This is a genomic window from Variovorax sp. PBL-E5 (assembly GCF_901827185.1).
In the GTDB taxonomy this organism is placed as follows: Bacteria; Pseudomonadota; Gammaproteobacteria; order Burkholderiales; family Burkholderiaceae_C; genus Variovorax.
This window is the reverse complement of record NZ_LR594671.1, coordinates 1,844,581-1,955,524: the sequence shown is the minus strand read 5'-3', so window position 1 is coordinate 1,955,524 and position 110,944 is coordinate 1,844,581. Positions and strand designations below refer to the sequence as shown.

The 110,944-nt window shown below is 66.9% G+C and carries 112 protein-coding genes, 1 tRNA gene and 1 riboswitch (2 of these 114 running past the window's edge); of the genes, 57 read left to right on the top strand and 56 right to left on the bottom strand.

Features of this window, described 5'->3' with window-relative positions:
* The 7 genes from WDLP6_RS09610 to xylB form a co-directional block, all read left to right on the top strand.
* A protein-coding gene (locus tag WDLP6_RS09610; RefSeq protein ID WP_162592140.1) for a carbohydrate ABC transporter permease crosses the window boundary here: on the top strand, positions 1-716 show its 3' portion. Its footprint begins 142 nt before the window's first position; only the last 716 of its 858 coding nucleotides appear in the window; its start codon lies off the left edge, out of view; the stop codon is at positions 714-716.
* A 9-nt stretch (positions 717-725) separates the two neighbouring features.
* Positions 726-1,547 (top strand): carbohydrate ABC transporter permease, encoded by an 822-nt coding sequence (locus tag WDLP6_RS09605; RefSeq protein ID WP_162592139.1) that lies wholly within the window; start codon positions 726-728, stop codon positions 1,545-1,547.
* Between the two features lie 154 nt (positions 1,548-1,701).
* Positions 1,702-2,733, top strand: coding sequence for an ABC transporter ATP-binding protein (locus WDLP6_RS09600; RefSeq protein WP_162592138.1), 1,032 nt, complete (start codon positions 1,702-1,704; stop codon positions 2,731-2,733).
* 160 nt (positions 2,734-2,893) lie between these two features.
* Positions 2,894-4,315, top strand: a complete 1,422-nt coding sequence (gene dalD / locus WDLP6_RS09595) for a D-arabinitol 4-dehydrogenase (protein ID WP_174259858.1) — start codon at positions 2,894-2,896, stop codon at positions 4,313-4,315.
* Positions 4,312-5,100: an L-iditol 2-dehydrogenase gene (locus WDLP6_RS09590; protein WP_162592137.1), complete on the top strand. Its 789-nt coding sequence runs from the start codon at positions 4,312-4,314 to the stop codon at positions 5,098-5,100. The genes dalD and WDLP6_RS09590 overlap by 4 nt, the downstream gene beginning before the upstream one ends.
* A gap of 20 nt (positions 5,101-5,120) precedes the next feature.
* Complete coding sequence (locus tag WDLP6_RS09585) at positions 5,121-6,059, top strand: AraC family transcriptional regulator (protein WP_162566800.1); 939 nt, start codon at positions 5,121-5,123, stop codon at positions 6,057-6,059.
* 141 nt (positions 6,060-6,200) lie between these two features.
* Positions 6,201-7,667: a xylulokinase gene (gene xylB / locus WDLP6_RS09580; RefSeq protein WP_162592136.1), complete on the top strand. Its 1,467-nt coding sequence runs from the start codon at positions 6,201-6,203 to the stop codon at positions 7,665-7,667.
* Between the two features lie 17 nt (positions 7,668-7,684).
* Here the strand turns inward: xylB and WDLP6_RS09575 are convergent, their stop codons facing one another.
* Entirely contained in the window at positions 7,685-7,903 is a 219-nt protein-coding gene (locus WDLP6_RS09575) for a hypothetical protein (protein ID WP_162592135.1), read from the bottom strand.
* Positions 7,904-8,142: 239 nt separating this feature from the next.
* On the opposite strand from WDLP6_RS09575, the gene WDLP6_RS09570 reads away from it, so the two are divergent.
* Positions 8,143-8,550: a hypothetical protein gene (locus WDLP6_RS09570; protein WP_162592134.1), complete on the top strand. Its 408-nt coding sequence runs from the start codon at positions 8,143-8,145 to the stop codon at positions 8,548-8,550.
* Between the two features lie 5 nt (positions 8,551-8,555).
* Here the strand turns inward: WDLP6_RS09570 and ybaL are convergent, their stop codons facing one another.
* The 7 genes from ybaL to phaC form a co-directional block, all read right to left on the bottom strand.
* Positions 8,556-10,250, bottom strand: coding sequence for a YbaL family putative K(+) efflux transporter (gene ybaL / locus WDLP6_RS09565; RefSeq protein WP_162592133.1), 1,695 nt, complete (start codon positions 10,248-10,250; stop codon positions 8,556-8,558).
* Positions 10,251-10,289: 39 nt separating this feature from the next.
* Positions 10,290-11,633, bottom strand: coding sequence for a dicarboxylate/amino acid:cation symporter (locus tag WDLP6_RS09560; RefSeq protein WP_162592132.1), 1,344 nt, complete (start codon positions 11,631-11,633; stop codon positions 10,290-10,292).
* A 119-nt stretch (positions 11,634-11,752) separates the two neighbouring features.
* Positions 11,753-12,490, bottom strand: a complete 738-nt coding sequence (phbB, locus tag WDLP6_RS09555; protein ID WP_162566795.1) for an acetoacetyl-CoA reductase — start codon at positions 12,488-12,490, stop codon at positions 11,753-11,755.
* A 177-nt stretch (positions 12,491-12,667) separates the two neighbouring features.
* A complete protein-coding gene (locus WDLP6_RS09550; protein ID WP_232077010.1) occupies positions 12,668-14,143 on the bottom strand; it encodes an MFS transporter in 1,476 nt (491 codons plus the stop codon).
* A 46-nt stretch (positions 14,144-14,189) separates the two neighbouring features.
* On the bottom strand, positions 14,190-14,873 hold the full coding sequence (locus WDLP6_RS09545; protein WP_162592131.1) for an RraA family protein: 684 nt from the start codon (positions 14,871-14,873) through the stop codon (positions 14,190-14,192).
* 6 nt (positions 14,874-14,879) lie between these two features.
* A complete protein-coding gene (locus WDLP6_RS09540; protein WP_162566793.1) occupies positions 14,880-16,058 on the bottom strand; it encodes an acetyl-CoA C-acetyltransferase in 1,179 nt (392 codons plus the stop codon).
* 37 nt (positions 16,059-16,095) lie between these two features.
* Positions 16,096-17,817 (bottom strand): class I poly(R)-hydroxyalkanoic acid synthase, encoded by a 1,722-nt coding sequence (gene phaC, locus WDLP6_RS09535; protein WP_162592130.1) that lies wholly within the window; start codon positions 17,815-17,817, stop codon positions 16,096-16,098.
* 103 nt (positions 17,818-17,920) lie between these two features.
* On the opposite strand from phaC, the gene WDLP6_RS09530 reads away from it, so the two are divergent.
* Positions 17,921-18,220: a hypothetical protein gene (locus WDLP6_RS09530; RefSeq protein ID WP_162592129.1), complete on the top strand. Its 300-nt coding sequence runs from the start codon at positions 17,921-17,923 to the stop codon at positions 18,218-18,220.
* On the opposite strand, the gene pgeF is transcribed toward WDLP6_RS09530, so the two are convergent.
* The gene (gene pgeF / locus WDLP6_RS09525; protein WP_162595033.1) at positions 18,152-18,907 is read right to left on the bottom strand and encodes a peptidoglycan editing factor PgeF; all 756 of its coding nucleotides are present in this window, start codon (positions 18,905-18,907) and stop codon (positions 18,152-18,154) included. The genes WDLP6_RS09530 and pgeF overlap by 69 nt on opposite strands.
* A 2-nt stretch (positions 18,908-18,909) precedes the next feature.
* Positions 18,910-19,548, bottom strand: coding sequence for a maleylacetoacetate isomerase (gene maiA / locus WDLP6_RS09520; protein WP_162570412.1), 639 nt, complete (start codon positions 19,546-19,548; stop codon positions 18,910-18,912).
* A 102-nt stretch (positions 19,549-19,650) separates the two neighbouring features.
* On the opposite strand from maiA, the gene WDLP6_RS09515 reads away from it, so the two are divergent.
* The 5 genes from WDLP6_RS09515 (at position 19,651) to WDLP6_RS09495 (ending at position 23,933) form a co-directional block, all read left to right on the top strand.
* Positions 19,651-20,352 carry a fumarylacetoacetate hydrolase family protein gene (locus WDLP6_RS09515; RefSeq protein ID WP_162592128.1) on the top strand — a complete coding sequence of 234 codons (702 nt, stop codon included), beginning with the start codon at positions 19,651-19,653 and terminating at the stop codon, positions 20,350-20,352.
* Between the two features lie 5 nt (positions 20,353-20,357).
* A complete protein-coding gene (locus WDLP6_RS09510; RefSeq protein WP_162592127.1) occupies positions 20,358-20,909 on the top strand; it encodes an NUDIX hydrolase in 552 nt (183 codons plus the stop codon).
* Positions 20,906-21,442, top strand: a complete 537-nt coding sequence (locus WDLP6_RS09505; protein ID WP_443083401.1) for a CreA family protein — start codon at positions 20,906-20,908, stop codon at positions 21,440-21,442. Before WDLP6_RS09510 ends, WDLP6_RS09505 begins: the two co-directional genes overlap by 4 nt.
* A gap of 101 nt (positions 21,443-21,543) precedes the next feature.
* A complete protein-coding gene (locus WDLP6_RS09500; protein WP_232077009.1) occupies positions 21,544-23,328 on the top strand; it encodes an ABC transporter ATP-binding protein in 1,785 nt (594 codons plus the stop codon).
* A gap of 62 nt (positions 23,329-23,390) precedes the next feature.
* The gene (locus tag WDLP6_RS09495) at positions 23,391-23,933 is read left to right on the top strand and encodes a murein hydrolase activator EnvC family protein (RefSeq protein WP_162592125.1); all 543 of its coding nucleotides are present in this window, start codon (positions 23,391-23,393) and stop codon (positions 23,931-23,933) included.
* Here the strand turns inward: WDLP6_RS09495 and WDLP6_RS09490 are convergent.
* The gene (locus tag WDLP6_RS09490) at positions 23,930-24,367 is read right to left on the bottom strand and encodes a DUF1810 domain-containing protein (RefSeq protein WP_162592124.1); all 438 of its coding nucleotides are present in this window, start codon (positions 24,365-24,367) and stop codon (positions 23,930-23,932) included. The two genes, WDLP6_RS09495 and WDLP6_RS09490, sit on opposite strands and share 4 nt — an antisense overlap.
* 109 nt (positions 24,368-24,476) lie before the next feature.
* Between WDLP6_RS09490 and WDLP6_RS09485 the strand changes: the two genes are divergently transcribed.
* Positions 24,477-24,770 (top strand): hypothetical protein, encoded by a 294-nt coding sequence (locus WDLP6_RS09485; RefSeq protein WP_162592123.1) that lies wholly within the window; start codon positions 24,477-24,479, stop codon positions 24,768-24,770.
* Between the two features lie 52 nt (positions 24,771-24,822).
* Here WDLP6_RS09485 and WDLP6_RS09480 read toward each other — a convergent pair whose 3' ends face one another.
* From WDLP6_RS09480 to WDLP6_RS09470, 3 genes are all read right to left on the bottom strand, one after another.
* On the bottom strand, positions 24,823-25,047 hold the full coding sequence (locus WDLP6_RS09480; RefSeq protein ID WP_162592122.1) for a hypothetical protein: 225 nt from the start codon (positions 25,045-25,047) through the stop codon (positions 24,823-24,825).
* Between the two features lie 69 nt (positions 25,048-25,116).
* Positions 25,117-25,971 (bottom strand): undecaprenyl-diphosphate phosphatase, encoded by an 855-nt coding sequence (locus WDLP6_RS09475; protein WP_162592121.1) that lies wholly within the window; start codon positions 25,969-25,971, stop codon positions 25,117-25,119.
* A 118-nt stretch (positions 25,972-26,089) separates the two neighbouring features.
* Positions 26,090-27,007 carry a LysR family transcriptional regulator gene (locus WDLP6_RS09470; protein ID WP_162592120.1) on the bottom strand — a complete coding sequence of 306 codons (918 nt, stop codon included), beginning with the start codon at positions 27,005-27,007 and terminating at the stop codon, positions 26,090-26,092.
* Positions 27,008-27,187: 180 nt separating this feature from the next.
* Here WDLP6_RS09470 and WDLP6_RS09465 point away from each other — a divergent pair, with 180 nt between their 5' ends.
* The 8 genes from WDLP6_RS09465 to WDLP6_RS09430 all read left to right on the top strand — a co-directional run bounded on the left by WDLP6_RS09465 (position 27,188) and on the right by WDLP6_RS09430 (position 35,768).
* Positions 27,188-28,666: an MmgE/PrpD family protein gene (locus tag WDLP6_RS09465; RefSeq protein ID WP_162592119.1), complete on the top strand. Its 1,479-nt coding sequence runs from the start codon at positions 27,188-27,190 to the stop codon at positions 28,664-28,666.
* Positions 28,667-28,683: 17 nt separating this feature from the next.
* Entirely contained in the window at positions 28,684-29,664 is a 981-nt protein-coding gene (locus tag WDLP6_RS09460) for a tripartite tricarboxylate transporter substrate binding protein (RefSeq protein ID WP_162592118.1), read from the top strand.
* An 8-nt stretch (positions 29,665-29,672) separates the two neighbouring features.
* Positions 29,673-30,932 (top strand): acetyl-CoA hydrolase/transferase family protein, encoded by a 1,260-nt coding sequence (locus tag WDLP6_RS09455; RefSeq protein WP_162592117.1) that lies wholly within the window; start codon positions 29,673-29,675, stop codon positions 30,930-30,932.
* Positions 30,929-31,711 carry an enoyl-CoA hydratase/isomerase family protein gene (locus tag WDLP6_RS09450; protein ID WP_162592116.1) on the top strand — a complete coding sequence of 261 codons (783 nt, stop codon included), beginning with the start codon at positions 30,929-30,931 and terminating at the stop codon, positions 31,709-31,711. Before WDLP6_RS09455 ends, WDLP6_RS09450 begins: the two co-directional genes overlap by 4 nt.
* Before the next feature lie 58 nt (positions 31,712-31,769).
* The gene (locus WDLP6_RS09445) at positions 31,770-32,948 is read left to right on the top strand and encodes an acyl-CoA dehydrogenase family protein (protein WP_162592115.1); all 1,179 of its coding nucleotides are present in this window, start codon (positions 31,770-31,772) and stop codon (positions 32,946-32,948) included.
* Between the two features lie 2 nt (positions 32,949-32,950).
* Complete coding sequence (locus tag WDLP6_RS09440; protein ID WP_162592114.1) at positions 32,951-33,826, top strand: HpcH/HpaI aldolase/citrate lyase family protein; 876 nt, start codon at positions 32,951-32,953, stop codon at positions 33,824-33,826.
* An 84-nt stretch (positions 33,827-33,910) separates the two neighbouring features.
* Complete coding sequence (locus WDLP6_RS09435; RefSeq protein WP_162592113.1) at positions 33,911-35,170, top strand: CaiB/BaiF CoA transferase family protein; 1,260 nt, start codon at positions 33,911-33,913, stop codon at positions 35,168-35,170.
* 13 nt (positions 35,171-35,183) lie between these two features.
* Complete coding sequence (locus tag WDLP6_RS09430) at positions 35,184-35,768, top strand: DUF2889 domain-containing protein (protein WP_162566773.1); 585 nt, start codon at positions 35,184-35,186, stop codon at positions 35,766-35,768.
* On the opposite strand, the gene WDLP6_RS09425 is transcribed toward WDLP6_RS09430, so the two are convergent.
* Complete coding sequence (locus WDLP6_RS09425; protein WP_162592112.1) at positions 35,717-36,724, bottom strand: LysR family transcriptional regulator; 1,008 nt, start codon at positions 36,722-36,724, stop codon at positions 35,717-35,719. The two genes, WDLP6_RS09430 and WDLP6_RS09425, sit on opposite strands and share 52 nt — an antisense overlap.
* Before the next feature lie 98 nt (positions 36,725-36,822).
* Between WDLP6_RS09425 and WDLP6_RS09420 the strand changes: the two genes are divergently transcribed.
* The 3 genes from WDLP6_RS09420 (at position 36,823) to WDLP6_RS09410 (ending at position 39,993) form a co-directional block, all read left to right on the top strand.
* Entirely contained in the window at positions 36,823-37,311 is a 489-nt protein-coding gene (locus tag WDLP6_RS09420) for a (R)-mandelonitrile lyase (RefSeq protein WP_162592111.1), read from the top strand.
* A 34-nt stretch (positions 37,312-37,345) separates the two neighbouring features.
* Positions 37,346-38,329 (top strand): aldo/keto reductase, encoded by a 984-nt coding sequence (locus WDLP6_RS09415; protein WP_162592110.1) that lies wholly within the window; start codon positions 37,346-37,348, stop codon positions 38,327-38,329.
* A 125-nt stretch (positions 38,330-38,454) separates the two neighbouring features.
* On the top strand, positions 38,455-39,993 hold the full coding sequence (locus tag WDLP6_RS09410) for a cation:proton antiporter (protein ID WP_162592109.1): 1,539 nt from the start codon (positions 38,455-38,457) through the stop codon (positions 39,991-39,993).
* 653 nt (positions 39,994-40,646) lie between these two features.
* Here WDLP6_RS09410 and WDLP6_RS09405 read toward each other — a convergent pair.
* From WDLP6_RS09405 to aceA, 24 genes are all read right to left on the bottom strand, one after another.
* Positions 40,647-44,021 carry an O-linked N-acetylglucosamine transferase family protein gene (locus WDLP6_RS09405; RefSeq protein ID WP_162592108.1) on the bottom strand — a complete coding sequence of 1,125 codons (3,375 nt, stop codon included), beginning with the start codon at positions 44,019-44,021 and terminating at the stop codon, positions 40,647-40,649.
* A gap of 274 nt (positions 44,022-44,295) precedes the next feature.
* Positions 44,296-44,478: a hypothetical protein gene (locus WDLP6_RS09400; protein WP_162592107.1), complete on the bottom strand. Its 183-nt coding sequence runs from the start codon at positions 44,476-44,478 to the stop codon at positions 44,296-44,298.
* A gap of 7 nt (positions 44,479-44,485) precedes the next feature.
* Positions 44,486-44,905: a DUF5681 domain-containing protein gene (locus WDLP6_RS09395; RefSeq protein WP_162592106.1), complete on the bottom strand. Its 420-nt coding sequence runs from the start codon at positions 44,903-44,905 to the stop codon at positions 44,486-44,488.
* Between the two features lie 17 nt (positions 44,906-44,922).
* Positions 44,923-45,393, bottom strand: coding sequence for a hypothetical protein (locus WDLP6_RS09390; protein WP_162592105.1), 471 nt, complete (start codon positions 45,391-45,393; stop codon positions 44,923-44,925).
* Entirely contained in the window at positions 45,390-46,925 is a 1,536-nt protein-coding gene (locus WDLP6_RS09385; RefSeq protein ID WP_162592104.1) for a YfjI family protein, read from the bottom strand. The genes WDLP6_RS09390 and WDLP6_RS09385 overlap by 4 nt, the downstream gene beginning before the upstream one ends.
* The gene (locus tag WDLP6_RS09380) at positions 46,922-47,809 is read right to left on the bottom strand and encodes a toprim domain-containing protein (RefSeq protein WP_162592103.1); all 888 of its coding nucleotides are present in this window, start codon (positions 47,807-47,809) and stop codon (positions 46,922-46,924) included. Before WDLP6_RS09380 ends, WDLP6_RS09385 begins: the two co-directional genes overlap by 4 nt.
* Positions 47,806-47,997: a hypothetical protein gene (locus WDLP6_RS09375; RefSeq protein ID WP_162592102.1), complete on the bottom strand. Its 192-nt coding sequence runs from the start codon at positions 47,995-47,997 to the stop codon at positions 47,806-47,808. Before WDLP6_RS09375 ends, WDLP6_RS09380 begins: the two co-directional genes overlap by 4 nt.
* Positions 47,998-48,011: 14 nt before the next feature.
* Positions 48,012-48,257 (bottom strand): helix-turn-helix transcriptional regulator, encoded by a 246-nt coding sequence (locus WDLP6_RS09370; RefSeq protein ID WP_162592101.1) that lies wholly within the window; start codon positions 48,255-48,257, stop codon positions 48,012-48,014.
* 60 nt (positions 48,258-48,317) lie between these two features.
* The gene (locus WDLP6_RS09365; protein WP_162592100.1) at positions 48,318-48,827 is read right to left on the bottom strand and encodes a hypothetical protein; all 510 of its coding nucleotides are present in this window, start codon (positions 48,825-48,827) and stop codon (positions 48,318-48,320) included.
* A 57-nt stretch (positions 48,828-48,884) separates the two neighbouring features.
* Positions 48,885-49,223: a hypothetical protein gene (locus WDLP6_RS09360; RefSeq protein WP_162592099.1), complete on the bottom strand. Its 339-nt coding sequence runs from the start codon at positions 49,221-49,223 to the stop codon at positions 48,885-48,887.
* Between the two features lie 2 nt (positions 49,224-49,225).
* Positions 49,226-50,467, bottom strand: a complete 1,242-nt coding sequence (locus tag WDLP6_RS09355) for a tyrosine-type recombinase/integrase (RefSeq protein WP_162592098.1) — start codon at positions 50,465-50,467, stop codon at positions 49,226-49,228.
* 230 nt (positions 50,468-50,697) lie between these two features.
* Positions 50,698-50,774 (bottom strand) — tRNA-Pro (locus tag WDLP6_RS09350).
* A gap of 26 nt (positions 50,775-50,800) precedes the next feature.
* The gene (locus tag WDLP6_RS09345) at positions 50,801-51,253 is read right to left on the bottom strand and encodes a MerR family transcriptional regulator (RefSeq protein ID WP_162592097.1); all 453 of its coding nucleotides are present in this window, start codon (positions 51,251-51,253) and stop codon (positions 50,801-50,803) included.
* Between the two features lie 64 nt (positions 51,254-51,317).
* Entirely contained in the window at positions 51,318-51,689 is a 372-nt protein-coding gene (locus WDLP6_RS09340) for an integration host factor subunit alpha (protein ID WP_162592096.1), read from the bottom strand.
* Complete coding sequence (gene pheT / locus WDLP6_RS09335) at positions 51,686-54,124, bottom strand: phenylalanine--tRNA ligase subunit beta (RefSeq protein ID WP_162592095.1); 2,439 nt, start codon at positions 54,122-54,124, stop codon at positions 51,686-51,688. Before pheT ends, WDLP6_RS09340 begins: the two co-directional genes overlap by 4 nt.
* Before the next feature lie 21 nt (positions 54,125-54,145).
* Positions 54,146-55,222 (bottom strand): phenylalanine--tRNA ligase subunit alpha, encoded by a 1,077-nt coding sequence (gene pheS / locus WDLP6_RS09330; RefSeq protein WP_162592094.1) that lies wholly within the window; start codon positions 55,220-55,222, stop codon positions 54,146-54,148.
* Between the two features lie 132 nt (positions 55,223-55,354).
* Entirely contained in the window at positions 55,355-55,714 is a 360-nt protein-coding gene (gene rplT / locus WDLP6_RS09325; protein WP_028253492.1) for a 50S ribosomal protein L20, read from the bottom strand.
* Positions 55,715-55,737: 23 nt separating this feature from the next.
* Positions 55,738-55,941, bottom strand: coding sequence for a 50S ribosomal protein L35 (gene rpmI, locus WDLP6_RS09320; protein WP_028253491.1), 204 nt, complete (start codon positions 55,939-55,941; stop codon positions 55,738-55,740).
* Positions 55,942-56,090: 149 nt separating this feature from the next.
* Positions 56,091-56,699: a translation initiation factor IF-3 gene (gene infC, locus WDLP6_RS09315; protein WP_162570410.1), complete on the bottom strand. Its 609-nt coding sequence runs from the start codon at positions 56,697-56,699 to the stop codon at positions 56,091-56,093.
* Positions 56,700-56,804: 105 nt separating this feature from the next.
* Positions 56,805-58,712: a threonine--tRNA ligase gene (gene thrS / locus WDLP6_RS09310; protein ID WP_162592093.1), complete on the bottom strand. Its 1,908-nt coding sequence runs from the start codon at positions 58,710-58,712 to the stop codon at positions 56,805-56,807.
* 237 nt (positions 58,713-58,949) lie between these two features.
* Positions 58,950-60,767, bottom strand: a complete 1,818-nt coding sequence (locus WDLP6_RS09305; protein WP_162592092.1) for a hypothetical protein — start codon at positions 60,765-60,767, stop codon at positions 58,950-58,952.
* 50 nt (positions 60,768-60,817) lie between these two features.
* Positions 60,818-62,263 carry a UbiA family prenyltransferase gene (locus WDLP6_RS09300; RefSeq protein ID WP_232077007.1) on the bottom strand — a complete coding sequence of 482 codons (1,446 nt, stop codon included), beginning with the start codon at positions 62,261-62,263 and terminating at the stop codon, positions 60,818-60,820.
* A gap of 85 nt (positions 62,264-62,348) precedes the next feature.
* Complete coding sequence (locus WDLP6_RS09295) at positions 62,349-62,741, bottom strand: GtrA family protein (RefSeq protein WP_162592091.1); 393 nt, start codon at positions 62,739-62,741, stop codon at positions 62,349-62,351.
* Between the two features lie 130 nt (positions 62,742-62,871).
* Positions 62,872-64,191, bottom strand: a complete 1,320-nt coding sequence (aceA, locus tag WDLP6_RS09290; protein WP_162566744.1) for an isocitrate lyase — start codon at positions 64,189-64,191, stop codon at positions 62,872-62,874.
* Between the two features lie 446 nt (positions 64,192-64,637).
* Here aceA and WDLP6_RS09285 point away from each other — a divergent pair, with 446 nt between their 5' ends.
* Complete coding sequence (locus WDLP6_RS09285) at positions 64,638-65,504, top strand: DMT family transporter (protein ID WP_162595030.1); 867 nt, start codon at positions 64,638-64,640, stop codon at positions 65,502-65,504.
* A gap of 182 nt (positions 65,505-65,686) precedes the next feature.
* Entirely contained in the window at positions 65,687-66,106 is a 420-nt protein-coding gene (locus tag WDLP6_RS09280; protein ID WP_088957604.1) for an SWIB/MDM2 domain-containing protein, read from the top strand.
* 64 nt (positions 66,107-66,170) lie between these two features.
* Here WDLP6_RS09280 and WDLP6_RS09275 read toward each other — a convergent pair whose 3' ends face one another.
* Positions 66,171-67,892 carry a thiamine pyrophosphate-binding protein gene (locus tag WDLP6_RS09275; RefSeq protein ID WP_162592090.1) on the bottom strand — a complete coding sequence of 574 codons (1,722 nt, stop codon included), beginning with the start codon at positions 67,890-67,892 and terminating at the stop codon, positions 66,171-66,173.
* Positions 67,893-67,982: 90 nt separating this feature from the next.
* Between WDLP6_RS09275 and WDLP6_RS09270 the strand changes: the two genes are divergently transcribed.
* The 18 genes from WDLP6_RS09270 to arsH all read left to right on the top strand — a co-directional run bounded on the left by WDLP6_RS09270 (position 67,983) and on the right by arsH (position 84,342).
* A complete protein-coding gene (locus tag WDLP6_RS09270; protein ID WP_162592089.1) occupies positions 67,983-68,624 on the top strand; it encodes a TetR/AcrR family transcriptional regulator in 642 nt (213 codons plus the stop codon).
* A gap of 78 nt (positions 68,625-68,702) precedes the next feature.
* Entirely contained in the window at positions 68,703-69,722 is a 1,020-nt protein-coding gene (locus tag WDLP6_RS09265) for a Bug family tripartite tricarboxylate transporter substrate binding protein (protein WP_232077006.1), read from the top strand.
* Between the two features lie 102 nt (positions 69,723-69,824).
* Positions 69,825-70,382, top strand: coding sequence for a tripartite tricarboxylate transporter TctB family protein (locus WDLP6_RS09260; RefSeq protein ID WP_162592088.1), 558 nt, complete (start codon positions 69,825-69,827; stop codon positions 70,380-70,382).
* A gap of 16 nt (positions 70,383-70,398) precedes the next feature.
* On the top strand, positions 70,399-71,949 hold the full coding sequence (locus tag WDLP6_RS09255; protein ID WP_162592087.1) for a tripartite tricarboxylate transporter permease: 1,551 nt from the start codon (positions 70,399-70,401) through the stop codon (positions 71,947-71,949).
* Positions 71,946-72,776 (top strand): sugar phosphate isomerase/epimerase family protein, encoded by an 831-nt coding sequence (locus WDLP6_RS09250; protein ID WP_162592086.1) that lies wholly within the window; start codon positions 71,946-71,948, stop codon positions 72,774-72,776. Before WDLP6_RS09255 ends, WDLP6_RS09250 begins: the two co-directional genes overlap by 4 nt.
* Before the next feature lie 29 nt (positions 72,777-72,805).
* The gene (locus WDLP6_RS09245) at positions 72,806-74,236 is read left to right on the top strand and encodes an enolase C-terminal domain-like protein (protein ID WP_162592085.1); all 1,431 of its coding nucleotides are present in this window, start codon (positions 72,806-72,808) and stop codon (positions 74,234-74,236) included.
* 35 nt (positions 74,237-74,271) lie between these two features.
* Positions 74,272-75,435, top strand: coding sequence for a Gfo/Idh/MocA family protein (locus WDLP6_RS09240; RefSeq protein ID WP_162592084.1), 1,164 nt, complete (start codon positions 74,272-74,274; stop codon positions 75,433-75,435).
* 10 nt (positions 75,436-75,445) lie between these two features.
* Positions 75,446-76,630, top strand: a complete 1,185-nt coding sequence (locus WDLP6_RS09235) for a dihydrodipicolinate synthase family protein (protein WP_162592083.1) — start codon at positions 75,446-75,448, stop codon at positions 76,628-76,630.
* A 73-nt stretch (positions 76,631-76,703) separates the two neighbouring features.
* A complete protein-coding gene (locus WDLP6_RS09230; protein WP_232077426.1) occupies positions 76,704-77,636 on the top strand; it encodes a Bug family tripartite tricarboxylate transporter substrate binding protein in 933 nt (310 codons plus the stop codon).
* Positions 77,614-78,321: an SDR family NAD(P)-dependent oxidoreductase gene (locus WDLP6_RS09225; protein ID WP_162592081.1), complete on the top strand. Its 708-nt coding sequence runs from the start codon at positions 77,614-77,616 to the stop codon at positions 78,319-78,321. Before WDLP6_RS09230 ends, WDLP6_RS09225 begins: the two co-directional genes overlap by 23 nt.
* Before the next feature lie 5 nt (positions 78,322-78,326).
* A complete protein-coding gene (locus WDLP6_RS09220; protein WP_162592080.1) occupies positions 78,327-79,247 on the top strand; it encodes an NAD(P)-dependent oxidoreductase in 921 nt (306 codons plus the stop codon).
* A 4-nt stretch (positions 79,248-79,251) separates the two neighbouring features.
* Entirely contained in the window at positions 79,252-80,130 is an 879-nt protein-coding gene (locus WDLP6_RS09215) for a sugar phosphate isomerase/epimerase family protein (protein WP_162592079.1), read from the top strand.
* Between the two features lie 46 nt (positions 80,131-80,176).
* Positions 80,177-81,268, top strand: a complete 1,092-nt coding sequence (locus WDLP6_RS09210; RefSeq protein ID WP_162592078.1) for a DNA glycosylase AlkZ-like family protein — start codon at positions 80,177-80,179, stop codon at positions 81,266-81,268.
* A 98-nt stretch (positions 81,269-81,366) separates the two neighbouring features.
* Positions 81,367-81,523, top strand: a riboswitch (FMN riboswitch).
* An 85-nt stretch (positions 81,524-81,608) separates the two neighbouring features.
* A complete protein-coding gene (locus WDLP6_RS09205; RefSeq protein ID WP_162592077.1) occupies positions 81,609-82,124 on the top strand; it encodes a 6,7-dimethyl-8-ribityllumazine synthase in 516 nt (171 codons plus the stop codon).
* A gap of 75 nt (positions 82,125-82,199) precedes the next feature.
* Complete coding sequence (locus tag WDLP6_RS09200; protein WP_162592076.1) at positions 82,200-82,529, top strand: ArsR/SmtB family transcription factor; 330 nt, start codon at positions 82,200-82,202, stop codon at positions 82,527-82,529.
* Entirely contained in the window at positions 82,511-83,212 is a 702-nt protein-coding gene (locus WDLP6_RS09195; RefSeq protein WP_269475564.1) for an aquaporin, read from the top strand. Before WDLP6_RS09200 ends, WDLP6_RS09195 begins: the two co-directional genes overlap by 19 nt.
* Complete coding sequence (arsC, locus tag WDLP6_RS09190) at positions 83,205-83,630, top strand: arsenate reductase (glutaredoxin) (protein ID WP_162592075.1); 426 nt, start codon at positions 83,205-83,207, stop codon at positions 83,628-83,630. The genes WDLP6_RS09195 and arsC overlap by 8 nt, the downstream gene beginning before the upstream one ends.
* Positions 83,620-84,342, top strand: coding sequence for an arsenical resistance protein ArsH (gene arsH / locus WDLP6_RS09185; protein WP_162592074.1), 723 nt, complete (start codon positions 83,620-83,622; stop codon positions 84,340-84,342). The genes arsC and arsH overlap by 11 nt, the downstream gene beginning before the upstream one ends.
* A gap of 20 nt (positions 84,343-84,362) precedes the next feature.
* Here the strand turns inward: arsH and WDLP6_RS09180 are convergent, their stop codons facing one another.
* Positions 84,363-85,604: an MFS transporter gene (locus WDLP6_RS09180; protein ID WP_162592073.1), complete on the bottom strand. Its 1,242-nt coding sequence runs from the start codon at positions 85,602-85,604 to the stop codon at positions 84,363-84,365.
* 89 nt (positions 85,605-85,693) lie between these two features.
* On the opposite strand from WDLP6_RS09180, the gene WDLP6_RS09175 reads away from it, so the two are divergent.
* On the top strand, positions 85,694-86,572 hold the full coding sequence (locus tag WDLP6_RS09175; protein ID WP_232077005.1) for an AraC family transcriptional regulator: 879 nt from the start codon (positions 85,694-85,696) through the stop codon (positions 86,570-86,572).
* 13 nt (positions 86,573-86,585) lie between these two features.
* Here the strand turns inward: WDLP6_RS09175 and WDLP6_RS09170 are convergent, their stop codons facing one another.
* Entirely contained in the window at positions 86,586-87,980 is a 1,395-nt protein-coding gene (locus WDLP6_RS09170) for a coniferyl aldehyde dehydrogenase (RefSeq protein WP_162592072.1), read from the bottom strand.
* Between the two features lie 90 nt (positions 87,981-88,070).
* Between WDLP6_RS09170 and WDLP6_RS09165 the strand changes: the two genes are divergently transcribed.
* A complete protein-coding gene (locus WDLP6_RS09165; protein WP_162592071.1) occupies positions 88,071-89,747 on the top strand; it encodes a SulP family inorganic anion transporter in 1,677 nt (558 codons plus the stop codon).
* Positions 89,744-90,529: a metallophosphoesterase gene (locus WDLP6_RS09160; RefSeq protein WP_162592070.1), complete on the top strand. Its 786-nt coding sequence runs from the start codon at positions 89,744-89,746 to the stop codon at positions 90,527-90,529. The genes WDLP6_RS09165 and WDLP6_RS09160 overlap by 4 nt, the downstream gene beginning before the upstream one ends.
* On the opposite strand, the gene arfB is transcribed toward WDLP6_RS09160, so the two are convergent.
* From arfB to WDLP6_RS09130, 6 genes are all read right to left on the bottom strand, one after another.
* Entirely contained in the window at positions 90,519-90,926 is a 408-nt protein-coding gene (gene arfB / locus WDLP6_RS09155; protein WP_162592069.1) for an alternative ribosome rescue aminoacyl-tRNA hydrolase ArfB, read from the bottom strand. The two genes, WDLP6_RS09160 and arfB, sit on opposite strands and share 11 nt — an antisense overlap.
* 12 nt (positions 90,927-90,938) lie before the next feature.
* Positions 90,939-91,265, bottom strand: a complete 327-nt coding sequence (locus WDLP6_RS09150) for a hypothetical protein (protein WP_232077004.1) — start codon at positions 91,263-91,265, stop codon at positions 90,939-90,941.
* A gap of 12 nt (positions 91,266-91,277) precedes the next feature.
* Positions 91,278-93,899, bottom strand: coding sequence for an ATP-dependent chaperone ClpB (gene clpB, locus WDLP6_RS09145; protein ID WP_162592067.1), 2,622 nt, complete (start codon positions 93,897-93,899; stop codon positions 91,278-91,280).
* Between the two features lie 71 nt (positions 93,900-93,970).
* The gene (locus tag WDLP6_RS09140) at positions 93,971-94,885 is read right to left on the bottom strand and encodes an alpha/beta hydrolase (RefSeq protein ID WP_232077003.1); all 915 of its coding nucleotides are present in this window, start codon (positions 94,883-94,885) and stop codon (positions 93,971-93,973) included.
* A 4-nt stretch (positions 94,886-94,889) separates the two neighbouring features.
* Positions 94,890-95,873: a tripartite tricarboxylate transporter substrate binding protein gene (locus WDLP6_RS09135; protein ID WP_162592066.1), complete on the bottom strand. Its 984-nt coding sequence runs from the start codon at positions 95,871-95,873 to the stop codon at positions 94,890-94,892.
* A gap of 11 nt (positions 95,874-95,884) precedes the next feature.
* A complete protein-coding gene (locus tag WDLP6_RS09130; RefSeq protein WP_162592065.1) occupies positions 95,885-96,799 on the bottom strand; it encodes a diiron oxygenase in 915 nt (304 codons plus the stop codon).
* Between the two features lie 129 nt (positions 96,800-96,928).
* Here WDLP6_RS09130 and WDLP6_RS09125 point away from each other — a divergent pair, with 129 nt between their 5' ends.
* On the top strand, positions 96,929-97,822 hold the full coding sequence (locus WDLP6_RS09125) for a LysR family transcriptional regulator (RefSeq protein ID WP_162566717.1): 894 nt from the start codon (positions 96,929-96,931) through the stop codon (positions 97,820-97,822).
* Positions 97,823-97,844: 22 nt separating this feature from the next.
* Here the strand turns inward: WDLP6_RS09125 and WDLP6_RS09120 are convergent, their stop codons facing one another.
* Positions 97,845-98,321 carry a molybdenum cofactor biosynthesis protein MoaE gene (locus WDLP6_RS09120; RefSeq protein ID WP_162566716.1) on the bottom strand — a complete coding sequence of 159 codons (477 nt, stop codon included), beginning with the start codon at positions 98,319-98,321 and terminating at the stop codon, positions 97,845-97,847.
* A gap of 244 nt (positions 98,322-98,565) precedes the next feature.
* On the opposite strand from WDLP6_RS09120, the gene dapA reads away from it, so the two are divergent.
* Positions 98,566-99,456 carry a 4-hydroxy-tetrahydrodipicolinate synthase gene (gene dapA, locus WDLP6_RS09115; RefSeq protein ID WP_174259857.1) on the top strand — a complete coding sequence of 297 codons (891 nt, stop codon included), beginning with the start codon at positions 98,566-98,568 and terminating at the stop codon, positions 99,454-99,456.
* Here the strand turns inward: dapA and WDLP6_RS09110 are convergent.
* The 6 genes from WDLP6_RS09110 to WDLP6_RS09085 are packed head-to-tail and all read right to left on the bottom strand — an operon-like array spanning position 99,443 to position 105,518.
* Entirely contained in the window at positions 99,443-99,694 is a 252-nt protein-coding gene (locus tag WDLP6_RS09110) for a MoaD/ThiS family protein (protein ID WP_162592064.1), read from the bottom strand. The genes dapA and WDLP6_RS09110 overlap by 14 nt on opposite strands.
* Before the next feature lie 2 nt (positions 99,695-99,696).
* A complete protein-coding gene (locus WDLP6_RS09105) occupies positions 99,697-100,950 on the bottom strand; it encodes a molybdopterin molybdotransferase MoeA (protein WP_162592063.1) in 1,254 nt (417 codons plus the stop codon).
* Positions 100,943-101,488 (bottom strand): molybdopterin-guanine dinucleotide biosynthesis protein B, encoded by a 546-nt coding sequence (gene mobB / locus WDLP6_RS09100; RefSeq protein ID WP_162566712.1) that lies wholly within the window; start codon positions 101,486-101,488, stop codon positions 100,943-100,945. The genes WDLP6_RS09105 and mobB overlap by 8 nt, the downstream gene beginning before the upstream one ends.
* A gap of 15 nt (positions 101,489-101,503) precedes the next feature.
* Entirely contained in the window at positions 101,504-102,922 is a 1,419-nt protein-coding gene (thrC, locus tag WDLP6_RS09095; RefSeq protein ID WP_162592062.1) for a threonine synthase, read from the bottom strand.
* Positions 102,922-104,244: a homoserine dehydrogenase gene (locus WDLP6_RS09090; RefSeq protein WP_162592061.1), complete on the bottom strand. Its 1,323-nt coding sequence runs from the start codon at positions 104,242-104,244 to the stop codon at positions 102,922-102,924. The genes thrC and WDLP6_RS09090 overlap by 1 nt, the downstream gene beginning before the upstream one ends.
* Before the next feature lie 50 nt (positions 104,245-104,294).
* Entirely contained in the window at positions 104,295-105,518 is a 1,224-nt protein-coding gene (locus WDLP6_RS09085; protein WP_162592060.1) for a pyridoxal phosphate-dependent aminotransferase, read from the bottom strand.
* 66 nt (positions 105,519-105,584) lie between these two features.
* On the opposite strand from WDLP6_RS09085, the gene WDLP6_RS09080 reads away from it, so the two are divergent.
* From WDLP6_RS09080 to WDLP6_RS09055, 6 genes are all read left to right on the top strand, one after another.
* A complete protein-coding gene (locus tag WDLP6_RS09080) occupies positions 105,585-105,980 on the top strand; it encodes an Mth938-like domain-containing protein (protein WP_162566708.1) in 396 nt (131 codons plus the stop codon).
* Positions 105,981-106,102: 122 nt separating this feature from the next.
* Positions 106,103-106,579: a peroxiredoxin gene (locus tag WDLP6_RS09075; RefSeq protein ID WP_028253457.1), complete on the top strand. Its 477-nt coding sequence runs from the start codon at positions 106,103-106,105 to the stop codon at positions 106,577-106,579.
* Between the two features lie 190 nt (positions 106,580-106,769).
* The gene (locus WDLP6_RS09070) at positions 106,770-108,518 is read left to right on the top strand and encodes a PhoH family protein (RefSeq protein ID WP_162592059.1); all 1,749 of its coding nucleotides are present in this window, start codon (positions 106,770-106,772) and stop codon (positions 108,516-108,518) included.
* A 209-nt stretch (positions 108,519-108,727) separates the two neighbouring features.
* Positions 108,728-109,099 (top strand): VOC family protein, encoded by a 372-nt coding sequence (locus WDLP6_RS09065; protein WP_162595026.1) that lies wholly within the window; start codon positions 108,728-108,730, stop codon positions 109,097-109,099.
* 36 nt (positions 109,100-109,135) lie between these two features.
* On the top strand, positions 109,136-109,591 hold the full coding sequence (locus tag WDLP6_RS09060; protein ID WP_162592058.1) for a GyrI-like domain-containing protein: 456 nt from the start codon (positions 109,136-109,138) through the stop codon (positions 109,589-109,591).
* A 55-nt stretch (positions 109,592-109,646) separates the two neighbouring features.
* Positions 109,647-110,357: a helix-turn-helix transcriptional regulator gene (locus WDLP6_RS09055; protein WP_162592057.1), complete on the top strand. Its 711-nt coding sequence runs from the start codon at positions 109,647-109,649 to the stop codon at positions 110,355-110,357.
* Between the two features lie 25 nt (positions 110,358-110,382).
* On the opposite strand, the gene dnaB is transcribed toward WDLP6_RS09055, so the two are convergent.
* On the bottom strand, positions 110,383-110,944 hold the end of the coding sequence (gene dnaB / locus WDLP6_RS09050; RefSeq protein ID WP_162566703.1) for a replicative DNA helicase. The gene runs 842 nt beyond the window's last position; 562 of the gene's 1,404 nt are visible here — the last part of the coding sequence; the start codon falls outside the window, past its right edge — the gene reads right to left on this strand; it ends in the stop codon at positions 110,383-110,385.

Below are 110,944 nucleotides of genomic sequence, written 5' to 3'. Positions count from 1 at the left end.
GGCTGGAGAATTTCAGCTACTTCATCACCGATCCGGATTTCTGGCCGGCGGTGTGGAACACGCTGCTCTTGATCGGCAGCGTGATCGTCATCACCGTGGTGCTCGGCGTGCTGCTGGCGCTCTTGGTGAACGAACCCTTCCCGGGCCGCGGCATCGTGCGGGTGCTGCTGATCTCGCCCTTCTTCGTCATGCCCACGGTGAATGCGCTGCTGTGGAAGCACATGATGATGAACCCGATCTACGGCGTGCTGGCGGATCTCTGGCGCACCTTCGGCGCACAGCCGGTCGACTGGCTGACCGAGTTCCCGCTGCTCTCGGTGATCATCATGGTGGCGTGGCAATGGCTGCCCTTCGCCTGCCTGATCTTCATCACTTCGCTGCAGTCGCTGGACCGCGAGCAGATGGAGGCCGCGCGCATGGACGGCGCCACGGCGCCGCAGCGCTTCGTCTACCTCACGCTGCCGCACCTGGGCCGGCCGATGGCGGTGGTGATCATGATCGAGATGATCTTCCTGCTCTCGGTGTTCGCCGAGATCGCCGTCTCCACCAACGGCGGTCCGGGCAACGAGAGCACCAACCTCACCTACATGATCTTCAAGCAGTCGCTGATGAATTTCGATGTGGGCGTGGCTTCGGCGGGCGCGCTGTTCGCGGTGATCCTGGCCAACATCGTGGCCGCATTTCTCATCCGAATCATCGGCAAGAACCTGGACTGAGGAAGCGCCATGCAACCCAATATGTTCCTCACCACGCTGCGCGCCGTCGGCGCCTGGGCCGTCACGCTGCTGCTGTTCTTTCCGCTCGGCTGGCTGGTGCTGACCTCGTTCAAGACCGAGCTGCAGGCGATCCACGTGCCGCCGCTGTTCTTCTTCGAGCTGACGCTGGAGAACTTCACCGAAGTGCAGCGGCGCAGCGACTACCTGCTCTATGCGAAGAACTCGCTGATCACCAGCGTGGGCTCGACCATCCTCGGCCTGCTCATCGCGGCGCCGGCCGCGTACTCGATGGCCTTCTTCCGCACCCGGCGCACGCGCGACATCCTGATGTGGATGCTGTCGACCAAGATGATGCCGGCCGTCGGCGCGCTGGTGCCGATCTACGTGCTCGCGCAGACCGCCGGCCTGCTCGACACGCGCACTGCGCTGGTGGTGGTCTTCACGCTGTCCAACCTGCCGATCATGGTGTGGATGCTCTACACGAGCTACAAGGACATACCGCCCGAGATCCTCGAGGCCGCGCGCATGGACGGTGCCAACCTGTGGACCGAGTTCAAGAACGTGGTGCTGCCGCTGTCGATCGGCGGCCTCGCATCGACGGGTCTGCTGTGCCTGGTGCTGAGCTGGAACGAAGCCTTCTGGGCGCTCAACCTCACTTCCGCCAAGGCCGGCACGCTGGCCGCGCTGATCGCCTCGTACTCGAGCCCCGAAGGCCTGTTCTGGGCCAAGCTCTCGGCCGCATCGCTGATGGCCATCGCGCCGATCGTGGTGTTCGGCTGGTTCAGCCAGAAGCAATTGGTCCAAGGCCTCACCTTCGGCGCCGTGAAATGAGATCGCCCCCAGTCTTCGCGCACTTCGTGTCGCTACGCCAACCCCCTGCCGGGGGCGCGGCCTGCGGCCCGGCAAAGCCGGCTCCGCGGCCGCTCCCGACTGAATTCAATTGCAACGCTCTCGTGCGCAGCACGGGATCACCCAGGAGATCGTGATGGCCTACCTCCAGCTCGACAACATCAAGAAAAGCTTCGGCGACACGCACGTCATCAAGGGCGTGGATCTCCAGATCGACAAGGGCGAGTTCATCGTCTTCGTCGGTCCTTCCGGCTGCGGCAAGTCGACCCTGCTGCGGCTGATCGCCGGGCTCGAGCCGATCACCAGCGGCAAGCTCTCGCTCGACGGCAAGGACATCACGAACATGCCGTCGGGCAAGCGCGGCCTGGCGATGGTGTTCCAGAGCTACGCGCTCTATCCGCACATGAGCGTGTACGACAACATGTCCTTCGCGCTCAAGCTGGCGAAAGTGTCGAAGGACGAGATCAAGACCAAGGTCGACCATGCCGCCAGGACGCTCAACCTGACGCAGTACCTGGACCGCACGCCCAAGGAGCTGTCGGGCGGCCAGCGGCAGCGCGTCGCGATCGGCCGCGCCATCGTGCGCGCGCCCAAGGTGTTCCTGTTCGACGAGCCGCTGTCCAACCTCGATGCGGCGCTGCGCGGCAACACGCGCGTCGAGATCCACAAGCTGCACCGCGCGCTCGGCGCGACCAGCATCTACGTGACGCACGACCAGGTCGAGGCCATGACGCTGGCCGACCGCGTGGTGGTGCTGCGCGACGGCCTGATCGAGCAGGTCGGCACGCCGATGGACCTCTACGACCGGCCGGCCAACCAGTTCGTCGCCCAGTTCATCGGCATGCCGTCGATGAACATGGTGGACGCGCGCGCGATCCCCAGCTTCTCGGCGCAGACCGGCGGCCGGCTGCCGGGCGACGGCTTTCTCGGCGTGCGGCCCGAAGGCCTGCGCGTGAACCCGGGCACGGGCGGCGGCGCGCCGGCACGCGTGGAGCTGATCGAGGCGCTGGGCGCCGACACGCTGATCCACGTCGATGTCGGCGGCGTGCCGCTGATCGCGCGCCAGAACGACCGCACCGCGCTGCAGGCCGGCGACGCGGTCAACGTGGTGCTGGATCCTTCTGTCCTTCATTTCTTCAATCGCGAGGGCCGCGCAGTCGCTGTATGAAGCTCGCCCCCAGTCTGCGCGCACTTCGTGTCGCTACGCCAACCCCCTGCCGGGGGCAATACCAGCGATCCGGCCGAGCCGGTTCCGCGGTATTTCTGGCATGCGGCCATTGCTGTGTCGGACGTTGCGGGCGAAGCCATGAGACGGTGGAGCAATTGCCATGACCCAGCCTGTTTCTTCCGAGTTCGTGGTGCTGCACCTCGGCCTCGGCTCCTTCCATCGCGCGCACCAGGCGGTGTACCTGCAGCAGCTGATCGACGCCGGCGACACGCGCTGGTCGCTGGTGGGCGCCAACCTGCGGCCCGACATGTCCGAGGTCGAGTCCGCGCTGCGCGCGCAGGGCGGACGCTACACGCTGGAGACCGTCTCGCCCGCCGGCGAATACCGCTACCAGCGCATCGATGCGATCCGCGAGGTGCTGCCCTTCGATCCGGCACTGGCCGCGGTGATCGCGCACGGGGCCGATCCGCGCACGCGCGTGATCTCGTTCACCGCGACCGAGGCCGGCTACTACCTCGATCCGAAGGATGACCTCGACCTGTCGTCCGCCGAACTGGCCGCCGACATCGCGCGCGCGCGCCGCGGCGAGGCGGGCAGCACGATCTACGGCGCGGTCTGCGCGATCCTGCGCGCGCGGCGCGCGGCCCATGCGCAGCCGGTGACGCTGCTCAACTGCGACAACCTGCGCCACAACGGCGATCGCTTCCGCAAAGGCCTGCTCGAATTCATCGGCCATGCCGGCGAGACCGCGCTGGCCGACTGGGTGCGCGCGCAGACCACCAGCCCGAACGCGATGGTCGACCGCATCACGCCGCGGCCGCCGCCCGAACTGCTCCAGCGCGTGCGCGATGCCACCGGCTGGGACGATGCCGTGCCGGTCACCAGCGAGAGCTTCATCCAGTGGGTGATCGAGGACGACTTCGCCAATGGCCGGCCCGACTGGGGACGCGTCGGCGTGCAGCTGGTCGAGTCGGTCTCGCCCTACGAGGAAGCCAAGATCCGCATCCTCAATGCCAGCCACAGCTGCATCGCCTGGGCCGGCACGCTGATCGGGCTGGCGTACATCCACGAAGGCACGCAGCGCGCGCCGATCCGGCGCATGGCCTACGACTACGTGACCGACGATGTCATCCCCTGCCTGAACACGCCCGGCGACCCGAGCCCGGTCGACCTGCCCTCGTACCGCGACGTCGTGCTCGAACGCTTCGGCAATCCCGCCATCCGCGACACCAACCAGCGCGTGGCGATGGATGGCTTCTCCAAGATCCCCGGCTTCATCGCGCCGACGGTGCGCGAGCGCCTCGCGCGCGGCGAAGGCATCGACAGCGTGGCGCTGCTGCCGGCGCTGTTCCTCGCCTTCCTGCAGCGCTGGCATCACGGCACCCTGCCCTACGTCTACCAGGACCAGGGCATGGACGAGAACGTGGCGCACGCGATCTGCGGCGCCGCCGATCCGGTCGCGGCGCTGTGCGCGGACGCTGGGCTGTGGGGCGAGGTGGCCGGCGATGCGCGGCTGGTCGATGCCGTGCGCCGCGCCGGCATGCGTGTGCAGCAATTCATCGACGAAGGAGCACGGACATGACGAACCGCTTGCCGCAACGCCACGTGCTGGTGACGGGCGCGGGCGGCGGCATCGGCCTGGCGATCGCCGAGGCCTGCGTCGCCGAGGGTGCGCGCTGCACGCTGGTCGACCGTGCGGCGACGCCTTCCGACGGCGTGGCCCTGCTTCAGCAAATGCATCCGAACCGGCTGGCGTACCTGCCCGTCGATGTCACCGACACGCCCTCGGTCGCGCGCATGCTCGATGCCGCGCAGGCGGTGCACGGGCCGATCCACACGCTGGTCAACAACGCCGCCGTGTTCGACATGGCGCCGCTTCTGGAAAGCGACGAGGCCTCCTTCGACCGGCTGTTCGCGGTCAACGTGAAGGGCCTGTTCTTCGTCATGCAGCGCGTGCTGCAGCACATGGTCGATGCCGGCACCGCCGGCGCCTCGGTGATCAACATGGCCTCGCAGGCAGGCCGGCGCGGCGAGGCGCTGGTGTCGCACTATTGCGCCACCAAGGCGGCCGTGATCAGCTACACGCAGAGTGCGGCGCTCGCCATGGCGCCGCATGGCATCCGCGTCAACGCCATCTCGCCCGGCGTGGTCGACACGCCGATGTGGGGCCACGTCGATGCGCTGTTCGCGAAGTACGAAGGGCTGCAGGCCGGCGAGAAGAAGCGCCAGGTCGGGCTCGCGGTGCCGCTGGGCCGCATGGGCGCGCCGGCCGACATCGCCGGCGCCGCCGTTTTCCTGGCCAGCGACGAGGCCTGCTACATCACCGCGCAAACGCTGAATGTCGACGGTGGTAACGTCATGAGCTGAAGCTTGCGAGAGATCGTTCCATGACATCGGCGCGTCAACGACACCTGCCCCGCCACCGGGAGCCCGAGCTCGAGCGCGACATCACGCGCTCGCCCTCGCTCGGCTACGAGGCGCCCGAGGAAACCGGGCTGGTGCGCTGCCTGGCGCACGGCTTCCCGAGTCCCCTGGTGCGCTGGCACTTCCACGAGGAGTACGAGCTGCACCTGATCACCGAGACCTCCGGCAAGGCCTTCGTCGGCGACTGGATCGGGCCCTTCCAGCCCGGCCATCTGGTGCTGTGCGGGCCGCGCCTGCCGCACAACTGGATCTCGCTCGACGCGCCCGCCAGCGGCGTGGCCGGCCGCGACCGGGTGATCCAGTTCCGGCACGAGCCGATCGAGCGCGCCGCCGCCGAGATCCCCGAGCTGCGCGAGGCGCTGCAGCTGCTCGAACGCGCGCGCCACGGCATCGAGTTCTTCGGCCTCGCCGAGCGCGCGCTGGCGCACTGGCATGCGGTGAAGGCCGCGCGCGGGCTGCGCCGTCTCGCGCTGTTCTGCGAGTACCTGGCCGACCTCGCGCAATGCACCGACTACCGGCTGCTGTCCAATGTGCAGATGCAGGGCGTCGAAGGCGACGTCGAGGTCGAGCAGATCAACGCCATCGTCAACCGCATCACCGCCAACCTGGCCGAGCCCATCGCCATGGCCGACATCGCGCTCGAACTCGGCATGAGCGAAAGCCGCTTCAGCCGTTTCTTCAAGCGCTCCACCGGCAACAGCTTCACCGACTTCGTGAACCGCGTGCGCATCAACAGCGCTTGCCATCTGCTGATGCAGACCGACCACTACGTGACCGACATCTGCTATCAGGTCGGCTTCAACAATGTCGCCAATTTCAATCGCCGCTTCCTCGAGATCAAGGGCATGACGCCGACGGAATTCCGCAGGCAAAGCGACAGCCGCTTTGGCGGCGGAGTATGAGCACACCCCCAGGCTGCGCGCACTTCGTGTCGCTTCGCCACCCCCCTCGCCGGGGGCAACACCAGCGGCCCGGCAAAGCCGGTTCCGCGGTGTTCCTGGCGAATGCGACAGGGAACCACGTCACGTGAAAGGAAGTGCCCCTTGTACCTCGGACTCGATCTCGGCACCTCGGAGCTGAAGGCGCTGCTGCTGGGCGATGACCATCGCATCGTCGCGCTGGCGCGGGCGGCGCTGACGGTCGATCGGCCGGCGCCGCTGTGGTCCGAGCAGGCGCCCTCGCAGTGGTGGGACGCGCTCGAGACGGTGATGGCGGCGCTGCGCAGCACGCATGCCGCCGAGCTCGCGCAGGTGCGCGCGATCGGCCTCTCCGGGCAGATGCATGGCGCCGTCGCACTCGACGCGGCGGGCCAGGTGCTGCGCCCCGCCATCCTCTGGAACGATGGCCGCAGCGCCGCGCAGTGCGCAGCGCTGACGGCGCGCGTACCGGCGCTCACCGCCATCGCCGGCAATCTCGCAATGCCCGGCTTCACCGCGCCCAAGCTGCTCTGGATGCGCGAGCACGAGCCCGCCCTGTTCGCGCGCACAGCCTGCGTGTTGCTGCCCAAGGACTGGCTGCGCTTCATGCTGAGCGGCGAGCGCGCCAGCGACATGTCGGACGCCTCGGGCACGCTGTGGCTGGATGTCGCGGCGCGCGACTGGTCCGACGAGCTGCTCGCGGCCTGCGGGCTCGATCGCAGCCACATGCCGCGCCTGGTCGAGGGCAGCGCGGTCGCCGGCCGGCTGAAGCCCGATCTGGCGCAGCGCTGGGGCCTCGCGGCCGGGATCCCGATCGCGGGCGGCGGCGGCGACAACGCTGCGAGCGCGGTCGGCATGGGGCTCGTGGCTGCGGGCGAAGGCTTCGTGTCGCTCGGCACCTCGGGCGTGATCTTCGTTTGTGGCGAACACTTCGCGCCCGACCCGGCGCGCGCGGTGCATGCCTTCTGCCATGCGCTGCCCGGGCGCTGGCATCAGATGTCCGTGATGCTGTCGGCCTCGAGCGCCGTGAGCTGGGCGGCGCGCAGCTTCGGCCTCGGCAACGAGCCCGCGCTGCTCGCAGCGGCCGCCACGCTCGACGCCGGGGCGCGCCGCCGCGCGCCGCTGTTCCTGCCCTATCTGTCCGGCGAACGGTCGCCGCACAACGATGCGGATGCCGAGGGCGTGCTGTTCGGTCTCACGCATGCGCACGGTCCGGCCGAGATCGCCTACGCGGTGGCCGAGGGCGTGAGCTTCGGCCTGCGCGACGGGCTCGACACGCTGGCGCGGCCAACGGGCGATCTGATCCTCGTCGGCGGCGGCGCGCGCAGCGCATGGTGGTCACAGCTTCTTGCCGACATCCTCGACGTGCCGTTGACCCGCTGCGAAGGCGCGGAGGCCGGTGGCGCGTTGGGTGCCGCACGTCTCGCATGGCTGGCGGACGGCGGCATCGAAGCCGAGGTCTGCCGGCGGCCGGCGGTTCGCCAGCGCTTCGCGCCGGAGCGCACGCAGGCGGCCATCCATGCGGCGCGGCATGCGCGCTTCAAGGCCTTGTACGGCACCCTGCGCGGCGCTTTCGCGGCCGACGGATCCTGAGCGAGGGCCGCGGCGCGTCAGTCGCGCGGCCCGTCCTTGCCGTACATCCTTCGAATCGCGGCCAGGCCCGCCACCAAGGCATTGGCATAGGTCGCCTGCGGATCGCTCGCGGAGTCCAGCGGCAAATAGGGAAGCGCTTCCTCCATGACGTAGTCGGTCGCTTCCAGCAATACCCAATAGAACTCGCCTTCTTCGAGTTCGTGGACAGTGAGCGCGATATTTCGCAATTGCGACATGAGTTTAGGAGGGCTTCATCGATTGGGTAATACGATCCTATTCAACCCCATCGACAACGCCTACGCACAATTTCACAGTTCGCTCGAATGCGGCCGGGGAATTCGAGCAGGCGGCGCTTGTATGTGATCAATTGTCGAATTCTGCGCAATTCGCAGCTTCCAAGCTTTTCCTACATGAAGTCAAAGAAGCAGCGCCTAAGCTGAAGTCATCCTTCCAACTCACCCACCCAGGAGGAGCCATGAAGCACTTCACGCTCGATGCCCATATGACGGCCGCCATCGGTGGCGCCTTCTATCCCACCGGCCATTCGCTGGTCATGTTTCCGAATGCGGAGGATGCGAATCGCGTGGGCCATGCACTGATCGACAGCTGCGGCTTCGCCGGCGATGAGGTCTACCTGATTCCGCCCGCGACCGTGCTCGCGGAGATCGCACCGACGGTCAAGGATGCGGATGCGCTCCTGCCCTCGGCCGGCACCGATGGCGCCACGGTCCGTGCCTACACCAAGCTCGCGCGGGAAGGCCATACGGCCCTGCTCGTCAAGACCAAGGACGCGGCCGCGGCCGTTCGGCTGATGGAGGCGGTGCGCAAGGCGCCCTACTCGATCGCGCAGCGCTATCGGACCCTGGTGATCGAAGACCTCTGAGCCGCTCAGGCAGCCGGCGCGGCGCGATGCACCACGGCCTGCGCCATCGCCTGCGCGAGTTCCTGCTCGCCGAGGAAGACCGTGGCCGACGTCTCCTGCGTGAGCAGGCGCGCCTCGTCCTCGTTGTGACTCCGGATCACGGTCTCGATCGACGGATTGAGCGTGTGCGCGGTGCGGATCATCTGCCGCACGTTGATCGCATCGGCCGTGGCGACCACCAGCACGCGGGCGCGCGCGATGTGCGCCTGGATCAGCACGGCGGCCTCGGCCGCATCGCCCCATACGGCCGCCATGCCCTCGGCGCGCAGCTTCTCCACCAGCTCCCGGTTCTGCTCGGCCACGACGAAGGGAATGTCGTGCGCCGCCAGGGCCGCGGCAATGCGCCGCCCGACACGGCCATAGCCGACCAGCACGACCTGCCGCGACAGATAGCGGGCCTCGGTGCTCACCGGCAATTCGGCCAGCGGGTCGTCGCGCGAGGCCAGGCCGCGCGCAAACGACGAGCGGACGGACAGCCACTTCTGCAGCGGTCCGATCAGGGTGAACAACAGCGGATTGATCGCGATGGAAATCAACGCGCCGGCCAGCAGCAGGCTCTGGCCTTCGGCGGGCAACAAGCCCAGCGCCGCGCCCAGGCCGGCCAGGATGAACGAGAACTCGCCGATCTGCGCCAGGCTCGCGCTCACCGTCAGTGCCGTTCCGAGCGGATAGCGAAACAGCAGCACCAGCGCACAGGCCGCGACCGACTTGCCCGCCACGATCACCCCCACGACCGCCAGCACCTGCAGCGGGCGCTCGATCAGCACCCAGGGATCGAACAGCATGCCGACGGAAACGAAGAACAGCACGGCGAAGGCATCGCGCAGCGGCAGCGATTCCTGCGCGGCCCGATGGCTGAACTCCGACTCGCGCATCACCATGCCGGCGAAGAAGGCGCCGAGCGCGAAGGACACGCCGAACAGCGCGGCCGACGCGAACGCGATGCTCACCGCCGCCGCCACCACGCACAGCGTGAACAGCTCGCGCGAACCGGTGCGCGTGACCTGCCACAGGATCCATGGGAACACGCGCCGGCCGACCACCAGCATCAGCGTCACGAAGCCACCGACCTGCAGCAGCGTGAGGCCGAGCGTCTGCCAGACGGGCGCCGCGCCGGCTGCTGCGCCCTGCCCGCCGAGCACGCCCGCCAGCGGCGGCAGCAACACCAGGACCAGCACCATCGCGAGGTCTTCCACCACCAGCCAGCCGACGGCGATGCGGCCAGTGAACGAATCCAGGAGGCCCAGGCTTTCGAGCGCCCTCAACAGCACCACCGTGCTGGCCACCGACAGGGCCAGCCCGAACACCAGTGCGCCGCCGAGACTCCAGCCCCACCACGCGGCCAGCCCGCCGCCGAGCAGTGTGGCCACGGCCATCTGCACGATCGCGCCCGGCAATGCGATCTTGCGCACCGCCAGCAGATCGTCGAGGGAAAAGTGCAGGCCGACGCCGAACATCAGCAGCATCACGCCGATCTCGGCCAGCTGGGCGGCGATGCTCGCGTCCGCCACGAAGCCCGGCGTGAACGGACCGATGATCACGCCCGCGAGCAGGTAGCCCACCAGCGCCGGCAGCCGAAGCCGCGCAGCCAGGAAACCGAGCACCAGCGCCAAGCCGAGACCGGCCGCGACGGTGTTGATGAGTGAAACGCTGTGCGGCATCGTCCATGCATTCTGCAAGAACGAGGCCGCGGGCCCGCCTCAGGTGGCCATCTTCTCCTCGCGGGCGTTGACGAGTTCCTCAGGCTCCTGGGCCTCGATCCAGCTCTCGTTGTTGAGCCCCGCCTGCAGCCGCGCCTCGTCCAGTTCGTTGGTCCACTTGGCCACCACGATCGTGGCCACCCCGTTGCCGATCAGGTTCGTCAGCGCGCGCGCCTCCGACATGAACCGGTCGATCCCCAGGATCAGCGCCAGCCCCGCCACCGGCACGTGCCCCACCGCCGACAGCGTCGCCGCCAGCACGATGAAGCCGCTGCCCGTCACACCCGCCGCTCCCTTGGACGTCAGCACCAGCACCGCCAGCAGCGTGATCTCCTGCACCAGCGTCATCGGCGTGTTGGTCGCCTGCGCGATGAACACCGCCGCCATCGTCAGGTAGATCGACGTGCCGTCCAGGTTGAACGAATAGCCCGTCGGGATCACCAGCCCCACGCAGGTCTTCCTCGCCCCCAGGTTCTCCATCTTCTCCATCATGCGCGGCAGCACGGATTCGGAGGACGAGGTGCCCAGCACGATCAGCAACTCCTCCTTGATGTACTTGATGAACTTCCAGATGCTGAATCCGTGCAAGCGCGCCACCAGCCCGAGGATCACGAAGATGAACAACAGGCACGTCAGGTAGAAGGTGCCCATCAGCTTGCCCAGCGAGAACAGCGAGCCGATGCCGTACTTGCCGATGGTGAAGGCCATGGCGCCGAAGGCACCGAAGGGGGCCAGCTTCATGATGTAGTTGACGATGGTGAAGAGCACGTGCGAGCCCTTCTCGATGACGTCGAAGACCAGCGTGCCGCGCCCGCCGAAGCGGTGCAGCGCGAAGCCGAACAGGATGGCGATCAGGAGCACCTGCAGGATCTCGCCCTTGGCGAAGGCGTCCACCAGGGTGTTGGGGATGATGTTGATGAGGAAGTCGACGGTGCCCTGCATCTTGCCGGGGCCGGTGTAGGCGGCGATGGACTTGGTGTCGATGCTGGCGGGGTCGACGTTCATGCCGGCGCCGGGCTTCAGAAGGTTGACCAGCAGCAGGCCCACGATCAGGGCGATGGTGCTCATGACCTCGAAGTACAGCAGGGCCAGGCCGCCGGTCTTGCCGACTTTCTTCATGTCCTCCATGCCGGCGATGCCGACCACGACGGTGCAGAAGATGATGGGGGCGATCATCATCTTGATGAGCTTGATGAAGGCATCGCCCAGGGGCTTCATGGATTCGCCCACCGAGGGGTAGAAGTGGCCCAGCAGCACCCCGATGATCACCGCGGCGATCACCTGGGCGTAGAGGGAGCGGTAGAGGGGCGGCTTCTTCGCCGCCAGGATCGGGCTCGGGGTCATGAAAGTCTCCTGGATGTTGTAGAGGAATCAGGGACGCGGATCGAAACGCCTATGCAACGTCGAAATACGAAAAAACCCGCCGAGGCGGGTTTTCGTGGAAGGGGCTGTGCGTGCGCACCTCAATGCATGTGCAGGCCGCCATTGACCGAGAAGTCGGCCCCGGTGGAATAGCCGCCTTCGTCGGTCGCCAGCCAGGCGATGATCGAGGCGATCTCGCTCGGCTCGCCCAGGCGCTTGACGGGGATGGTGCCGACGATCTTGTCGAGCACTTCCTGGCGGATCGCCTTCACCATGTCGGTGCCGATGTAGCCCGGGCTCACGGTGTTGACCGTCACGCCCTTGGCGGCCAGTTCCTGCGCCAGCGCCATCGTGAAGCCATGCATGCCGGCCTTGGCGGCCGAGTAGTTGGTCTGGCCCGCCTGGCCCTTGGCACCGTTGACCGAGCTGATGTTGATGATCCGGCCCCAGCCCTTCTCGACCATGTCGCCCACCACCTGCTTGGTGACGTTGAACATGCTGTTGAGGTTGGTCTCGATCACCGCGCTCCAGTCCTCGGGCGTCATCTTGAGGAACATGCGGTCGCGCGTGATGCCCGCGTTGTTGACCAGCACGTCGATGCTGCCGTGCTCCGCCTTGGCCTTGCTGAAGGCATCGACGGTCGATTGCCAGTCGCCGACATTGCCGACCGACGCGTGGAACTCATAGCCCTCGGCCTTCTGCTCGCCGAGCCATTTGGCATGGTCGCGCGTGGGGCCGCAGCCGGCGATGACGGTGAAACCGTCCTTGTGAAGGCGCTGGCAGATGGCCGTTCCGATGCCCCCCATGCCCCCGGTGACGTATGCAACTTTCTTGCTCATGAGTGTTCCTTGTATGTGCGCCTGGACAGGCAGTTTCACTGTAGCGAAGTTTCTCACCAACCCCGGCTGAGGAAAACACTGAGCCGGGGTTGCAACGGTGTGTCACAAGCTGTCCACACATCGACACGGTACTGCATCGATGTGTCATTTCGCACCGTCGGCCGCGGCGGTCGCTATCTACCTTGGCGCAGCTGCTGCGCGTGGCCGTCGCCGCGCGAACAGCATGGCGACGCCGAGCGCCGACAGCAGCAGATAGCCGATCGCGGCGACGAACGCCGCCTGCGGCCGCTGCCAGTCGGCATAGAAGACGATGCCGATCAACGCGACGCCGAGCGAGTTGCCGACCTGCTGCACGGTCGCGAGCATGCCGGCGGCCACGCCCGCATGCGCCGCCGGCACGGCCGCCAACACGGCCGACACCAGCGGTGCCATGATCATCCCGATGCCCGCGCCCTCGACCCAGAGGATGGGCAGCATCCAGGGTACGATGCCCTCGCCCCCGTGCCGCAGGACCAGCCCGACCAGTGCCGCATGGCCGGCTGCCAGCACCACCGCGCCGCAGGTGATCGCACGCCGGCCGAGCCAGCGATCCAGTCGCGCGCTGGCCATCGAGGTCGCGAAGAAACCGAGCGCCAGCGCCGTGAACACCGCACCCGAGGCCAGCGCCGACAGGCCCATCACTTGCTGCAGATAGATCGCGAGCACGAAGTAGAACGAGGCATTGCCCGCATAGAACACCAGCGTCACGAGCAGGCCCTGCGCATAGCCCGGCAGCCGCAGCAGGCCGGGCGCGATCAGCGGCTGCGCACCATGCGCCTCGCGCCGCCGCTGATGCAGGGCCAGCCCGACAGCCAGCGCAACGGCGGCCAGCAGGCTCGCCACGCTCCACAGCGGCCATCCTTCCTGCCGCCCCTCGACCAGCGGCCACAGCACCGCCGACAGCAGCACGGCCACGATCACCGCGCCAGGCATGTCGAGACGGCTGTGCCCCTCGCTCTTCAGTGCCGGAATCCAGCGCATGCCGAGCGCGAGCCCCGCCAGCCCGATCGGCACATTGATGAGGAAGCAGCTGCGCCAGCCCATCTGCGCCAGATCGGCATGGATCAGCACGCCGCCGATCAGCTGCCCCAGCACCGCGCCGAGCCCGAGCGTGAGGCCGTAGGCGCCGAAGGCGCGCGCACGCGCCGGGCCGGTGAACACCAGGCCGAGCATCGCCAGCACCTGCGGCTGCAGCAGCGCACCGGCCAGGCCCTGCGCCACGCGCCCGGCCACCAGCACCCCCGCACCCGGTGCCAGCCCACAGGCCGCCGACGCCAGCGTGAACAGCAGCAGCCCGGTCATGAACATGCGCCGGCGTCCGAACAGATCGCCGAGGCGCCCGCCGGTGATCAGGCCGGCCGCGTTGGCAAGACCATAGCCCGCGATGACCAGCTGCAGCGCGCTGTCACTGGCATGCAGCTCGCGCTGGATCGAGGGCAGCGCGACGTTCACGATGAAGAAGTCCAGCACCACCATGAAGGTGCCGCTGAGCACGAGGATCAGCGTCGGCCAGCCGGCATCGTGGGCATCGACAGGATGGGCAAGCGCGGCGTCGGACGTCATGCCGCCAATGTCGGCGCGCGAGTGGACACCGGCAATGACCTGCGAGGTCATGGGCAGGCGCGGAACGCACCGCCGGCCCGGTCGGCGGCACGGCGTGCTACATCACGCCGAAGGTCGCCAGCGCCTCGCAGGCGCTCATGCCGCCGCGGATCGCATCGGCCACCTTGTTCTCGGTGCGCACCTTGTCCAGCGCTTTGGCCACTGCTTCGGCTTCGGCCGCGCGCGGCACGACCAGCACGCCCTCGCGGTCGCCGATCAGCAGGTCGCCGGGCGCGATGCGCACGCCCTCGATCTCGATGGTGCAGCGGTAGTCGATCACCTGCCCGCGCACACCCTGGTCCTGCGCGTAGGTGCCGCGGCAGAACACGGTGAAGCCGAGCCGCTCGATCTCGTTCGCATCGCGCACATAGCCGTCGAGGATCGCGCCCGCCGCCTTCAGGTGTTGAGCGCGCGTCGACATCAGCCCACCCCACAGCGCATAGCGCAGCGAGGCGCCGGTGGCGATGTAGATCTCGCCCTCCTTCAGGTCGTCGAGCGCCTCCAGCATCAGCCCGAAGGGCTTGCCCGACAGCGGCCCGGCCGAGCGCGCGCCGTCGTTGACCACGTCGGCCTCCAGCACCGGCATTGCGCGGCCGACGATGCGCATCGATTTCTCGAGCGGCGCAATGCCCGCCGGCAGGAACTGATGCTGGTGGCCCATCGTGTCGAGCACGTCGCCCAACGCGGCGACGAACAGCTCGTCAGAGATCTGCCGGAAAAGCGCTGCGTCGTTGCCGCTCATGCGGACTTAGCGTTCGATGGTGAGGGCCACGCCCATGCCGCCACCGATGCACAAGGACGCAATGCCCTTCTTGGCATTCTGGCGCTGCATCTCGTGCAGCAGCGTCACCAGGATGCGGCAGCCGGACGCGCCGATCGGATGGCCGATGGCGATGGCGCCGCCGTTCACGTTGACCTTGTTCACGTCCCAGCCCATCTCCTTGTGCACGGCACAGGCCTGGGCCGCGAAGGCCTCGTTGATCTCGAGCACGTCCAGATCCTGCGGCTTCCAGCCGGCACGCTGCAGCGCCTTCTGCGAGGCCGGCACCGGCCCCATGCCCATGAAGGCCGGATCGAGCCCGGTGCTCGCATAGCTGGCGATGCGGCCGAGCGGCTTGAGGCCCAGCGCCGCGGCCTTCTTGGCCGTCATCACCATCACCGCCGCGGCGCCGTCGTTCAGGCCCGAGGCATTGCCCGCGGTCACGCCGCCGGCCTTGTCGAAAGCGGGGCGCAGGCCGGCCAGGCCTTCGGCGCTGGTCTTGCGGTTGATGAACTCGTCCTTGTCGAAGACGACCGGATCGCCCTTCTTCTGCGGGATGTGGACGGCGACGATCTCGTCCTTGAACTTGCCGGCGTCCTGCGCGGCCGCGGCCTTGGTCTGGCTGCCGAGCGCGAGTTCGTCCTGCGCGGCGCGGCTGATGTCGTACTTCTTGGCCACGTTCTCGGCCGTGATGCCCATGTGGTACTGGTTGTAGACGTCCCACAGGCCGTCGACGATCATGGTGTCGATCAGCTTCCAGTCGCCCATGCGCTGGCCGTTGCGCGAGTTGGGCAGCGCGTGCGGCGCCATGCTCATGCTTTCCTGTCCGCCGGCGATGACGATCTCGCTGTCGCCGGTGGCCACCGCCTGCGCGGCCAGCATGACCGCCTTCAGGCCGGAGCCGCAGACGGCGTTGATGGTGAGCGCCGGCGTTTCCTTGGCGATGCCGCTCTTGAGCAGCGCCTGGCGCGCCGGGTTCTGGCCGCTGCCCGCGGTCAGCACCTGGCCCATGATCACTTCGCCGATCTGGTCATTGCCGACCTTGGCGCGCGCCAGCACTTCCTTGATCACGATGGCGCCGAGTTCGGTGGCCGGGATGTTGGCCAGCGATCCGCCGAACTTGCCCACGCCGGTGCGTAGGGCCGAAACGATGACGATGTCTTCCATGGTGTGCTCCGATGCTTGCGTTGGGATGGGGTGAGGGTCAGGCTTTTGCCTTGACGTAGCGGCCTGGCGCGGGCTCGGTCGCCTTGTAGGCGCTGCCTTTGCCGTAGGCCTTCGGGGCAGGGATCTGCTTGCCCGCATGGGTCTTGAGCCAGTTCGACCAGTCGGTCCACCAGCTGCCGGGATGCTCGGTCGCGCCGGCCAGCCATTCGGCCTGCGTCTTCGGCAGCTTGCCGTCCTCGCGGATCCAGTGGCTGCGCTTTTTCTTGGCCGGCGGATTGATCACGCCGGCGATGTGGCCCGAGGCGCCCATCACGAAGCGCTTCTTGCCCGCGAGCAGTTGCGTCGAGGCGTAGGCGCCGCCGATGGGCACGATGTGGTCCTCGCGCGAACCGTAGATATAGACCGGCGCGTCGATGCTGCGCAGGTCGACCTTCTCGCCGGCCACGGTCAGCGCGCCGGGCTCGGCGAGCTTGTTCTCGTGGTAGGTGTTGCGCAGGTACCAGCAGTACATCGGGCCCGGCAGGTTGGTGGCGTCGCTGTTCCAGTAGAGCAGGTCGAAGGGTGGCGGCGACTCGCCCTTCAGGTAGTTGCCGACCACGTAGTTCCACACCAGGTCGTTGGGTCGCAGGAAGCTGAAGGTCGATGCGAGCTCGTTGCCCTGCAGCATCCCGCCCTTGGCCATCTGCATCTCGCGCAACTGCACGAAGCTCTCGTCGATGAAGATGTCCAGCACGCCGGTGTCGGTGAAATCGAGCAGGGTCGTCAGCAGCGTCACCGAAGCGGCCGGCTGCTCGCCGCGCGCCGCCAGCACGGCCAGCGCGGTGGAGAGGATGGTGCCGCCGACGCAGAAGCCGAGCGTGTCGATCTTGCCGCCCTTCTTGTCCTGGCCGCTGATCTCCTGCACGACGTGGATGGCCCGGATCGCGGCATCCTCGATGTATTGGTCCCAGGTGTACTGGGCCATCGACGCATCGGGGTTGCGCCAGCTCACGACGAAGGTGCGATGGCCTTGCTCCACCGCATAGCGGATCAGCGAGTTCTCGGGCTGCAGGTCGAGGATGTAGAACTTGTTGATGCAAGGCGGCACCAGCAGCAGCGGCCGCTCATGGACCTTGGCGGTGAGGGGCTTGTATTCGAGCAGCTGGAACAGATCGTTCTCGAACACCACCGCGCCTTCGGTGGTGCCGACGTTGCGGCCCACTTCGAAGGCACTCTCGTCGGTCATGCTCACGTGGCCCTGCTTCACGTCGTGCAGCAGATTCTGGATGCCGCGGGCGATGCTCTCGCCCTGCGTGTCGAGCGCCTTCTTCTGCGCCTCGGCGTTGAAGGCGAGGTAGTTGCTCGGCGCCGAGGCCGCCATCCATTGCTCGACCGCGAAGCGCAGGCGCGAGCGCGTCTTCTCGTCGGTCTCGACGGCATCGGCCATGCCCATCAGCGTGCGCGCGTTGAGCAGGTAGATGGCGGCCGAGAAGGCCGACACCGGATTGCTGCGCCAGGCCTCGCCCGCGAACCGCTTGTCGGCGCCGGCCTTGGCGGCGAAGCCCTGCTGCCAGAGCTGCGTGGCCTCGTCGACATACTGCTGCTGAAGCGCCTGCAGCTTCTCGCTGCCCATGGCGAAGCGCGGAACGTCCCATGCCGCGGCGCCCGCACCGGCGCCCGTGCCCAGCGACTGGAAGGACTCGAGCGCCTTGCCCCATCCCTGGGCCAGCGCCTGCTGGAAAGGCGCGAAGCTGTCTGCCGCCGTGGCTTGTTGTTTCATGGAGTCTCCTGCTTGCTCACCGGGTACGGACGGGATTTGAGTATGCTGCATTCACAAGGGCGAAACCAGCGCGGCGCCCCATACCTTCCTGAAATCATCATCCATGCACCTCGTCGTCATCGGTTGGCTTTATGTGGCGCTGATGATGGCCGTCGCGGAAGCCACCAACACCAACGGCACCGTGCTCGGAGCCATCTTCACCTTTCTACTTTACGGACTGGCGCCGGTGGCACTGGTGGTTTACCTGATGGCGACGCCGGCGCGCCGCAAGGCGCAAAGGGCACGCGAAGCGGCCGAGCGCGAGGCCGCGATCCGCGCCGCCGAGAACACCCCGTCAATCGCGCCAGATGCAGGCGGCGAGCCGGCCGCTGACGCGGTCGCGCCGGTGCGAGAAGAAAAGTAACGGATTGTGCGAAGTGCACCAGACCTCGCTGCTGTCGTTGCCGTGGATCTGCATGACGCCGGCATGGCGCAGGCGGCGGCGCGCGAGGCCGGCGAGGTCGGCCATCCATTTGCCGGTCGCGCCTGCGGGTGCGAAGCAAGGCGCCGCATCGGGCATGACGGCCTCGAATGCGGCCTTGACCTCGGCCCCGACCTCGAAGGCATCGGGGCCGATGCACGGGCCGAGCCACGCCATGAGGCCCTGTGCCTCGCCCGCCGATCGAAAGACATCGACGCTGCGCTCCAGCACGCCGGCCGCCAACCCGCGCCAGCCGGCATGCGCCGCCGCCACGCGCCGGCCCGACGCGTCGGTGAACAGCACCGGCAGGCAATCGGCCACCATGATGGTGCAGGCGACGCGGCCTTCGGTGGTGGTGCAGGCATCGGCGCGGCTGCCGCTGGAAGTGGCCGCATCGAGCGCCAGCACCTGCGTACCGTGCACCTGCTCGAGAAAGACCGGCTGCGCACCGATCGCCTCGCGCAGGCGGGCGCGATTGGCGGCCACATCGGCCGGCACGTCGCCGACGTGGTCGCCGAGGTTGAGGCTCTCATAGGGACCGCCCGACACGCCGCCTTGTCGCGTGGTGCACAGCGCATGCACGCCCGGTGGCGCCGGCCAGTCGGGCCGCAGCCAGCCTGCGGGCGTCATCGTCATGCTTCGGCGTCGGGACAGCGCGAGGGCTGCGCGCGCTGGAAGGCGTCGAGCTGCATGCAGGCATCGAACACGGCCATCGTGCGCGGCAGCCCGCTGAAGTCGCAATCGAAGCGCTGGCCGTTGAAGATCTGCGGCACCAGGCAGCAATCGGCCATGGTGGGCGTGTTGCCGTAGCAGTAGACGCCGTCCGGCAGGAGCGCCAGCTGGCGCTCGAAGGCCAGCATGCCCTCGCGCACCCAGTGGCGGTACCAGGCGTTCTTGGCCTCGTCGTCGAGCTTGAGCTCGCGCACCAGGTACTTGAGCACGCGCAGGTTGTTCAGCGGATGGATCTCGCAGGCAATCGACTCGGACAGGGCCCGCACGCGCGCCCGGCCCAGCGGGTCGCGCGGCATCAGCGCCGGCTCGGGGTGCGTTTCGTCGAGGTATTCGATGATCGCCATCGACTGCGTCAACCGCTCGCCGTCGTCTTCGAGCAGGGGCACCAGCCGGTCCGGCGAGACCGCGGAAAACGGACCCGTCTTGTGGTCGCCGCGCGCGATGTGGACCGGAATGTAGTCGTAGTCGAGGCCCTTCAGATTGAGCGCGATGCGCACGCGGAACGAGGCCGAGGACCGGAAGTAGTTGTGGAGCTTCATCATTCGCCAAGCATAGCCGCCGGGCCCGTGGGAAGCCAATCCCCGGGCAACGGTCCGGGCCCTCTGGCACACTGCCGTTTTCGCTGAAAAGGACGTTTCCCCATGGCTACCGAGCATGTCTTCACTGCGCCTCCCGTCGTCTCGATCCCCGTGGTCGGCCAGGCCGCCCGTTTTCCCGTGCACCGCATCTACTGCGTGGGCCGCAATTACGAGGAACACGCGAAGGAAATGGGCTTCACCGGCCGCGAACCGCCCTTCTTCTTCATGAAGCCGGCCGATGCGGTGGTGGTGGTCGATGCCGGCGCCACCGGCATCATGGCCTATCCGACGCTGACCAAGAACCTGCACCACGAAATCGAACTCGTGGCTGCGATCGGCACCGGCGGCAAGAACATCTTGGCGGCCGATGCGCACAAGCACATCTTCGGCTACGCGGTCGGGCTCGACATGACGCGCCGCGACCTGCAGAACGACATGAAGAAGCAGGGCCGCCCGTGGGACATCGGCAAGAGCTTCGAGCAGAGCGCACCCATCGGCCCGATCGTGCCGGCCGCGAAGGCGGGCGATATCGAGAAGGCGGAAATCTCGGTGCAGGTCGGCGGCGCCGACCGCCAGCGCAGCAACGTGAGCAAGCTGATCTGGAGCATCGGCGAAACCATCGAGCACCTGTCGGCCGCGTGGGAATTGCAGCCCGGCGACCTGATCTTCACCGGCACGCCCGAAGGCGTGGCGGCCGTGGTGTCGGGCGATACGATGGTGGGCGAAATCACCGGCCTGCCCACGCTGACCGTCAAGGTCGCCTGATCTACATGCTCCTGCGCGTCCCCATCAAACACTGCAAGAACTGCGGCACCGCGGTGGCCTACCGCGTCCCTGACGACGGCGACACCAAGGAACGTGCGGTCTGCCCGGCCTGCGGCACCATCCACTACGAGAACCCGCTGAACGTGGTGGGCACCATCCCCGTGCTGGGCGAGCGCGTGCTGCTGTGCAAGCGCAACATCGAGCCGCGCTGGGGCAAGTGGACGCTGCCGGCCGGCTTCATGGAGCTCAACGAGAGCACGGCCGAGGGCGCCGCGCGCGAGACCGACGAGGAGGCCGGCGCCGAGTACGAGATGGAAGGCCTGTTCGCCGTGATGAGCGTAGTGCGCGTGGGCCAGGTGCACCTGTTCTACCGCGCCAAGCTCTTGAGCGACAAGTTCGATCCGGGCCACGAGACGATCGAAGCCCGGCTCTTCACCGAGGAAGAAATCCCCTGGGAAGAGATCGCCTTTCGCACCGTGCGCACGGCGCTCGAGCGCTACTTCGAGGACCGCCGCCGCGGCAGCTTCGACCGCGTTCACACGGTGGACATCGCATGAGACGCCCGGCCGCTCCGAAGGCGAATACCGAAGCGCTGTTGCGCGAAGGTACTCCAGTGAGACGCCTGCACGCGGCGATCTGCGGCGCGGCGCTGGCCGGCTTGGCCGCATGCGCGCAGGCCGAGACCATCGGCGACGTCGACACCGCATTCAAGCTGATCGGCCCCGACCACAAGATCGTGGTCGAGGCCTACGACGATCCCAAGGTGCAGGGCGTGACCTGCTACGTCTCGCGCGCCAAGACCGGCGGCGTCTCCGGCGCGCTCGGTCTGGCCGAGGACAAGGCCGAGGCCTCCATCGCCTGCCGCCAGGTCGGCCCGGTCAGCGTGACACAGCCGCTGCCCCGGCGCGAAGAGGTCTACAGCGAGCGGCTGTCGGTGCTCTTCAAGCGGCTGCGCGTGGTGCGCATGGTCGATGCAAAGCGCAACACGCTGGTCTACCTCACCTATTCCGACCTGCTGATCGATGGCTCGCCGAAGAACAGCATCACCGCGGTGCCGATCGATCGCGCGACGCCGATCCCGCAGAAATAGCGGGGCCTCTGCACGATGAGCGCAGCGCCGGGCCGCCCCAAGCAAGCTCGCGCCCCCTCGGGGGGCAGCGAAGCACACGAAGTGGCGAGCGTGGGGGCCCTGTGAGCGCGGTCGCTCCCGGCAATGCGATGCGCGAGCTCTTTGCCGCGCTCTGGCATTACGCGCGCGGCGCGCGGCCGCAGCTGGTCGGCGCGACGGTCCTGCTCACGGCCTCGCAATTGCTGCGTCTCACGATGCCCTGGCTGGCAGCGCAGGCCATCAATGCGCTGCAGACCGGCGACATCGCGCGCTCGGGCCGGTGGATCGCGGCGCTGGCGGGCATCTACCTCGTCTCGTGGGTCATCCACGGGCCGGGGCGCATCCTCGAGCGCAATGTCGGACTGCGCGTGCGCGAGGCGCTGGCCGACACGCTGTACGCGCGCATCGCCGCGGCGCCGCTCGCGTGGCACGACGGCCACCACTCGGGCGAACTGCAGCACCGGGTGCACCAGGCGAGCCGCGCGCTGTCGGACTTCGCGCAGAACCAGTTCATCTACCTCACCAACATCGTCAACTTCATCGGGCCGCTGGTCGCGTTGACGCTGCTCTCGCACGCCAGCGGCGCGATGGCCATCGGCGGCTATGTGGTGATCGCGGTCATCATCGTGCGCTTCGACCGCGCGCTGATGCGCCTGGCACGCACCGAGAACGATGCCGACCGGCGCTACGTCGCGGCGCTGCTCGACTTTCTGGGCAACGCGTCGACGGTGATCGGCCTGCGGCTTTCGGCCGCGTCGCGCGGCCTGCTGCACCGTCGCATGCAGGCGATCTCGGCGCCGCTCAAGCGCACCGTGGTGCTGAACGAAGGCAAGTGGTTCGCGGTCGACCTGATGGGGCTGGCGCTGACCTGGGGGTTGGTCGTGGTCTACGTCTGGCAGGAGCGCACACCGGGCCAGGCGGTGATGCTGGGCGCGGTGTTCATGATCTACCAGTACGCGCAGCAGGCCGCGAGCGTGGTGACCTCGATGGCAGCCAACTTCCAGTTCTTCGCGCGGATGCATACCGACTACAGCAGCGCCGAGCCGATCTGGCAGGCGCCATCGCGCGCGGACGATCTGACGCAGGAGCGCATCGACCGCGATGCGCGCTGGCACACGATCGATGTGCACGGGCTGGTCTGGAACTACGCGCCGCGCGGCACGCCGGCTGCCGCCGAGACAACGCGCAGCGGCCTGCATGCGGTGTCGCTGGCGCTGCGGCGCGGCGACCGCATCGCGCTGGTCGGGCCGAGCGGCGGTGGCAAGAGCACGCTGCTGCGCGTGCTGGCCGGGCTCTACGCGCCGCAGGACGGATCGCTGTCGCTCGACGGACAAGCCGATGCGTGGCCGCGCCTGCGCACGATCGCGACGCTGATCCCGCAGGAGACCGAAGTGTTCGAAGCCAGCGTGCGCGAGAACCTGGGCTTCGGCCAGCCCTGCGACGACGATGCCCTGCGTGCGGCGCTGCACGTCAGCACCTTCGACGAGGTGCTGAAGGCGACGCACGGCGATCTCGACACGATGCTGTCCGAACGCGGCTTCAACCTGTCGGGCGGTCAGCGGCAGCGCCTGTGCCTGGCGCGCGGCGTGCTGGCCGCGCAAGGCAGTTCGCTGCTGCTGCTCGACGAGCCCACCAGCGCGCTCGATGCCGCCACCGAGGGGCGCGTGCTGGCGCGCATCGCGGCGGCCTTCCCCGAGGCCTGCGTGATCGCGTCGATCCACCGCCTGAGCCTGCTCGAACGTTTCGATACCGTGGTGCTGATGGAGGCGGGCAAGATCGTGGATGCCGGCCCACGCGATGAGGTGATGGCGCGCCAGCCGCTGCTGCAGAAGCTGGCGGCGACCGCCGTGGCGACCGCGCCATGTTAAAAAGCGCACCAAGGTCGCGATGGCGACGGAACCCTTTGCACCGATTCGGTTCAATCAATCCCATGCATGTTCAGACCCACCTCCTCCGCATCGGCGTCGCTGCCGTCGCCGCCGCTGCGTTGATGGCCTGCACGACGCCGCCATCGCGTCTGCCTCCGCCACCCGCCAACGGCGGCTTCGCGCCCCTGCCGCCGATCTCCCAGCCTGCACCCAGCGCGCCGGCGCCAAAGCCGCAGGCCATCTTCATCCGCCCGGCAAGCGGCCGCACGATCGCGGGTTTCGACGCCGAGCACAACAAGGGCATCGACATCGCCGGCAACATGGGCGACCCGGTGGTCGCGGCGGCCGACGGCCGCGTGGTCTATGTCGGCGGCGAGTTGCGCGGCTACGGCAACATGGTGATCGTCAAGCACAACGAGACCTTCCTCACCGCCTACGCGCATGCGCAGCGCATCCTGGTGAAGGAGAAGGACGTGGTGCGCCAGGGCCAGGTCATCGCCGAGATGGGCAACAGCGACGCCGACCGCGTGAAGCTGCATTTCGAGATCCGCAAGCAAGGCGTGGCGGTGGACCCGGAGCCCTACCTGACGGGGCAACTGCGCTAGCTGGCGGGGCCGCTCCCGAGCCGGGACAGGGTAGCGGCGTCGGGCTGGCCGCCGAAATATTTTTCGAGGCAGGCGCGAAAGACCTGCGCCGCGGGATCGGCCTCGGCGAACAGGGTCATCGACGAACGGAACTTCAGATCGTCGGGCGCGCCGAAGATCTCGCTGGCGCTGCGCCCCTGCACCGCCAGCACGCTTGCGCTGCACGCGTGCAGCCGCGGGCCGAGCAGCGGATGCGCCAGGTAGGCGCGCGCCTCGGCCAGCGACACGATGGCGTAGTGCTGCGCGGTCTCGCTTCGGCCCAGGCCCGCGATCTGCGGGAACACGAACCACATCCAGTGGCTGCGCTTGCGGCCGGCCCGCAATTCGTCGAGGGCGCGCTCGATCACGGCGTGCTGTGCGTCGACGAAGCGCTGCAGATCGAACGGACCGTCCATGCGCGAGTAACCCTCCTGTAGGCGATGTCTGTCATTGTCTTGCGCGCTGTGCTGCGCCGGGTAGGAGCAGCATGGGCGTGAAATTCTCGCGCACAAAAAGGAGACCTCCATGACATGCGAAGCGATTCACTGCTTCGACACCGCGACGGTCCGGTTCGCCATCTATCCGGATGGCTTCGACGGCCCGCGAATCATTGCCGAGATCAGCGAGGACGCGCTGCGCGACCTGTTCGGCGCGCGCGGCGGCGGCAACAGCCTGGTCGATGCCTGCAAGCTGCATTTCAGCCTGATCGAGGCGCGCGCGGTGGAACGCTACCGCACCGCCCCCTCGCGGCCCGTCGTGCTGGCCATCACGGACTTCGGCGTGCCGAGCGTGCAGGCGGTGGAAGCGCTCTGCGCATGACCACCGGATCAGGCTGATCGGCGGAGAACCTGGAAGACGCAGTGCCGGCCGCTCAGCGAGGCGTCGCTGGCTGGGCGCTTGCAGCGCTGACGCCCAAGGCCGGCGAGGCCGGGACGGCCGACTTGGCGACGCCTGGCGCTCGCGCATCCCCGCGCAGGGAGCGCTCGAACGCGACGTTCAATCCAATGGCGGCAGCGAAGATCGCCGCCACCATCACGGCGGCAAACAGCACCAAGCCCGGCACGGGCAGTTTCCAGCGCGCGTGTTGCATGTCCATCGAGTCCTTTGCCTCGGTGGGACTGGCAATCCGCCGGCGTGGTTCCCGACGCCTTTCGAGGCCTGCGTTCTAGAGCACACGCCCCTGCGCATAGAGCACCACGGCGGACATCGCCAGGCAGTAGATGCCGAAGTAGTGCCAGCGCCCGTTCTCCAGCCAGCGTGACAGCCAGCGCAGCGCGATCATGCCCGCGACGAAGCTGATCGCCATGCCCAGCAGGCTCGGCAGGGCCAGGTGAAGCCACTGACCGGCGCCCAGGCCGCCCGAGGACTTGAACAGGCGATAGGCCTCGCGCGCGATGACGGCGGGCGTGAGCACGACCGCCAGCGCGAAGCTGAACTCTTCCGCGCGCAGCCGGGACACGCCGGTCAGCAATCCGGTCGAGATGGTGGCGCCCGAGCGGGAGAAGCCGCGAAACGGCAGGCACAGTCCCTGCACCACGCCGATCGACAGCGCGGACGCAGGCTTGAGCTTCTCCGACGCCGAATGGGTGCGCATCCGCAGGCCGGAGACAAGAATCAGCACGCCCGCCGCCGCCAAGCCGCCGGCGATCACGTACACGTTGCCGAACAGGTGCTCGATCTCGAAGGTGTCGCGGTTGGCGCCCAGCGCGTACGGAATGAGCTTGAGCAGGGCGAGGCCGACCAGCCCGGTGGCCGCGGTCGCGATGACGATGAGCCCCGCATTGCGCCGGAACGCCTGGCCCGATGAGAAGTACGTCGCCTTCCATTCGGTCCAGAAGTAGGCGATGACCGCGAACATCGTTCCCGTGTGGAGCATCACCAGCAGCAAGGTCATGTCCGGCGCCGTCGGGTCCAGGTGCATCAGCTTCTCGGCCAGGATGACGTGGGCCGAGCTCGAGACCGGCAGCAGCTCGGCAATGCCCTGGACGAGGGCGAGAACGGTGATTTGAAGAAGGGTCATGGAATGCGGCCGGCCATTTCGCCGGCCGTGGGTTGGCATGAGGTCCGCAAGATCGGACCCGGGCTGCGCGTGTGATGGGAGCGGGGACGATAGCAGCGAAAGCCAGCAGAGCCTGACTTCAGGAGGACCCCTGCGAGGGCGTGAGCGCCATCCCGGGCCAGACCTGCATCACGGCCGCAAGAAAGGCGCGGACCAGCGGGTCATTGAGACGGCTGCTCACATGGGCGACGAACAGAGGAAATTCAGCGCGCGCAATGGGCGAGGTGGCAAGGACGCCCTGCGCCAGCCCGTGCTGGACATGCTCCTCGCGCATCAGCATCAGGCCCACGCCGGCCTCCAGCATGGCGCGGCCGAGCGCTGCGTTGTCGAAGCGCGCGACGGTGTTGAGTTCGAGGCCGCGCTCCTCGAAGAGCTGTTTCAGCATCGTCGAATAGGCCACGCTGCTGTCGGTGGGACAGATCCACGGAAGGGCTGCCAGCTCGGCCCAGCTCGCGCCTTCGATCTTCTCCTTCCACGCCGCAGGGCCGGCGACCCGGAAAGGGATGGTCGTGAGCCGGTAGTACGTGAACGCGGCGTTGGTGGCCCGGCCCAGCAACAGGATCATGTCGAGTTCGCCGGTCTTCAGCCCCTCCTGCGCGCCGGTCGACGGCCGCGCGCGCAGGTCGACGGTGATGAGCGGATGCGCGTGGCGCAACGCGGCGATCACGTCCCCGATCCGGCTCGAGGTCGGATCGCTGGTCGATCCGAGAACCAGATGGCCTTCGAGCTTGCCGTGGATCTCGCGTGCGAAGGACGTGAACAGCGTCGCCTCGTTGAGCAATGCCTTCGCCTTGATCAGCAGGAGTTGCCCGGCGCGCGTGAGTTCCAGGCTTCGATTGGTGCGGATGAACAGTTGCGTGTCCAGGCTTTCCTCGACCGCTCGCACGTGGGCACTGGCGGCCGACTGGCTGACGTGCAATCGCTCGGCCGCGCGCGTGAGGTGCTGCTCCTCGGCCACAGCAACGAAGGTGCGCAGCTGCACCAGATCAATCAGCATCTTGCCTCCAGTCGGGCCACGGTTGTCTCCGGGGCGCCAATGCTACCCCGCGACGAATCGTTCGCGAATCGAGCACGCGGAGTCCCGAAAAAAGCCATGGACCCGAGGGGGTGCCGCTTCCTAAACTGCCTGCGCACCCAGACATCCAGCGCTCGGCTGGTTCGAATACCGGAGACCCCCATGGCAGCTTTTCATGACCCGCTCGACGCGGGCATGCACCCCGCGCATTCCGCTGACGGCGGTCGAAGCGCGGCGACGGCGGGCGAAGACTTTGCGGTCGTCCTGGCCCGCTTCGCCTGCCATCTCTCGCTGGACAAGCTGCCCGCGCCGGCGATTGCCGCGGCCCGGATGAACGTGCTCGACACGCTGGCCTGCGCGGCCGCGGGCTCGAGCGCCGCGGCCGTGGCCGAGACGCGCGAACTCGCCGTCGAATGGGGCGGCGCGCCGCAAGCCTCCCTCCTGATCTTCGGCGACAAAGTGCCGGCGCACCATGCCGCCTGGGTCAACGGCACGATGGCGCATGCGCGCGACTATGACGACACGCACGATGCCGCGGTTCTTCATGCGGGCGTTTCGGTGGTGCCGGCCGCGCTGGCTGCGGCCGAGCTGCGCGGCGGCGTCGGCGGCGCGGACTTGCTCGCTGCCGTCGCCGCCGGCCTCGAGACGATCTGCCGCCTGGGCGTGGCGACCCGCATCGGCATCGTCGAGAGCGGGTACATGTACACCTCGCTGTTCGGCCATTTCGCGGCGACCGTGGCCGCCGGGCGCGTGCTCGGGCTCGATCAGGCGCAGATGGTGAACGCGATCGGCATCGCCTATTCGCAGGTCGCCGGCAATCACCAGGTCACGCGCGACGGCGCCCTCACCAAGCGCATGCAGCCGGGCTTCGCCGCGAAATCCGCGCTGATGTCTGTCCAGCTCGCGCAGCGCAAGGTGCGCGGTGCCCAGGCCACCTTCGAAGGCGAGGACGGATTTTTGCGCGTCTACCTGCATGACCGCTGCGATCGCGATGCCCTGCGCGAAGGGCTGGGCGAGCGCTATGAATTCACGCAGCTGAGCTACAAGCCCTATCCCTGCTGCCGCCTCAATCACAGCGCGATCGATGCCGCGCTCGCGCTGCGCGAGGCGCATGCGATTCGCGCCGGACAGGTGCGGCGCATTCGCGTCGGCATCAACCGCCAGGCGCACGAGGCCGTGTGCACGCCCATCGAGGTCCGCAAGACCCCGCGCTCCGTGGTCCATGCGCAGTTCAGCCTTCCGTACACGGTGGCCGCGGCGATCGTCGACGGCGGTGTGCGGCTGGGTCATTTCGAGCAGGCCTCGCTGGGCCGGGAAGACATCCTGGCCCTGGCGCAGCGGATCGATCCGTATGTCGACAAGGACATCGAGCGCGAATGGGGACGCAACGTGACCCCCGCACTGATGCACGTCGAGATGAACGACGGCACGACGCACAGCCTGCGCGTGGATCAACCGCTCGGTCATCCCGAGCGCCCCATGACGGCCGCAGCGATGGACGCGAAGGCCATCGACTGCTTCCGCGCTGCGGCGCGACCGCTGCATGCCGACGCCGCGGCACGCCTTCGCCGGCTCGTCGAAAGCATCGAGACCTGCGCGGACGTGAGCGCACTCGCCCGCGCACTTCAACCCGAATCGTGAACCCCGGAGACAACACCATGACCCTCAAGAACTCACTCACGCGGCGGACCTCGTTCGCCGCCTGCGCAGCCGCCTTGCTGCTCGCCTGCGCGACGGCGCAGGCCGCCTGGCCGGACCGGCCCATCAAGCTGATCGTGCCCTTTGCGCCGGGCGGCAGCAACGACAACATCGCGCGCGTGATCGCATCCAAGCTGGGCGCCCGGCTCGGCCAGAGCGTCATCGTCGACAACCGCGGCGGCGCGGGCGGAACCATCGGCACCGACTACGTCGTGAAGTCACCGGCCGACGGCAACACGCTGCTGTTCGTCTCGAGTTCCATCACGACCAACCCCGCCATCAAGAAACTGAGCTACGACCCGATCAAGGACCTGACACCGATCGGCGAGATCGGTGCGGGCGCCTTCGTGGTCGTGGTGGGAAACAAGGTCAAGGCGAGCACGCTGCAGGAATTCATCGACCTGGCGCACGCCAAGCCGAAGAGCATCAGCTACGGCTCGGCGGGCATCGGCGGCATCAACCACCTCGGGACCGAACTGTTGGCATCCGCGGCCAAGATCGAGCTCGTCCACGTCCCATACAAGGGCATCGGTCCGGCCTTCACCGACCTCATGGGCGGCACCCTCCAGATGCTCCTGCCGAGCCTCGCTTCGGCGGTGCCCTACATCAACGCGGGCCAGATGCGCGGCCTGGCGGTGACGAGCGCGCAGCGCTCGCCGCTGGCGCCGCAGCTGCCGACAGTGGCCGAGGCCGGCGTGCCGGGTTTCCAGCTCACGGTGTGGTGGGGGCTGACGGGTCCGGCGCACATGCCGGCGCCGGTCGTGAAGCGGCTCAACGATGAGCTCAACGCGGTGCTGGCCGCGCCCGATGTCGCCGAGTTGCTGGCGCGTGAAGCCGCCACGCCGCAGCCCGGATCGCCCGAGCAGTTCGGCAAGACGATCGCCGACGACTACGCGCGCTGGGGCCAGCTCATCAAGGATGCCCACATCCAGGCGGAGTGACGCGCGCCATGCCCCAGACTCTGCCCATCGATCAGCTCCGCTTCGCGGACTGCCTGCGCCCGCGCGATGTCATCGGCTGGCCGCAAGGCCCCGGCGAGCCGCTCGCATTGACCGAAGCGCTCGTCGCGCAGCGCGCCAGCCTGACATCGGCTGAATTGTTCTTCGGCCTGTCGGCGTCGGACACGCTGCGTCCCGAGCTGGCCGATCACTTCGCCTTCCGTGCCCTCAATGGTGCGGGCGGCAGCCGGCGCGTCACCGCGATGGCGGACATCTATCCGTGCCACGTCGGTTCGATTCCTTCCCTGCTGCGCAGCGGCATCCTGCGCGTGGACGTGGTGCTGATCCAGGTCCGCGCGCTGCCCGCCGGCGGCTTCACGCTCGGCGTCATTGCCGATTTCACGCAAGCCCTGATCCGGCAAGCGAGGCTGGTGGTGGCGCTGGTCAATCCCGCATTGCCGCTGCTGGCCGGCGACGCCGTGGTGGATGCAGCGGACATCGACCTGCTCGTCGAGAGCGATGAACGCCTCATCGACATGCCGGACCCCGCACCTTCTTCCGTCGAAGCCCTGGTGGCACAGCAGGTGGTGGCGCTGATCCCCGACCGCGCAACGATCCAGCTCGGCGTCGGCACGCTGCCGGCCGCGGTCGCGCACGCACTCGCCGGCCACCGCGAGCTTGGCGTGCACAGCGGCGTCGTCTCGGACGTGCTGGTGGACCTGATCGAGCAAGGCGTGGTCACCAACGCCCACAAGGGGCGCGATGCGGGCCGCACCGTCACCGGCGGACTCTTCGGCACGCAACGCCTGCGCGACTTCGCGGAGCGCTCGGGCAGCGTCGATCTGCGCAGCGTCGAGTACACGCACCACCTCGCGGTCACGTCCTCGCTGTCGTGCTTCCACACCATCAATTCGGTGATCGAGATCGACCTGTCGGGCCAAGCCAATGCCGAGATCGCGGGTGGCCGCTATCTCGGTGCGGTGGGTGGCCAGGTCGACTTCGTGCGCGCCGGCATCGCTTCGCCCGGCGGGCGATCGATCATCGCCTTTCCTTCGACCACGCCCGACGGCAAGCACTCGCGCATCGTCGCTTCGCTCGAAGGCCGTCCGGTCACCACCGCGCGCAGTGACGTCGATGTGATCGTGACCGAGCACGGCGCGGCGCATCTGCGTGGTTGTTCACTGCGCGAGCGCGCGCGGCGGCTTGCGGCCATTTCACATCCCGACCATCGCGACGCGCTGTTGCATGGACTGTGCAAGGAGCACGCATGAACCAGGACCTTTTTCTAGATGAACTGGGCCACGGTGTCTTCCAGATCCGGCTCGAGCGCCCGGAACGCATGAACGCACTCGGCGTGGCGACCGTGGCTGCGCTGTCGCAGGCGATATCGGATGCCGCCGCGAAGCAGGCCCGCGTGCTCCTGATCCGCGGCAGCGGCCGTGCGTTCTGCGCGGGTGCCGACCTCAAGGAACGCAAGAGCATGGACCTCGCGGCACGGATGGCGCACAACGCGGGCATCAACGCAGCCGTCCATGCGCTCGCCGCATCGCGCTGCGTGACCATCGCTGTCCTGAACGGCCTGGCGCTCGGCGGCGGACTCGAACTGGCGCTCGCCTGCGACCTGCGCATCGCCGCCGCCGGCATCACGCTGGGCCTGACCGAAAGCCGCGTCGGCGCCTTCCCCGGCGCAGGCGGTACGCAACGGCTGCCGCGCCTGATCGGCGTGAGCCGCGCGCTGCAGATGATGCTCAGCGGCGATCCGGTGACCAGTGAATACGCCCTGGGCATCGGCCTCGTCAACGAGCTCGCCGCGCCCGACGCCCTCGACGCGCGCGCGCTGGCCTTCGCGAATCTGCTGGCCGGCCGCTCGGCGCCCGCGCTCGCTGCGCTCAAGCAGCTCGTCTACCAGGGCATCGAGCTGCCGCTCGCCGACGGGCTGCGGCTCGAGCGCGCGGCGCTGCCGGACATCCTCGGGTCGGCCGACTACGCCGAAGGCCTTGCCGCCTTCGCCGAGCGCCGGCCTCCGCGCTTCACGGGCGTCGTGGCATGAGTCACAGCGCGCCTTTCACCGAACCCTGCAATCCACCGACCCGACAAGGAATCACATCATGAGCAACCAGAGACTTCTACTCACCGAAGAGCAACGTTCGTTGGTGGGCACCGTCCGCAGCCTCGCCAAGGACAAGGACTTCCGCGGCAACTCGATCAAATACCTGGACGGCACCTATCCCTGGGACAACCTGAACGCGCTGGCGAAGATCGGCGTGCTGGGCATGTCGATCCCCGAGGAGTACGGCGGCTCGAACCTGCCGGTGTTCGACACCGCGCTGATCATGGAGGAAGTCGCCAAGCACTGCTACTGCACGGCCATGGCACTCATGGGCATGGTCGGCGTGCAAGTCCGCGTCATCAGCACCTACGCGCCGGAGAGCATGAAGCGCGACATCCTGCCCAAGGTCGTTTCGGGCGAAGCGCATTTGGCCGTGTGCATGACGGAGCCGCATGCCGGCACCGACGTGCCCAACTACAAGACCAACACCGTGATCAAGGGCGACCGCGCCGTGGTCAACGGCGTCAAGACACTGATCAGCCGCGCCAACGAGGCGCAATGGTTCGTCGTCTTCACCCGCATCAACGGCACGCCCGGCCGCGAGGGCATCGGCTGCGTGCTCGTGAACCGCAACACGCCCGGCTTCGAGGTCACGGCGCGCTACCACACCATGGGCGGCGAGTACCTCGCGGAGATCCAGTTCAACAACTGCGAGGTGCCGGTCGAGAACGTGGTCCTGCGCGAAGGCGGATTCAAGAAGCTGCTGTCGGCCTTCAACACGCAGCGCTGCCTGAACCCGAGCGTTTCGCTGGGCCTGGCCGAGGCGGCCTTCGAGGAAGCCATCGGCTACGTGCGCGAACGCACGATCCGCGGTCACGCCGTCGCCGAGTTCCAGGGCATCCAGTGGAAGCTCGCCGAGATGTACCGCGACATCGAGGCCGGCCGCAGCCTGCTGTACCGCGCATGCCTCACGGCCAACCCCTTTCCCGATCCGCACGACGCCGCGATCGCGAAGATCTTCGTCAACGAGATGGCGATCCGGGTCGCGACCGAAGCGCTGCAGGTGCACGGCGGCTACGGCTTCTGCGACGACTATCCGATCTCGCGCATCTACCGCGGCGTGCGCTACGGCACGCTGGGCGGCGGCGCCACCGAAGCGCTCAAGGACCTGGTCGGCAAGAAGCTGGTGGCCGACTTCGATCCCGTGGACGGCTTCCTCTCGATGGGCACGTTCTGATCATGCGCTCGCTGCTCTTCGTGCCGGCGCATGACGCGCGCAAGCTGTCCAGGGGGCTCGAATCCGGCGCGGGTGCGCTGATCATCGACCTGGAGGATGCGGTGCCCGAGGCCGAGAAGCCGCGGGCGCGCGAGATGTGCGCCGAGTTCGTCAGCGCGCATCGCGAGCGCCTGCCTCTGTTCGTGCGCGTCAACGCGCTGACGACCGGCCTCACCGCGGACGATCTGGCGGCCGTGGTGCGTGCGCGTCCCTACGGGCTCATGCTGCCCAAATGCACGGGCGGCCGCGACGTCGCACTGCTCGACGCCCAGGTCTCGGCGCTCGAAGCCCGGTACGACGTGGCCGCGGGCTCGTTGCGCCTCCTGCCCATCGTCACCGAGACCGCTGCCAGCCTTTTCGGCATGGAGAGCTACGCACGCGAGGCCGGCGCCCGACTCAGCGGAATGTTCTGGGGCGGCGAAGATCTGGCGAGCGACATCGGCGCCCTGGCGAACCGCGGGCCCGATGGGCGCTACACCGCGCCCTATCAGCTCGCACGCGCGCTGACCTTGCTCGGCGCCACGGCCGCGCAGGTCCCGGCCATCGATGCCGTCTACACGAACTTCCGCGATCCCGAAGGCCTGAAGGCCGAAGCGGCCGAGGCGGCGCGCGATGGCTTCTCGGCCAAGGTGGCGATCCATCCGGACCAGATCGGCCCCATCCACGAAGCCTTCACGCCGTCGAGTGCCGATGTGCACTGGGCGCAGCGCGTGATCGCGGCATTCGACGCCTCGCCTGCGGCCGGCGCGATCGCGGTCGAGGGAAAGATGCTCGATCGCCCGCACCATCGCGCCGCGCAGCGGGTGCTGGCACGCGGGGCGCCGGTGCAGCGCGGATGACGTCGCGAGAAGCCATCCGTCCATCCTTCATTCGATCCATCCTTCCTTCATTCATTGCCAGCCCTGGCGAATCGCGGAGGCTCCATGCCCTCACCTGAATCCACGTCGAACGACGCCCGCACCGACTACCCGCTCGCCGGCCTCACCGTCATCGACCTCTCGCATGTCTACAACGGACCGTACGCCACCTTCCTGATGGCGATGGCGGGGGCCGAGGTCATCAAGGTCGAACCCTTCCAGGGCGAGCACCTGCGCAGCCGCGGCGACATGGGCGGCGCGGCCCTCCCCTTCGCGATGCTGAACTCGAACAAGCAGCCCGTCACGCTCAACCTGAAGACGGAACAGGGCCGCGCACTGCTGCGCGAGATGGTCGCCAAGGCCGACGTGCTGGTGGAGAACTTCGCGCCCGGCGTGATGGACCGCCTGGGCGTCGGTGCCGCGCAACTGCACGAGATCAACCCGCGGCTGGTCTACGGCTCGAGCTCGGGCTACGGCAAGTCCGGCCCTTACCGCGACTACCCGGCCATGGACCTCGTGATGCAGGCGATGTGCGGCGTCATCGATTCGACCGGCTTTGCGGACCAGCCGCCCGTCAAGTCCGGCGCGGCCATCTGCGACTTCATGGCCGGCATCCATCTGTACGGCGCGATCATGACGGCGCTCTACGAGCGCGAGCGCACGGGCCGAGGCCGCGTGGTCGAAGTGTCGATGCAGGACGCGACCTATGCATCCCTCGCGTCCAACCTGGGCATGCTGCACGCGCGCGGCGACGCGGCGCCGGCACGCACGGGCAACCGGCATGGCGGGCTCGGCATCTCGCCCTACAACGTCTACGAGACGACCGACGGCTATGTGGTGCTCAATGCGCCGGGCGACCATCACTTCCGCGCGATCCTCGAGGTCATGGGCCGGGGCGACCTCAAGGACGATCCGCGCTTCCTGACCCGCACCTCGCGCGTCGAGCACTTCGCCGAGGTCGATGCGCTGATCGAGGGCTGGACCCGCTCGCTGGCCAGGAACGAGGTCGCCCAGCGCATGCTGGCCGCGAAGGTCCCGTGCGCGCCGGTGCGGCAACTCGCCGAAGTGATGCACGACCCGAACATGCATGCGCGCGGCAGCCTGCAATGGATCGACCACCCCGAGCTCGGCAGCGTGGTGCTGCCGCACTCGCCCCTCGTCTTCGAAGGCACCGTGCGCCGCCCGATCGAGCCGAGCCTGCCGCTGGGCGCGCGCAACGGCGCAGTCTTCGGCACATGGCTCGGCCATTCGCAGGAGGAGCTGGCCGCGTACGAGGAAGCGGGCGCCATCGGCCCGGTCCGCCCAGAGACGACAAGCCGCGCTTGAGCGCGCATCCGCCATGCCCTTGCCAGCGGCCGAACCGCGCCACGCATTGCACCAGCGCCGCGTCGAATTGCAGGGCTACGCGCGGCTGGACGGGCTCTACGACATCGAAGCCCGCATGGTCGACACCAAGTCCTGCGCGATGACCCTCGGGGACTTGCGCCACGTGGCGCCGGGCGAGCCGATCCACGACATGTCGATCCGGCTGGTGGTCAACGACCGGCTCGATCTGATCGAGGTCGAGGCCTGCATCGATGCTTCGCCCTTCGCAATCTGCGGTGAAGCGACCCGCGTTCTGCAGTCCCTGAGAGGCTTGCGCATCGGTCCCGGCTGGTCGGGCGCGGTGCGCGAGCGGCTCGGCGGCCGCCAGGGATGCACGCATCTTGCGGAGTTGCTCGGCCCGCTCGCGACGGTCGCGTTCCAGACCTTGTGGCAGGTGCGGGAGTCCCTGCCGACACCCGTCGACGCGAGCGGGAAACCGCGCAAGATCGACAGCTGCCATGCCTATGCGAGTCACCGCGACGTGGTGCGCCGGCGATGGCCGCAGTACTACGACGGAGACGAGGCTGTCGATGCCGCGCGCGACGACTGGCGCGGGTAGGCCTTGCGCCCCTTCGCTTCGGCCGCCTGCAGCTCTTTCGCCGTCAACACGCAGGCCGGGTTGTCGACCAGGCGCTTGACCGCGAGGTCGATGAAGGCCCTGACGCGCCGGGGCTGGGCGGTGCGGCTTCCGTAATAGACGAAGGTGCTGGAGTGGTCGGCCACGTGCCGGGTCAGCAGCGGCACCAGGCGTTGCGCGCGAATGTGCGGCGCGGCGGTGACGCCGGTCAGGAGGCCGAGGACGTGCCCGGCCAGCACGGCTTCGGTCTCCAGCGCTTCATCGTTGACGCACAGCGCGGGAACCACGGGGTGCTCCACCATGCTGTCCTCGACCTTGACGTACCAGGGCAGAACCCGGCCGGTGCCCGGATGGCGAAAGGCGCTGCAGCGATGCGCGGCGAGTGCGCCGAGCTTGTCCGGCGCGCCATGGCGGATCAGGTACGCGGGCGCCGCGCAGATGATGAGTTGAAGCGGGAACAGCTTGCGTGCGATGACGCCTTCCGCCGGCGAAGGCCCGACGCGAAAGCCCACGTCGACGCGGTCTTCCACCCAGTTGCCGATGCGATCGTCCAGTTGCACGTCGGGTTGCACTTCCGGGTAGAGGCGGCAGAACTCGTCGAGCACGGGCCACAGCACGGGTGCGAAGGTCGAGCGCGGACCGACGATGCGCAGCGGCCCCGCGATCTTGTCCTTGGCCTGCCTTGCCATGTGCAGCGCGCGCTGCAATCCGAACAGCGCCGGCTGCGCGGCCTCGAGAAACTGCCGCCCCTCGTCGGTGAGCGACAGGCTGCGCGTCGTGCGGTGAAACAGGCGCACGCCCAGGTGCCGCTCCAGCTGCGCCAGGGCCTGGCTCGCGGCCTGCGGGGTCATGCCCTGGGCAGCAGCGGCCTGGCGCAGACTGCCGAGCTCGGCGGCCTTCGCGAAGGTCTCGATGGAGCGCAATTCGTTGATCGGCATGACGGACTCCTTGTCATTCGATTATCAACAGCAACTTGCCAGTCCTTCAAGGCTTTGCTCGCTATTCGAATGAGAGTCACAGGCCTACAGTTGCGGTCATGGACATCAACACCCGCGGCGAGGCCGCCCGCTCCGCGCCATCTCCCCTGCCCGCTTCGGCGCCCATGCAGGCGGACGCCGGCTTGCAGATCGCGCGCAACGGTTCCCAGCCGTCCGCCAGAGGGCCGGCCGACTGCTTCACCGGGACAGTGCGGGTCGACCCGCTGTTCCTCCAGCCGCAAGGTGCCGCACGCGCGACGGGCGCCTATGTGACCTTCGAGCCGGGCGCGCGCACGGCCTGGCACACGCACCCGATCGGGCAGACGCTGATCGTCACGGCAGGTGCTGGCCATGTGCAGCGCTGGGGTGATCCGATGCAGGAGATCCGGCCCGGCGATGTGGTCTGGATTCCGGCCGGCCAGAAGCACTGGCACGGCGCATCGCCGACCACCGCGATGACGCACATCGCCATCACCGAGCAGCCGGACGGCAAGGCGGTCGATTGGCTCGAGAAGGTCTCCGACACCCAATACATGGACCAGCCCTGAGCGGCGTCGCCCACTTCAAGAAAGAAAGCAAGACATGCAACATCGACAACTCGGTCAAAGTGGTTTGGAGGTCTCGGCCCTCGGGCTCGGCTGCATGGGCCTGAGCTACGGCTATGGACCTGCGACCGGCACCGCTGACGCCGTCGCGCTCATTCGCGCCGCCTACGAACGCGGCGTGACCTTCTTCGACACTGCGGAGGCCTACGGGCCCTTCATCAACGAACGCGTGGTCAGAGAAGCATTGCAGCCGATGCGCGACCACGTGGTGATCGCGACCAAGTTCGGCTTTCGCGATGGCGAGACCGGCAAGGGGCTCGACAGCAGACCGGAACGCATCCGGCAGGTGGCCGACGAGGCGCTCGAACGCCTGCGCACGGACCGCATCGACCTGTTCTATCAGCATCGCGTCGATCCGCAGGTGCCCATCGAGGAGGTCGCCGGCACGGTGAAGGACTTGATCCGTGAGGGCAAGGTGAAGCACTTCGGTCTCTCCGAGGCCGGCGTCGACAGCATCCGCCGCGCGCACGCCGTTCAGCCCGTGGCCGCCTTGCAAAGCGAGTATTCCTTGTGGTGGCGCGAACCGGAGAAAGAGATCCTTCCGCTGCTGGAAGAACTCGGCATCGGCTTCGTGCCATTCAGCCCGCTCGGCAAGGGCTTCCTGACAGGCGCGATCGACGCGCAGACCCCTTTCGGCGCCACGGACTTTCGCAACACGGTGCCGCGCTTCGCGCCGGAGGCGCGCCGCGCGAATCGTGCCCTGGTCGACGTGCTGGCCGGGATCGCTGCGCGCAAGCAAGTCACCCCGGCCCAGTTGGCGCTTGCGTGGTTGCTCGCCCGGAAGCCGTGGATCGTGCCGATTCCGGGCACGACCCGGCTGCACCGTCTCGAAGAGAACACCGGTGCTGCGTCCGTCGTGTTGTCTGCGGAAGATCTGGAGGAGATCGAGGCGGCCGTCTCGAGCGTCCCGGTCCAGGGTGCGCGCTACTCGGCGGATCGACAGAAGCTCGTCGGCCAATGAGCAGGCCGGCGCAGGAAGTCGGCCACGCTCGCTGATTGGCACGCCATCGCATCCACAAGCTGCGGTGGCGATGCAGTCGGAAAAGATGACTCGCGCCCGGGAGGCCCGAGAATGACAACCCGACCATGGCCACTTTCGAATGGATCATTGCGCTGTTGCTCGGCGCAGCGCTGCTTGCCGCGCTCGCGCGCAGGGTCGGCGCGCCCTACCCGACCTTCCTTGCGCTGGGCGGCATGCTGCTCGCGTTCGTGCCCGCAAGCCCCAACTGGACACTCGACCCGCAGCTCGCGCTGACGCTCTTCGTCGCGCCGGTGCTGCTCGATGCCGCCTACGACACCTCGCTGCGCGACCTGCGCGCGAACTGGCGGCCGGTGGCCGGGCTCGTCATTGCAGCGGTCGGCACGACGGTGCTGGCGGTCGCCTTCACGGCACGCTGGCTCGTGCCCGGGATGCCCTGGCCGGTCGCGATCGCGCTCGGCGCCATCGTCGCGCCGCCCGATGCGGCCGCCGCCACGGCGGTGATGCGCCAGGTGAAGCTGCCGCACAAGCTGCTGAAGATCCTCGAGGGCGAAAGCCTGTTGAACGACGCCAGCGCCTTGCTCGTCTATCGCCTCGCGATCATGGCGATGATGGGCGGGCATCTGGGCTTCGGCAGCTTCGCGCCGGTGTTCCTGCTGACCGTCTTCGGAAGCCTCGCGGCCGGTGTGGGCGGTGCCTACGTCCTGCGGCCGTTGACGGCCGGGCTGCGCGACGTGCCGATCGCGCTGATCGTGCAGTTCGCGCTGACCTTCGGCGTCTGGATCGCGGCGGAGGCCATCGGGCTGTCCGGCATCCTGACCCTGGTCGCGTACGCGATGACGGTGGCGCGCGGCATCGGACCGCAGATGCCCGCGCGCATGCGGGTGCCGGTCTTCGCGGTGTGGGAGGCGGTGGTCTTCGTGCTGAATGCGTTCGCCTTCGTGCTGATCGGCATGCAGCTGCGGCCGATCTGGACACGGCTCGCGGCCAGCGGCGCGCAGGCCGATGCGCTCGTCACGGCCACGGTGGTGCTGGGCGTGACGATCCTGGCCCGCTTCGCGTGGGTGATGACGTACCAGGCCATGAAGCGCCGGCGGACGCTCGCATCGGGCGATGCAGCGCGCCCGCGGCCGACGGTCGGCGGTGGCATCGTGCTCTCGTGGGCGGGCATGCGCGGCATCGTCACGCTGGCCGCGGCCTTTGCCATCCCCGAGACATTGCCCGGCGGCGCACCGTTTCCGTACCGCGACCTGATCCTGCTGTGCGCATTCGCGGTGGTGCTCGGCACGCTCGTGCTGCAGGGCCTCACGATGGCGCCGCTGATCAGGGCCATGGGGCTGACCGACGACGATCCGGTCGGCCGCGAGATCCGGCTCGGCCGCACGCACGCCTACAACGCGCTGCTGGAGGCGATCAAGGACGACGACACGCTGTCCGCGAAATTGCTGCGCAAGGAATACGGCGCGGTGGTCGAACTGAACACCAGCCAGACGCAGGACGCGCCGGTCGATGAAGTGCCGGGCGGACCGCTCAGGCGGCGCGCGATCGCGGTGGCGCGGCAGCGTGCGTTCGAGCTTCGGCGCGACGATGTGATCGGCGACGACGCCTACCGGGTGTTGGTGCAGGAACTCGATTGGGCGGTGTGAAACCGATCTAAAGTAGGTCCGTGATCCGCAACAGTATTGGCTTTCGGTCTTCCCAACGACGATTTGTACCCCCTTCTGTACCCCCGTCACAGCGCAGATACCCCCTAATGGCGGGCGCCGCAAAACGGGCCGGCTTTGCGGCTCGAACGGGGTCGAAAAAATTGGCCGCTGTTGCGCGCACAAATCCGATCGCCTCGCGCTAAACGTGTAGAAACAAGTGGCGTATACCCACCGCACGCGGCGCTCTGTCTTACGGCAGAGCTTGCTTGTTTTCTTCAAGCGCGTGGAAGCTTTCCGTTCGGAAAAACGCTGTGCCGTCATCACGCCGTAGGCCAGTTCGAGACGATCTAAAACTTGGCGCAGCATTTGGGCCGCCTTTCGAAACTTCCAGTCGTCGAGCACAGGATCACCGACTACTGGAATTTGGTCCAACAGGCTTTGATAAGCCTCAAGCAGTCGGAGTCGTGCAGAAATTCGTTCGGGCATACATCCCCGCTGCTCGGCTGCGTGGCGAATCTCAGGATAGCTCATCACGTAGGCCCCACGATGGGGGCTGCTGGCAAGGCAAACTCCCACCGATAGGCCCCCTCGAGCCAAGATGCCTACCATGCAACCGCTGGGTTTGCGGTTCCCGACGCACCGACCCGGAGCCCTCAGTGCCACTGGCCCTCGATCCAGTTTGTCGGGGGTAGCCCCTTAACCTTCCGGTCCCAGGCGGCGAGTAGAAAATTTTCAAACTCCTTGCTGCTGTCCAAGCTTTCCACGTAGCGAACAGATTTTTGCCGCAGCTCCGCCGCTTTTTCGCTTCGCCAAGCTGCGTCGCTCGCCAACCTCAGTGCCAATTCCACGTAGTCTTGCTTGTCCCTCGCCGTGAGGCCAGATACGCCGATGTATTCATAGATCGCCGCCGTCCAGCGGCTAAAGGGAATATCGGCTGGGAGCGTCACGAGCGGAACCCCGAGCATCGCACCATCAAAACTGGAGGACATGCCGCAGAGCGGATACGAATCAAGACAACAGTCCACGGATTGCAGGAGCAGATGGGCATCGTTCTTCGTCAGAGTCGGCATGAAGACAACCCTGTCATAGCAGACGCCGAGTCGTTCACGCAGGCGGCTTCTTAACGTCCTGGCGGGAGGAAAATCTCCGCGAAGAAGCACCAGGATAGCCTCCTTGTCACGCTGCAGTATTTTGAGAAATAGTTCGTCCATCTCCGGATGGATCTTAGGCGGCGTATTTGCGCACAGATAGACGCGAACCTCCGGGCTTGCGTCAAGCAAACGCTTTCTGACCTCCGCGCGCGCTTCCGGGCTGATGCCGCCCTTGTCGTCCATGTCCGGCCTTTCAATCCAATAGGGGGGATGCTCGAACAAGGAGACTGCGGTCTTGTAGTAAGCTGCGGGATCTTCGGGTTCCGCCCGTCGCCATGAGATGTAGTAGTCGGAATTTGTCAGGCCATCCGTCCAGTTCGGCTCCAGCAGGATCATGTGCAGCGGCGCCAGTTTCGCCATCATGGGGTAAAAGGACGCGCCCATGGAAGGCCCGGCGATGATGATGTCGAGTTCCTCGCCTTCAATCGTTTGGATCGCGGCGTAAGTGTCGAGATCGGAAAACTCAACCGTCTTCCCCGCCCGCTCAAGCCAATTCTTAGCTGCCAGCGTTTGGCCCTGTTTGCCGGGGCGCAGGAAGACTGTTTCGAAGAGATCCGCATTCAGGCGCGGAAGCAAACCCGAAATCATGGGCATGGAGTCATGCACATTGATACCGACTCGGATCTTCTTCAGGCCTTTTGCAGAAGGAAGCAAATTCCGGCCGACATGCTGCGCAACGTGGTTCAGCCTTGGCCAGGTCCTGAAGGCCAACGTTTCGAATGCAGCCATGGCCTCCCCATAAAACTTCGGCTCGGCTTGGCAGAAAATCAACTGCCACGGCGTCCAACCGCCGCTCATTTCCAGGAGTGGGTCAACCAGTTCGACCGGACTTCCCGCCAGGGCCCTACTTGCGGCAATGAATTGCCTCAACCGTTCCTCATGCCCGTGGGCCTGACGGGGCACCATGGCTGGAGAGAGGTCATACATGATTCTCAGCGAGCGCTCATCGGCCCTGAACGCATCGCCGTCGACCCTATGAGATTCGATGATCGCGTTCAATATCCCGGCGGTAAATTCCGGCCTCAGGTCAAGATATCTGGACAAGAACACGAGAGAACGCGCCATGACGGTTGATTGCGGATTCTCGTGAAGAAACGAGATGAAGCGCTTCTTCAGGGTGTCCACGACCGCCGCATCGAGTCGTGATTCGAGTTCGGTGCAGATGAGGACAAACTCGACGGGAGCGCGCCTGCTGAACTCCTCGTAGAAGTCGACGATCGAAAGCGTCGCCACAACTCCCGCCACTAAGTTCGAATTCACATAGCGGTCGTACTCCACGCGGCTCGCGCATACCTGCATGTAGAGGGCCGACAGATTGGTATCTGCCGCATACCTTTGCTGCCCCCGCTCGAGGAGGTCGGCGCACTCGGACGTTTTGTCGAGCCTCAGCAATGCCAAGGATGAATAATAATAATCCTCGGCGTTCTCCAAGCTGCGCGCCGAGAGCCGCTTGTAGATGTCGGCGGCCTCGTTCCGGCGACTCATTTTCGCGAGCAGGTCGGCGGCTGCCCAGAGCGCAGCTGGATCTGTCGAGGTTTGCTGAACTTGTGCGAGCTTTCTTTCTGCAAGCTCCGCAAGACCATGCTCGGCACAGTATTCGATGAGATTGATATAGGTCGGTGAGTCGATGAACTGCTCAAACAACAGCTCACAGACCTCCGACTTGCTCCGCGCCGCCGGTGCCACGAAACGACTGACGCGATCCACTGCATGGATCTCGACGCAGATGCGTGTGAAATGTTCGAGCAGTTGCTCGGAATCCGGAAATTTTCGAAGCCCCGCCTCCAGCAAGTCGGCGGCCTGCTTGGGTTGCTTGATCCTGTATGCGGCGAGGCCGGAATACAACGCACTCTGAGCACTGTCCGGGGCCCTGGCGATCAACTGCCTGTAGATCCCTTCTGTATCCTTGGTGCGCCCTTGGTTGAACAGCAGGTCGGAAAGGATCCAGAGCTGCTCGATGTTGTCCGTGTCTAGAAGCGCGGAACGGATTCCTCGTTCAGCCAGTTCCGGCAGCCCAGCACGCAGGCAGCAACCAATGAGGTTTACCTGGACCTGCGGAGCCTTATAAGTATCAAGCAGCAGTTCCAACGCTTGCGCCTCGCTGCCTTGGTCCGGCAGGAGCACGCGGATGATGCGGTCCACCTGCCTCAGTTCGGAGCAGATACTCACGAAGTGCTCACGAAGATCTGCGGCGTCTGGATAGTCAGCCAACCCGTGTTCCAGCACCTCAGCAGCCCGGACGGGATGCTGCAGCCTGTACTCTGCGAGCGCAGAATGAAGAAGGGCCCGTGCATTCTCGGGTGGCCGGGCGGTCAGCCGCTGATAGATGCTGTTGGCCCGGTCGCTGCGCTTATGCAGCAGCAGCAAGTCAGCCAGCCGCCACGCCGATGTCGTATCGTGGCAATGGTCTAGGACGGAATCAAGCCTCGCGTCAGCAGTTTCGGCCATTCCATGAGCGAAACAATACTCGACAAGGCTTATCTGGACATTCGGTTCGGGGAACTCGACGAAGAGTGATTCACATGCTGCCGTCCGGTTCGCCGCTTTCCTGGAAAACCACAGAACGGCGCGATCCATCTGCCGCATATCAGCACAGAGGCGCACATATGCCTCGAGCAGCAGCCGATCCTCTGGAAACTTTCCGAGGCCTTCCTCCAGGATCTCCATCCCCTGTTTCAGTTCATCCACCCGCACTTGGGATAGGGCCACATAGAGGTGGTCGGAGGCACTGCGCGGCGTCACGCTAGCCAAGCGGCGATAGATGGCGACGGCTTCCGATGCGTTGCCTTCTGCGAGGGCCAAGTCGGCCTGCACCCATTGTTCCTGCATGCCCCGGGGTTCAGGACGCAACCGACCGATAAATTTTTTAATAAACATCGAAAGCCTTCAGAATCGCATCGCGCTGTCACCTTATATTTTTGCATGCGACAGGATTCACAAATTCTACATGGCTGTGGATCACCTGCAGTTCAGTCCCGAACTGATACGAACTCAACAAAAATCACCGGATGGCATCGTGAGACATTGCCCTCCCGGGCCAGCGCCTGTTCTTGATCTTCTCCGCTTCGCAAGAACACGACCCGCAACGATCCACTGCCTTCGGCAGCTGTCTTGGTCTCTAGGGCCGCGACCCGCCTTCCAAGGTCTTGCATCAACTACTCCTTTCTGCCGCCAGCGCCTTGCGCAGCTTCTTAAGTTCGTCGTCGAGGCTCTCACTGCCCGTCAGCACCCCCGCCGCGATAAGTTGGCCCTGAACAGTCGCAAGGCGCTTCGCCAATTGCGCGTCGGTGAGCCTGGACAAGTCGGTGCCCCGTTTGGCCTCAAGCGTCGTCACGCGGGCTTCAAGTGTTGAGATGCTTGGCCTCCAATGCTGCGATGCGAGCGGCTAGCTCGTCGGTTTCGATCAGCTTAGCCAATGCACCCAATCCGGACAAGAGTTGCGCGGCCTGTCCGGGCGCCAATTCTCCGGCACCAGCAGCAGCGAGCACAGCGCGCCCCTGATCCGCCAAAGGCCCATTGGGCAAGCGCATCGGTGTCGGCTGTTCCGCGGCCTTAAGAGGCGGCACGATGCGCTCTAACAGGAGCCGCGAAGCCGCGACGTCGCCGGCCTTGGCCTGCTCGACCAGCTTCTCGATGATCGCCGGCACATGCTCCGAAATCGCAGCCCGCAGTGCAGCAACCTCGCCGGTACCCGGCCGACGGCCTGCCGGATTGCCTGACTCGCCCTGTCTCCATCGCCCAACCCTTTTGCTGGTGGTCATCTTGCTAATTCCTTGCTTTAACAATCGACAAAAACAAAACCTTGGCAGCGCTGCAGGGTAGTCGCGAGATCGGTCGGCACAATCGGGCCGCCGGTGCCGGCACGCCGCCAAGTCGCGCAGCGGCGATTGGTCAGATTGGCACATTCCACGCATGCCCAGCGATCGTCGCCTTCGCGGTCCCGTCTCACCAAGCTATCGGCAAGCGCGGTCGCGTCGATCAAGGTCACACCGCGCCCGACGAACAACTCGACGCGCGACACTAGGCGGTCGATCTCCGCACCGTTCATCGCATCGGACCGCGGCCAGCACCAGCGATCGAGGTCCGTCGGATCGTCTTCGACTTTTGCGCCCGGAGAGTTTGCGACTGCGACAGTTGCGACTTCTGCGACAGTTGCCCCGCTCGCTGCCTCATGTGTCGCAACAGTCGCAAGTGTCGCAGTCGCAAACATCCGCAAACTGCCTTTGCGCATCAGGTCGGCCAAGCTCATGGCGTCACCTCCGCCAGCAATACCGGGTTCACCTGCACCAGCTTTTTGCGCCCGTCCTGCACCATGCGCGCCCGGCCCAGTTCCTCCAACTCTTTCACCGATTCGGCGAATGCCGCCTTATCGCGCAGTCCGCCCGGACCGCAACGCTGAACTTCGCGCGTCGGCACTTTGTCTGTGCGTTCGCGCCGGCAGAAATCCAACAGCCACGACTCCAGTCGCAGCGGATGGGCCAGCTCGATAGGCATCGCAAGCTCACCCAAAAACCGGCGCGCTTCGTTCAGGTGCCACGCCGCGATGCAAGCCCCCGACTCCATCGCGTCGATGCCGATTGGCCCAATGCTGCCCTCAAACACATGGAAAAGCGCCGCAAGGCGCGCGGCGTTGTCCGCGATCTTGCTGGCCACGTCGCGCACGTCGAACAGTTCGCCGCCGGTGGAAAGCATCGCCTCGATTTGATCGTGGAAGCCCACCCATGCCGCCTTTGCATCCGGCGCCAGTTTCAGCGCGGCCGGCGTGAGCGCACCATCGTCATCAATGGGCACGGCCCGATTCAGGATCGTGGTCAGTCGCGTGTTGAACGTCGCCAACGCTGGCCAGTTCGCCGGGGTTTCGGTGAAAGGCCGCATGCCCTGCGTCGATTCCGGCCATGCCACGAGGAAGCGGGCCAGAAAGCCGGTGCCGCGTGCCAACCCCTTGGTGCTGTCGAAAAACGCCCGCAAGGTGGCTTCCTGCACCTGCAACGCCATCGTGAGGCGGGCACCGCGCACGGTGAAACTTTCGGAGCTGCGCCGCTCCACTGGCAACGCTGCACCGTCCCACAACTGATTCAGCGCCGCCAGATTGCGCATCACTGAATCCTTGCCCATGCCGTGACTGCCGAACACGCTGCCGGCTTCGCTGCTGACCACACCGCCGGACGGCCATTGCTTGGCCAGGGCATAGGTCAGTGCTTCGGGCGTAGCATCGCCGTAGATCAGGCGGGGCACGCGCGGCGGCTTCGGCTCCGACTTGTCGAGGTCGCGCAGCTCACGTTCTTCGCCGTTGCTCGGCTTGCCGGTCTTGGCCTGAGCCTTGATCTTTTCTTTCACCCCGGCGCGCCGTGATTCCCATATCTCGTGATCCGACTTGTGGGCCGTCAGGATGGGTTTTGCAGCCTCTTGCTGCGCGGCTTCGTAGTCACGAATGCTTCGGGTAAAAAAGCCGTCGCAGGTCGATTTGCGCTCCCCAGAATCGGCGATGGCCAGCAAGAACAGCGAGCACGGCCCGGACAGTCTTTCTGCACGCTCTGCATCATGGTGGGCTTGGATCGCCAACGACAACGCAGCCAACGCCGACACGGCGATCATCGGCACCGGGGCTTTAACGAAACCGGCGACTTCCTGCACCGCCAACCGGACGGCCATAGGCAACGCTTCGATGGGGTATGGCTCCGCGTCGATTTTGGCAATCAGTGGCTGAAGCTCGGGCCAATCTAGCGCCGGGGCTTCGGCAGCCTCGATGCCGGCACGGACTGCGGCAAGGCCGGCGTTCATGCTTCACCACCGATCTGCACCGCACCGGCGAGCCGCTGCAGGTCGTTGTAATCGGTGTCCTTGTCACCGCGCTGCAGGTCGGTGAAGTCGGGCACCGCGACCTTGCCGCCCACAGCCTGCGCGGCCTGCTTGGCTGTGGTCAGCCCCGGATTGCCGGGCGTTTTCCAATCATCGTCGGCCGCGACAACGATATTCAGACACGGGTACTTCGCATGCAGCGCCACGGCCACCGCCAGCAGGTTGCCCGCGTTGAATGCCACGGCCACCGCATCACCGGTTGCTTGGTGAAGGGTCGCGCCGGTGGCGAACCCCTCGCACACGATCAGCCGGCCGCTGGGCTTGCCGATGGCGTAATAACAGCCCCGCACACGTCCGCCGGGTAGAAAGCGCTTGCCGCCGTCCGGCGCAATCGTTTGCAGGCTGTGCAGCTTGCCGGCGCTATCGCGCATCGGCACGAACAGTTGATGGCCGTCCGCACGAATGCCATGGGGCTTCACGCCTTTGGCAATGAGGTACGGATGCGCCACCGCCGGGGCTGCGGCATCCCACAAGGCCAGCGCTGCGACTGCGGCTTCGCCATGCCGGCGCGTCGTCTCAGCATCGCGCATGCGCTGGGCGGCTTTGACGCGCTCACGCATGCCCTGCCGCTCGGCTTCGCTCATGTCGTTGTCCGACTTGGCGCACCAGTTCTGCGCCTCACCAGAACGCCAGTCACCGAACGAACCTGCCGGCACGCCGTCCAGGTGCAGGACATACCACCCGGCATCGTCGCCACGCTTGCCGGTTGGACTGAAGCGGTGCAGCTTGCCGTCGTCGTTGATGGTGGCTGGTGGCGTCAATCCGGCCGACTCGATGGCGGTGAGGAATTGATCGATTGCGTTCATCGCGCACCGCCGATCTGCACCAAGAATGCATGCGCTGCGTCGAGCGTCGGCAACATCTTGAGAAAGCCCCAGTGCATAGCGGAGTAGGCCGCTGCGCCGTCCGCTGGGTTGCTGCGAACTAGGCTGTGACCGGCCAGCGCGGACCGGGCCGCCAACGTGGCGAACTGCTGATCTTCGGCCGTGTTCATGTTGCACAGCCCTCTCAAACCGTCGCCAGCTCTGAGCGCTTGGCATGCAAGCGAATCACAAGCTCCCGAATCGCTGCCTCCGATTGGCCCGCAATGCGTGCCGCGTTGATAGCCTGCACTTCTTGCGAAGGCCAGCCAACCGAACGCTCACCAATTTGCACGGGCTTCGTGAACAGCCCGGCGCGGATCGCGTTGTAGATGCTGGCGTGGCTGCGGTGTCCAGTTTCAGCCTTAACGGCCGGCATTCTCAGTATCGACATGGGGTGTTACTCCTGATCTCTCGCCTGCACGTTGCAGGGAGTGATCGGCATTGCACCGCTTTAGCCGTCCCGAGAAACGGGGGGATATTGCGCAATTTCTCCCCGTATGCCTTGATCACCGCAAAGATGGATCAGCAGTGCTTCGTCAAGCTGGTCCATTGGCTGGTACTTTTCACGAATGCGGCGCGCATCGCGGAGGTCAAGAGCCTTTCCGGTCGCAGCTTGTCGCGCCGCGTCCATTGCTTCCTCGATTCGCGCCTCGATGTATCCCCGTTGCTTCAGTAAAGCCCCGAACGCGGCCAGCGGTTCCTGCCATTCGGGAAATGGATCTTTCGGCCGCCCCCTGTGTCGCTCAACCTCAACGTTCATTGCCCGATCGGCTTTCATGTCGTCCGCAACGTCGATCAAGCATTGAGCCAGGTAGAAGCGCATCGGCTCGGACAGGTGATTGGCGTAGAGGCCGGCGACGCAGATCTGTAGCGCCGCTTTGCCAGCAGCAGCATCCCCCTCGCGAGCCCGGGCAATTGTCATCGCCTCAAACTCGGCGCCGGTCGGTAGCTCATCGTTCATGTTGCAAACACGTTCCTGGCGCCTCTCTGGAGACTTGCAGCCATTTGATTGCCGCCCTCAGATTTCGGATCGCACCCGGCAATCCGACGCCCTGAAGACGCGGCGTCGTTCGCTTGTTCCACTAGTCCTTGTCCTTGTGGAATATGAGCCAAAGCCAGAAGAGCGTGCCCAAGGTGAAGGAACCGCCGACAAGGCTCGAAAGAAATAGAAACAGACGGCGGCGAAAATCATGAGTAGCAACGCCTCGTACATCATGAGGACCCCAGCAATCGCGATGGCAGCGACGAGCCATCCCGAATATCTCGGTTGATTGCCGATGTAGATGCCGAAAGCGATCAAGGCGATGCCAAGAGGGTAGCGGACATACCAGTGCAATTCATCCGCTTTGGGGCTCATCGTCACGCTGCCCGGTTGATCGGGATCACGTCTGCGCCGGTAGCCAATTTATCCAGATAGTCCGCCCACTTCTGCATCATCTCGGCGCGGTGCTTGGCGTACTTCGTGCGGTTGTAGGCCCGCCCATTCGCATCTTTGACGGCGTGCGCTAGTTGCGCCTCGATCACAAGCGGCTCAACGTCCAGCACTTCGGCCAGCATGGTGCGCGCCGTGGCGCGGAATCCATGAACGGTCTGCACCGTGGGGCCATAACCCAATGTCAGCAACGCAGCCCGCAGGGTGTTGTCGCTGATAGGCCGCTCGTGGCTACGTTCACCGGGGAACACCATCGCGCCGTGCCCGGTGATCGGATGCAGCTTGCGCAGAATCTCCAATGCCTGCCGGGGCAGTGGCACCAAATGCGGATCGCCGTTTTCCTTGCCGTCCTTGCGCCGCTTCATGCGTGCCGCTGGCACCGTCCACAGCGCTGCGTCGAGGTCAATCTCTGCCCATGCCGCGCCGCGAAGCTCGTTGGGCCGCTGAAACAGCATCGGTGCCAGTTGCAGCGCTGCCCGAACGATGGCGCCGCCTTGATAGCCTCGGATCACGCGTACCAACTCGCCCAGCTTCACCGGGTCGGTAATGGCTGCGAAGTGCCGTTTCTTGTGCGGCGTCAGTGCGCCTTTGAGGTCGCCGGTAATGTCGCGCGGTGCCCGCGCCGTGGCCACGGCATAGCGCCAGACAGCACGGGCCGTAATCAGCACACGGTGCGCCACGTCGAGTGCGCCGCGTTCCTCTACCCGGCGCAGCGCGGCCAACAACTCTATGGGTTCAATCTCACCGACGCGTCGATCAGCGAAGTGCGGAAACAGGTCTTTTTCGAGGTTGCGTTTCTCACGAATGGCGTAGTGCGTGCTCCACCGTGATTCATGCTTGCCGAACCATTCCAACGCCGTCGCCTTGAACGTATCCGACTCCACCGCCGTAGCTTTGAGCTTGGCCACCTTGCGGGCTTGCACGGGATCGCGGCCGCCGGCTTTTTCCAGCTTTGCGGCATCGCGAGCCTTGCGGGCTGCCGTCAGGCTCACGTCCGGGTAACCGCCAAGAGCCAGTTGCTTTTCGACGCCGGCTAACCGGTACTTCCAAAACCAGCGCCGCGAACCTGCTGGGCTGACCTGCAAATACAGGCCGCCGGCATCACTGAAGCGCGCCTGCCGCCGGTCTGGTGGGCATGTGGCGTTCCTGCATTGGGCATCAGTCAGCATGGGGGTACGACTCCGACAAGGTGGGGGTGCAACCGGCGGGTGTTTTCGCTGGGGAAAGGGGGTACACGCCCCCCAAATACCCCTGAAACACCGCCCTGCACCCCCATTTGTACCCCCGCTTTGGGCTGGCAGTCAATGTAGCGCCCTGTACGTCCTTGCCCGCTAAGTCACTGATTTACCGATGAAAAGGCCGCTAGGTGTATGTTCCTAGCGGCCTTTGATTTGTCTTGTGGTCGGTGTGAAAGGATTCGAACCTTCGACCCCTTGCACCCCATGCAAGTGCGCTACCAGGCTGCGCCACACACCGAAGCGTTCGATTATAGCCGCGTGCTTTCAGTGCCCCGCGGTGAGCAGCGCCCGAATTTCCTTGAGCTCGCGCCGGAGATGGAGCAGTTGAGAAAGATCGACCGTGCGGCTTTCCGCCTGGGAGGCGTCCTGGACCGCGGCATCGAATTCTTCCCGGTCGATCTCGACCGCTTCCATGCCTTCGAGCGGCACCTCGCCGGCCTTGCGCCGGTCGCGTTCGGCCTGCACCAGTTCCTGCAGCTTGTTGCGTGCGCCGCTGATGGTGAAGCCCTGGTCGTAGAGCAGATCGCGGATGCGCCGAATCATGAGCACCTCGTGGTGCTGGTAGTAGCGGCGGTTGCCGCGCCGCTTCATGGGTCGCAGCTGCGTGAACTCTTGTTCCCAGTAGCGCAGCACGTGCGGCTTGACCCCGCACAACTCGCCCACTTCACCGATCGTGAAGTAGCGTTTGACGGGAATGGGCGGGAGCGTTTTCTCCATTGAAATCAGGGCAGTGCGAGCGAATCTTCGAGGTTACCCCACGTCCGCGCGCAGCACCAAGCACTTATTCGGCGCCGAGGCTCCATTCGACCTCTCGAGGTGCTTCATCGCCGATGCTGCCGTGAATCTGCTCCTTCAATTTGGCACTGGCATGAAAGGTCGCGACGCGGCGCTCGCCGATCGGAATCGCCTCGCCCGTGCGCGGGTTGCGGCCGGGGCGCGGCGCTTTCACGCGGATCTGGAAATTGCCGAAGCCGGAGATCTTGACGTCGGTGCCTTCGATCAGGCTGTTGGCGACCAGGTCGAAGAAGGCCTCGACCATGTCCTTGGACTCGCGCTTGTTCAGCCCGATCTGCTCGAACAGCAGATCGGCGAGATGCGCCTTGGTGAGCGCCGGTGTTTCGAGGGCTTCGAGCGTGAATTCCATGACGTTCATACCCTCAGTCGCGCACCGAGCCGGGCAGCGAGTTGATCGACGATCGTGCGCACGGCCGCCTCGACCTGCTCGTCGGTGAGCGTTGCGGTGTCGCTGTTGAAACTGAGGCGCACGGCCATGCTCTTTTCGCCCTGCGCCAGGTTGCCCGGGCCGGTGGCAGTGCCGTCGCGTCCTGCTGGCGGCCGATAGATGTCGAACAATGCGACCTCGCGCAACAGGCTGGCATCCGACGCAGCGCGGATGGCGCCGAGGAGCGTGTCGTGCGTGATCGCCTCCGCGACGACGACGGCGATGTCGCGGTCGACGGCCTGATGTTTGGGCACCGGCTGAGCCATCGGCACCGGCCGGGCCATCACGGCATCGAGTTCGAGCTCGAACAGGATGGGCGCTTGCGCAAGATCCCATTTCTGGCGCCAGCGCGGATGGAGTTCGCCCACCACGCCGATCGCACGGCCCTCGAGCAGCACGCGCGCAGCGCGGCCCGGGTGCAGTGCAGGATGTTCGGTCGGCTCAAAGCGCGCAACGAGCGGCGCGAGCAGCGCCTCGACATCGCCCTTGACGTCGAAGAAGTCGGCGCGCCGCGCCTTGCCCTCCCAACGCGCGTCTTCGGCGCCGCCCCAGGCCAACCCGGCGATGCGCATCGGCTGATGGATGCCCTTGACGGTACTGTCGGTCGTGGCAACCGCATCGTCGCGCAGGAACACGCGGCCCACCTCGAACACGCGCACGCGCGGCGCCTTGCGGTCCAGGTTGAACTTGAGCACCTGCAGCAGCGAGCCGATCAGCGACGAGCGCATCACGCTCATCTGGCTGGCGATCGGATTCAGCAACTTGATCGGATCGGCATTGCCGGCGAGATCGTGCTCCCAGTGCGCTTCGACGAAGCTGAAGTTGATCGTCTCCTGATAGCCGAGTGCGGCGACGCGGCGGCTCACGGCGAAGCGGCTGCGCTCGGCCTCCGGGCGCACGCGCGCGGTGATGGGTGCCAGCGGCGGCGTGGTCGGCAGATTGTTGTAGCCGATGAGGCGGGCCACCTCTTCGATCAGGTCTTCTTCGATCCGCAGGTCGAAGCGATGGGGCGCCGGCGTCACGATCAGCGTGCCATCGCCCTCTTCGACGGGCAGGCCGAGACGGCGCAGCGCGGCGCTGCATCGGGCCTGGTCGAGCGGCATGCCGATCACGCGCGCGGCGCGCGCGACGCGCAGCGTGACGGGCTTCGATTCGGGCAAGCGCAGGATCTGGTCGTCGACCGGACCCGACTTGCCGCCGCAGATCTCGACGATCAGCTGCGTGATGCGCTCGATGATCGCCACGGTGCGGCTCGGATCGACGCCGCGCTCGAAGCGGTGTCCCGCATCGGTCGAGAAATTGAAACGGCGCGAGCGTCCCTGGATGGCCTCGGGCCACCAGAACGCTGCTTCGACATAGATGTTGCGGGTGTCGTCGGACACCGCCGTGGCGTCGCCGCCCATGATGCCGGCCAGCGATTCGACTTCGCGCTCGTCGGCAATCACGCCGACCTGGGGGTCGACCGTGACGATGTTGCCATTGAGCAGCTTGAGCTGCTCGCCGGCCTTGCCCCAGCGCACCGTGAGGCCGCCGTGGATCTTGTCGAGGTCGAAGATGTGCGTCGGCTGGCCGTACTCGAACATCACGTAGTTCGAGATGTCGACCAGCGCCGTGACGCTGCGCTGGCCGCAGCGCGCGAGGCGCTCGACCATCCAGGCCGGCGTGGCGGCCTGGGTGTCGACGCCGCGGACGATGCGTCCGGAAAAGCGGCCGCACAGCTCGGGCGCATCGACCTTGACCGGCAAGCGGTCGTCCAGCGTGGGCGCGACCGGCGCAATGGCCGGCATCTGGAGCGGCGCGCCCGTCAATGCGGCGAGCTCGCGTGCGATGCCGTAGACGCTCAGGCCATGCGCGAGATTGGGCGTGAGCTTGAGCGTGAGCAAAGCGTCGTCGAGCTTCAGCACCTCGCGCACGCTGGCGCCGATGGGCGCATCGATCGACATCTCAAGCAGACCGCCGTGGTCTTCGCTGAGCTTGAGTTCGCGCGCCGAGCACAGCATGCCCTGGCTTTCGACGCCGCGCAGCTTGCCGAGCCGGATCATGAAAGGCTTGCCGTCGTCGCCCGGCGGCAGCTCGGCGCCGACCAGTGCCACCGGCACCTTGATGCCGGCGCGCGCGTTGGGCGCGCCGCACACGATGTTCAGCAAGGCGCCCTGCCCTGCATCGACCTGGCACACACGCAGCCGATCGGCGTTGGGATGCTGGACGGCTTCCTTGATCTCGCCGACCACGACCTGCGTGAAAGGCGGCGCCGCCGGCCGGCGCTCCTCGACCTCGAGGCCGCCCATGGTGAGCGTCTCGGCCAGTTCGGCACTGCTGAGCGGCGGGTTGCAGAACTCGCGCAACCAGGACTCGGGGAATTGCATCTCGTCGTTCTCGCTCTCTGTTTACTGGAACTGGCTCAGGAAGCGCAGGTCGCCATCGAAGAAGAGGCGCAGGTCGTTCACGCCGTAGCGCAGCATCGTGAGCCGGTCGGGGCCCATGCCGAAGGCAAAGCCGATGTAGCGCTCGGGATCCAGGCCCATGTTGCGCACCACGTTCGGGTGCACCTGCCCCGAACCTGCGACTTCGAGCCAGCGATGGGCCAGCGGTCCGCTCTGGAACTGGATGTCGATCTCGGCGCTCGGCTCGGTGAAGGGGAAGAAGCTCGGGCGGAAGCGCAGCACCAGATCGTCGCTCTCGAAGAAGGTGCGGCAGAAATCCGTGAAGACGACCTTGAGGTCCTTGAAGCTCACGTTCTCGCCGAGCCACAGGCCTTCGCACTGGTGGAACATCGGTGAATGGGTGGCGTCGCTGTCGACCCGGTAGGTGCGGCCCGGCGCGATCACGCGGATTTCAGGCGCCTTGACCGTGCCGGTCGTGTCGGCGGCCGCGGCTTCGAACTGCGCCGCGTATTTCTTGATGTGCTGGTGGGCGTAGCGCACCTGCATCGGGCTGGTGTGCGGGCGCAGGTTGTACGGCACGCCGTCCTCGCCGTTGATGTCGACGTAGAAGGTGTCCTGCATCGATCGCGCAGGATGGTTCGGCGGGTTGTTGAGCGAGGTGAAACTGTGCCAGTCGCTTTCGATCTCGGGACCATCGGCGACGTCGAAGCCCATGCTCGAGAAGATCGCTTCGATGCGCTCCATCGTGCGACTCACCGGATGCAATCCGCCATGAGCGCGCTGGCGGCCGGGCAATGTGACGTCGAGCGCTTCGGCGCGCAGCTGCGCGGCGAGTTCCTCGTCGGCGAGCTGCTGGCGGCGCTCGGCGAGCGCGGCCTCGATGGCTTGCTTGGCCACGTTGATCGCGGCACCGCGCGACTTCTTCTTGTCGACGCTCAGCGCGGCCATGCCTTTCATCAACTCGGTGATGCGACCGGCCTTGCCGAGAAACTGCGCCTTGGCATTTTCGAGTTCGGCCGGCGCCGGCGCCGCGGCGAAAGCGGCACGTGCGGTGTCGACCAGGGAGTCCAGCTCGTTCATGGAAAAAATCTTCGAGGTGAAAGAAAACGGGCCGATGCCGCGATGAAAAAGGGCTGGAGCTCTTTCAAGCGCCAGCCCTTGTGCCGTGGGCGCAGGCCGCGATCCGCGAGGACGACGACCTGCTGTGCGGAATCAAGCAGCCAGCTTGGCCTTGACCTGCTCCACGATGCCGGCAAAGGCGGCCTTGTCGTGCACCGCGATATCGGCGAGAACCTTGCGGTCGATCTCGATACCGGCCTTGCGGATGCCGTTGGCGAACTGGCTGTAGGTCAGGCCCAGTTCACGGGAGGCGGCATTGATACGCGCGATCCACAGCTGGCGGAACACGCGCTTCTTGGTGCGGCGGTCACGGTACGCGTATTGGCCGGCCTTCATCACCGCCTGCTTGGCGATGCGGAAGACATTGCCGCGGCGGCCGCGGAAACCCTTGGCGAGTGCGAGAACCTTCTTGTGGCGGGCGCGAGCCGTTACACCACGTTTGACGCGAGGCATGTGTGTACTCCTTGTTCGTCGGGTTAGATGCCGCTGCCGGGCAACATGGCGGCCATCGAAACCATGTTGGTTTCATGCACGGCCGTTGCACCACGCAGGTGACGCTTGTTCTTGGTGGTCTTCTTGGTCAGGATGTGACGCTTGAAGGCTTGACCGCGCTTGACGGTGCCACCTGGACGAACGCGGAAACGCTTTTTCGCGCTGCTCTTGGTCTTCATTTTGGGCATGTGAATGCTCCTTTAATTTGTGCTCGTGAGGCGCCGCGGATGATCCGCGGGCTTGTTGGCCCCGAGACACTTCTTCATCCCGCGCATGCCTGCACCCGAAGATGCGGGCAGGCGCGAAATCCCTTCAAATACTTCTTCTCACTCGCCTCTTACGCCGCAGCAGGTGCGGGCGTCTGCTCCGTCGCCGGCTTCGCAGCCGCGCCTGTCTTCTTGCGGCCTGGCGCGATCATCATGATCATCTGCCGACCTTCCAGCTTCGGGAACTGCTCGACCACGATCAGGTCGCCGAGTTCGTCGCGAATGCGCTGCAACAGCGCCAGACCGAGTTCCTGGTGCGTGATCTCGCGGCCGCGAAAGCGCAGCGTGATCTTGCATTTGTCGCCCTCTTCAAGAAAACGCCGGATATTGCGCATCTTGATGTTGTAGTCACCATCGTCGGTGCCGGGGCGGAACTTGATTTCCTTGACTTCGATGACCTTCTGCTTGGACTTCGCCTCGGCCGCCTTCTTCTGCTCGTGGTACTTGAACTTGCCGTACTCGATCAGGCGGCAGACGGGCGGATTGGCCGCCGCGACAACTTCCACCAGATCCACGTCTTGCTCACCGGCGAGGCGCAATGCCTCCGCAAGACTCACGACACCTAACGGCTCGTTTTCGGGCCCGATCAGGCGGACTTCCGGGGCCATGATTTCCCGGTTCAGGCGGTGTTGGCGTTCCTCGCGGTGGCGGCGGTCGCGAAATGCAGTAGCGATGGTCAGGGTCCTTCAACAAATTGCTACAAAAACTGTAGCGAACACCGGGCAGTCCTCGCGGGCAAGCGGCATGTTTGGCAAGGAAACATATGAGGCTGTTTCAAGGACAAATCAACGCTTCTCGGCAATATCCTGGACGAGACGCTGCGTGAACGACTCAAGGGACATTGCACCGAGGTCTTGGTTACCCCGGGCGCGCACTGCGACGGCACCTGCTTCCTTCTCCTTGTCGCCCACGACGAGGATATACGGAAGCTTCTGCAACGAATGCTTCCGTATTTTATACGTAATCTTTTCGTTGTGCAGGTCGACCTGAACCCTAAGCCCTTGATTTTGCAGCGTTTTCGCAACTTGCCTGGCGTAGTCGGCCTGGCCTTCGCTGATATTGAGCACCGCGACATGCGCCGGCGCGAGCCAGGCGGGCATCGCGCCCGCGTGATGTTCGATCAGCATCCCGATGAAGCGCTCGAGGCTGCCGACGATCGCGCGATGGAGCATGACCGGATACGCGCGGCCGCTCGTCTCGGTGACGTACTCGCCTCCCAGGCGCTCGGCCGTGTTGAAGTCGACCTGCATCGTGCCGCACTGCCATTGGCGGCCGATCGCGTCCTTGAGCGTGTATTCGATCTTCGGCCCGTAGAAGGCGCCTTCGCCCGGCGAGACCACGAAGTCGACGCCGGAGCGGCGCAAGGCCTCCATCACGGCGTATTCGGCCTTGTCCCAGAGCGCGTCCGAGCCGACGCGATTGTCCGGCCGCGTCGCGACCTTGTACAGGATGTCCGTGAAGCCGAAATCGGCATAGACCTTCTGCAGTTGCGCCGTGTAGGCGACGCACTCCTCGAGGATGTGGTCTTCGGTGCAGAAGATGTGCCCGTCATCCTGCGTGAATCCGCGCACGCGCATGATGCCGTGCAGCGCGCCGCTCGGTTCGTTGCGATGGCACTGGCCGAACTCGCCGTATCGGATGGGCAGATCGCGGTAGCTGCGCAGGTCCGACTTGAAGATCAGCACGTGCCCAGGGCAGTTCATCGGCTTCAGCGCATATTCGCGCTTCTCCGATTCGGTGACGAACATGTTCTCGCGGTAGTTCTGCCAGTGGCCCGTCTTTTCCCAGAGGCTCTTGTCGAGAATCTGCGGACCCTTGACTTCGTCGTAGCCCGTGTCGCGATAGACCTTGCGCATGTGCTGCTCGACCTGCTGCCACATCGCCCAGCCTTTCGGATGCCAGAACACCACGCCGGGTGCCGCCTCGTCGATGTGGAACAGGTCGAGTTCCTTGCCGAGCCGGCGATGGTCGCGCTTCTCGGCTTCCTCGATGCGACGGATGTAGTCGTCGAGCTGCTTCTTGTCCGCCCAGGCCGTCCCGTAGATGCGCTGCAGTTGCTCGTTCTTGGCATCGCCGCGCCAGTACGCACCGGCGAGTTTCATGAGCTTGAACACCTTGAGGAAACGCGTGTTCGGCACGTGCGGGCCGCGGCACATGTCGACGTATTCCTGATGGTAGTACAAGCCCATGGCCTTCTCGTCGGGCATGTCCTCCACGAGCCGCAGCTTGTAGTCTTCGCCGCGCGACTTGAACACGCTGATGACTTCGTCGCGCGGCATCACCTTCTTGACCACGTCATAGTCCTGCGCGATCAGCTCGCGCATGCGCGCCTCGATCGCCGCCATGTCCTCGGGCGTGAAGGGGCGCTCGTACGAGATGTCGTAGTAGAAGCCTTCGTCGATCACCGGGCCGATGACCATCTTGGCCGTCGGATAGAGCTGCTTCACCGCATGCCCGACCAGATGCGCCGTCGAGTGGCGAATGATCTCCAGGCCTTCCTCGTCCTTCGGCGTGATGATCTGCAGCTTCGCGTCGTGATCGATCAGGTCGCTCGCATCGACCAGTCGGCCGTCGACCTTGCCGGCAACGGTCATCTTTGCAAGGCCGGGGCCGATGGCCTTGGCAACGTCGGCCACCGAAACCGGGCCGGGAAACTCGCGTCGCGAGTTGTCGGGGAGCGTGATCTGGATCATGAAAAAACCTCGGCGAGAAAACAAAAAAGCGCGGTCTGCGACCGCGCTTGGCTATGGTTCAGGTGCTGGATGCTTCCAGCATGCGCGGCCTACCGGCCTTTTCCTTCAGGGAAAAGACCGCTGAATGCTTGCGGCGTAGTTCGCGGTGTCATAACCAAGATGCCTTTCTCGCTCTTGTTCGGACGAAGTCCGTCATTCTATCCGCGGCGGATTTCGGCGTGTGGAGGCGACCCTCTTTCACATCGCTCCGGCCGCGTTGCCGACACGGCACAGCGCATAGCGCCCGGTTCGCTTGACGAGTTCGGCCGGCGCCGCACAGTCGCCGGTCTGGGTATCGATCACCACATGGCGGATCTGGTGCGCGCTCGCATAGGCGATGAACTCTCGCGCAGTCTTCAACGGAAGCAGGTCATTGAAACGCGGCGACCATTGCGCGTAGAACGAAGGCTCCCACATCACCGCGGCACCTTGCACCGCGCCAACCCACACGGGACGGCGCGCCCGCAGCTGAAAATTGTCGGACCCGTCCAGCGGCACGAGAAAGACACCGTGAATATCGCTGGCGCGTACCCATGCAACCAGGTCGTCCCAATCCTGTGACGATGCCGACGGACCCGGGTCGTTGGTCATGCGCTGCTGAATCGCCAAACCCGAAACCAGGAGTGCCGCCACGGTGCAGGTCGTCGTCGCTTTCACAGGCGTCCAGGAAGCGACGAACGTCGGTCGCCAAATCAGATAAAGCGCCACGGCGACGAAAGCAAGCCGCGCCGCAAGGCCTGCTCCGGCGCCAAGCTTGACGGCTTCGAACAGAAACAGGCCTCCGAACCCCGCAGTCGCCAGCCACGCCAGCGCCGTTTCATGACGCCGGATCCACTGGCCTGCGGCACGGACGGGTATGGCATCCGCCTGATCAGACAAGCCGGCAAGCAATGCCAAAGCGGTCACTGGCAACATCAAGCCGGCAAGCGATTTGGGCCAGCTCAGCAGGCCCACCAGCACGATGACGCCCATCCAGCGTTGGCGCGCCGATGTGCCGCCGACCCAGAGTTTGACGGCGGCCATCGCGCAGAGGAGGATGCTCACCGCCTGCTCCAGACCGTCCGCTCGCAAGAGATGAAGGTTGAAGATGAAGCGCCTGTTGATCAGGTAGGGCAAGAAGGACCCGACGACCAGTAGCGCCAGAACCGACAACTGCACGCCCACCCAATACCGCGGATTGGCCGTATGGAGCGCGCCGATCAGCCCGCACACGAACATCACCATCAACGCGGCCGAGCGATCCTTGCTTGCCGCCTCGATCAGAAAGTGGTTGGGATAGAACTCCCGAACGTACTCGATGTAGCTGAAAGGCGCGCCCGGCTTCGCCCCCAGCACGGCAAATGAAATCCAGACGAGGACGGGCAACGCGATCAACCCGACCACCGCGCCGTATTTCAGGATCTCGCCGGCGCGCGGCAAGCGGCGGGTATCGAAGATCCGGGACGCGATGTTCACGAACACCATCCATATGCCGACGAATGCGTTGAGCGCAAAGGCAATGCCGGTGAAACTCGCCGCCGCGGCGATCCGACTCCGCTGCATCAGGGCGAGCGACATGAAAACCGCCGGCCACGTCACCTCGCTGTGAGTGAAGTACGGCAGGAACAGGCCGTCCGACCCGATGGGCGAATAGCCTGTCATCAGCGGGGTCACCGCGACCACGCTCAGGCATGCGATCTGGGCACCGATCGACTTGACGCCGTTGAGCCTGACCAGATACAGGACTGCAACCAGCGCCAGGAGCCTGCTGATCGACGCCAGCACGAGGAACACGTCGCGAACGTTCGATTCGTTCGCAATCAGGCGCACCAATGGCCAGAGCGCAGAAGTGAACTTGCCGAGCGACTGCGAAAAGGCATCGCCCGCAAATTCCGGAGAGCTGGCGAGATCGAGGACGTAGGGGATATGAAAAATGTTGTTGTTGACGCCGAACTGGAATCCGGTGACGCTCATCGAGATCAACGCGAGCGGCAGACATGAGAGCAGTGGCAGGAACGCCTTCCAGCGCGCATTCATCGTCGATCCTGCGACAGGGCCCGCCATCTCCGCGGCATCGCGCGACGCGCTCACAAAGCCCCCCAGATCAGTCCCGCGCACACGGTTCCGATGACCTGGCTCTGGCGATCCTTGACGGCGAAGACCAGGGGATCGTCATGCACCTTCGCCCGCAGTGCCTTCATCCAGAGGCGCGAGATCCAGTAGAGCAGCAGGGGCGCCACGCCCCAAAGGAAGTAAGGCATGCGAAAGTGCTGCGTCGCCACGGGATCCTGGATGTAGAGGGCGAACACCATGACGGCAATCTGCCCCGCGGCGATCCCCTGTGTCAACACGACAGGGATATCGGCGACGTTGTAGCCCCGCCCTGCCATCGACATCTTCTGGCGCCGCTGGGCGTCCGCCAACTCGATGTAGCGCTTGGCCGAGGCGAGGCTGAAGAACAGGAACATCGAGAACGCCAGAATCCAGAACGACGGGATGACCCCGATCACCGCAGCACCCGCAAGAATGCGCATGGTGTAGAGGCCTGCCAGCAGCAACACGTCCACCACGGTGATCCGTTTGAGGCGCACCGAATAGGCCATGGTGAGCGCCCAGTAAAAAACCAACACGACCGCAAAGAGCCACGGCAGGCGCCACGCGGCGAGACCGAAGGCCGCGAGCAGCAGGATCGGGGTCAACATCACGGCCCATGCGAGCGGCATGGCGCCGGAAGGAATCGGCCTGCGTGACTTGGTGGGATGTTGTCGGTCCGCGTCGATGTCCAGCAGGTCGTTCAGGAGGTACACGCTGGAAGCACAGAGGCCGAAGCAGAAGAAGGCCAACAACAACGTCCAGACGGCCGGCCATCCCAGCTGCGCGGCCAAAGGCACCGCCGGCATGAACACCAGAAGATTCTTGACCCACTGATGAAGCCGCATCGCGCGCAGCACGGCAGCGATGCCCATACCCGCCGGGCGAACCACCGCGTCGACCCTGGCGCGCGCTGCGGCTCGACGCACGAGCGCGGGGCTCGCCGTCACAACGATCGCACTTTCCGCCGCCTGCCAGATCGGGAGGTCGGCGGCAGAATTTCCGGCGTAGCAGAACGGTCCGTCTGCGTCAGCCTGGATCGCTTCCAGTTTGGCGAGCCCAGAGCGATTCCTCTGGGAATCGGTCGCCAGCACCGCGTCGAAAACGCGAAGGTGCGCCGCCACCGCGTCGGCGTACTTCCGGTGACTGGCCGTGGCCAGGACCACCTTTCGCCCTTCGGATCGGGCCCTGGCAATCAATGCCAGGACCTCGTGATCGTAGGGAAGGTGCGCGACATCGAGTTCGACCTCCTGCGCGATCCGGGTCTTCAAGGTCGCTTTGCCCTGCAGGATCCAGCCTAGCAGATCGAAGATAGCGAGCGGACGCTGCTTCACCAGAACCAGCGCCGACTCGATCAACAGATCGCTGGCGATGAGCGTTCCGTCGAGGTCGACATAGAGCGGCGGCGCAGTCACCATCGGGGGAATGCAGGAGAGGTCCATGGATTCAACTCCAATCGCGTGGAGACATTCCACCAGCTTGGCGAGAAGTCAAGGCGGACTGAAACCAACTGTCACAAATTAATGGTTAAGCCTTCAATTCCTTGTACCTGAAGATGAAGTATTTGCCGCCCAGGTAGTTCCAGACCAGGACGACTCCGGTCGCCAAAAGCTGCGAATACGAGGAGCCCAGGCCGCCCCATTCGTGCAGAGCTGAAAAAATCAGTGCGTTGATCAGGAGGCCGATTCCTGCGATCAGCACGTAGCGCAGAGCCGCCATGTCCCATCGCGCGCGACTGCGAAAGGTAAAGCGGTAGTTCGCCGCGAAGTTGAAGACGGCGCTGGCCGCGAAACCGGCCGAGGTCGACGGCACAGCCGGAAGGCCTGCGATCCGGTAGAGACCGTAGAAGACGGAATAGTGGATCGCGGTCGCGAGACTTCCGACGATCAGAAATTTGATGAATGAATGGCGAGCGTTCACTGCGGGTGAGTGTCGCGGCGTCGACGCGCGCATCCTTCAGTCACCGGCCATTGACTCGAAGCCCTGTGTCCGATCGTGAAAAATCCCCGCGGATCGCTCACGCGGGGATCGACTCATCGGTTGGCAGGAATCAGTGGAACTGCTCTTCTTCGGTCGAGCCCGTCAGCGCGGTCACACTCGACTTGCCGCCCTGGATCACGGTGGTGACCTCGTCGAAGTACCCGGTACCCACTTCCTGCTGATGCGACACGAAGGTGTAGCCGCGATCCCGCGCCGCGAACTCGGGCTCCTGCACCTTCTCGACATACGCCGACATGCCGCGCTTCACATAGTCCTGCGCCAGATCGAACATGTTGAACCACATCGAATGGATGCCGGCCAGCGTGATGAACTGGTACTTGTAGCCCATCGCGCCGAGTTCCTTCTGGAACTTGGCGATGGTCGCGTCATCGAGGTTCTTCTTCCAGTTGAACGAAGGCGAGCAGTTGTATGCCAGCATCTTGCCGGGATGCACCTTGTGCACGGCCTCGGCGAACTTGCGCGCGAATTCCAGGTCGGGCGTACCCGTTTCGCACCACACGAGATCGGCATAGTGCGCATAGGCGATCGCGCGGCTGATGGCCTGATCAATGCCCTTCTTCGTCTTGTAGAAGCCTTCGGCCGTGCGCTCGCCGGTCAGGAAGGGCTTGTCGTTGGCGTCGTAGTCGCTGGTCAGCAGGTCGGCGGCTTCCGCATCCGTGCGCGCGATGACGAGCGTCGGCGTACCGCAGACGTCGGCGGCCATGCGCGCCGCGATCAGCTTTTGCACGGCTTCGGTCGTCGGGACCAGCACCTTGCCACCCATGTGGCCGCACTTCTTGACCGATGCGAGCTGATCTTCGAAATGGACGCCGCCGGCGCCCGCCTTGATCATCGCCTTCATCAGTTCGAAACCGTTCAGCACGCCGCCGAAGCCGGCTTCGGCATCGGCCACGATGGGCGCAAAGTAGTCGACATAGCCCTTGTCGCCCGGGTTCGTTCCCTTGGACCACTGGATTTCGTCGGCGCGGCGGAAGGTGTTGTTGATGCGTTCGACCACGGTCGGCACGGAGTCCACTGGATAAAGCGATTGGTCGGGGTACATCGCGGCGTAGCTGTTGTTGTCGGCGGCCACCTGCCAGCCCGACAGGTAGATCGCCTTCACGCCGGCCTTCACCTGCTGCATCGCCTGCCCACCGGTGAGCGCACCCAGACAGTTGACGTACGGTTCGGTGTTCACGAGGTCCCAGAGCTTCTCGGCACCGCGGCGCGCCAGCGTGTGCTCGATCGGGAACGAGCCGCGCAAACGCACCACATCGGCAGCGCTGTAGCCGCGCTTGATGCCCTTCCAGCGGGGGTTGGTCGCCCATTCCTTCTCGAGGGCTGCGATCTGCTGTTCGCGGCTCAGTTGTTCTGTGATGGTTTGAGGCATGGTCACTCCAAGGGTTGATTGAGAGGGGGCGCGGCTGCGTCCATGGGCCTAACTCTAAGCGGAGTCGTCGACTCTTATGTCTTATAGAAGACATATTTTTTTGATAGAAAAATCAATGGCTTGCGATCAATTTCCCTCTATGTGAAATAAACTTTCTTATATTGAGAAAAAATATTGCAACGCAGCACAGCCCCATGCCGCGATGCGAAATCAATTCTTCGGTCATGAAACTGGATGGCGATCACTCCGCGTTGAGCGTTGCGGGCCAGTCGCGCGGGATGTCGTTGCGGTCACTTCCGCGCAAGATGCCTGGCAGCCCACGCGTCGGATCCGTCCGGCGGGATGGGGCATCATCGAATGAATAATCTTCGCAACGCCGCAGTCTGTTGAACCCCGCCCTCCCCCCACCGCGCCGACTCGCCGCATACGGTTGCCTTGCGCTGAGCATGTCGCTGGTCGGCAGCTATGTCGCGCTGTCCAAGCCGCTCGTCGTGGCGTTTCCGGTGCTGCTGCTCGCCTGGCTGCGCTTTGGCATCGCGGCCGCGGCCATGCCGCACTGGCTGCGCCGCCCCGCGGACGAAGCGCCGATGACGACGCGCACGCGCGGCCTGGTGTTTCTCGAATCGTTTCTCGGCAACTTCCTGTTCTCGATCTGCATGCTGTTCGGCGTGAGCATGACCAGTGCCGTGTCCGCCGGCGTGATCATGGCCTCGATCCCGGCGGTCGTCGCGCTCGGCAGCTGGCTCTTCCTGCGCGAGCGCATCACGCTGCGCATCGGCCTCGCGATCGCATGCGCCGCGTTCGGGATCGGCCTGCTCGCGCTCGCACCCGCGCGCGCGTCGGTGAACCCGCAGGCTGCGGCTTCCGCATCGATGCCATGGCTGGGCGATCTGCTCGTCTTCTTCGCCGTGCTGTGCGAGGCGGCCTACGCGGTGATCGGCAAGTCGCTCACCGGCCGGCTCGGGCCCAAGCGGATCTCCGCGCTGATCAACCTGTGGGGCTTCGTGCTCTCGACGCCGCTGGGCGTCTGGTTCGCACTGCACTTCGATTTTGGCGCTGTGTCCTTCGGCATGTGGGGCCTGCTGGTCGCCTATGCGCTGGCGGCCAGCATCTGGACCGTATGGCTCTGGATGACGGGCCTTAAAGGCGTGCCCGCATCGCAGGCGGGCGTGTTCACCGTGATGCTGCCGGTCAGCGCTGCGCTCGTCGGCGTGCTCGTTCTCGGCGAGCGCCTGTCCACGCCACAGCTGCTCGCTTTTGCGTTCGCACTGCTCGGTGTGGTGCTCGCGACCTGGCCCGCGCGCCGCCGCTGAAGCACCGAGGCTCATCGCTTCGAGGGAAATCGGCGCTTTCTCCCCTCTGAAAAAACAACAGCTCCCAATGAAAAAATCTCTTTTTCCCTTGGAAACGCGTTTTTTCTCCTTTAGCATCCGCAATGCCAGTGGAGACACCGCTTTTCATTGGTGAAGTGTCCAACCAAAAAAGGAAATCAACCATGGCAACTGCAAAGAAGGCTCCGGCCAAGAAAGCTCCCGCAAAGAAGGCCGCTCCGGCCAAGAAGGCTGCGGCACCGGCAAAGAAGGCGGCTCCTGCAAAGAAGGCGGCCCCCGCCAAGAAGGCTGCGCCGGCCAAGAAGGCTGCTGCAAAGAAGGCTCCCGCCAAGAAGCGCACCCCCAACGCTGCGTTCATGAAGGCGCTGACCCCCAGCCCCGCACTGGCTGCCGTGGTCGGTTCGACCCCTCTGCCGCGCACCGCCGTCGTGAGCAAACTGTGGGACTACATCAAGAAGAACAACCTTCAGGACAAGGCCAACAAGCGCAACATCAACGCCGATGCCAAGCTGAAGGAAATCTTCGGCAAGCCGCAAGTGTCGATGTTCGAACTGGCCTCACTGATCGGCAAGCACGTCAAGTAAGCCCTTCGAGCGCCCCGCGCGCTCGACTCGAAAAGCCGGCACCCCGCCGGCTTTTTTTTTGCCCTCAATCCGCCGAACGCACCTGCGCGGCCTTCGTGATCGACGTCAGCGTGCCGCGCGTGGTGATCACCTCGGGGTCCAGCGGAATCTCGATCAGCGTGCCCGTATCGGCCGCCAGCGCGCGCAGCAGCGCAGCCTCGAACTGCGAGGTCTCGGTCACGCGCTCCGCCGCATAGCCGTAGGCGCGGGCCAGCAGGCAGAAGTCCGGATTGCGCAGCGCCGTGCCGCTCACGTTCGTCGGGTACTCGCGCTCCTGGTGCATGCGGATCGTGCCGAACATGCCGTTGTTGAGCAGCACGATGATGCTTTTGCCGCCATGCTGCGACGCGGTGGCGAGCTCCTGTCCGTTCATCAGGAAATCGCCATCGCCCGCGATGGTAAAGGCGACGCGCCCCGTCGTGAGGCTGGCTGCGATGCCCGCAGGCACGCCGTAGCCCATCGCACCGCTGGTCGGCGCGAGTTGCGTCTTGTGGCCTTTCGCGAGGCCGTGGTAGCGGAAATACCGGTGCACCCAGCTCGCGAAGTTGCCTGCGCCGTTGGTGATGGCCGCATCCGCCGGCAAGTGCTTCTGCAGCAGCGCGACCACCGCCACCATGTCGACCGCGCCGCGCGGCGATTCGGCGGGCAGGCCCGCGAGCGCCTGCGGCTCGAGGTTGGCGAGGTAGTCCGCGTTCGCCGCGGCGGTCCACGCCTCCCAGGGCAGCTCCGTCGGCGCGCTCAGCACCTCGAGGCTGCGCGCCGCCGCGCTCATGCCGGCATTGATCGCGAGATCGGCCTGGTAGACCCGGTTGAGCTCCTCGGCACTCGCATGGATGTGCACCAGCGTCTGCTTCGCCTTGGGCGCTTCGAGCAGGGTGTAGCCGCCGGTGGTCATCTCACCCAGGCGCGGGCCGATGGCGAGGATCAGATCGCTCTGCCTCACGCGCTCCGCGAGCTTCGGATTGATCGCGATGCCGACATCGCCGGCATAGAGCGGATGGTGGTTGTCGAAGGTGTCCTGGAAGCGGAACGCATTCGCCACCGGCAATTTCCAGTTCTCCGCGAAGCGCTGCAAGGCCTGCGCCGCCTGCGGCGTCCAGCCGCCGCCACCGGCGATCACCAGCGGCCGCTGCGATTTCAACAACAGCTCGCGCAGGCTGCGCAGGGCACCCGGATCGCTCCATGGCTCGACCGCCTCCACGCGGCCGAGCGGCTGCGCTGCGGTGGTCGTGCGCAGCATGTCTTCCGGCAACACCAGCACGACGGGACCGGGCCGTCCGTTCATTGCCGTCGCAAAGGCGCGTGCGACGTACTCGGGAATGCGATCGGCATCGTCGATGCGTTCGACACGCTTGGCGAAGCCCTTGGTGCTCGGACCGAAGAAGCTGCCGTAGTCGACCTCCTGAAAGGCCTCGCGATCGCGGAAGTCGCTGCCGACGTCGCCCACGAACAGCACCATCGGCGTCGAATCCTGGAACGCGTTGTGCACGCCGATCGACGCATTGGTGGCCCCGGGCCCGCGCGTCACGAAGCAGACGCCGGGCCGGCCGGTGAGCTTGCCGTGCGCCTCGGCCATGAAGGCGGCGCCGCCCTCCTGCCGGTTGACGACGAAGCGGATGCGGTCGCGATGCGCGTGAAAGCCGTCGAGCACCGCCAGATAGCTTTCGCCGGGCACGCCGAACACGGTCTCGACGCCCTGCTCGATGAGGCAACGGACAATCAGGTGTCCTGCTGTTGGATATTCCATGCGCCCGATTATCCGCACCGCGCCGGCCGCCCCGGGTATCTCAGGGAAAGATCGCATGCCATCAATTCACCAATCAGTTAAAACTGCGGCATGAAGCCCACGACCCTCGAACCGCGCCAGCGGGACGCCGATCGCTCGCAGTTCGGCATCCTGATCGCCGCCCGCGACGAGTTTGCGCAGCACGGCCTCGCAGGCGCGCGCGTCGACCGCATCGCCGAGCGCGCGGGGCTCAACAAGCGCCTGATCTACTACTACTTCGGCAGCAAGGACGACCTCTTCCTCGCCGTGCTCGAGAGCGTCTATGCCGACATCCGCGATGCCGAGCAAGCCTTGCACCTGCTCGACCTGCCGCCCGCTGAAGCCCTGCGCCGGCTGACCGAGTTCACCTGGAACTACTACCTCGAACACCCCGAGTTCATCACCCTGCTCAACAGCGCCAACCTGCACCAGGCGCGCCATCTTTCCAAATCGAAGCGAGTGCGCGAGATGAACTCGCCGCTGATCCAGACGCTCGGCGACATCCTCGAACGCGGGCGCAAGCAGGGCGTCATCCGCGGCGGCATCGACCCGGTCCAGCTCTACATCTCGATCGCCGGACTCGCCTACTTCTACCTCTCCAACAACCACACGCTGTCGGCGATCTTCGGGCGCGACCTGATGACGCGCAAGGCACACAGCGAACGCCTCTCGCACATGTGCGATGTGATCCTAGGGTATGTCCTGAGGGACTGATGTCCGGCGCGCGTTGACGCTCCCTGGCACGATTTCTAGAATTCACTCACTGGTGAATTAAAAACAACTGGAGATCCCGTGACGCATCTGCATCCCGTTCAAAGACTGGCTCGCCGCGCCTTCGTCGTGGCCCTGCTTTCCGCCGCCGCGACCGGCGCCATGGCGCAATGGAAGCCAACGCGGCCGATCAACCTGATCGTGCCGTGGGCCGCGGGCGGATCGACCGACCAGGTGACGCGCGTCACGGCCGCGGAAATCGAGAAGGCGCTCGGCCAGACCGTCGTCATCATCAATCAGCCCGGTGCTTCGGGCGCCATCGGCACCAAGAGCGCGCTCGATGCGGCCAAGGACGGCTACACCTGGACCGCCGGCGCGGCACAGGATCTCGGTGCGTACGAAACGCTCGGCTCGCTCAAGACCCGCATGAGCGACTGGAACCTCTTCCTCACGGTCGCCAACATCCAGGTGATCGGCGTCAACCCGTCGACGCCGTACAAGACGGCCAAGGACCTGATCGATGCCATGAAGGCGCAACCCGGCAAGATCCCCGTCGCGACCGCTGGCGTGACCTCGGCCGGCCACAACGCGATGGACCTGATCTCGAAGGCCACCGGCGTCAAGTACCGCGAGATCCCGTACGACGGCGGCAATCCGGCCGTGGTCGCCACGGTCTCCGGCGAGGCCGAAGTCACGACGCAGCTGGCCGTCGAGCAGGCCGACATGATCCGCGGCAAGCGGCTGCGCCCCCTGGCCACCGTCAGCGACAAGCCGCTCGATCTCGAGGGCTATGGCGTGATTCCGCCGCTCTCGCAAAGTCTGCCGGGCTTCACTGCGCCGGCCAACTATTTCGGCATCTTCATTCCGAAGGGCGTGCCCGACGAGGTCGTGAAGACCGTGCAGAAGATCTGGGACGAGAACATCCCCAAGAGCGAAGCGCTGAAGAAGTACGCCAGCAGCCGCGGCGCCCTGTTCCTGCCGCTCTCCGGTGATGCCGCACAGAAGGCGGTGATGCCCGCGGTGCAGGCCAATGCCTGGATGCTGTTCGATGCCGGCAAGGCCAAGGTCTCGCCCGATACGGTCGGTATCCCCAAGCCCTGACCGGCCCCTGCATCGCCGATGGCTGCCGACGGACATGCGCCTGTCCATCGGCAGCATTGGCGTTCGTCCCCGCTTCGATCGATTCGCCTTCCGCCTGCATCCATGACACCTCCCGCCGCCCCGCCCGAAACCCCCGCACCCGCGCACGGCGAAAGCCATGTCAGTCCGGGCTCGGACCTGATCGCCGCCTTCGCGTGGATGGTGTTCGGCATCGCCGTGCTGATCGCATCGTTGCGCATGGACCGGTTGGAAAAGCAGGACATCAATCCGTACACCATCCCCGGCCTGCTGCCCGGCCTGCTCGGCATCGTGACGATCCTGCTGGGCTTCCTGCTGGCGCTGCGCAGCTGGCGCCGTCGCGTGGCGCACCCCGAGCAGGTGATGGTGCGGGCCAGTGTCGCCGAGAAGAAGCGCGTGCTGCTGGTGCTCGCGCTGTGCCTGGTCTTCGGCATCGGGCTGGTCGGCCACGGGCTGCCGTTCTGGGCCGCGGCCTGGATCTTCGTCACGGTCGCGATCCTCAGCCTGCAGCATTCGCAGCGCAAGGCCGCCGGCCAGGGACTGACGCTGCGCACCGTGGCGAAGGCCCTGGCGATCGGCCTGGGCGCCGGCCTCATGATTACGCTGGTGTTCCAGGAGCTGTTCCTGGTCCACCTGCCCTGAGCGCGCGGAGATCGCCATGTTCCAAGGCCTCGAGCTCTTCGGCCAAGCCTACCTGGGCTTTCTCAATATCACCTCGATCACGTACGGCCTCGGGGGCGCGCTGATCGGGATCATGGTCGGCTGCATGCCCGGCCTCTCGGCCACGCTGTGCATCGCGCTGCTGACCACGCTCACCATCAAGCTGCCGACCAACGACGCGATCCTGATCCTGATCTGCTCCTACGTCGGCACGCTGTACGGCGGCTCGCGCACCGCGATCCTGCTGAACATCCCGGGCACCGCCGCCAACGCGGCCTCGTGCGCGGACGGCTATGCGCTGGCGCAGCGCGGCGAGGCCGGGCGCGCGATCGGCATCGCGACCTCGGGCGCCTTCATGGGCACGCTGTTCGGCGTGCTGTGCCTGGCCGCGTTCACACCGATGCTGGCCGAGGTGGCGCTGTCCTTCGGCGCCTTCGAATTCTTCTGGCTCGCGCTCTTCGGCGTCGCGATGTCGGGCAGCATCGTCGGCGACGATCCGCTCAAGGGCTGGCTGATGGGCGCGCTCGGGCTGTTCGTGGCGCAGATCGGGCAGGAAGGCCTCTACGCCTACGACCGCTTCACCTTCGGCTGGGGCGAGCTCTCGGGCGGCATCTCGCTGATCCCCGCACTGGTCGGTGCCTTCGGTTTCGCCGAGGTGCTGACCACGCTCGCCGATCCCGCGGAAAAGAAGCTGGTCGAGTTGCGCGACTCGGTGCTGCCACGCTTTCGCGAGGTGGCGCAGTACTGGCGCACGGTGCTGCGCTCGGGCGTGATCGGCGTGCTCACCGGGCTGATGCCGGGCGTCGGCGAGGACGCAGGCGCCTGGATGTCGTATGCCGCCGCCAAGGCGACCACGCGCGAGAAGGAGTTGTTCGGCAAGGGCTCGATCGACGGCCTGATGGCGGCCGAGACCGGCGACATGTCCTCCATCCCCGGCCACATCATCCCGTGCCTCGCGCTCGGCATTCCGGGTTCGGCACCATCGGCCGTGCTGATGGCCGCGATGATCATCCACGGCGTGCAGCCCGGGCCGATGATGATGATCTCGCATCCGCAGTTCGTCTACGACGTGGTCGCCATGACCTCGCTGGCGTCGATCAGCATCCTGATCTTCGGCCTGTTCCTCGTGAAGCCGCTGCTGCTGGTGCTGCGCATCAAGCGCACCGTGCTGATGCCGATCATCTTCCTGCTGTGCACCGTCGGCGCCTTCGCCAGCGCCTCGCGCCTGTTCGACATCTACTGCATGATCGCGATCGGCATCGGCGCCTTCTTCCTGCGCCGCCGCGGCTACCAGATGGCGCCCTTCGTGCTGGGGCTGGTACTGGGTCCGCTGCTCGACAAGAGCCTGCGCCGCGGCCTCGTGCTGTCCGACGGCAGCCTGGCGCCCTTCTTCACGCGGCCGATCTGCATCGGCTTCGCCACCGTCACCATCTTCACCATCCTGCTGTACATCCCGCCGTTCAAGGCGCTGGTGCAAGGCATCACCGGGGCCGCCGGCCGCGGCATCAAGTCGCTGCTGCCTTCGCGCAGCCGGGACATCGCGCCATGAAGATCAGCCTGTGCAACGAAGTGCTGGCCGGCATGCCGCTGGAAAAGCAGTGCGAGTATGCGGCCGGCCTCGGCTACGACGGTTTGGAGATCGCGCCCTTCACGCTCGGCGACACGCCCGACATGATCTCCGCAGCCGAGGCGGCGCGCATCCGCGGCGTGGTCGAGTCCTTCGGCCTGGTCGTGACCGGGCTGCACTGGCTGCTGGTGAAGCCTGCCGGCCTGTCGCTCACCGATCCCGATGCCGCGCTGCGTGCGCGCACCTTGCAGGTGATGGACCGCCTGACCGGCCTGTGCGCCGGACTCGGCGGCGCGGTGCTCGTGCACGGCTCGCCCGGGCAGCGCCGGATCGCCGACGGCGAGACGCATGCCGTCGCGCTGGCGCGCCTGCAGGACGCGCTGGCGCATGTCGCGAAGACGGCCGCGTCGCATGGCGTGGTCTATTGCATCGAGCCGCTCTCCTCGCGCGAGACGCAGATCCTCAACACCGTCGCCGAGGCGGCCGAAGTCGTGCGTGCCATCGACAACCCGCACCTGCGCACGATGATCGATTGCAGCGCCGCGGGCTTCGGTGAAAGCGAGCCGGTGCCGGCGCTGATCGACCGCTGGTTGCCGACCGGCTTGATCGGCCACGTGCAGGTCAACGACCCGAACCGGCGCGGACCCGGCCAGGGCGAGATGGCCTTCGCGCCGATCCTCGCCGCGTTGAAGCGCCACGGCTATGCCGGCACGATCGCCGTCGAGCCCTTCGACTACGTGCCCGACGGCCCGGGCGCGGCGGCCTTCGCGGCCGGCTACCTGCGGGGCCTGCGCGAAGCGCTCGCCTGAATCCTTCGCCTTTCTCCGAGACCGATTCCATGTCCGTGCCGTTCCGCATCCTCGACATCCAGCTCTGCGAGCGCGGCGTGGTGCTGCGCCTGCCCTTCCGCTTCGGCGTGGTCACGCTGACCGCCTGCCCGCAGGCCTTCGTTCGCGTGCGCATCCGCACCGAGGACGGCCGTGAGGCCGAAGGCGCCGCGGCCGAGCTGCTGGCGCCGAAATGGTTCGACAAGAACCTCGCACTCAGCAACGAGGACAACTTCGACCAGCTGCGCGATTCGCTCGCATTGGCACGCGACGCCTATCTCGCCGAGCCCGAGGCGCGCAGCGCGTTCGGCCATTTCGCGGCGCACTACCCATCCCAGATCGAAGCCGGCGCCGCGCGGCAGCTCAACCCGCTCGTCGCCTGCTTCGGCCCGGCGCTGATCGACCGCGCGTTGCTCGACGCACTGTGCCGCGCGCTCGGGCAATCCTTCTATGCGGCCGTCCAGGCCAACCTGCCAGGCATCGATACGCGCCTCGCGCCCGACCTGGCCGGCTTCGACCTCGATGCCTTCCTCGGCACGCTCAGGCCCTCGCGCGACATCGCACTGCGCCACACGGTCGGCCTGGTCGATGCGATCACCGCCGCCGATCTCAAGGCGCACATCGCCGATGGCCTGCCCGAGACGCTGGAAGAAGTCGTCGTCGCCACCGGCTGCCGCCATTTCAAGCTCAAGGTCTGCGGCGACGCCGAGACGGACATCGAGCGCCTCACGCGCATCGCCGGCGTGCTCGCGCGCGTGCCCGACTGCGTGGTCACGCTGGACGGCAACGAGCAGTTCAAGGACGCCGAGAGCGCCGCGCAATTCTGGAAACGCGTGCAGGCCACGCCGGCGCTGCAGCGCCTGGCCGCCGCCACGCTCTACATCGAACAGCCGCTGCCGCGCGCGACCGCGCTGCAGAGCGACGTGCGCGCGCTGGCCGCGATGCGGCCGGTGCTGATCGACGAATCCGACAGCACGCTCGACGCCTTCACGCAGGCCATCGCCTGCGGCTACACCGGCGTCTCGAGCAAGGACTGCAAGGGCATCTATCGCTCGCTGCTCAATGCCGCGCGCTGCCGTCAGCTCAACCTGCGTGCCGAGGCCGAAGGCCGGGGTGCGCCCTACTTCATGTCGGCCGAGGACCTGACCACGCAAGCCGGCCTGGCGGTGCAGCAGGACCTCGCGCTGGTCAACCTGATCGGCCTCGGCCATGTCGAGCGCAACGGCCATCACTACGTCGACGGCTTCGCCGGCCAGGGTGCGGGCGCGGCCGAACGCCAAGCTTTCCTGCAGGCCCAGCCGGGCCTCTACGAAGCCGCGGGCGACAACGTGCGGCTGCGCGTCGACCGCGGGCGCATCGACCTCTCCTCGCTCGACGCGCCCGGCTTCGCTGCCCGCGCCCATCCCGACTGGACCACCCTTCAACCCCTGCGCAGCGCCTGATCGCGCGCGCCCCACCCTCACGAAAGAGAAACACCATGGCCACCCAACGACTCGGGATCATCATGCACGGCGTCACCGGACGCATGGGCATGAACCAGCATCTGATCCGCTCCATCGTCGCGATCCGCGCGCAGGGCGGCGTCACCCTTTCGAGCGGCGACAAGGTCATGCCCGACCCGATCCTGATCGGCCGCAATGCCGACAAGATCGAGGCGCTGGCCAAGGCCCACGGCATCCAGCGCTGGGGCACCGACGTGGACAAGGCGCTCGCGAACAAGGACGACACGATCTTCTTCGACGCCGGCACCACGCAGATGCGCCCGACCCTGCTGGCCAAGGCGATCCGCGCCGGCAAGCACATCTACTGCGAGAAGCCGATCGCGACCAACCTCAACGAAGCCGTCGAGATCGCGCGCCTGGCCGAAGGCTCCGGCCTCAAGCACGGCGCGGTGCAGGACAAGCTCTTCCTGCCCGGCCTGCGCAAGCTCGACATGCTGCGCCGCGCCGGCTTCTTCGGCCGCATGCTGTCGGTGCGCATCGAGTTCGGCTACTGGGTCTTCGAAGGCGACCTGCAGCCGATCCAGCGGCCCTCGTGGAACTACCGCAAGGAAGACGGCGGCGGCATGATCCTCGACATGATGTGCCACTGGCGCTACGTGCTGGACAACCTGTTCGGCGAAGTGCAATCGGTCTCGTGCCTCGGCACCACGCACATTCCGAAGCGTTGGGACGAGGACGGCAAGCCCTACGAAGCCACCGCCGACGACGCCGCCTACGCGACCTGTCAGCTCAAGGGCCACAACGGCGAGCCGGTGGTCGCGCAGGTCAACATGAGCTGGGTCACGCGCGTGCGCCGCGACGACCTCGTGACCTTCCATGTGGACGGCACCGATGGATCCGCCGTCGCCGGCCTGTCGTCCTGCCGCGCCCAGTCGCGCGTGGCGACGCCGCGCCCGGTGTGGAACCCGGACGAGAAGCAGACCATGAACTTCTTCGACCAGTGGCAGGAGATTCCGGATTCGCAGGTCTACGACAACGGCTTCAAGATCCAGTGGGAGGCCTTCATCCGCCACGTGGTCGAGAACGCGCCTTACAGGTGGACGCTGCCCGAAGGCGCCAAGGGCGTGCAGCTGGTCGAGGCCGCGCTGGAAAGCTGGAAGGAGCGCCGCTGGGTCGACGTGCCGGCGCTGAAGATCTGAGGACCTGCCGATGGCCATCGCACTCACGCTCCCGACCGCGGGCGGCGCGCTCGCCCCGTACACGCTGCGCGGCACGGCGCCGGTCAAGCCCGCCGCGGGCGTCGCCTTCAACCGCATCGCCTACTCGGCCGCGCACGTCGTGGCCGATCCGCTGGCGGCCATCGATCCGTGGCTGCAATGCGCGGTCGACTGGGACGCCACCATCGCCTACCGCCGCCACCTGTGGTCGCTCGGCCTCGGCGTCGCCGAGGCGATGGACACCGCGCAGCGCGGCATGGGCCTCGATTGGCCGACCTCGCTCGAACTGATCCGCCGCTCGCTCGACGCCGCGAAGGACGTGCCGGGCGCGCGCGTCGCCTCCGGCTGCGGCACCGACCATCTCGACATCGACGCGGTGAAGAGCGTCGACGACGTGATCCGCGGCTACGAGGAGCAGATGGCCGCGATCGAATCGCTCGGCGGCACGCTGATCGTGATGGCGAGCCGCGCGCTGGCCCGCGTCGCGAAGAGCCCGGCCGACTACGAGCGCGTGTACGACCGCATCCTGCGCCAGGCGAAGCAGCCGGTGGTGCTGCACTGGCTGGGCGACATGTTCGATCCGGCGCTCGCCGGCTACTGGGGCACGGCCGACATCGACCGCGCGATGGACACCGCGCTCGGCATCATCGCCGCGCATCCGGACAAGGTCGACGGCATCAAGATCTCGCTGCTCGACAAGGACAAGGAGATCGCGATGCGCCGCCGCCTGCCCCGGGGCGTTCGCATGTACACCGGCGACGACTTCAACTATGCCGAGCTGATCGCGGGCGACGGCCACGGCAGCGAACCCATGCACGGCCAGAGCGATGCGCTGCTCGGCATTTTCGATGCCATCGCGCCGGCCGCGAGCGCGGCCCTCGGCGCTCTCGCGCAGGGCCATGTGGAGAAGTTCCACGCGATCCTCGGGCCGACGGTGCCGCTGTCGCGCCACATCTTCGCGGCGCCGACGCGCTTCTACAAGACCGGCGTGGTCTTCATGGCCTGGCTCAACGGCCACCAGAAGCACTTCACGATGGTCGGCGGCCAGCAGAGCACGCGCTCGCTGGCGCACTTCGCCGAGCTGTTCCGGCTGGCCGATGCGGCCCATCTGCTGGAGCAGCCCGAGCTCGCCGTGCGCCGCATGAAGACGCTGCTGGCATTGCACGGCGTCGAATGAGCGCCTGACATCCATTCGCCCCACCACCCCTTCGAGGACATCGACGATGAAACACCTTTTCAGACGACTGCTGATGACGAGCCTGGGGATGATCGCCTTTGCGGCCGGCGCGCAGAGCTATCCGACGCACACGGTGCGGGTCATCATTCCCTTCCCTCCCGGCGGCACGCTCGACACGGTCGGACGCATGCTGGCGCAGAAGCTCGGCGAGCAGATGGGCCAGACCTTCATCGTCGAGAACCGGCCGGGCGGCAACGGCACCATCGGCGCCGAGCTGGTGGCGCGCGCCACACCCGACGGCTACACGCTGCTGTTCAATGCATCGACCTTCACCTCGGCGCCGATGACGATGAAGTCGGTGCCCTACGACGTGGTGAAGAACTTCGAGCCGATCGCGCTGGTGGCCAAGGCGCCGCTCGCGGTGGCGATCAACAAGAACCTGCCGATCACCGACGTCAAGTCGATGATGGGCTATGCCAAGGCGCACCCCGGCAAGATGACCTTCGCGGTCGGGTCGATCGGCTCGGCCGGCCACCTGTCGACCGAGCTGCTCAAGCGTGCCGGCGGACTCGACTACCTGATCGTTCCCTACAAGGGCACGGCGCCCGCCTTCCAGGACCTGATCGGCGGCCAGATCGACGGCTTCATCGACCCGATCCTCGGCTCGCTGGAATATCACAAGAGCGGCCTGCTGCGCGTGATCGCCGTGACCTCGAAGACGCGCGCGCCGAACCTGCCCGACGTGCCGACGGTGGCCGAGACCGTGCCGGGCTACGAGTTCTACAGCTGGTACGGGCTCTGGGGTCCGGCCAAACTGCCGGCTGCGGTGACGACGTCGCTCAATGCCGAGGTCAACAAGGCGCTCGCGACCGACATGAAGGACAAGCTCGCGCAGCAAGGCCTGCTGCTGACACCGGGCAGCGCCGAGGACTTCGCGAAGTTCCAGCGCGAGGACATGGCCCGCTCGCAGAAGATCGTTACCGATGGCCACATCCGCCTCGAATGAACGCCGCGCGCTGGTGACGGGCACCAGCTCCGGCATCGGCCTGGCCATCGCGCTGCAGCTGCTCGACGACGGCTGGGAAGTCACGGGCTTCGACATCGCCACAGCGACGCTCGACCACCCGTCTTTCAGTCCGGTGCAGGTCGACCTGAGCGACGGCGCGGCGATCGATGCAGCGACCTCGGCGCTCGGCCCGGTGCAGGCGCTGGTGCATGCGGCGGGCGTGCTGCGGGTTGCGCCGCTCGGCGCACTGCGCGCCGAGGACGGCCAGCGCATGTGGCAATTGCATGTCGACGCCGCATCGCGGCTCGCGAACCGCGTGGTGCCCGCGATGGTCGCGGCCGGCCACGGACGCGTCGTGCTGCTCGGCAGCCGCGTCGCCGTCGGCTCGCCCGGACGCAGCCAGTACGCGGCCAGCAAGGCCGCGCTGATCGCCTTCGCGCGCAGCTGGGCTGCGGAGGTGGTCGCGTCGGGGGTCACGGTCAACGTGGTCTCGCCCGCGGCCACCGCGACACCGATGCTCGGCGACCCTTCGCGCGCGGCCGCCTCGCCGGTGCTGCCGCCGATCGGCCGCCTGATCGAGCCGCGCGAAGTGGCGTCGCTGGTCGGCTACCTGCTGTCGCCGGCGGCGGCGGCGATCACGGGGCAGGACATCCGGATCTGCGGCGGCGCCTCGCTGCCGCGCTGACGGCCATGGCATCCGGTTCACGACACGACGCGCCGATCGGCATCGCCGGTCTCGGCCTGGTCGGCAACGCCATTGCGCGGCGGCTCGAAGCGGCCGGGTTCCGCACCCTGGGCTTCGATGTGCGCGAGGAAGCGCGCGCATCTTTCGCAGACGCCGGTGGCGGCGTCGCCGCGTCGATCGCCGAAGTCGGTGCGGCGGCCGGCACGGTCGTCCTGGCCGTGTTCGAAACACGCGATGTGATCGAAGTGGTCGAAGGGCCGGACGGCCTTCTGTCGCGCGGCGATGTGCGCACGCTCATCGACTGCTCGACCGGCACGCCATCGTTGCTCGAAGCACTGGCCGCACGGCTGGCGGCGCGCGGCGTGGCCTTCGTCGAGGCGCCGCTGTCCGGTTCGAGCCAGCAGATCGCGGCCGGCGAGGCGACCGTGCTGCTCGGCGGCGCCGACGATGCGATCGCGCGCTGCAGGACAGTGCTCGATGCGCTGTCGAGCCGTCGCATCCATGTCGGCGGACCGGGCATGGGCGCCAGGGCCAAGCTCGCAACCAACCTCGTGCTCGGGCTCAACCGTGCCGCGCTGGCCGAAGGCATGGTCTTCGCCGAGACGCTGGGCATCGCACCGACAACCTTCCTGTCGCTGGTGCTGGCGACACCCGCGCATTCGGTGGCCGCCGAGACCAAGGGCCGCATGATGGTCGAGGGCGACTTCGCGCCGCAGTCGCGCATCCGCCAGCACCTGAAGGATGTCGACCTGATGCTCGACGGCGCGCGCGGCGCCGGCCAGCGGCTGCCGCTCTCCGAAACCCATGCCGCGCTGATGCGCGCCGCGATCGCGGCAGGCGACGGCGATCTCGACAACGCGGCCATCCTGCGGCAGCTGCGGCGCGAAACCCTGCCGCCCTCCCCGCCCCCACCGAACGAAGACTGAAGACATGCGCGACTTCTCCGCCGACCACGACTGGCTTTCGATCAACACCGCCACGGTGCGCAAGCAGCGCGGCGCCGAAGTGCCGCTCGACCGCATCATCGACCAGTGCGCCGCGCGCGGCATCCGCGCCATCAGCCCGTGGCGCGACCAGGTCGCCGCGGTCGGCCTGGATCGCATCGCGAAGCAATTGCGCGCCCATGGCATCGGCCTGTCCGGCTACTGCCGCGGCGGCTTCTATCCGGCGCCCGACGCCGCGGGCCTGAAGGCCGCGCTCGACGACAACCGCCGCGCCATCGACGAGGCCAAGACCCTCGGTGCACCGTGCGTCGTGCTGGTGGTCGGCGCACTGCCCGGCGCACTCGACGGCAAGGTGCTCTACAAGGACATCGGCCGCGCACGCAGCGAGGTGCGCGACGGCATCGCGGCTTCGCTCGACTACGCGCGCGAGGTCGGCATGCCGCTCGCGATCGAGCCGTTGCATCCGATGCAGGCCGCGGACCGCGCCTGCGTCAACACGCTCGAACATGCGCTCGATCTCTGCGATGAGCTCGATGCATCGCGCAGTGGCATGCTGGGCGTCGCTGTCGATATCTACCACGTGTGGTGGGATCCGAAGCTGCAGCAGCAGATTGCACGCGCCGGCAAAGAGCGCCTCTTGGCCTACCACGTCTGCGACTGGCTCACGCCCACGCGCGACCTGCTGTCCGACCGCGGGATGATGGGCGATGGCGTGGTCGAGCTGAAGAAGATCCGCGGCTGGGTCGAAGCCGCGGGTTTCGCGGGCTTCAGCGAGGTCGAGATCTTTTCGGCGCTGGACTGGTGGCAGCGCTCGGGCGAAGAAGTTCTAGACACCTGCATCGAGCGCCATTCCAGCGCGGTCTGAACGGGCCGCGCCGGCGCATCGCGGCCGGCTGTGCTGCAATTCGCGCATGGCTGAACCGACCCTCGACGACCTGCGCCGCTACGCGGTGGCGCGCACGCTCTTCAAGCCGACCACGCTGGGGCGCGCGATCCGGCAACTCGGCTTCGTGCAGGCCGACCCGATCCGCGCCCCCGCGCGCGCGCAGGACCTGACGCTGCGCCACCGCGTCGAGGACTACCGCGCCGGCGATCTCGAAAGCCGCTACACCCGGCTCGCGGTCGAGGAAGACTGCCTCGTCAACTACGGCTTCCTGCCGCGTGAACACCTGGCCCTGATGCATCCGCGCGAGGCCGCGCGCGCGTGGGACGCGCAGACGCGGCGCCGCGCTGCCGAGCTGCTCGACTTCGTTCGCGCCCGAGGGCCGGTGCATCCGCGCGAGGTCGAGCAGCATTTCGCCCACGGGCGCGTGGCGAACGCCTGGGGCGGGTCGAGCAACGCGACCACGCGCCTGCTCGACGATATGCACTACCGCGGCCTGCTGCGCGTGAAACGGCGCGACGGCGGCACGCGGATCTATGAAGCAGTGACGCATCGGCCCGCCGACGACAGCCCCGCCGCATGCGCGCAACGCGCCGCCGCGCTGATCGACCTGGTGGTGCGCAAGTACGCGCCGCTGCCGGCCGCGAGCCTGACCTATCTCGTGCGCCTGCTGGGCTACGGCGCGCCGCATCTGTCGGTGCAGACGCAGGCGGCGCTGCGGCTCGCGCGCGACCAACTCGCCAGTTGCCGCACCGACGGCACCCTCTGGTACTGGCCCGCCGACGAGAACCCGGCCTCGCGGCGCCATGTACCCGACGACGCGGTGCGCCTGCTCGCGCCCTTCGACCCCGTGGTGTGGGACCGGCGCCGCTTCGCGCTGCTCTGGGGCTGGACCTACAAGTTCGAGGCCTACACGCCGGCGCCGAAACGGCAGTTCGGCTACTACGCCCTGCCCCTGCTGCAGCACGACCGCGTGATCGGCTGGGGCAACCTCTCGGTGCGCGAGGGATCCTTGCAGGCGGACTTCGGCTATGCCGCGCGAAAGCCGGCGGGCGCCGCATTTCGCGCGGCGCTCGACGACGAGCTGCAGCGCATGACGCATTTCCTCGCCGGCCGCTGAACAGGTCACCCCGGCGCGCCCCAGGGTTTTCGCTCCTGCGTGACAGCGGGCACGCGCAGCCCTGTCTAGAATCGCGGCGTTCCGGCTTCGGCCGGAGCAAGCGTTCTCAGGGCGGGGCGAAATTCCCCACCGGCGGTGATGGCGACACGTTCGCACGAGCCCGCGAGCGCCTGCGGCCCGTCATGGACCGCAGGGTCAGCAGACCTGGTGAGATCCCGGGGCCGACGGTCACAGTCCGGATGAAAGAGAGCGCGGCCCCGTTGCCGGCAGGCGCGTTCGCGCGCGTGGCCGGCGCCGGGTTCGTGCGCCCTGATTCAGGCAACCTCTGCAAAGGCCAACCATGAGTCAGATCAACGACCTTCCCCTCTCCGCCGTCACCGCGTCCGATGCACCGCGCGGCCATCGCATCGCCTTCGTCCAGGCCCAATGGCATGCGGACATCGTGCACCAGGCGCGCGACGCCTTCCTCGCCGAAATGAAGCGCCAGGGCGTGCCGCTCGACACCATCGACGTGTTCGACGTGCCCGGCGCCTTCGAGATCCCGCTGCATGCCAAGCGCCTCGCCACCTCGGGCCGCTATGCCGCCATCGTCGGCTGCGCGCTGGTGGTCGACGGCGGCATCTACCGCCACGAATTCGTCGCCAGCGCGGTGGTGAATTCGCTGATGGCGGTGCAGCTCGAGACCAATGTGCCGATCCTCTCGGCCGTGCTCACGCCGCACCATTTCCACGAGCATGTCGAGCATCGCAAGTACTTCCACCGCCACTTCGCCGTCAAGGGCGTCGAGGCGGCCGAGGCCTGCATGAAGACCATCGAAGGGCTGCGCCGCGTCGACGCGTTGCTCGCCGCGGCCTGACGAAGGCATCGGCCGGGACGCGCCGGCCGATGCCTTCGTCATGGACATTTCATCATTTCATGAAATAATGAATTGATGGAAGCAGCACAAGCCGTCCGCGCCCTGGGCGCGATCGCCAACGAATCCCGCCTTGCCGTGTTCCGGCTGCTGGTGTCGATCGGGCCCGACGGCTTGCCCGCCGGCACGCTGGCCGAGATGCTGGACATCGCGCCGTCCGCGCTCTCGTTCCATCTCAAGGACCTGACCCATTCCGGCTTGCTGGTGCAGCGTCCCGACGGCCGCCGCATCATCTATTCGGCCAGCTTCTCGACCATGAACGCATTGCTGGCCTACCTGACGGAGAACTGCTGCCAGGGCCAGGACTGTTCCGTCGATACCGGCATGTCATGCAGCAAGACCGCATGACGCTGCAGCGTGCCGTCGCGGCCGAGTTCATCGGCACGGCGCTGCTGCTTGCCGCCGTGGTGGGCTCCGGCATCATGGGCGAGCGCCTCTCGGGCGGCAACGTGGCGATCGCGCTGCTGGCCAATGCGATCGCGACCGGCGCGGTGCTGGTGGCGCTGATCGCGAGTTTCATGGCGGTGTCGGGCGCGCACTTCAATCCACTGGTCACGCTCGCGGAGGTGGCGCTGCGCCGCTGCACCGGCCGCAAGGCCATGCTCTACCTGCTGGCGCAGCTCGCGGGCGCCGTGGCCGGCGTGCTGGCGGCCCATGCCATGTTCGACCTGCCCTGGCTCGCAGCCTCCGCACATGTGCGAAGCGGGCCGCACCAGTGGTGGAGCGAGGTCGTCGCATCCTTCGGTCTGTTGACCGTGATCCTCAACGTGGCGAAGCATCGGCCCGACGCCGTACCGGCGGCGGTCGGCAGCTATATCGCGGGGGCCTACTGGTTCACCGCATCCACCTCGTTCGCCAACCCGGCCGTCACGCTGGCGCGCTCGCTCACCAACACCTTCGCCGGCATCCGGCCGACCGATGCGCCGGGCTTCATCCTGAGCCAGCTGGCCGGTGCGGCGCTGGCCTTCGCCCTCTTCGCATGGATGGAGCGGGCGCCTTCTTGTCCAACGAACGCTTCGTCCCATGACTGACATCACCATCTTCCACAACCCGGCCTGCGGCACCTCGCGCAACACGCTGGCCCTGATTCGCAACAGCGGCGCCGAGCCCGAGATCGTCGAGTACCTGAAGACGCCGCCGGCCAAGGACCGGCTGCGCGCGCTCGTCGCCGCGATGGGCATCACGGTGCGCGACCTGCTGCGGCAGAAGGGGACCCCCTACGAGGAACTCGGCCTGGGCGATCCGAAATGGAGCGACGAGCAACTGCTCGACTTCATGGTCGCGCATCCGATCCTGATGAACCGGCCCATCGTCGTCACGCCGCTCGGCACGCGCCTGTGCCGGCCGTCGGAACGGGTGCTCGAGATCCTGCCGTCCCCGCAGCAAGGCAGCTTCACGAAGGAAGACGGCGAACGCGTGATCGACGAGCACGGCCGCCGTGTGGGATGAACCGACGACCCTGCCTGCGCTCGACGCGGCAGTGTTCAACGCACCCGACGCCGGGCGGCTGTGGCCCGCGGCGCGCGCTTCGCATGCGCCGCGCATCCTGATGCTCTATGGCTCGCTGCGCGAGCGTTCGTTCAGCCGCCTGCTCAGCTTCGAGGCCGGGCGCCTCCTGCGCACGATGGGTGCCGAGGTCCGCATCTTCGATCCGCACGGCCTTCCCCTGCCCGACGATGCGCCCGACACCCATCCCAAGGTGCAGGCCTTGCGCGAACTCGCGGCCTGGGCCGAAGGCATGGTGTGGACCTCGCCCGAGCGGCACGGCGCCATGACCGGCATCCTCAAGGCTCAGATCGACTGGATCCCTCTCTCGCTGGGCGCCGTGCGGCCCACGCAGGGCAAGACACTGGCGGTGATGCAGGTCAGCGGCGGCTCGCAGTCCTTCAACGCGGTGAACCAGATGCGCGTGCTGGGCCGCTGGATGCGCATGCTCACGATCCCGAATCAATCCTCCGTGGCCAAGGCCTTCCTCGAGTTCGACGAGGCCGGCCGCATGCGACCCTCGGCCTACTACGACCGCGTGGTCGACGTGATGGAGGAGCTGATCAAGTTCACGCTGCTCACGCGCGATGCGGCGCCCTACCTGGTCGATCGCTACAGCGAACGCAAGGAAAGCGCCGAGGCGCTGGCGAAACGCGTGAGCCAGCCGCGGATCTGATCGACGCGCCCGTGCGAGCCTCAGACCGAGGCAGGCAGCAGCGCCTCGCGCCGCACCCGCCGCACATTGAATGCACTGACGATCAGCACGCCCTGCACCACGGCCAGGCCGATGATCACGCCCATGTCCTGGCCATGGTCCATCAGGCGGCCGAAGATCAGCGGCGCGAAGGCCTGCCCGATGTCGAGCCCGGCATAGACCACGCCATAGACCCGGCCGGTCGCGTTGGCCGGCGTCGAGCGCTTGACCAACAGATCGCGCGACGGTCCCGCGATGCCGGTGGCGAAGCCCATCGCGCCGAACATCACCGGCACCAGCACGGGCGCGAAATCGCCCATCGCAAGCACCAGGGCCACGATCGCCGCCAGGCCGAAGCCAATCCCCACGATGCGTTCGCAATGCGAGGAATCGGCCGCCAGAAAACCGCCCACCACCATGCCCGCCGCGCTCGCCACCATGTAGATCGTGAGGCACACAGCGACCAGCGTCAGCGGCACCGCATGCAGATGGCCGGCCGCGGTCGGCGCGAAGGTCTGCACCACGCTCAGCGCCATCGCATAGAAGAAGAAAAAGCCGAAACACATCCAGACCGCGGGAATCTTCAGGAAGGCGAATTCGCCGCCGGCGGCCATGTCCGATCCGGTCGCCTTGTGCACCGCCTTCACGTCGAGCGACAACGCACCGCGGTTGAACCACAGCACGAGCAGCACGGTCACCGCGAGCGCACCCGCCGAGGCCAGCGCCACGCGCCACGAGAAGGCCATCGCGAGCGGCACCACGAAGGCCGGCGCCAGCGCCCAGCCGAGGCTGCCGGTGATGCCGTGCACGCTGTAGGCATGCCCCAGCCGCGTCGGCGCCACCTTGCGGTTGAACAGTGTGTAGTCGACCGGATGGAAGACCCCGTTGCCCACGCCCGCGACCACAGCGCACGCGAGCAGCATCCAGTAGCTCTGCGCCATCGCATAGCCGAAGGCCGCCACGCCGAGCAGGCCCAGCCCCACGAACAGCACCGGCCGCGGTCCCAGCTTGTCGACGATGAAGCCCGAGGCCGCCTGCACCATGCATGAGACGACGAAGAACACGGTGAGCACCGCGCCGAGCTCGGTGTAGCTCACGTCGAAGGCATTCTTCAGCCACGGGAAGAGCGGCGGCAGGATCAACTGGCTGAAATGGCTGATGGCATGCGCCAGACCGACGAGGCCGATCAGCTTGACGTCGGCGCGCAAGGTGGGGACGGCCGCGGCCGCGTTGGAAGAAGACATGAATTGCTACAAGAAAGAAGGGCGAGCCCCGATGCTAGGGCGGCACGACGCGGCAGAATGGCGATAGAGAGACAATATTTGTCGCAATCATGCCGCCCACCGTCCTGACACCGTCGGCACCCGTCGATCGGCCTGCCCGGCGCAACGCACGCGCACCGGCCGCGCCCACGCAAAGCGTCGGGCCGCTCACGCCGCACCTCTACGCACCCGATGCGATGCGCCCGCTGCGCGCCAAGGAGCATCTGCTCCAGGCCGACACGCTGGTCGAGCTGCACACGCATCCCTGGCCGCAGCTGACCTTCTCGACGCGCGGCGTGATCCGCCTGAGCACGCGCGACGGCAGCTACATCGTGCCGCCCTCGCGCGCACTCTGGGTGCCGGCCGACGTGCCGCACAGCATCTCGCTGATCGAGGATGCCGAGCTGCGCACCGTGTACCTGCACAGCTGGCTCGGCCCGGCGTGGGAGAAGTGCGAGGTGCTCGAGATCAGCCCGCTGCTGCGTGCGCTGATGCTCGCGCTCGACACCACGCCGGACGGCCTGCCGCCGGCCGATCCGCATGCGGCGCAGCGCGAGCGCTGGATCGCGCCGCTCCTGATCGACGAGCTCGAGCGCGCGACGCAGATCCGCATCGACGTGCCGCTGCCGGCCGACAAGCGGCTGCGCCAGCTGTGCGAGGCGCTGCTGCGCAATCCGGCCGACCGCGCGACGCTGGCCGAGCGCGCCAGAACCATCGGCGCCAGCGAGCGCACCGTGGCGCGCCTGTTCCGCGACCAGCTCGGCATGAGCTGGCAGCAGTGGCGCCAGCAGGCCGTGTTGGCGCATGCGCTGCCGCTGCTCGCGCGCGGCATGGCGGTGAGCCGCGTGGCCGCCGCCAGCGGCTATGCGACGGACAGCGCCTTCTGCGCGATGTTCAAGGCGGCGACCGGGCAATCGCCGACCGCGTTCCAGCACAAGAAGCGCGCATAGCGCGCCTGCCTGCTCAACCGAAGCGGCGCAGCAGCCCGAGCACGCGCTGCAGTTTCGCGCCATAGGGCGGATAGAACAGCGAGCCGGTGGCCCAGCGCCGCTGCGCCAGCACGGCCTTCTGATGCGTGAAGCGCAGGAAGCCGGTCTCGCCGTGGTACGCACCCCAGCCGCTCTCGCCCACACCGCCGAAGGGCAGGCCGTCGTGCGCGATGTGCATCAGCGTGTCGTTGACCGTGACGGCGCCGCTCACGGTGCGCGCGAGCACGCGGTCGCGCGCGGCGGTGTCGCGGCCGAACCAGTAGAGCGCAAGCGGGCGCGGCCTCGCGTTGATGTGGCGGATCGCCTCGTCGCTGTCGTCGCAGGGCAGCACGGGGAGGATCGGGCCGAAGATTTCCTCGTCCAGCAGGCGCAGACCGGCCTGTGCGCCGAACACGAGTGCGGGCGCCATCTGGCGCGACGCTGCCGCTGCATCGCTCTCGATCTGCTCGATGCGCGCGCCCTGCTCGCGCGCCTCGCGCAGCAGCGCATGCAGGCGCGCGAGGTGTTGCGCGCCGAGGATGGACGCGTAGTCCGGATTGCCCTCGATGCGCGGGAACAGTCGCGCCACCGCACGCCGCCAGGCCGCGGCGAAGTCGTCCTCGCGGCCGCGCGGCAACAGCACGTAGTCGGGCGCGATGCAGGTCTGCCCGGCGTTGAGCAGCTTGCCGTGCGCGATGCGCAGCACGGCCTCGTCGAGATCGGCTGAGGCATCGACGATGCACGGCGACTTGCCGCCGAGTTCCAGCGTGGTCGGCGTGAGCCGGGCCGCGGCCGCCTGCGCGACCTTGCGCCCGACGGCCGTCGAGCCGGTGAAGAACAGATGGTCGAAGGGCAAGGCCGAGAACCGCGCGGCCACGTCCGCATCGCCCTGCACCACCGTGAGCTCGTCCGCCGCGAAGGCTTTCGCGACCTGCTCGGCGAGCAGCGCCGAGGTGCGCGGCGTGAGTTCGCTCGGCTTGAGCATCACGCGGTTGCCGGCCGCCAGCGCGGTGGCCGCGGGGCCCAGCGACAGCTGCAGCGGATAGTTCCAGGGCGAGATGACGCCGACCACGCCGAGCGGCTGGCGCTGCACCCATCCGCGCGCCGGCCGCAGGTAGATCGGCGTGCGCACCCGCACCGGCCGGCTCCAGCGCGCGAGATGGCGCAGCTGATGACGCAGCAGATTGCGCAGCACGAACAGGTCGGCGACCTCGGTCAGCGCGGCGGAGCGCACGCCGAAATCGGCCTGCACCGCCGCGGCCAGCGCCGCGCCGTGCGCTTCGAGCAGGCGCTGCACGCGCAGCACGCGATCGCGGCGCAGCGCGACGGGCGTCTCGGCATCGCGGCTCGCGCGGTGCTGGACATCGAAAAGGGATTGCAGATCGGCCATGGCGCAATCTAACGTCTAACGCGCACGGGCGGGCCCAGCGCTTTCGTATGATCGGCGGGTGCATTCCGAATCATTCCGCGCGCGGCAGGCATGGCCCTGAATCGCGACCAGCTCGTGCGCTGGCTTCCCTTCCTCGGCTGGCCCCGTCCCGACCGTGCGCTGCTCGCCGGCGAGGCGATGGCCGGCATCACCGTGGCGCTGATGGTCATTCCGCAAGGCGTGGCCTATGCGGCGCTGGCCGGCATGCCATTGGTCACCGGCATCTATGCCTCGCTGCTGCCGGCGCTGATCGGCGCGCTGTTCAGCGCCTCGACGCGGCTGTCGGTCGGCCCGACCGCGCTGTCGAGCCTGCTGGTCTCGGCCTCGCTCGGCCCCCTGGCCATTCCGGGCAGCGCCGAATGGGTGATGCTGGCCGTATGGCTGGCGCTGATGGCGGGCGCCATTCAGCTGGTGCTCGGCCTCGGCGGTTTCGGCTGGGTGCTGCGGCTGGTCAACTCGCCGGTGCTGATGGGCTTCACGCAGGCAGCCTCGGTGCTGATCGTGCTGTCGCAGCTGCCGGCGCTGTTCGGCTTCACCGGGCGCTCGTTCGGTCAGCTGCTGCATGGCGCAGCGCCGGACTTCCTCGCGATCGCCTTCGGCCTCGGCAGCCTGGCCGCGCTCTGGATCGCCAAGCGGCACTGGTCGCGCTTTCCGGCGGCCATGGTGGTGGTGGGCGCGTGCGCGGCCATCAGCGCCGCCATCGACTACGCGTTGAACGGCGGCGCCGTGGTCGGCACGCTGCCTTCGGGATTGCCTTCGTTCTACTGGCCCGGCCTGCTGCCGATCGACACCTTCGGCGCGCTGATGCTGCCGGCTCTGATGGTGACGCTGGTGAGCTTTCTCGAGACCGCATCGAGCGCCAAGGTCGACAACGCGCGCGCCGGCAAGCTATGGAACGAGAACCAGGACCTGATCGGCCAGGGGCTGTCGAAGATCGCATCCGGCCTCTCGGGTGCCTTCCCCACCAGCTCGTCGTTCTCGCGCTCGGCCATCAACCTCTATGCGGGCGCGCAGACCGGCTGGGCCACCGTGGGCTGCGTGCTGCTGATCGGCGCGGCGCTGCTGTGGGCGATGCCGCTGCTCTACCACGTGCCGCAGGCGGTGCTGGCCGCGATCGTGGTGATCGCGATGCTGGGCCTGGTGCGGCCGGGTCAGTTCGTCTCGCTCTGGCGCATCTCGCGCGTGGAGGCGGCGGTCGCGTTCGTGACCTTCGTTCTCACCATCGCGACCTCACCCTCGATCTACTGGGGCGTGCTCGCCGGTCTCCTGATGAGCCTCGCGCACTACATGTACCGGCACCTGCATCCGCGCATCATCGAAGTCGGCCTGCATCCGGACGGCAGCCTGCGCGACCGCCAGGTCTGGCAGCTGCCGCCGCTGGCGCCGCGGCTGCATGCGCTGCGGATGGATGCCGAGCTCGACTTCGCGACCGCGAGCACGCTGGAGCGCGCAATCACGGTGGTTCTCGCCGAGCGGCCCGATCTCACCGACCTCTGCCTGTTCGCGCAGCCGATCAACCGCATCGACGTGACCGGCGCCGAGGTGTTCGGCTCGATCCGGCGGCTGGTCGAATCGCATGGCGTGCGGCTGCACCTGAGCGGCCTCAAGCTGCCGGCGCAGCAGGTGCTGGAACGCGCCGGCCTGCTGACCGCCGGGCCGATGCTGTTCATCTACCGCACCGACGGCGATGCGCTGGCGGCGCTGACCGGAGGCTTCGACGCAGCATGAAACTCAACATCCTCTCGGACCTGCACCTGAGCCGCGGCGGCCTGCCGCATCCGAAGACCGATGCGGATCTCGTGATCCTCGCCGGCGATATCGCGCGCCCGGCGCAAGCGATGGCCTGGGCGCGCGGCTTCGACCGGCCGGTGCTCTACGTCGCCGGCAACCACGAGTTCTACGGCGGCAGCGTGGACGGCACCCTGCGCGAGCTCAAGGCGCTGAGCGCCGGCACGGGCATCCAGGTGCTCGACGATGAGTCGATCGTGATCGACGGCGTGCGCTTCCTGGGCACGACGCTGTGGACCGACTTCAACCTGCTCGGCACCGGCAGCGAGCGCGTGGCGGCGATGGAACAGGCGGCGCGGTTGACGTACGACTTCAGCCGCATCCGCCTGCACGATGCGTCGCCGGCGCTGTTCACGCCCGCGGATTCAGCGGCCCTCTTCGCGCGCCATGCCACCTGGTTGAACGCACGTCTGGCCGAGCCGCACGCCGGACCGACCGTCGTCATCACCCATCACGCGCCGGCCCCGGGCAGCATCCATCCGCGTTTCGAGGGTTCGCCCATCAATGCCTCCTTCGTGTCGGACCTGAGGGCCTCGATGGGTCGCGATCGCGTCGATCTCTGGATCCACGGCCACACGCACGACAGCTTCGACTACCGCGTGGACGGCACGCGCGTGCTGTGCAATCCGCGCGGCTACCTGCGCGACGAGGTCAACGAGAACCCGCTGTTCGATCCGCTGCTGACGGTCGAGATCGGCGCCGCATCGGGCCTCAGTCCTTGATCGGCCCGCGCAGGTTCTTGATCTCCGCGCGCTGGCTCTTGCCTTCGAGGCGGCGCAGTTTGGCGCCATAGGTCGGACGCGTCGCGCGGCGCACGCGCGGCGGCGTCGCAACGCTGTCGACCAGCGCCTGCAAACGCGCCAGCGCATCGGCACGATTCATGTCCTGGCTGCGATGGCTTTGCGCCTTCAGCACCAGCACGCCCTCCTGCGTGATGCGGCTGTCGCGCAGTGCGAGCAGACGCTCCTTGACATCGTCGGGCAGCGAGCTGGCCGGGATGTCGTAGCGCAGGTGCACCGCGCTCGAGACCTTGTTGACGTTCTGTCCGCCCGCGCCCTGCGCGCGGATCGCGCTGAACTCGATCTCCGAAGGCTCGACGACGACGGGCGGCCGCAGCATGAACGCGGCGCGCTATTCGCCGCGCGCCGGCTTGGCCTGCACGTCGGTCACGCGGCCCGGATCGCCCAGGCTCACCGGACTGCGCGTGGCCTGCCCGCGCGCGCGGGCGCTCGCGACATCGGCGGCCGTGGGCTCGGCCGGGCGGCCGGCCGCGCGAAAGCGGTCGAAACCGCCGCGCGGATTGAAGCGCATCACCCAGGGCCTGATCGGCTGCCCCGTGAGGCGTGCCCAGCCGTAGCGCAAGCCCCAGACCGCCGCCAGCAGCAGCACCGCGACGGCGAGGCTGGCCGCGAACAGCAGGCCGGCGACGAAGAGAACCAGGCGAAAAAGAAAGTTCATCATCATCCGACTTTAGGCCACCGCGGCGGCCGAATGTTCCCCCGCCTTGCGAAAGCGGAATTCGCCCGGCGCCCGGATCGGATCGGTGCTGACCTCGATCGTGTCCTTCGGCCCGAAGCTGCCGTCCAGCAGCAGCTTCGACAGCGGATTCTCGATGCGCTGCTGGATCGCGCGCTTCAACGGCCGCGCACCGAACACCGGGTCGAAGCCGACCTTGGCGATCTCGGCCAGCGCCGGCGGCGACACGTCGAGCGTGAGGTCCATCTTCGCGAGCCGCTCCTGCAGCACCTTGAGCTGGATCGCGGCGATCGCCTCGATGTTCTTCGCGTCGAGCGCATGGAACACCACGGTCTCGTCGATGCGGTTGAGGAACTCGGGACGGAAGTAGTTCTTGAGCTCGTCCCAGACCGCGTCCTTGATCTCCTCGTTCGGCCGGCCGACCATCGACTGGATGATCGGCGAGCCGATGTTGCTGGTCATCACGATCACCGTGTTCTTGAAGTTCACGGTGCGGCCCTGGCCATCGGTCAGGCGGCCATCGTCGAGCACCTGCAGCAGCACGTTGAAGACGTCCGGATGCGCCTTCTCGACCTCGTCGAGCAGGAGCACGCTGTAGGGCTTGCGGCGCACGGCCTCGGTGAGGTAGCCGCCCTCCTCATAGCCCACGTAGCCTGGCGGCGCGCCGATCAGGCGCGCGACCGAATGCTTCTCCATGAACTCGCTCATGTCGACGCGGATCAGGTGGTCCTCGCTGTCGAACAGGAAGCCCGCGAGCGCCTTGCACAGCTCGGTCTTGCCGACGCCCGTGGGGCCGAGGAACAGGAAGGAGCCGGTGGGCCGGTTCGGGTCGGCCAGGCCCGAGCGCGAGCGGCGGATCGCATTGGCGACCGCGCCGATGGCCTCGTCCTGCCCGACCACGCGCTCGTGCAGCTTGTCTTCCATCATCAGGAGCTTGTCGCGCTCGCCCTGCATCAGCTTGGCGACCGGGATGCCGGTGGCGCGTGCCACCACTTCGGCGATCTCCTCGGCGCCGACCTGGGTGCGCAGCAGCGTCGGCGCGCTGGACTTGCCCTTGCTGGACTCGGTGTCCTGCGCTTCCTTCAGGCGCTTCTCGAGCCCGGGCAGCTTGCCGTACTGCAGCTCGGCCACCTTGTTGAAGTCGCCCTTGGCGGTGAATTCGGAGATCTGGAACTTGATCTTGTCGATCTCTTCACGGATCTGCGCGCTGCCCTGCGCCTGCGCCTTCTCGGCCTGCCAGATCTCGTCGTAGTCGGCGATCTCCTTCTGCAGCCGGGCGATTTCTTCCTCGATCAGGCCGAAGCGCTTCTGCGAGGCTTCGTCCTTTTCGCGGCGAACGGCCTCGCGTTCGATCTGCAGCTGGATCAGGCGCCGGTCGAGCCGGTCCATGACCTCGGGCTTGGAGTCCATTTCGATCTTGATGCGGGCTGCGGCCTCGTCGATCAAGTCGATCGCCTTGTCGGGCAGGAAGCGGTCGGTGATGTAGCGGTCGGCCAGCTCGGCCGCGGCGACGATCGCCGGGTCGGTGATGTCGACGCCGTGGTGGACCTCGTACTTTTCCTGCAAGCCGCGCAGGATCGCGATGGTCGCCTCCACGCTCGGCTCGCCGACGATGATCTTCTGGAAGCGGCGTTCGAGCGCGGCGTCCTTCTCGACGTACTTGCGGTATTCGTCGAGCGTGGTCGCGCCGACGCAATGCAGCTCGCCGCGCGCGAGTGCGGGCTTGAGCATGTTGCCGGCGTCCATCGCGCCCTCGGCCTTGCCGGCGCCGACCATGGTGTGCAGCTCGTCGATGAAGACGATGGTCTGGCCCTCGTCCTTGGCGAGTTCGTTGAGCACGCTCTTCAGGCGCTCCTCGAACTCGCCGCGGAACTTGGCGCCCGCCAGCAGCGCGGCCATGTCGAGCGACAGCACGCGCTTGCCCTTGAGCGAATCGGGTACTTCGCCGGCCACGATGCGCTGCGCCAGGCCTTCGACGATGGCCGTCTTGCCGACGCCCGGCTCGCCGATCAGCACCGGGTTGTTCTTGGTGCGGCGCTGCAGCACCTGGATCGCGCGGCGGATTTCCTCGTCGCGGCCGATCACGGGATCGAGCTTGCCGAGGCGCGCGCGCTCGGTCAGGTCCATGGTGTATTTCTTCAGCGACTCGCGCTGGCCTTCGGCATCGGCGCTGTTCACGCCCTGGCCGCCGCGCACCGCCTCGATGGCGGCTTCGACCGATTTGCGCGTGACGCCGTGGCTGCGCGCGAGGTTGCCGATGTCGGCCTTGCTGTCGGCCACGGCGAGCAGGAACAGCTCGCCGGCGATGAACTGGTCGTTGCGCTTGATGGCTTCCTTCTCGGTCGCCTGCAGCAGTTTGCCGAGTTCGGGGCCGACCTGGACCTGGTCATGGCCCTGCACCTGCGGCAGTTTCTTGATCGCCGCCTCGGCCGCCTGCAGCAGGCCGGGCACGTTGGCACCGGCGCGTTCGAGCAGGGCGCGGGGGCCTTCGTTCTGGCGCAGCATGGCGACCAGCAGATGGACGGGTTCGATGTAGGCGTTGTCGTTGCCGAGGGCGAGCGACTGCGCGTCGCCGAGGGCTTCCTGGAATTTGGTGGTGAGTTTGTCTTGGCGCATGAATGACTCCGATATCCCGGCATGTCGGGCTGGCCGCAGGGAATTCAAGCAATGTGCCGCAAGTATCCTCCTCAGCCGGCTGGCGCAAGCGCCGAGAAGAAGTCCATGATTTCCCGGCCCAGCGTCTCTTCGCCGCCATTGAAATGGGCCACGATCGACATGTGGTTATGGCCCTTCATCTGCAGGTAGCGCGGCGCATGCCCGCGCGCCGCCGCCATCCGGTGCGCGAATTCGAGCCCGTAGACGTCGAGCAGCGGATTCTCGAACTCCGCCGTCACGATCAGGGCCGGCAGCGTGCCGTGGGCTGCGAAGCTCACCGGCGAGCGCTGCTCGTAGAGCGACGCGTCGTCGCCGAAGTAGGCTTTGACACCGGCCGCATTCGGGTTCCCGGGCAACTGGTCGGCCCGCAGGCGCGCCGACACCAGCACGACCGCCTGCGCATGGCAGCCCTCCGCCCACATCGGCGCGAAGGCGTAGCTCGCCACATGCGTGCCGCCGGCCGAATGGCCCACCAGCAGCATGCGCGCCGGATCGCCGCCGTGCTGCGCCACATGCATCTTCAGCCAGGCCATCGCCTGCGCCACGTCGCGCGTGCCGTCGGGGTACGCCGCCTCCGGCGCGAGCCGGTATTCGAGGTTGACGCCGACGCAGCCCTGGCGTGCGAACCAGTAGAGGACGTTGTCGTAGATCTCGTCGCTCGCGCGCTTGTCGCCTCGCACGAAGGCACCGCCATGGACGAACACCACCACCGGCGCCCGCGCCGCATCGGCCGGCGTGAAGATGTCCATCACCTGCCGCGCATGCGTGCCGTAGGCCAGATCGCGCGCGACCGCGATGCCCGCCTTCGGCGCGCTGGCGAGCAGCGGCGCATAGGCGTCCTTCACACGCTGGCTGTTGCCGCGCAGGTCGAGCGCCCAGCGCGGGCCGATCTCGGCCATCAGCGCACGCAGCGCCTGCGGGCCTTCGACCATGGACGGGGACGACACGCGCTCAGGGCTGCGCAAGCCCGGCCTTCTTGATGACGCCCGCCCATTTGACGACCTCGCTGCGGCCGAAGTCGGCGAAGGCCTCGGCGCTGCCGTAGTCGGGTTCGGCACCGAGGTCGTGCAGGCGCTTTTGCATGTCGGGCGTCTTGATGACGGCGGTGATGTCGGCGTTGAGCCGGTCGCGGATCGCGGTCGGCAGGCCGGCCGGCGCGAACACGCCGAACCAGGCCGTGACCTCGTAGCCGGGCAAGCCGCTCTCGATCGCGGTCGGCACGTTCGGCATGGCCGAGCTGCGTGTCTTGCCGGTCACGGCCAGCGCCTTGAGCTTGCCGGCGCGAACGAAAGGGCCCGCCGTCGCCTGCAGATCGAACATCAGCGGCACCTGCCCCGCGAGCACGTCGTTGAGCGCAGGTGCGCTGCCCTTGTACGGCACATGAAGCAGCTGGATTTGCGCAGCGGAGGCCAGCAGCTCGCCGGCCAGATGGTTCGACGTACCGGGCCCGGCGGAGGCATAGCCGAGTTCACCGGGCTTGGCCTTGGCCATCGCGATCACGTCGGCGATGCTGTTCGCGGCCAGCGAGGGATTCGCCACCAGCACGAAGGGAATGGAGGCCACCGGCGCCACCGCCGTGAAGTCCTTGACCGGGTCGTAGCCGACCTTGTTCATGGCCGGGTTGATGGCCTGCGAACTGACCGTGCCCATCAGCAGCGTGTAGCCATCGGGCGCCGCGCCCGCCGCATAGCGCGCACCGATGGCGGTGCCGGCGCCGCCGCGGTTCTCGATGACCACCGGCTGGCCCAGCCGCTCGCCGAGCTTCTGCCCGACGGTGCGCGCGAGGATGTCCGCGGAACCGCCCGCCGGATAGGGCACCACCATCACCACCGGATGGTTCGGATACGCGCCCTGCGCATGCGCTGCCAGCGCGAGCCCGGCCGTGCCGGCTGCGGCCAGAAGCCAGCGGCCGAGTCGCTTCGTCCATGGATTCATCGCGGCTCTCCTCAATGCACCGCGGCCGGCGCGCGGTCGACCTCGGGCACTTCCGGGATCTCGACGCCGTAGGGCGCGACGTCGGCACGGATCTGCTCCAGCCCGCGCCGGATGATCGCGATCTCCTCGTCGGGATGGGTCGCGCCGAGCCCGTGTTCGGCCGCCAGCGCCCGGTTGCGGCCGGCGCGTTCGCGTTCCTCGTCGGGCAAGTTGACCACGGCATAGACGCCATTGAGCAGGCTGCCGCGCAGCTTCTTGGCCACCTTCTCGCCGATCAGCCGGCGATCGTCCGCGGACAGCTCGGAAAAGAACCTGCGCATGATGATGCGGCCGAACTGGATGTGCCGCGCCTCGTCGCGCAGCACCAGCTGGCACGCGGTGCGGATCGACTTGAAGCGCGCGTTCTCGTAGCGCGCCTGCAGCAGCTCGCCCGAGAGCTGTTCGAACAGGGTGTTGACCGCGAGCCCGGCGAAGAAGGACATCGCCTTCTCGTCGCGCTCGTCGTGGAAGCGCGGGATGACCGCCTTGAAGTAGTCGGCGCGCGGCTCGTCCTGGTAGCCCGCGAGGCTGCGCGCGACCAGGAACGAGGCCTCGTGATGGCGCAGTTCCTCGGCGATGAAATTGACGATGTGCTGCTTGATCTCGAAGGGCTGGTGCGCAAAGATCGCCTCGCGCAGCCGCTCCGCGCCATAGGGGATCGCGCCGTGCTCCATCCAGGCGCGCAGGCTCCACCATTCGGCGCCGGCCTCGCGCACGGCGGTGGGCAGATCGGCCTCGCGAAGGTCGGAGAAATCGATCGTGGCCGGATTCCACGCCAGCTCGCGCGCCTGCTCGCACAGGCGCCAGACGTCGGGGTATTCGAGCTCGGACTTGATGGGATACGGGTTGGGAACGGGGGTCAGTTCCTCGAGGAGGGATGGCTGCATCGATGGGGCTTTCGAAAGGAAGGGGTTGCGCGTTTCGGTCACATCCTGTGACAGCGCCCGCTTCGCGTCCAATACCGTTTTCAGGGGCTGGTGATCGTCGGCACGAATCACCATCCCTAGAATCCGCCGATGGACCTTCGTCAGCTCCGGCAGTTCGTCGCGGTCGCGGAAGAGCGCAGCTTTCGCCGCGCGGCCGAGCGCCTGCATGTCTCGCAACCGCCGCTGAGCGTGGCGGTGCAGCGGCTGGAAGCCGATGTCGGCGTCTCGCTGCTGGACCGCACCCGCCATCATGTGCGGCTGACCGTGGCCGGCGAGGCCTTCCTGCACGAAGCCCGGCGCACGCTGGCGCACGCGCAACTGTCGATCGAGATCGCCCAGCGCGCCGCGGCGGGCAAGCTCGGCACGCTGCGGCTGTCCTTCGTCCCCAGCGCCGCGCTGGGCGTGGTGCCGCGGCTGCTGCGCGCCTTTCGCGAGGACCATCCCGACGTCAAGCTGGTGCTGACCGGCGACACCACTTCGCAGCAGATGGCGGCGCTGCTCAGCGGCGCGACCGACGTCGGCATCGTGGTGCCGCCGCTGCACGATGCGCGGGACTTCCGGGTCGAGCCCTTCTGCGAGCAGGAACTGATGCTGGCCGTGCCGCAATCGCACCCGCTCGCCGGCCAGCAGCGCGTGCAGCTGCGCGACCTGGCCGCGGAGTCCTTCGTCGGCTTTCCGTTCAAGGAAGGACCGGGCTTCGAGAGCGTGGTGATGGCGGCCTGCCAGGACTGCGGCTTCATACCGAACTTCGTCCAGGCGGCGGCCCAGATGCAGACCATCCTGGCGCTGGTGGGCAGCGGCCTGGGCATCGCGCTGGTGCCGCAGGCCATGCAGGCGGTGCAGACCGAGCACGTGGCCTATCTGCAGGTCCGCAGGCGCAATGCGCCGGTCCGCTATGCGCTGGGGCTGGCCTTTCGCCCGTCGAATGCCAATCCGGCACTGGGCGCCTTCGTGGCGATGGCGCACCGGCTGAGCCGGCCGTGAAACGCAGCGCCGGCGGATCGTGTCAGGCGTTGCCGGCCGCAATGCCCCAGCGTGCGAGCGCGGCGTCGTCGGCCACGCGCGCATCGACCCAGCGCGCACCCTCGGGCGTCTCTTCCTTCTTCCAGAACGGCGCCTGCGTCTTGAGGTAGTCCATCAGGAACTCGCAGGCCTGGAAGCTTTCGCCGCGGTGCGCCGCGACCACCGCCACCATCATGATCTGGTCCAGCGGCTGCAGCAGGCCCACGCGGTGGACCACACGCGCGCCGAGGATGTGGAAGCGGCGATGGGCCTCGTCGATCATGGCCTCGATCGCCTTCTCCGTCATACCGGGGTAGTGCTCGAGTTCCATCGAGGCCACCGCGGCGCCGTCGTTGCGGTCGCGCACCGTGCCGATGAAACTGCAGACCGCGCCGACGCGCGCGTCCTGGGCGCGCAAGGCGGCGATCTCCTGCTGGAGATCGAAGTCTTCAGTCTGGATCGAAACGCGTGCGGCGGCCATCCGCGGATTGTGGCACTGCGCTAGACTTCGCCGATGCCTCACAGCGCCACGCTCCTCCTCGCTCCTGCCGAAGGAACGAACCGCATGCGCGTGGAAGGCAAAGCCAAAAAACCCGAGCTCGTCTGACCGGAGCTTCGGTTCCGTCGTCGGATGAGCGACGGAACTGCAAGGCTCTGGCCGAAGCGAGTGGCGCGCGCATGCGACGGTGGTTCTTCCATCGGTCGATTCCTGAAAGGAAAGCTGCGTGTCTGCCTCTTCATCCTCCATCGATTTCTCGGGCCTCTGGATTCCGCTCGTCACGCCGTTCACCCGCGACGGCGCCGTCGACCATGCCGCGCTTGCGCGCCTGGTCGAGCGGCTCGCCCCGACCGGCATCGCCGGCTTCGTGGTCTGCGGCTCGACCGGCGAAGCGGCTGCGCTCGACGACGACGAACAGCTCGCGGTGCTGGCGACCGTCGCCGAGGCAGCGCCCGAGCTGCCGCGCATCATGGGCATGTCGGGCTACCACCTCGGCAAGATGCTGGCGTGGGTCCAGCGGCTGAGCGAATACCCGCTGGCCAGCTTGCTGGTGCCGGCGCCGCACTACATCCGGCCTTCGCAGCAAGGCCTGGTCGACTGGTTCAACGCCATCGCCGAAATCAGCACGGTGCCGATCGTGGTCTACGACATTCCCTACCGCACCGGCATCCCGATCGCATGCGAGACGCTGCGCGCGCTCGCGGCGCATCCGCGCATCCGCGCGATCAAGGACTGCGGCGGCGACGCGGCCAAGACGCGCGCGCTGATCGCCGAGGGCCGCCTCCAGGTGCTGGCCGGCGAGGATGCCCAGCTGTTCGGCACGGTGGCCGAGGGCGGCGCCGGCGCCATCGCGGCCAGCGCGCATCTGCACACCGCGCGCTTCGTCGAGGTGCTGCGGCTGCTGCGCGAAGGACGGCTGGCCGGGGCGCGTGCGCAATGGCAGCCGTTGCTGCCGCTGATCGAGGCGCTGTTCGCCGAAGCGAACCCCGGGCCGTTGAAGGCCGCGCTCGCGACCGAAGGCCTGATGCACGACGAACTGCGCGCGCCGATGACCCGCGCATCGGCCGCGCTGCGCGAGCGGCTTGTGCCAATGCAGGCCGCGCTCAACCGCCGGTGACGGGCGGGAAGAAGGCGACTTCGCTGCCTTCGCGCAGTGCGGCGCCCTCATGGCTCATCACCTGGTCGAGCGCCATGCGCACGGCACGGCCGCGGGCCAGCGCGCTCGCATGCGGCTCGCCGCGCGCGATCAGCTCGTCGCGCAGCGCGCCCAGGTCGGGCGCTGCGGTGTCCAGCGTTTCGCTGCCGATGCCCAGGGCCTCGCGCACCGAGGCGAAGTAGCGCACGGTGAGCTTCATGGCTACGAGAGCAGCGCAGCGAGCGGGATGAACTGCACCATATCGCCCGCCTTGAAGGGTTGGCCTGCCGGCGTGTCGATCAGGCCGTCGCCCCAGACCATCGAGGTCAGGACGCCGGAGCTCTGGTTCGAGAACAGCTCGAGCCCGCCGGCGGCATTGCGGCGCGCACGCAGGAACTCGCGCCGGCGGTCGGCGCGCGGCCAGTCGAAATCGGCGCGCATCGCGACCGCCTGCGGCGCCACGCGGCTGGCGCCTTGCAGCGTCAGCAGAAAGGGCCGCACGAGCAGCAGGAAGGTGAGGAAGCTCGACACCGGATTGCCCGGCAGCCCCGTGAGGTGCGTATCGCCGATGCGGCCGTACGCAAAGGGTTTGCCCGGCTTCATCGAAAGCGACCAGAGATCGAGCTGGCCCAGATGCTGGACGGCAGCCTTGATGTGGTCTTCCTCGCCGACCGACACGCCGCCCGTGGTGATGATGAGGTCGTTGCCGAGCGCTGCGTCGCGCAGCGCCTCGATGGTCGCCTCGCGCCGGTCCGGCACGATGCCGAGATCGTTGACCTCGCAGCCCAGGCGCCGGAGCAGCGCCCGCATGAAGAAGCGGTTGGAGTTGTAGATCGAGCCCGGCTTCATCGCCTCGGGCGCCACCTCGCCGGGCATCACGAGTTCGTCGCCGGTCGACAGCAGCGCGACGCGCGGCCGCTTGGCGACCTGCAGCCGGTCGAGCCCGACGCTCGCGGCGAGGCCGAGTCCGGCCGGCGTGAGACGCTCGCCGCGCGACAGCACGACATCGCCTGCTGCCACGTCCTCGCCGGCGCGGCGGATCCATTGGCCGGGCGCCGGCGCGATCTCGATGCGCACGCGGCCCAGGCTGCCGTCCTCGGGCAGCGCGGCCGCCTCCTCCTGCATCACGACGGCATCGGCGCCCTCGGGGATCGGCGCGCCGGTGAAGATGCGCGCCGCCGTGCCGGCCGCGAGCACCGTGCCCACGCTGCCGGCCGGGATGCGCTGCGCCACGCGCAGCACCGCGCCGGCCGCGGCGCAATCGGCGGTGCGCACGGCGTAGCCATCCATCGCGCTGTTGTCGCGCGGCGGCACCGTGAGCGCGGATACCACGTCCTGCGCCAGCACGCGGCCGTCGGCCTCGAAGGTGGAGACGCCCTCGCTGCCGACGCGCGGCGTGGCGAAGGCGAGCAGCCGCGCGAGCGCTTCGTCCAGCGGCATCAGGGGAGGACGGGGAGAAGAAGACTTGTCAGCCATGGGACTTCACCTTGTAGTCGAAACGCGGGGCGTTCAGCAGCAGCCAGGCCGCGATGCCATCGATGTCGTCGAGGTCAAACACGGGCAAGGCGGTCGGCGTGGGCAGATGCTGCGGCGTGTCGGTGGCGATGCCGGCGATGAACGGATCCTCGCCATAGCGCGCGGGCCGCGGCGCCTCGCCTTCCGCGGGCAGACGCCAGACCTCGATCTTGAACAGGTCGGCGTGCTTGAAGCCTTCGACCAGCACCCAGTCGACGCCAGGGTCGAGTTCGGCGATGAGCTCGCGCACACCGAGCTGCGCCGGCTGCTCGAACTCGCGCATCAGCGCAAGGCGGCGGTCCGAGGCCACGACCACCTCGAAGGCGCCGGCCTCGCGATGGCGGTAGGTGTCCTTGCCCGGGTGGTCGATGTCGAAGTTGTGGTGCGCGTGCTTGACCACCGAGACGCGCTGGCCGTGCCGCCTGAGCACGGGGATCAGGCGCTCGACCAGCGTCGTCTTGCCTGCGCCCGAGAAGCCGGCAAAGCCGATGACGTTCATGCCTGGCCTGCCGGATCAGTCGTCGCAGTGCTGTGCGATGTAGGCCTTGACCGCCTCGGCGTCCGGCGGCAGCTTGACGACGCGCTTGGGCAGCGCTTCGATGCCTTCGAAACGCGCCGGGCGCTCGGGTTCGCGCCCGAGGGCTTCGACGATGGTCGCCGCGAACTTGATCGGCAGCGCGGTCTCGAGCACGACCATCGGCACGCCCGGCGTGAGGTGCTCGCGTGCGGCCTTGAGGCCGTCGGCGGTGTGGGTGTCGATCAGCGTCGCGAAGCGCCGGTCGGTGTCGCGGATCGTGGCCAGGCGGTCGGCGTGCGTGCTGCGGCTGCTGCGGAAGCCGAAGCGCGTCGCGGCCTGCGCAAAGAGCGGGTCGGCGCCGAGATCGAAGCGCGCGCTGCGGCCGAGTTCGCCCTCGAACAGCGCGCGCGTCTTCGCGGCGTCGCGGCCCAGCAGATCGAACACGAAGCGCTCGAAGTTGCTGGCCTTGGAGATGTCCATCGACGGGCTGGAGGTCTCGTGCGTGTCGGCGGCCGCGCGCACGCGGTAGACGCCGGTGCGGAAGAACTCGTCGAGCACGTCGTTCTCGTTGGTCGCGACGACCAGCGTGTGGATCGGCAAGCCCATCATGCGCGCGACATGGCCGGCACAGACGTTGCCGAAATTGCCCGAAGGCACCGCGAAGCTGACCTTGGCATCGTTGCCGCTCGTGGCCTGGAAATAGCCCGCGAAGTAGTAGACGACCTGCGCCAGCAGCCGCGCCCAGTTGATCGAATTGACGGTACCGATGCGGTACTTGCGCTTGAAGCCGAGATCGTTCGACACCGCCTTGACGATGTCCTGGCAATCGTCGAACACGCCGGCGATCGCGAGGTTGTGGATGTTCGCGTCCTGCAGGCTGAACATCTGGGCCTGCTGGAACGGGCTCATGCGGCCGTCGGGCGAGGTCATGAAGACGCGCACGCCCTTCTTGCCGCGCATCGCATACTCGGCCGCGCTGCCGGTGTCGCCGCTGGTCGCGCCGAGGATGTTGAGCGCCTCGCCGCGGCGCGCGAGCTCGTACTCGAACAAGTTGCCCAGCAGCTGCATCGCCATGTCCTTGAAGGCGAGCGTCGGGCCGTTGGACAGGGCTTCGAGGTAGACGCCGTCCTCCAGCTCGCGCAGCGGCACGATCTCGGGCGAGCCGAACACCTTGGCGGTGTACGTCTTCGCGCACAGCGCCTTGAGGTCGGCCGCGGGAATGTCGTCGATGTAGAGCGAGAGGATCTCGAAGGCCAGTTCGGCGTAAGGCAGGCCGCGCCACTTGGCCAGCATGGCGGCATCGACCGCCGGGTAGCGCTCGGGCAGGTAGAGGCCGCCGTCGGGTGCGAGCCCTTCCAGCAGGATCTCGCAGAAATGCCGGCGATCGGGATGGCCGCGCGTGGACAGGTAACGCATCAGGACAGCTCTTCCTTGCGGATCCGCACGATCGGTGCCAGCACGGAGGGCAGCGCCTGGAGTTCGGCGAGCACGTCGTCGAGCGTGCCTTCGCGCGTGTCGTGCGTGAGGATGATGAGGTCGGTCTGCGTCGAGCCTTCGCCGCCGACTTCGTCGGCTTCGCGCTGCAGCACGGCGTCGATGCTGATACCCGCGGTGGCCAACAGCCCGGTCACCTTGGCCAGCACGCCGGCCTGGTCGGCCACGCGCAGGCGCAGGTAGTAGCTGGTGACGACCTCGGCCATCGGCAGCACCTGCAGGTCGCTCATCGCGTCGGGATGGAAGGCCAGGTGCGGCACGCGGTGCGCGGCATCGGCCGTGTGCAGGCGGGTGATGTCGACCAGGTCGGCGATCACTGCGCTGGCGGTGGGCTCGCTGCCCGCGCCCTTGCCGTAGTAGAGCGTGGTGCCGACGGCATCGCCGTTGACCACGACCGCGTTCATCGCACCCTCGACATTCGCGAGCAGCCGCTTGGCCGGCACCAGCGAGGGATGCACGCGCAGCTCGATGCCCTGCGCCGTGCGCTTGGTGATGCCGAGCAGCTTGATGCGGTAGCCGAGCTGCTCGGCGTACTTGATGTCCTGGGCGGCGAGCCTGGTGATGCCTTCGACGTGCGCCTTGTCGAACTGCACAGGGATGCCGAACGCGATCGCGCTCATCAGCGTGACCTTGTGCGCCGCGTCGACGCCTTCGATGTCGAAGGTCGGGTCGGCTTCGGCATAGCCCAGGCGCTGCGCCTCCTTCAGCACGGTGCCGAAGTCCAGGCCCTTGTCGCGCATCTCGGACAGGATGAAGTTGGTGGTGCCGTTGATGATCCCGGCGATCCACTGGATGCTGTTGGCCGTGAGCCCTTCGCGCAGCGCCTTGATGATCGGAATGCCGCCGGCCACGGCGGCTTCGAAGGCCACCATCACGCCCTTGGCATGCGCGGCCGCGAAGATCTCGGTGCCGTGCACCGCGAGCAGCGCCTTGTTGGCGGTGACCACGTGCTTGCCGGCCGCGATGGCCTCGAGCACCAGTTGCCTGGCGATGCCGTAGCCGCCGATCAGCTCGACCACGATGTCGATGTCGGGATTGGCGATCACGGCGCGCGCATCGCCGACCACCTGCACGCCCTCGCCGACCACGGCCCGGGCGCGCGCCTCGTCGAGGTCGGCGACCATGGCGATCTCGATGCCGCGGCCGGCGCGGCGCTTGATTTCTTCCTGGTTGCGCTGGAGCACCTTGAAGGTGCCGCTTCCGACCGTGCCGATGCCGAGCAGGCCAACTTGGATGGGTTTCATTCGATTCGTCTCTGGAGCAGGGGGAGCAGGAAAGTCGTGGCAGGCCGGCGTCAGGCCATGCGGGTTCGGTAGCGTTCGAGAAAGGCGGCGATGCGGCCGACCGCTTCGCGCAGGTCTTCCTCATGCGGCAGGAACACAATGCGGAAATGGTCCGGCGTCGCCCAGTTGAAGCCGGTGCCCTGAACCAGCATGACCTTGGTCTCCTTCAACACGTCGAGGAAGAACTGCCGGTCGTCCTCGATCGGGTAGATCTTCGGATCGAGCTTCGGAAACATGTAGAGCGCGGCACTGGGCTTGACGCAGCTCACGCCAGGGATCGCGGTGATCAGCTCGTAGGCCAGGTCGCGCTGGTGACGCAGGCGCCCGCCCGGGCCCACCAGGTCGTTGATGCTCTGGTAGCCGCCGAGCGCGGTCTGGATCGCCCACTGGCCCGGCACGTTGGGGCACAGCCGCATGTTCGAGAGCATGTTGAGCCCCTCGATGTAGTCCTGCGCGACCTTCTTGTCGCCCGACACCACCAGCCAGCCGGCGCGGTAGCCGCAGGAGCGGTAGCTCTTGGACAGCGAGTTGAAGGTGAGCGTGAGCACGTCCTTGGACAGGCTGCCGATGGCGGTGTGCCGGACGCCGTCGTAGAGCACCTTGTCGTAGACCTCGTCGGCGAGGATCACCAGCCCATGCTCGCGCGCGATCGAGACGATGCCCTTGAGCAGGTCGTCGGAGTACAGCGCCCCCGTGGGATTGTTGGGGTTGATGACCACAATGCCCTTGGTGCGCGGCGTGATCTTGGCGCGGATGTCGTCGAGGCTCGGCATCCAGCCGTCGTCCTCGTCGCAGAGGTAGTGCACGGGCTTGCCGCCCGACAGGCTGGTCACCGCGGTCCACAGCGGGTAGTCAGGCGCCGGCAGCAGCAGTTCGTCGCCGTCGTTGAGCAGCGCGTTGGTGGCCATCGCGATGAGTTCGCTGGCGCCGTTGCCAAGGTAGATGTCGTCGAGCGTCACGCCCGCGATGCCCTGCTTCTGCGTTTCGTGCATCACGGCCTTGCGCGCCGCGAAGATGCCCTTGCTGTCCGAATAGCCGGCCGAGCCCGGCAGGTTGCGGATCATGTCCTGCTGGACCTCTTCCGGCGCATCGAAGCCGAACACGGCGAGGTTGCCGATGTTGAGCTTGATGATCTTCTGGCCCTCTTCCTCCATCTGCTTGGCGGCGTCCATGATCGGGCCGCGGATGTCGTAGAGCACGTTGGCCAGCTTGGCCGATTTCTTGAGCGGTTTCAAAGTCCCTCCAAGGGGGTCTGCGCAGGGGAAAACCTATAATTTGACCACAGTTCCCCCGGCCTCCCGATGAAGCTTCAACCCGACAAATCCGACGTTCAGACCCTCACAGCACATGGCCCCGGCTGGGTGGCCATCAACAACGAACGGGTCGAGGCCAGCGTCGTGGTCGGTTCGCGCGGCGAACGCTTCGCCTGGGACTGCAACAGCTTCGACGAACTCGGGCCCGAGCACTTCGAACGCCTCGCGTCCATGGGCGCCGAACTGATCATCTTCGGCAGCGGCGCGCGCATCCGCTTTCCCCAGGCGGCGTGGCTTCAGCCACTCATGGCGCAACGCACGGGCGTCGAGACGATGGACACGCCCGCGGCCTGTCGCACCTACAACATCCTCGCGGGCGAGGGCCGGCATGTGGTCGCCGCCCTGCTGGTCGAGAGCCCGCCGAGTGGGCAATCGGGGGAGTAGTTGGCTTTTTCGGGGTAAAATCGCGGGTTGCAAACCGGCGGCCCGCCCTCAGTTAGCAACGACCAATCCTCCATGTTTTCGAGACGGCTCGGGCATGGACTCAAACGGAGAAAACAAGTTTCATGGCGATCGTTGTCAACAAACCCATTCCCGAATTCGACGCCAACGCCACCGGCGGCCTCAAGGTCTCGAACACCTCGCACCTCGGTCACGTGCTGGTGATGTACTTCTACCCCAAGGACAATACACCCGGCTGCACGACCGAAGCCATGCAATTCCGTGACCGTTACAAGGACTTCGTGAAGGCTGGCGCCACCGTGTTCGGCGTTTCGCGCGACAACATGAAGTCGCACGACGAATTCAAGGCCAAGCTCGAGCTTCCCTTCGAACTGATCGCCGACACCGAAGAAAAGATGTGTCACATGTTCGGCGTGGTCAAGAACAAGATCATGTACGGCAAGAAGGTCAAGGGCATCGAGCGCAGCACCTTCCTGATCGGCCCCGACGGCGTGCTCAAGGCCGAATGGCGCGGGCTCAAGGTGCCCGGCCACGTGGACGACGTGCTCAAGGCCGTGAAGGCGCTCAAGAAGGCAGCCTGATTCCCGCCTTCGTGCCCTTTTGCGCGCTCGCGTCGGCGATCCGCAACACTGCCGCGATGTGTCACGCGCGATGTGCATAATGGCTTCATGCCGTTGAGCTCCGCGACCGCATCCACCGAACAAAGCCGCCCTGGTCTTCAGGCGGCTTTTTCGCTTTCTGGCTTCTTCTTTTCTGCGAGCGAACCTACCCATGCCCTTGCCTCCCGCACCCACGAAGCGCGCCGCACTGCTTTCGCCGGACGCGCACGACGCGCCCGCCCGTTCCTCGCACGGCAGAAGCGGTCGGCGCTCGTCCGATCGGCGACATGAGGAGTCCGGCTCGGACGGGCCGCAACCGCTCGAGCTCTTCGATCGCCACGCCGCGGAAGGCGGCGGGATCGTCGAGGCGCCGCCGCCCGCGCAGTTGAAGGCGCCGGCCGCGCCGCGGCCTGCACCGCAGGACAACCGGGCCGAAGTCCGCCCCAGCACCCCGGTCCCTGCTGCGGCGCCTCAGGGGCAGCCGCGCCCCAAACGCGCCAAGCAGGTCGGCCCGGCCAAATTGTTCGTGCTCGACACCAACGTGCTGCTGCACGACCCGATGTGCCTGTTCCGCTTCGAGGAGCACGACATCTTCCTGCCGATGATCGTGCTGGAAGAACTCGACGGCCACAAGAAGGGCACGACCGAAGTCGCGCGCAACGGCCGCCAGACCAGCCGTACGCTCGACGCGCTCGCGGGCGCGCAGGGTGCCGACATCGCCAAGGGCCTGAAGCTCGACACCACCGGCCATCGCGAGGCCGGCGGCAAGCTGTTCTTCCAGACCTCGCCGCTCGACTATTCGCTGCCGACCAGCCTGCCGCAGGGCAAGGCCGACAACCAGATCCTGGGCGTGGTCCAGGCACTGCGCGACCTCTACGCGCAGGACGCACCCGGCCGTCCGAAGCAGGAGGTGGTGCTGGTGTCGAAGGACATCAACATGCGCGTGAAGGCGCGCGCACTCGGCCTGGCTGCCGACGATTACCAGAACGACAAGACCCTCGAGGATGGCGATCTGCTCTACGCAGGCTCGCTCCCGCTGCCGGCTGACTTCTGGACGCGCCAGAGCAAGACGATCGAGAGCTGGCAGAGCGGCAGCAGCACCTTCTACCGGATCAGCGGCCCGATCGTGCCGAACCTCTACATCAACCAGTTCGTCTACTTCGAGGCGGCCGGCGAACCCAGCATGTACGCGCGCGTGACCGAGATCCGCGACAAGACCGCGGTGCTCAAGACGCTCAAGGACTACGGTTCTGCCAAGAACGCCGTCTGGGGCGTCAACACGCGCAACCGCGAGCAGAACTTCGCGATGAACCTGCTGATGGATCCCGAGGTCGACTTCGTCACGCTGACCGGCACCGCCGGCACGGGCAAGACGCTGATGGCACTGGCTTCGGGCCTGACCCAGGTGCTCGACGACAGGCGCTACACCGAGATCATCATGACGCGCGCCACCGTGAGCGTGGGCGAGGACATCGGCTTCCTGCCGGGCACCGAGGAAGAAAAGATGGGCCCGTGGATGGGCGCGCTCGACGATAACCTGGAGTTCCTGGCCAAGGGCGACAGCGGTGGCGCGGGCGAATGGGGCCGCGCCGCGACCAACGAGCTGATCCGCAGCCGCATCAAGATCAAGAGCATGAACTTCATGCGCGGGCGCACCTTCCTCAACAAGTACGTGATCATCGACGAGGCACAGAACCTGACGCCCAAGCAGATGAAGACGCTGATCACGCGCGCCGGCCCGGGCACAAAGATCATCTGCATGGGCAACCTGGCGCAGATCGACACGCCTTACCTCACCGAAGGCTCGTCGGGGCTCACCTTCGCGGTCGACAAGTTCAAGGGCTGGCCGCATGGCGGGCACATCACGCTGGCACGCGGCGAACGGTCGCGGCTGGCGGACTTCGCGAGCGAAGTTCTATAGCTCGCCCCCAGCCTCGCCCACTTCGTGTGGCTCTGCACCCCCCTACCGGGGGGCAACACCGAGGGACCGGCGAAGCCGGTTCCCTGGTGTTTCACGAAAGGGCCGGCGCTGCGCGCGGCCATGTTCGGGCCCTGCTGAAGGCTGCTGACACCACGTTGTCAGTAGTCGGCGCGCAGCATCACGGCTTCACTCACTCAAGGAGAAGCCTCATGACAAGCGCCATCAACTGGTTCGAAATCCCGGTCATCGACATGGATCGGGCGCAAGTCTTCTATGAAAAGGTCCTCGGCCGGAAACTCAAGCGCGAGGACTTCGGCGGCGAAGCACTGGCCGTGTTTCCGCACGACGAGCCTGCCATCGGCGGCTGCCTGATGGCTGGCGGCCACCGCGCAGACGAGTCGGGCAGCGGCATCCGCATCTATCTGGACTGCATGCCGAGCATCGACGCCGTGCTGTCGCGCGTCGTCGCAGCGGGCGGCCAGATCGTCGCGCCGAAATCCGCACTGCCGGCGGAGATGGGTTTCATTGCCCACCTGCGCGACACTGAAGGCAACGAAGTCGGCCTGCACGCCCTGGCTTGAGGTCGCAACCATGACGACGAAGAAAGAGAGAAAGAAATGCAACCCCAGATCCAACGTCTCGAACCCTTTCGCGTCGCCGGCCTGACGGCACGTACCGACAACCGCACGGAAGGCAATCTTCCAGTCGCACGGATCGGCATGCTCTGGGACCGCTTCTTCGACGAACGCGTCTACCAGAAGGTGCCGAACCGGACCTACGACATGCGGCTCTACGGCGTCTATTCGGACTACGAATCCGAAGCCCACGGCGCCTTCGCCGTCACCACCGGTGTCGCCGTCTCGGGCGGCCCGTCGGCCGTGCAGATCGATGGGGGGGACTATCTGGTCTTCACGGGCGAAGGACAGATGCCCCAGATGGCGCTCGCGGTCTGGGAGGCAATCTGGCAGTATTTCGACGAGCACCCCGAAGTCAGGCGCCGCTACCGCAGCGATTTCGAGGCCTACAGTGGACCGGAGCAAGTCGCGATCTACATCGGCGTGATCCTGAATTGAGATGAAACTCACCGCCAGCCTTGCCCACTTCGTGCGGCTCTGATGATTCGACCGCATGCGCCGCGCCGACCGCCTGTTCCAGATCGTCCAGCTCATTCGTGGGCGCCGGCTCACGACCGCGGCGTTCCTGGCGCAGCGTCTCGAAGTCTCGGAGCGCACGGTCTATCGCGACGTCGCCGACCTGCAGCGGCAGGGCGTACCGGTCGAAGGCGAGGCCGGTGTGGGCTACAGGCTGGGCGCAGGCTTCGACCTGCCGCCGCTGATGTTCACGCAGGATGAGGCTTCGGCGCTGGTGGCGGCGGCACGGCTCGCGCAGAGCTGGGTCGACTCGGCAATGGCGCGCGACATGGAAACTGCGCTCGGCAAGATCCTGTCGGTGCTGCCGCTGGCGGCGCGTGCATCCGCCGAGAGCATCGCGCTGTATGCGCCCGCGCTCGTGCTCGACGAACGCACGCGCACGCGGCTGCAGACCTTGCGCGAAGCCGTGCAGTCGCACCACAAGTTGTCGATGGACTACCGCGACGTGGCCGGCGCCCCGAGCCAGCGCATCGTTCGGCCGCTCGGCTGCTTCTACTGGGGCAAGGTCTGGACCTTTTCGGCCTGGTGCGAGCTGCGAAGCGATTTTCGCGACTTCAGGCTCGACCGCATCGACGCCATCGAGGTGCTGCCCGAGCGCTTTCGCGACGAGCCCGGCAAGACGCTGGCCGAGATGCTCCGGCGCATGGAGGCCGCCCCGCTGAAACCCGTACCGCTGCAGCAGCCGTAGCGCCATTGGCGCCCTGGGCCTTTGCTCAGTAATCGGCGCCGCCGCCCGCCAGGCTCTCGAACTTGGTGATCGGCTTCAGGAAGGCCAGCTTGACGGTACCGGTCGGCCCGTTGCGCTGCTTGCTGATGATCACTTCGGCGACGCCGGGCTCCTTGCTGTCCTTGTTGTAGTAGTCGTCACGGTAGATGAACATGATCACGTCCGCGTCCTGTTCGATGGCGCCCGATTCGCGCAGGTCGCTCATCATCGGGCGCTTGTCGGTGCGCGACTCGACACCGCGGCTGAGCTGGGACAGCGCGATCACCGGGCACTTCAGTTCCTTGGCCAGCATCTTGAGGCCGCGCGAGATCTCGCCGACGGCGGTTGCGCGGTTCTCGTCGTTCATGCTGGTCGACACGCTCATGAGCTGCAGGTAGTCGACCACGATCAGGCCGAGCTGTCCGCACTGCCGTGCGAGCCGGCGCGCATTGGCGCGCAACTCGCTGGTGGTCAGGCCCGGTGTCTCGTCGATGTGCAGCGAGATGTTGCGCAGCTTCTCGATCGCCTCCGTGAGGCGCGGCCATTCCTCGTCGGTCAGCTTGCCGGTG

Bases quoted from the DNA above. Each gene is read 5' to 3' on its own strand.
- WDLP6_RS09605 (WP_162592139.1), top strand. From the start codon at position 726: ATGCAACCCAATATGTTCCTCACCACGCTGCGCGCCGTCGGCGCCTGG.
- WDLP6_RS09600 (WP_162592138.1), top strand. From the start codon at position 1,702: ATGGCCTACCTCCAGCTCGACAACATCAAGAAAAGCTTCGGCGACACG.
- dalD (WP_174259858.1), top strand. From the start codon at position 2,894: ATGACCCAGCCTGTTTCTTCCGAGTTCGTGGTGCTGCACCTCGGCCTC.
- WDLP6_RS09590 (WP_162592137.1), top strand. From the start codon at position 4,312: ATGACGAACCGCTTGCCGCAACGCCACGTGCTGGTGACGGGCGCGGGC.
- WDLP6_RS09585 (WP_162566800.1), top strand. From the start codon at position 5,121: ATGACATCGGCGCGTCAACGACACCTGCCCCGCCACCGGGAGCCCGAG.
- WDLP6_RS09575 (WP_162592135.1), bottom strand. From the start codon at position 7,903: ATGTCGCAATTGCGAAATATCGCGCTCACTGTCCACGAACTCGAAGAA.
- WDLP6_RS09570 (WP_162592134.1), top strand. From the start codon at position 8,143: ATGAAGCACTTCACGCTCGATGCCCATATGACGGCCGCCATCGGTGGC.
- ybaL (WP_162592133.1), bottom strand. From the start codon at position 10,250: ATGCCGCACAGCGTTTCACTCATCAACACCGTCGCGGCCGGTCTCGGC.
- WDLP6_RS09560 (WP_162592132.1), bottom strand. From the start codon at position 11,633: ATGACCCCGAGCCCGATCCTGGCGGCGAAGAAGCCGCCCCTCTACCGC.
- phbB (WP_162566795.1), bottom strand. From the start codon at position 12,490: ATGAGCAAGAAAGTTGCATACGTCACCGGGGGCATGGGGGGCATCGGA.
- WDLP6_RS09550 (WP_232077010.1), bottom strand. From the start codon at position 14,143: ATGACCTCGCAGGTCATTGCCGGTGTCCACTCGCGCGCCGACATTGGC.
- WDLP6_RS09545 (WP_162592131.1), bottom strand. From the start codon at position 14,873: ATGAGCGGCAACGACGCAGCGCTTTTCCGGCAGATCTCTGACGAGCTG.
- WDLP6_RS09540 (WP_162566793.1), bottom strand. From the start codon at position 16,058: ATGGAAGACATCGTCATCGTTTCGGCCCTACGCACCGGCGTGGGCAAG.
- phaC (WP_162592130.1), bottom strand. From the start codon at position 17,817: ATGAAACAACAAGCCACGGCGGCAGACAGCTTCGCGCCTTTCCAGCAG.
- WDLP6_RS09530 (WP_162592129.1), top strand. From the start codon at position 17,921: ATGCACCTCGTCGTCATCGGTTGGCTTTATGTGGCGCTGATGATGGCC.
- pgeF (WP_162595033.1), bottom strand. From the start codon at position 18,907: ATGACGCCCGCAGGCTGGCTGCGGCCCGACTGGCCGGCGCCACCGGGC.
- maiA (WP_162570412.1), bottom strand. From the start codon at position 19,548: ATGAAGCTCCACAACTACTTCCGGTCCTCGGCCTCGTTCCGCGTGCGC.
- WDLP6_RS09515 (WP_162592128.1), top strand. From the start codon at position 19,651: ATGGCTACCGAGCATGTCTTCACTGCGCCTCCCGTCGTCTCGATCCCC.
- WDLP6_RS09510 (WP_162592127.1), top strand. From the start codon at position 20,358: ATGCTCCTGCGCGTCCCCATCAAACACTGCAAGAACTGCGGCACCGCG.
- WDLP6_RS09505 (WP_443083401.1), top strand. From the start codon at position 20,906: ATGAGACGCCCGGCCGCTCCGAAGGCGAATACCGAAGCGCTGTTGCGC.
- WDLP6_RS09495 (WP_162592125.1), top strand. From the start codon at position 23,391: ATGCATGTTCAGACCCACCTCCTCCGCATCGGCGTCGCTGCCGTCGCC.
- WDLP6_RS09490 (WP_162592124.1), bottom strand. From the start codon at position 24,367: ATGGACGGTCCGTTCGATCTGCAGCGCTTCGTCGACGCACAGCACGCC.
- WDLP6_RS09485 (WP_162592123.1), top strand. From the start codon at position 24,477: ATGACATGCGAAGCGATTCACTGCTTCGACACCGCGACGGTCCGGTTC.
- WDLP6_RS09480 (WP_162592122.1), bottom strand. From the start codon at position 25,047: ATGGACATGCAACACGCGCGCTGGAAACTGCCCGTGCCGGGCTTGGTG.
- WDLP6_RS09475 (WP_162592121.1), bottom strand. From the start codon at position 25,971: ATGACCCTTCTTCAAATCACCGTTCTCGCCCTCGTCCAGGGCATTGCC.
- WDLP6_RS09470 (WP_162592120.1), bottom strand. From the start codon at position 27,007: ATGCTGATTGATCTGGTGCAGCTGCGCACCTTCGTTGCTGTGGCCGAG.
- WDLP6_RS09465 (WP_162592119.1), top strand. From the start codon at position 27,188: ATGGCAGCTTTTCATGACCCGCTCGACGCGGGCATGCACCCCGCGCAT.
- WDLP6_RS09460 (WP_162592118.1), top strand. From the start codon at position 28,684: ATGACCCTCAAGAACTCACTCACGCGGCGGACCTCGTTCGCCGCCTGC.
- WDLP6_RS09455 (WP_162592117.1), top strand. From the start codon at position 29,673: ATGCCCCAGACTCTGCCCATCGATCAGCTCCGCTTCGCGGACTGCCTG.
- WDLP6_RS09450 (WP_162592116.1), top strand. From the start codon at position 30,929: ATGAACCAGGACCTTTTTCTAGATGAACTGGGCCACGGTGTCTTCCAG.
- WDLP6_RS09445 (WP_162592115.1), top strand. From the start codon at position 31,770: ATGAGCAACCAGAGACTTCTACTCACCGAAGAGCAACGTTCGTTGGTG.
- WDLP6_RS09440 (WP_162592114.1), top strand. From the start codon at position 32,951: ATGCGCTCGCTGCTCTTCGTGCCGGCGCATGACGCGCGCAAGCTGTCC.
- WDLP6_RS09435 (WP_162592113.1), top strand. From the start codon at position 33,911: ATGCCCTCACCTGAATCCACGTCGAACGACGCCCGCACCGACTACCCG.
- WDLP6_RS09430 (WP_162566773.1), top strand. From the start codon at position 35,184: ATGCCCTTGCCAGCGGCCGAACCGCGCCACGCATTGCACCAGCGCCGC.
- WDLP6_RS09425 (WP_162592112.1), bottom strand. From the start codon at position 36,724: ATGCCGATCAACGAATTGCGCTCCATCGAGACCTTCGCGAAGGCCGCC.
- WDLP6_RS09420 (WP_162592111.1), top strand. From the start codon at position 36,823: ATGGACATCAACACCCGCGGCGAGGCCGCCCGCTCCGCGCCATCTCCC.
- WDLP6_RS09415 (WP_162592110.1), top strand. From the start codon at position 37,346: ATGCAACATCGACAACTCGGTCAAAGTGGTTTGGAGGTCTCGGCCCTC.
- WDLP6_RS09410 (WP_162592109.1), top strand. From the start codon at position 38,455: ATGGCCACTTTCGAATGGATCATTGCGCTGTTGCTCGGCGCAGCGCTG.
- WDLP6_RS09405 (WP_162592108.1), bottom strand. From the start codon at position 44,021: ATGTTTATTAAAAAATTTATCGGTCGGTTGCGTCCTGAACCCCGGGGC.
- WDLP6_RS09395 (WP_162592106.1), bottom strand. From the start codon at position 44,905: ATGACCACCAGCAAAAGGGTTGGGCGATGGAGACAGGGCGAGTCAGGC.
- WDLP6_RS09390 (WP_162592105.1), bottom strand. From the start codon at position 45,393: ATGAGCTTGGCCGACCTGATGCGCAAAGGCAGTTTGCGGATGTTTGCG.
- WDLP6_RS09385 (WP_162592104.1), bottom strand. From the start codon at position 46,925: ATGAACGCCGGCCTTGCCGCAGTCCGTGCCGGCATCGAGGCTGCCGAA.
- WDLP6_RS09380 (WP_162592103.1), bottom strand. From the start codon at position 47,809: ATGAACGCAATCGATCAATTCCTCACCGCCATCGAGTCGGCCGGATTG.
- WDLP6_RS09375 (WP_162592102.1), bottom strand. From the start codon at position 47,997: ATGAACACGGCCGAAGATCAGCAGTTCGCCACGTTGGCGGCCCGGTCC.
- WDLP6_RS09370 (WP_162592101.1), bottom strand. From the start codon at position 48,257: ATGTCGATACTGAGAATGCCGGCCGTTAAGGCTGAAACTGGACACCGC.
- WDLP6_RS09365 (WP_162592100.1), bottom strand. From the start codon at position 48,827: ATGAACGATGAGCTACCGACCGGCGCCGAGTTTGAGGCGATGACAATT.
- WDLP6_RS09360 (WP_162592099.1), bottom strand. From the start codon at position 49,223: ATGAGCCCCAAAGCGGATGAATTGCACTGGTATGTCCGCTACCCTCTT.
- WDLP6_RS09355 (WP_162592098.1), bottom strand. From the start codon at position 50,467: ATGCTGACTGATGCCCAATGCAGGAACGCCACATGCCCACCAGACCGG.
- WDLP6_RS09345 (WP_162592097.1), bottom strand. From the start codon at position 51,253: ATGGAGAAAACGCTCCCGCCCATTCCCGTCAAACGCTACTTCACGATC.
- WDLP6_RS09340 (WP_162592096.1), bottom strand. From the start codon at position 51,689: ATGAACGTCATGGAATTCACGCTCGAAGCCCTCGAAACACCGGCGCTC.
- pheT (WP_162592095.1), bottom strand. From the start codon at position 54,124: ATGCAATTCCCCGAGTCCTGGTTGCGCGAGTTCTGCAACCCGCCGCTC.
- pheS (WP_162592094.1), bottom strand. From the start codon at position 55,222: ATGAACGAGCTGGACTCCCTGGTCGACACCGCACGTGCCGCTTTCGCC.
- rplT (WP_028253492.1), bottom strand. From the start codon at position 55,714: ATGCCTCGCGTCAAACGTGGTGTAACGGCTCGCGCCCGCCACAAGAAG.
- rpmI (WP_028253491.1), bottom strand. From the start codon at position 55,941: ATGCCCAAAATGAAGACCAAGAGCAGCGCGAAAAAGCGTTTCCGCGTT.
- thrS (WP_162592093.1), bottom strand. From the start codon at position 58,712: ATGATCCAGATCACGCTCCCCGACAACTCGCGACGCGAGTTTCCCGGC.
- WDLP6_RS09305 (WP_162592092.1), bottom strand. From the start codon at position 60,767: ATGAATGCGCGCTGGAAGGCGTTCCTGCCACTGCTCTCATGTCTGCCG.
- WDLP6_RS09300 (WP_232077007.1), bottom strand. From the start codon at position 62,263: ATGGACCTCTCCTGCATTCCCCCGATGGTGACTGCGCCGCCGCTCTAT.
- aceA (WP_162566744.1), bottom strand. From the start codon at position 64,191: ATGCCTCAAACCATCACAGAACAACTGAGCCGCGAACAGCAGATCGCA.
- WDLP6_RS09285 (WP_162595030.1), top strand. From the start codon at position 64,638: ATGTCGCTGGTCGGCAGCTATGTCGCGCTGTCCAAGCCGCTCGTCGTG.
- WDLP6_RS09280 (WP_088957604.1), top strand. From the start codon at position 65,687: ATGGCAACTGCAAAGAAGGCTCCGGCCAAGAAAGCTCCCGCAAAGAAG.
- WDLP6_RS09275 (WP_162592090.1), bottom strand. From the start codon at position 67,892: ATGGAATATCCAACAGCAGGACACCTGATTGTCCGTTGCCTCATCGAG.
- WDLP6_RS09270 (WP_162592089.1), top strand. From the start codon at position 67,983: ATGAAGCCCACGACCCTCGAACCGCGCCAGCGGGACGCCGATCGCTCG.
- WDLP6_RS09260 (WP_162592088.1), top strand. From the start codon at position 69,825: ATGACACCTCCCGCCGCCCCGCCCGAAACCCCCGCACCCGCGCACGGC.
- WDLP6_RS09255 (WP_162592087.1), top strand. From the start codon at position 70,399: ATGTTCCAAGGCCTCGAGCTCTTCGGCCAAGCCTACCTGGGCTTTCTC.
- WDLP6_RS09250 (WP_162592086.1), top strand. From the start codon at position 71,946: ATGAAGATCAGCCTGTGCAACGAAGTGCTGGCCGGCATGCCGCTGGAA.
- WDLP6_RS09245 (WP_162592085.1), top strand. From the start codon at position 72,806: ATGTCCGTGCCGTTCCGCATCCTCGACATCCAGCTCTGCGAGCGCGGC.
- WDLP6_RS09240 (WP_162592084.1), top strand. From the start codon at position 74,272: ATGGCCACCCAACGACTCGGGATCATCATGCACGGCGTCACCGGACGC.
- WDLP6_RS09235 (WP_162592083.1), top strand. From the start codon at position 75,446: ATGGCCATCGCACTCACGCTCCCGACCGCGGGCGGCGCGCTCGCCCCG.
- WDLP6_RS09230 (WP_232077426.1), top strand. From the start codon at position 76,704: ATGACGAGCCTGGGGATGATCGCCTTTGCGGCCGGCGCGCAGAGCTAT.
- WDLP6_RS09225 (WP_162592081.1), top strand. From the start codon at position 77,614: ATGGCCACATCCGCCTCGAATGAACGCCGCGCGCTGGTGACGGGCACC.
- WDLP6_RS09220 (WP_162592080.1), top strand. From the start codon at position 78,327: ATGGCATCCGGTTCACGACACGACGCGCCGATCGGCATCGCCGGTCTC.
- WDLP6_RS09215 (WP_162592079.1), top strand. From the start codon at position 79,252: ATGCGCGACTTCTCCGCCGACCACGACTGGCTTTCGATCAACACCGCC.
- WDLP6_RS09210 (WP_162592078.1), top strand. From the start codon at position 80,177: ATGGCTGAACCGACCCTCGACGACCTGCGCCGCTACGCGGTGGCGCGC.
- WDLP6_RS09205 (WP_162592077.1), top strand. From the start codon at position 81,609: ATGAGTCAGATCAACGACCTTCCCCTCTCCGCCGTCACCGCGTCCGAT.
- WDLP6_RS09200 (WP_162592076.1), top strand. From the start codon at position 82,200: ATGGAAGCAGCACAAGCCGTCCGCGCCCTGGGCGCGATCGCCAACGAA.
- WDLP6_RS09195 (WP_269475564.1), top strand. From the start codon at position 82,511: ATGCAGCAAGACCGCATGACGCTGCAGCGTGCCGTCGCGGCCGAGTTC.
- arsC (WP_162592075.1), top strand. From the start codon at position 83,205: ATGACTGACATCACCATCTTCCACAACCCGGCCTGCGGCACCTCGCGC.
- WDLP6_RS09180 (WP_162592073.1), bottom strand. From the start codon at position 85,604: ATGTCTTCTTCCAACGCGGCCGCGGCCGTCCCCACCTTGCGCGCCGAC.
- WDLP6_RS09175 (WP_232077005.1), top strand. From the start codon at position 85,694: ATGCCGCCCACCGTCCTGACACCGTCGGCACCCGTCGATCGGCCTGCC.
- WDLP6_RS09170 (WP_162592072.1), bottom strand. From the start codon at position 87,980: ATGGCCGATCTGCAATCCCTTTTCGATGTCCAGCACCGCGCGAGCCGC.
- WDLP6_RS09165 (WP_162592071.1), top strand. From the start codon at position 88,071: ATGGCCCTGAATCGCGACCAGCTCGTGCGCTGGCTTCCCTTCCTCGGC.
- WDLP6_RS09160 (WP_162592070.1), top strand. From the start codon at position 89,744: ATGAAACTCAACATCCTCTCGGACCTGCACCTGAGCCGCGGCGGCCTG.
- arfB (WP_162592069.1), bottom strand. From the start codon at position 90,926: ATGCTGCGGCCGCCCGTCGTCGTCGAGCCTTCGGAGATCGAGTTCAGC.
- WDLP6_RS09150 (WP_232077004.1), bottom strand. From the start codon at position 91,265: ATGAACTTTCTTTTTCGCCTGGTTCTCTTCGTCGCCGGCCTGCTGTTC.
- clpB (WP_162592067.1), bottom strand. From the start codon at position 93,899: ATGCGCCAAGACAAACTCACCACCAAATTCCAGGAAGCCCTCGGCGAC.
- WDLP6_RS09135 (WP_162592066.1), bottom strand. From the start codon at position 95,873: ATGAATCCATGGACGAAGCGACTCGGCCGCTGGCTTCTGGCCGCAGCC.
- WDLP6_RS09130 (WP_162592065.1), bottom strand. From the start codon at position 96,799: ATGCAGCCATCCCTCCTCGAGGAACTGACCCCCGTTCCCAACCCGTAT.
- WDLP6_RS09125 (WP_162566717.1), top strand. From the start codon at position 96,929: ATGGACCTTCGTCAGCTCCGGCAGTTCGTCGCGGTCGCGGAAGAGCGC.
- WDLP6_RS09120 (WP_162566716.1), bottom strand. From the start codon at position 98,321: ATGGCCGCCGCACGCGTTTCGATCCAGACTGAAGACTTCGATCTCCAG.
- WDLP6_RS09110 (WP_162592064.1), bottom strand. From the start codon at position 99,694: ATGAAGCTCACCGTGCGCTACTTCGCCTCGGTGCGCGAGGCCCTGGGC.
- WDLP6_RS09105 (WP_162592063.1), bottom strand. From the start codon at position 100,950: ATGGCTGACAAGTCTTCTTCTCCCCGTCCTCCCCTGATGCCGCTGGAC.
- mobB (WP_162566712.1), bottom strand. From the start codon at position 101,488: ATGAACGTCATCGGCTTTGCCGGCTTCTCGGGCGCAGGCAAGACGACG.
- thrC (WP_162592062.1), bottom strand. From the start codon at position 102,922: ATGCGTTACCTGTCCACGCGCGGCCATCCCGATCGCCGGCATTTCTGC.
- WDLP6_RS09090 (WP_162592061.1), bottom strand. From the start codon at position 104,244: ATGAAACCCATCCAAGTTGGCCTGCTCGGCATCGGCACGGTCGGAAGC.
- WDLP6_RS09080 (WP_162566708.1), top strand. From the start codon at position 105,585: ATGAAGCTTCAACCCGACAAATCCGACGTTCAGACCCTCACAGCACAT.
- WDLP6_RS09075 (WP_028253457.1), top strand. From the start codon at position 106,103: ATGGCGATCGTTGTCAACAAACCCATTCCCGAATTCGACGCCAACGCC.
- WDLP6_RS09070 (WP_162592059.1), top strand. From the start codon at position 106,770: ATGCCCTTGCCTCCCGCACCCACGAAGCGCGCCGCACTGCTTTCGCCG.
- WDLP6_RS09065 (WP_162595026.1), top strand. From the start codon at position 108,728: ATGACAAGCGCCATCAACTGGTTCGAAATCCCGGTCATCGACATGGAT.
- WDLP6_RS09060 (WP_162592058.1), top strand. From the start codon at position 109,136: ATGCAACCCCAGATCCAACGTCTCGAACCCTTTCGCGTCGCCGGCCTG.
- WDLP6_RS09055 (WP_162592057.1), top strand. From the start codon at position 109,647: ATGCGCCGCGCCGACCGCCTGTTCCAGATCGTCCAGCTCATTCGTGGG.